Annotated in this window: 75 protein-coding genes, 2 tRNA genes and 1 pseudogene; 23 read left to right on the forward strand and 55 right to left on the reverse strand. The window is 63.0% G+C overall.

All coding sequences use genetic code 11. The features are described 5' to 3' along the window. Window positions 1-88 precede the first annotated feature (88 nt). The 34 genes from ACIQ3Q_RS06605 to ACIQ3Q_RS06770 form a co-directional block, all read right to left on the reverse strand. On the reverse strand, window positions 89-1720 hold the full coding sequence (locus ACIQ3Q_RS06605; protein WP_396268231.1) for a S8 family peptidase: 1632 nt from the start codon (window positions 1718-1720) through the stop codon (window positions 89-91). 173 nt (window positions 1721-1893) lie between these two features. Then, window positions 1894-2913 (reverse strand): AAA family ATPase, encoded by a 1020-nt coding sequence (locus ACIQ3Q_RS06610; protein ID WP_396268232.1) that lies wholly within the window; start codon window positions 2911-2913, stop codon window positions 1894-1896. A gap of 33 nt (window positions 2914-2946) precedes the next feature. Next, complete coding sequence (locus tag ACIQ3Q_RS06615) at window positions 2947-3936, reverse strand: hypothetical protein (protein WP_396268233.1); 990 nt, start codon at window positions 3934-3936, stop codon at window positions 2947-2949. After that, window positions 3936-6689, reverse strand: coding sequence for a DUF499 domain-containing protein (locus ACIQ3Q_RS06620; RefSeq protein ID WP_396268235.1), 2754 nt, complete (start codon window positions 6687-6689; stop codon window positions 3936-3938). The genes ACIQ3Q_RS06615 and ACIQ3Q_RS06620 overlap by 1 nt, the downstream gene beginning before the upstream one ends. Before the next feature lie 156 nt (window positions 6690-6845). Beyond that, the gene (locus ACIQ3Q_RS06625; RefSeq protein WP_396268236.1) at window positions 6846-7673 is read right to left on the reverse strand and encodes a hypothetical protein; all 828 of its coding nucleotides are present in this window, start codon (window positions 7671-7673) and stop codon (window positions 6846-6848) included. Further along, window positions 7666-8589, reverse strand: a complete 924-nt coding sequence (locus ACIQ3Q_RS06630) for a hypothetical protein (protein WP_396268237.1) — start codon at window positions 8587-8589, stop codon at window positions 7666-7668. The genes ACIQ3Q_RS06625 and ACIQ3Q_RS06630 overlap by 8 nt, the downstream gene beginning before the upstream one ends. Window positions 8590-8741: 152 nt before the next feature. Then, the gene (locus ACIQ3Q_RS06635; protein WP_396268238.1) at window positions 8742-9014 is read right to left on the reverse strand and encodes a hypothetical protein; all 273 of its coding nucleotides are present in this window, start codon (window positions 9012-9014) and stop codon (window positions 8742-8744) included. A gap of 430 nt (window positions 9015-9444) precedes the next feature. After that, window positions 9445-9521: transfer RNA gene (locus ACIQ3Q_RS06640), tRNA-Pro, on the reverse strand. Between the two features lie 33 nt (window positions 9522-9554). Next, window positions 9555-10016 (reverse strand): MerR family transcriptional regulator, encoded by a 462-nt coding sequence (locus ACIQ3Q_RS06645; protein WP_396268239.1) that lies wholly within the window; start codon window positions 10014-10016, stop codon window positions 9555-9557. 41 nt (window positions 10017-10057) lie between these two features. Beyond that, entirely contained in the window at window positions 10058-10387 is a 330-nt protein-coding gene (locus tag ACIQ3Q_RS06650; protein WP_246499151.1) for an integration host factor subunit alpha, read from the reverse strand. Between the two features lie 101 nt (window positions 10388-10488). Continuing rightward, a complete protein-coding gene (pheT, locus tag ACIQ3Q_RS06655) occupies window positions 10489-12915 on the reverse strand; it encodes a phenylalanine--tRNA ligase subunit beta (RefSeq protein ID WP_396268240.1) in 2427 nt (808 codons plus the stop codon). A gap of 40 nt (window positions 12916-12955) precedes the next feature. After that, window positions 12956-14011: a phenylalanine--tRNA ligase subunit alpha gene (gene pheS / locus ACIQ3Q_RS06660; protein WP_396268241.1), complete on the reverse strand. Its 1056-nt coding sequence runs from the start codon at window positions 14009-14011 to the stop codon at window positions 12956-12958. Between the two features lie 108 nt (window positions 14012-14119). After that, window positions 14120-14476 (reverse strand): 50S ribosomal protein L20, encoded by a 357-nt coding sequence (gene rplT, locus ACIQ3Q_RS06665; RefSeq protein ID WP_210810805.1) that lies wholly within the window; start codon window positions 14474-14476, stop codon window positions 14120-14122. Between the two features lie 26 nt (window positions 14477-14502). Continuing rightward, on the reverse strand, window positions 14503-14706 hold the full coding sequence (gene rpmI, locus ACIQ3Q_RS06670) for a 50S ribosomal protein L35 (protein ID WP_025564002.1): 204 nt from the start codon (window positions 14704-14706) through the stop codon (window positions 14503-14505). A 113-nt stretch (window positions 14707-14819) separates the two neighbouring features. Next, window positions 14820-15371 carry a translation initiation factor IF-3 gene (gene infC / locus ACIQ3Q_RS06675; protein WP_396268305.1) on the reverse strand — a complete coding sequence of 184 codons (552 nt, stop codon included), beginning with the start codon at window positions 15369-15371 and terminating at the stop codon, window positions 14820-14822. Between the two features lie 86 nt (window positions 15372-15457). After that, complete coding sequence (gene thrS, locus ACIQ3Q_RS06680) at window positions 15458-17377, reverse strand: threonine--tRNA ligase (RefSeq protein WP_396268242.1); 1920 nt, start codon at window positions 17375-17377, stop codon at window positions 15458-15460. Window positions 17378-17692: 315 nt separating this feature from the next. Beyond that, a complete protein-coding gene (locus tag ACIQ3Q_RS06685) occupies window positions 17693-18154 on the reverse strand; it encodes a glycine zipper 2TM domain-containing protein (protein ID WP_396268243.1) in 462 nt (153 codons plus the stop codon). Between the two features lie 105 nt (window positions 18155-18259). Further along, a complete protein-coding gene (locus ACIQ3Q_RS06690) occupies window positions 18260-19360 on the reverse strand; it encodes a phospholipase (protein WP_396268244.1) in 1101 nt (366 codons plus the stop codon). A gap of 3 nt (window positions 19361-19363) precedes the next feature. Continuing rightward, a complete protein-coding gene (locus ACIQ3Q_RS06695; protein ID WP_396268245.1) occupies window positions 19364-21712 on the reverse strand; it encodes a Tex family protein in 2349 nt (782 codons plus the stop codon). Window positions 21713-21814: 102 nt separating this feature from the next. Beyond that, window positions 21815-22810, reverse strand: a complete 996-nt coding sequence (locus ACIQ3Q_RS06700) for a beta/gamma crystallin-related protein (RefSeq protein WP_396268246.1) — start codon at window positions 22808-22810, stop codon at window positions 21815-21817. A gap of 214 nt (window positions 22811-23024) precedes the next feature. Beyond that, window positions 23025-23930, reverse strand: coding sequence for an SDR family oxidoreductase (locus ACIQ3Q_RS06705; RefSeq protein ID WP_396268247.1), 906 nt, complete (start codon window positions 23928-23930; stop codon window positions 23025-23027). Next, complete coding sequence (locus tag ACIQ3Q_RS06710) at window positions 23927-24424, reverse strand: GNAT family N-acetyltransferase (protein ID WP_396268248.1); 498 nt, start codon at window positions 24422-24424, stop codon at window positions 23927-23929. The genes ACIQ3Q_RS06705 and ACIQ3Q_RS06710 overlap by 4 nt, the downstream gene beginning before the upstream one ends. After that, window positions 24424-25443 carry an NADP-dependent oxidoreductase gene (locus ACIQ3Q_RS06715; protein ID WP_396268249.1) on the reverse strand — a complete coding sequence of 340 codons (1020 nt, stop codon included), beginning with the start codon at window positions 25441-25443 and terminating at the stop codon, window positions 24424-24426. Before ACIQ3Q_RS06715 ends, ACIQ3Q_RS06710 begins: the two co-directional genes overlap by 1 nt. Before the next feature lie 2 nt (window positions 25444-25445). Continuing rightward, window positions 25446-25922, reverse strand: a complete 477-nt coding sequence (locus ACIQ3Q_RS06720; RefSeq protein ID WP_396268251.1) for a PaaI family thioesterase — start codon at window positions 25920-25922, stop codon at window positions 25446-25448. Further along, on the reverse strand, window positions 25891-26682 hold the full coding sequence (locus ACIQ3Q_RS06725) for an SDR family oxidoreductase (protein ID WP_396268252.1): 792 nt from the start codon (window positions 26680-26682) through the stop codon (window positions 25891-25893). The genes ACIQ3Q_RS06720 and ACIQ3Q_RS06725 overlap by 32 nt, the downstream gene beginning before the upstream one ends. 14 nt (window positions 26683-26696) lie before the next feature. Beyond that, entirely contained in the window at window positions 26697-28505 is a 1809-nt protein-coding gene (locus ACIQ3Q_RS06730) for an acyl-CoA dehydrogenase (RefSeq protein WP_396268253.1), read from the reverse strand. A 6-nt stretch (window positions 28506-28511) separates the two neighbouring features. Next, entirely contained in the window at window positions 28512-28955 is a 444-nt protein-coding gene (locus ACIQ3Q_RS06735; RefSeq protein ID WP_396268254.1) for a PaaI family thioesterase, read from the reverse strand. Window positions 28956-28964: 9 nt separating this feature from the next. Beyond that, entirely contained in the window at window positions 28965-30140 is a 1176-nt protein-coding gene (locus ACIQ3Q_RS06740; RefSeq protein ID WP_396268255.1) for an acetyl-CoA C-acyltransferase, read from the reverse strand. A gap of 13 nt (window positions 30141-30153) precedes the next feature. Beyond that, window positions 30154-32247, reverse strand: a complete 2094-nt coding sequence (locus tag ACIQ3Q_RS06745) for a 3-hydroxyacyl-CoA dehydrogenase NAD-binding domain-containing protein (RefSeq protein WP_396268256.1) — start codon at window positions 32245-32247, stop codon at window positions 30154-30156. 183 nt (window positions 32248-32430) lie between these two features. Continuing rightward, on the reverse strand, window positions 32431-33129 hold the full coding sequence (locus tag ACIQ3Q_RS06750) for an ABC transporter ATP-binding protein (RefSeq protein ID WP_396268257.1): 699 nt from the start codon (window positions 33127-33129) through the stop codon (window positions 32431-32433). Further along, complete coding sequence (locus tag ACIQ3Q_RS06755; RefSeq protein WP_396268258.1) at window positions 33126-33926, reverse strand: ABC transporter ATP-binding protein; 801 nt, start codon at window positions 33924-33926, stop codon at window positions 33126-33128. The genes ACIQ3Q_RS06750 and ACIQ3Q_RS06755 overlap by 4 nt, the downstream gene beginning before the upstream one ends. Next, entirely contained in the window at window positions 33926-35236 is a 1311-nt protein-coding gene (locus ACIQ3Q_RS06760; protein WP_396268259.1) for a branched-chain amino acid ABC transporter permease, read from the reverse strand. Before ACIQ3Q_RS06760 ends, ACIQ3Q_RS06755 begins: the two co-directional genes overlap by 1 nt. 4 nt (window positions 35237-35240) lie before the next feature. Continuing rightward, window positions 35241-36275, reverse strand: a complete 1035-nt coding sequence (locus ACIQ3Q_RS06765) for a branched-chain amino acid ABC transporter permease (RefSeq protein WP_396268260.1) — start codon at window positions 36273-36275, stop codon at window positions 35241-35243. A 61-nt stretch (window positions 36276-36336) separates the two neighbouring features. Further along, window positions 36337-37548 carry a branched-chain amino acid ABC transporter substrate-binding protein gene (locus ACIQ3Q_RS06770; RefSeq protein WP_396268306.1) on the reverse strand — a complete coding sequence of 404 codons (1212 nt, stop codon included), beginning with the start codon at window positions 37546-37548 and terminating at the stop codon, window positions 36337-36339. A 229-nt stretch (window positions 37549-37777) separates the two neighbouring features. Here ACIQ3Q_RS06770 and ACIQ3Q_RS06775 point away from each other — a divergent pair, with 229 nt between their 5' ends. From ACIQ3Q_RS06775 to ACIQ3Q_RS06795, 5 genes are read left to right on the forward strand one after another with little or no spacing between them, the layout of a single operon-like run. Next, on the forward strand, window positions 37778-39295 hold the full coding sequence (locus ACIQ3Q_RS06775; RefSeq protein ID WP_396268261.1) for a YdiU family protein: 1518 nt from the start codon (window positions 37778-37780) through the stop codon (window positions 39293-39295). Beyond that, on the forward strand, window positions 39292-39759 hold the full coding sequence (gene msrB, locus ACIQ3Q_RS06780) for a peptide-methionine (R)-S-oxide reductase MsrB (protein ID WP_396268262.1): 468 nt from the start codon (window positions 39292-39294) through the stop codon (window positions 39757-39759). Before ACIQ3Q_RS06775 ends, msrB begins: the two co-directional genes overlap by 4 nt. Further along, a complete protein-coding gene (locus ACIQ3Q_RS06785; RefSeq protein WP_396268263.1) occupies window positions 39756-40403 on the forward strand; it encodes a septation protein A in 648 nt (215 codons plus the stop codon). Before msrB ends, ACIQ3Q_RS06785 begins: the two co-directional genes overlap by 4 nt. Next, window positions 40400-40681, forward strand: coding sequence for a BolA family protein (locus ACIQ3Q_RS06790; RefSeq protein WP_396268264.1), 282 nt, complete (start codon window positions 40400-40402; stop codon window positions 40679-40681). Before ACIQ3Q_RS06785 ends, ACIQ3Q_RS06790 begins: the two co-directional genes overlap by 4 nt. Window positions 40682-40720: 39 nt before the next feature. After that, on the forward strand, window positions 40721-41524 hold the full coding sequence (locus tag ACIQ3Q_RS06795) for a peptidylprolyl isomerase (RefSeq protein ID WP_396268265.1): 804 nt from the start codon (window positions 40721-40723) through the stop codon (window positions 41522-41524). An 82-nt stretch (window positions 41525-41606) separates the two neighbouring features. On the opposite strand, the gene ACIQ3Q_RS06800 is transcribed toward ACIQ3Q_RS06795, so the two are convergent. Further along, window positions 41607-42290 (reverse strand): ABC transporter ATP-binding protein, encoded by a 684-nt coding sequence (locus ACIQ3Q_RS06800; protein ID WP_396268266.1) that lies wholly within the window; start codon window positions 42288-42290, stop codon window positions 41607-41609. Between ACIQ3Q_RS06800 and ACIQ3Q_RS06805 the strand changes: the two genes are divergently transcribed. Further along, on the forward strand, window positions 42289-42984 hold the full coding sequence (locus tag ACIQ3Q_RS06805) for an arylesterase (RefSeq protein WP_396268267.1): 696 nt from the start codon (window positions 42289-42291) through the stop codon (window positions 42982-42984). The two genes, ACIQ3Q_RS06800 and ACIQ3Q_RS06805, sit on opposite strands and share 2 nt — an antisense overlap. A 78-nt stretch (window positions 42985-43062) precedes the next feature. Here ACIQ3Q_RS06805 and ACIQ3Q_RS06810 read toward each other — a convergent pair whose 3' ends face one another. From ACIQ3Q_RS06810 to ACIQ3Q_RS06825, 4 genes are all read right to left on the reverse strand, one after another. Then, entirely contained in the window at window positions 43063-44802 is a 1740-nt protein-coding gene (locus ACIQ3Q_RS06810) for a PQQ-dependent methanol/ethanol family dehydrogenase (RefSeq protein ID WP_396268268.1), read from the reverse strand. 235 nt (window positions 44803-45037) lie between these two features. Further along, the gene (gene glp / locus ACIQ3Q_RS06815) at window positions 45038-46318 is read right to left on the reverse strand and encodes a gephyrin-like molybdotransferase Glp (protein ID WP_396268269.1); all 1281 of its coding nucleotides are present in this window, start codon (window positions 46316-46318) and stop codon (window positions 45038-45040) included. Window positions 46319-46456: 138 nt separating this feature from the next. Continuing rightward, window positions 46457-47368: a bile acid:sodium symporter gene (locus tag ACIQ3Q_RS06820; protein ID WP_396268270.1), complete on the reverse strand. Its 912-nt coding sequence runs from the start codon at window positions 47366-47368 to the stop codon at window positions 46457-46459. Window positions 47369-47406: 38 nt separating this feature from the next. Beyond that, window positions 47407-49155, reverse strand: a complete 1749-nt coding sequence (locus tag ACIQ3Q_RS06825; RefSeq protein WP_396268271.1) for an AMP-binding protein — start codon at window positions 49153-49155, stop codon at window positions 47407-47409. 236 nt (window positions 49156-49391) lie between these two features. Between ACIQ3Q_RS06825 and ACIQ3Q_RS06830 the strand changes: the two genes are divergently transcribed. The 4 genes from ACIQ3Q_RS06830 to sppA all read left to right on the forward strand — a co-directional run bounded on the left by ACIQ3Q_RS06830 (window position 49392) and on the right by sppA (window position 53639). Next, window positions 49392-50102 carry an ABC transporter permease gene (locus tag ACIQ3Q_RS06830; RefSeq protein WP_396268272.1) on the forward strand — a complete coding sequence of 237 codons (711 nt, stop codon included), beginning with the start codon at window positions 49392-49394 and terminating at the stop codon, window positions 50100-50102. Beyond that, window positions 50099-50827 (forward strand): phosphate ABC transporter ATP-binding protein, encoded by a 729-nt coding sequence (locus ACIQ3Q_RS06835; RefSeq protein WP_396268273.1) that lies wholly within the window; start codon window positions 50099-50101, stop codon window positions 50825-50827. The genes ACIQ3Q_RS06830 and ACIQ3Q_RS06835 overlap by 4 nt, the downstream gene beginning before the upstream one ends. Then, window positions 50818-51654 carry a substrate-binding domain-containing protein gene (locus ACIQ3Q_RS06840; RefSeq protein ID WP_396268274.1) on the forward strand — a complete coding sequence of 279 codons (837 nt, stop codon included), beginning with the start codon at window positions 50818-50820 and terminating at the stop codon, window positions 51652-51654. Before ACIQ3Q_RS06835 ends, ACIQ3Q_RS06840 begins: the two co-directional genes overlap by 10 nt. A 116-nt stretch (window positions 51655-51770) precedes the next feature. Next, a complete protein-coding gene (gene sppA, locus ACIQ3Q_RS06845; protein ID WP_396268275.1) occupies window positions 51771-53639 on the forward strand; it encodes a signal peptide peptidase SppA in 1869 nt (622 codons plus the stop codon). A 453-nt stretch (window positions 53640-54092) separates the two neighbouring features. On the opposite strand, the gene ACIQ3Q_RS06850 is transcribed toward sppA, so the two are convergent. Next, window positions 54093-54407 (reverse strand): hypothetical protein, encoded by a 315-nt coding sequence (locus ACIQ3Q_RS06850; RefSeq protein WP_396268276.1) that lies wholly within the window; start codon window positions 54405-54407, stop codon window positions 54093-54095. Between the two features lie 772 nt (window positions 54408-55179). Here ACIQ3Q_RS06850 and ACIQ3Q_RS06855 point away from each other — a divergent pair. The 5 genes from ACIQ3Q_RS06855 to ACIQ3Q_RS06875 all read left to right on the forward strand — a co-directional run bounded on the left by ACIQ3Q_RS06855 (window position 55180) and on the right by ACIQ3Q_RS06875 (window position 59938). Further along, the gene (locus ACIQ3Q_RS06855) at window positions 55180-55659 is read left to right on the forward strand and encodes a 4Fe-4S dicluster domain-containing protein (protein ID WP_396268277.1); all 480 of its coding nucleotides are present in this window, start codon (window positions 55180-55182) and stop codon (window positions 55657-55659) included. A 10-nt stretch (window positions 55660-55669) separates the two neighbouring features. After that, window positions 55670-57526 (forward strand): aldehyde ferredoxin oxidoreductase family protein, encoded by a 1857-nt coding sequence (locus ACIQ3Q_RS06860; RefSeq protein ID WP_396268278.1) that lies wholly within the window; start codon window positions 55670-55672, stop codon window positions 57524-57526. A gap of 167 nt (window positions 57527-57693) precedes the next feature. After that, the gene (locus ACIQ3Q_RS06865) at window positions 57694-59091 is read left to right on the forward strand and encodes an NAD(P)/FAD-dependent oxidoreductase (RefSeq protein WP_396268279.1); all 1398 of its coding nucleotides are present in this window, start codon (window positions 57694-57696) and stop codon (window positions 59089-59091) included. Between the two features lie 286 nt (window positions 59092-59377). Next, window positions 59378-59632 (forward strand): MoaD/ThiS family protein, encoded by a 255-nt coding sequence (locus tag ACIQ3Q_RS06870; RefSeq protein ID WP_396268280.1) that lies wholly within the window; start codon window positions 59378-59380, stop codon window positions 59630-59632. A 6-nt stretch (window positions 59633-59638) separates the two neighbouring features. Then, window positions 59639-59938 (forward strand): hypothetical protein, encoded by a 300-nt coding sequence (locus tag ACIQ3Q_RS06875; RefSeq protein WP_396268281.1) that lies wholly within the window; start codon window positions 59639-59641, stop codon window positions 59936-59938. Window positions 59939-59947: 9 nt separating this feature from the next. Here the strand turns inward: ACIQ3Q_RS06875 and yjjJ are convergent, their stop codons facing one another. Then, complete coding sequence (gene yjjJ, locus ACIQ3Q_RS06880) at window positions 59948-61336, reverse strand: type II toxin-antitoxin system HipA family toxin YjjJ (protein WP_396268282.1); 1389 nt, start codon at window positions 61334-61336, stop codon at window positions 59948-59950. A 243-nt stretch (window positions 61337-61579) separates the two neighbouring features. On the opposite strand from yjjJ, the gene ACIQ3Q_RS06885 reads away from it, so the two are divergent. The 8 genes from ACIQ3Q_RS06885 (at window position 61580) to ACIQ3Q_RS06920 (ending at window position 70509) form a co-directional block, all read left to right on the forward strand. Then, on the forward strand, window positions 61580-62770 hold the full coding sequence (locus ACIQ3Q_RS06885) for a hypothetical protein (RefSeq protein WP_396268283.1): 1191 nt from the start codon (window positions 61580-61582) through the stop codon (window positions 62768-62770). A gap of 2 nt (window positions 62771-62772) precedes the next feature. Then, the gene (locus ACIQ3Q_RS06890; RefSeq protein ID WP_396268284.1) at window positions 62773-63330 is read left to right on the forward strand and encodes an adenylyl-sulfate kinase; all 558 of its coding nucleotides are present in this window, start codon (window positions 62773-62775) and stop codon (window positions 63328-63330) included. Beyond that, window positions 63327-64145, forward strand: a complete 819-nt coding sequence (locus ACIQ3Q_RS06895) for a class I SAM-dependent methyltransferase (protein WP_396268285.1) — start codon at window positions 63327-63329, stop codon at window positions 64143-64145. Before ACIQ3Q_RS06890 ends, ACIQ3Q_RS06895 begins: the two co-directional genes overlap by 4 nt. Window positions 64146-64149: 4 nt before the next feature. After that, on the forward strand, window positions 64150-66465 hold the full coding sequence (locus tag ACIQ3Q_RS06900) for a PEP-utilizing enzyme (protein WP_396268286.1): 2316 nt from the start codon (window positions 64150-64152) through the stop codon (window positions 66463-66465). Further along, entirely contained in the window at window positions 66462-67067 is a 606-nt protein-coding gene (locus tag ACIQ3Q_RS06905; protein WP_396268287.1) for a gamma-glutamyl-gamma-aminobutyrate hydrolase family protein, read from the forward strand. Before ACIQ3Q_RS06900 ends, ACIQ3Q_RS06905 begins: the two co-directional genes overlap by 4 nt. Beyond that, window positions 67064-67798, forward strand: a complete 735-nt coding sequence (locus ACIQ3Q_RS06910; RefSeq protein ID WP_396268288.1) for an NTP transferase domain-containing protein — start codon at window positions 67064-67066, stop codon at window positions 67796-67798. The genes ACIQ3Q_RS06905 and ACIQ3Q_RS06910 overlap by 4 nt, the downstream gene beginning before the upstream one ends. 67 nt (window positions 67799-67865) lie before the next feature. Continuing rightward, window positions 67866-69572, forward strand: a complete 1707-nt coding sequence (locus ACIQ3Q_RS06915; protein WP_396268289.1) for a DUF2330 domain-containing protein — start codon at window positions 67866-67868, stop codon at window positions 69570-69572. Window position 69573: 1 nt separating this feature from the next. After that, the gene (locus ACIQ3Q_RS06920) at window positions 69574-70509 is read left to right on the forward strand and encodes an RnfABCDGE type electron transport complex subunit D (protein WP_396268291.1); all 936 of its coding nucleotides are present in this window, start codon (window positions 69574-69576) and stop codon (window positions 70507-70509) included. Here the strand turns inward: ACIQ3Q_RS06920 and ACIQ3Q_RS06925 are convergent. The 14 genes and pseudogenes from ACIQ3Q_RS06925 to ACIQ3Q_RS06990 all read right to left on the reverse strand — a co-directional run. Beyond that, the gene (locus ACIQ3Q_RS06925; protein ID WP_396268292.1) at window positions 70457-71989 is read right to left on the reverse strand and encodes a methyl-accepting chemotaxis protein; all 1533 of its coding nucleotides are present in this window, start codon (window positions 71987-71989) and stop codon (window positions 70457-70459) included. The genes ACIQ3Q_RS06920 and ACIQ3Q_RS06925 overlap by 53 nt on opposite strands. Window positions 71990-72064: 75 nt before the next feature. After that, complete coding sequence (locus tag ACIQ3Q_RS06930) at window positions 72065-72523, reverse strand: cache domain-containing protein (protein WP_396268293.1); 459 nt, start codon at window positions 72521-72523, stop codon at window positions 72065-72067. A 141-nt stretch (window positions 72524-72664) separates the two neighbouring features. After that, the gene (locus tag ACIQ3Q_RS06935; protein WP_396268294.1) at window positions 72665-73063 is read right to left on the reverse strand and encodes a DsrE family protein; all 399 of its coding nucleotides are present in this window, start codon (window positions 73061-73063) and stop codon (window positions 72665-72667) included. Continuing rightward, window positions 73053-73490, reverse strand: a complete 438-nt coding sequence (locus ACIQ3Q_RS06940) for a glycine cleavage system protein H (protein ID WP_396268296.1) — start codon at window positions 73488-73490, stop codon at window positions 73053-73055. Before ACIQ3Q_RS06940 ends, ACIQ3Q_RS06935 begins: the two co-directional genes overlap by 11 nt. Window positions 73491-73503: 13 nt before the next feature. Continuing rightward, window positions 73504-73599, reverse strand: a tRNA-Sec gene (locus ACIQ3Q_RS06945). A 7-nt stretch (window positions 73600-73606) separates the two neighbouring features. Then, entirely contained in the window at window positions 73607-75637 is a 2031-nt protein-coding gene (gene selB, locus ACIQ3Q_RS06950; protein ID WP_396268297.1) for a selenocysteine-specific translation elongation factor, read from the reverse strand. A gap of 10 nt (window positions 75638-75647) precedes the next feature. Next, entirely contained in the window at window positions 75648-76886 is a 1239-nt protein-coding gene (locus ACIQ3Q_RS06955; protein ID WP_396268298.1) for a ferritin-like domain-containing protein, read from the reverse strand. After that, on the reverse strand, window positions 76831-77700 hold the full coding sequence (locus tag ACIQ3Q_RS06960) for a phosphate/phosphite/phosphonate ABC transporter substrate-binding protein (protein WP_396268299.1): 870 nt from the start codon (window positions 77698-77700) through the stop codon (window positions 76831-76833). The genes ACIQ3Q_RS06955 and ACIQ3Q_RS06960 overlap by 56 nt, the downstream gene beginning before the upstream one ends. A gap of 20 nt (window positions 77701-77720) precedes the next feature. Continuing rightward, window positions 77721-78851 (reverse strand): acyl-CoA dehydrogenase family protein, encoded by a 1131-nt coding sequence (locus ACIQ3Q_RS06965; RefSeq protein WP_396268300.1) that lies wholly within the window; start codon window positions 78849-78851, stop codon window positions 77721-77723. Window positions 78852-78886: 35 nt separating this feature from the next. Further along, window positions 78887-79999 (reverse strand): transglutaminase-like domain-containing protein, encoded by a 1113-nt coding sequence (locus ACIQ3Q_RS06970; protein ID WP_396268301.1) that lies wholly within the window; start codon window positions 79997-79999, stop codon window positions 78887-78889. A 47-nt stretch (window positions 80000-80046) separates the two neighbouring features. Continuing rightward, window positions 80047-80607 (reverse strand): TlpA family protein disulfide reductase, encoded by a 561-nt coding sequence (locus ACIQ3Q_RS06975; RefSeq protein ID WP_396268302.1) that lies wholly within the window; start codon window positions 80605-80607, stop codon window positions 80047-80049. After that, window positions 80604-82064, reverse strand: a complete 1461-nt coding sequence (selA, locus tag ACIQ3Q_RS06980; protein ID WP_396268303.1) for an L-seryl-tRNA(Sec) selenium transferase — start codon at window positions 82062-82064, stop codon at window positions 80604-80606. The genes ACIQ3Q_RS06975 and selA overlap by 4 nt, the downstream gene beginning before the upstream one ends. Then, window positions 82064-83107, reverse strand: a complete 1044-nt coding sequence (gene fdhE, locus ACIQ3Q_RS06985; RefSeq protein WP_396268304.1) for a formate dehydrogenase accessory protein FdhE — start codon at window positions 83105-83107, stop codon at window positions 82064-82066. The genes selA and fdhE overlap by 1 nt, the downstream gene beginning before the upstream one ends. 95 nt (window positions 83108-83202) lie before the next feature. Further along, window positions 83203-83457, reverse strand: a pseudogene (locus ACIQ3Q_RS06990) (formate dehydrogenase cytochrome b556 subunit); the annotation flags it as partial.

The raw sequence follows: 83457 nt of genomic DNA on the forward strand, positions 1-83457 counted from the left end.
TTGATCGACATGGTGGCGGCTCCTTGAAAGAACACCGCCAGCTTCTCAGGCTACAGGCTCACCAGATGAGCCTTGCTGAGCTTCATGCCTAATCAGGTGCAACCTTGTGGCCCGGCGGGAGAAGTCCGCGATCAGTCTGATAGACGGTGTGAGCGTCTGACACAGGAGTCCTATATAGCTGCCGCCCGCCAGGGAAAAGTACCTCTGGTTTGACCGCGCGGCGGAATCCGTGGCCCAGCCGGGCCGCAGGGCTGAATAGACGTGCGTACGGCAACAGATCAGTTCGCTGTCCCTGGTAGTAGGCGTCAACCCCATCGGAATGCGTTGCACCGACCGAGATGACATTGATAGCTTCAGCAGGGGACAGGATTCGTCGGCTGGACAGTTGCGTCTGAATGCACTTCAGAAGGTGCTCCACCTTCTGCCGATCTGATAACAACTGGTACTGCGAATGAGATAACCCAATGTCGATAGCGTCAGGGTGATTTCCTGCGCTTACGCAGAAGAGCACGCGGTATTTCCACGATAGCCAATCCAGTAGCCGGGCCCATGGGCTCGGTGTATGAATGAAAGGGCGTTCCGGATCGCCAATCGAGAGATTGATTACGCAGACATCAGGTGCTTGTGCGGGAACAGTTCCTTCACCCTGAAACATCCGCTTGACAGCACGCGCGATTCGATCCTCAAAAAATACTTCAGCGGGCACATGCTCTCGTCGATCTATCGACTGCGCGTCTGGCTCCATGATTGGTGAGACGTAGACTAACCGTTGCAGTGGATCAGAGTGCCCATCTAGCATCTCTCCATGAACCACCAGAGAGGCCATCGACGTACCGTGCTTTCGTTCGCCCGGAGAATACTTCGATGAAAGATTGTCGGGGTCATCAAGAACAAGCCGACCTTTCAGGGCGCGATGCTGCAAATTCGGAACGCCATCCAAGATGGCGACCACCGGAGGTAGATTGACTTCTCCTTCAGATATGTCGGTTTCAACTCCGGTGCCTTCCTCTGTCAAAGCAAGACTCTGACCGGTAGGGCGGAAGTACATAACCCCGTGAAACTTGAATAGCTGGATGTCAGTATCGTGAGGTTCCGAATCGAGGTCGACCAGAAGTTGTCGAATGCTATCAGCCGGAATTTCTGCCTTGACGGCATGAAAGCCGATCTCTGGCATGTCGATAAAACCACCCAAAGCTCTTCCGCCAGCAGCCTCAAGAAGCGCAGCGATGTTACGCTCAGTCTGTGCTCGCTTGTCTTCTGACTTGCGATAAAACATCTCGATCTGGCAGCGGATCGGTTCACTAGGATTAACGGGATCAAGCAAATCTCTCCATCGATCCAGCATCCCAGTTTCCCGTAATGCTTCTTCGATGCCCCAGCGGCGGATTTCAACAGTCTGGTTAAATACATCCCGCCACTTGGTTTTACCAAATGGCAGCGTTTGGTTATTCGCCCAAGCATTCCAAAGAGACAAAAGCTCCCGCATCCCTGCATCGTTCCCGAGTGACAAGAACATCCGTCCTTTGACGTTTTTGGCAGTGCGCTCCCCTTTAGTATTTCGTTCAAAGAAATCGTCATCAGGAGGGATGTCATCGACATCCCATTCGCCTAACCACTCAAGCCCAATGGCCTCAGTCGCCTGACGAAATTCATCAATGCTCCCGGCGATTTCAATGACCAATACTGTTTCAGGCTCGAAACCCGCTACAGAGCTGCTCACACTAGCCCTGTATCGGTCAAAGTCTTCCCGGAGAGTCGTCAGTTGTCCACCTAGACGAAGTACTTGCTTCCCGTGCCCGGGAAGATGGGGCTGGCTAGAGGGGAAACCGTTACCCTTTGGCGGCGCAATTGTCTTTGCCCGAGGGAAGACGAGAAGAGGAAGCGAGGTAGCCATTAAGAGTTAGTCCCTTCTTGCTCACGTTCCACCACCTCTGTGCGCTTAACGGCCGGCCGCAAGCGACCTTTCCACTGCTCCAACTTCAGCTTAGTGATTTGTTGAGCATCTTCTGTTTTGAGGTCAAGAACCGCGCGCCGAACAACACCTAGGCAAAACTCTTCCACCTCTGCAAAATTCAACCCCAAAAGGTGTTTTGCAATAGTTTCCGCTTCGTACCCAAAATTCACGGAGCATCGTTTGGCTATTGAGTCAATGTATTGGGTTAGCTGCCTGCGCGTCGGAGTGGGCAATTCAATTCGCAACTGAAAACGTCGCCATACGGCTCTATCCAGAAGTTCAGGGTGATTACTGGCGGCCACCACGACTACGTAATCAGGCATCTCGTCGAGCTGCAACAGCAGGCTACTAACGACACGCTTAATTTCTCCAGTTTCATGGGTGTCACCCCGCTCTTTACCCAGAGTCTCGAATTCATCGAAGAACAAAACGCAACGTTGCGTCCTGGCATAGTCAAGAACGTTCTTCAATCGGCTAGAGGTCTCCCCAAGATAACTTCCAACCAAGCTTTCATAGCGGATAACGATTAAGGGGTACATCAGCTCAAACGCTAGAGCTTCCGCCAAGGTCGTTTTCCCATTGCCTGGAGGGCCTGCCAGTAATACCCGGCTGCGCGCATTGAGATTGTGCGCATGAAGTAGTTCAGATCGATGCTGCTCTTCGATGAGTTCTTGCACCTGAACCCTTATCTTCTCAGGAAGGACTAGGCTATCAAGCTTGCGCTCTGGAGTAATCTCATAGAACAACTCTTTTTGTGCCGCACCGCCTATCGGTCTGGTTGGAGATGGGCGTGCTTGTGCCACATTGGGCTGCAATGCTTTAGCCAGGCGTTCGGCCAGAAGGCGATGACCTTTTTGCTTCTCTTCCTGAATCAAGCCCTCAGCAGCCTTGCGAAAAGCAAGCTGGTCGCCACTCGTGGCGTTTCTTACGAGGTCGACTAATAAGTCAGCTTGGGCCATGAGCAGTTACTCCAAAATATTTCATTTGCCTATTCACTTGGTTATCTCAACCCAAGGCGACAAAACCTCCAGTATCGAGAGCCCACCATGCGTTAGCGTCGGATAGCCGCCTTGGCTCTTCCACTTCCTACGGCCTAACGCCAGCACGTGGGCTCCGTGAGGGCTATTCAATTGCAGGGCGATGGGGGGCACGAAGGGCCCGGCCTCGCCAGTACCAGCAACGCTGCGTCCGCTTGAAAAGGTCTTCTTGAGGTGCTGGCCGACATCGCCTTCGGCATCGGGGAAATAGCCTGTAGCGGCATAGCCATGATCGGACGTGATGACCAGACGACGGCCCGTCGCAAGGCGCTCGACGAATGACCAGAAGTCATCGCTGGTGAGCTGATCGGCAGCGTCCTTGGTCAGCGTGTCCAGACCTTGACCAGCGACGGCTGCATCGTGAATCTTGCTGTCTGGCCAGTGGTGCCAGAACACCCAATTGGGCGCACCATTGACCAAGCCTTGGCAGTCCTTCCAAGGCATGTCGAGGCTTTCGGTTTGCGTGGGCTGCAAGCGATGCGCCAAGCCACCACCATTGTTCTGAAGCTGGCTGCGGCTGCCGAAGCCAAGAGCGCGAGCAAACTCGTTCGTCTCGCCGGGGAGTTCTGAGGCGTTCGCCGAAACCTCGTGCAGCTTGAAGCCTCTTTCTTTGACACCTTGCAGCAGCCAAGGCAGCTCGCGCAGTGAAAGGCCATCAAGGATCAGCACGGCCTTGGCACTGAAGGGCTCAGCCCACCAGCGCGCAAGCCGGTCAGATGTGCGCTCGACGGAGTCGCCGAAGCTATTCCACAAGTCCCAGCCGCTGGCGGACAGGAAGTTGTCCAGCGCACCAATCTCGCGGTCCCGCTTGATGACTTCGCTCGGGGCGTTGCCAATGGCCAAGGGCTTGGAGGAAATCTCCATCGCGGTCTTGACGATGACGCGCCAGGCTTCGGTGGCAGAGCCCTTGGTCAGTTCTTTCAGTACATCAGGATGGAGGGCCATCACTTATCCTCCTTCTCAAGGTTCAGCTCGAACGTCATGCCATCGGGCAGCTTCTTCAGCAGTTCCTTGAGCTGCGCACCAGTGGCCGCAGTCACCTTGATGGACACCTCTGCAACCTGTGTGGCGGGGCCAATACCCCAGCCTTCGAGCTTGCCGATAAGGTTCAGGGGCGAAGTCGGCGGGTTGTGCAGCGGGATGCGTGGCTTGCTGCTAGCTGCTGTGCCGCCAAAGATGCCGCCACCGAATCCAGTCGGCGTACCGAGCTGTCCGCCTGGTGTGGGTTCGTTGACGCCCGAAGGGGGTGTGGGGGTCGTACCGCCACCGAAGAGGCCGCCGCCGGTGTTTGGAGTGCCTGGCGTGCCAGTGGGGGTCGTTGCTGTGGTGCCGCCAGTCGCGGGTACGGCAGAAGGTTCAAGCAGGAACACTTCATCGAGCTGGCGACCGGTGTAGTAGAGCTTGGGGCGCAGGCGGCGCCACGCGGTGTCCTCGTCTTCGCCGGGATTGGTCTGCAACCATTCCATTTGCCGCAGGTTGATAACGATCTTCCCGCGAGCGCACAGGCGAAGAATGCGCTCCTTCATCGAGGTTTCACCAAGCCAAGGGATGCAGTCCTGGCCCGCAGGTCGCGGCTCCTGCAACTCACGCAGCAGCTTGCCCACCGCTGCGTTCTCGGAGGCGGCTTCGAGCACAAGGTCTTCAAAGTCCTCCGGCACGAACAGGTCGTTAATCAGCGCCTCTTCAATGCCTTCGGGAATCTGCGCGCCTTGCTTCTTCAGGCTCTCCACGCTGAAGCGGCATTGCGCAGGGTCGGCAAAATTCCATCGCTGAAGGACAGCAAACCGGTCGAACCGCTTCTTGAGGTTGTCGCGCAAGAGGCCTTGATACTCGGTGTGCAGCTTCTTGTATTCAGGACCTTGGCCGCTCCACTCCTGCGCCTTCATTTCGGCACGCGCGAAGATCAGCAGGTCCCTGTCTTGGAATGCGTTGGTCGAACCTGCGCGCGGCATCAGGAAGCGGACGGTGTTACGGCGCTTTTGCAGATGATCCTTGAGCCACCGGCCGAGGCGCGCGTCGAGGTTTTCAGGCTCTTCCGGCAACACCAGGATGGGCAAGCGGTCGTCCCAGCGTTCGGGCTGTTCGGACTCGTCCAAGGAGGACCAAGGGTCCGTCTGCCAGGACTTGGGCAATGCAATGACACGGAATGTCTTCGCCACCTCGTCTGTGCCGCCGATGACATAGCGAATCTGCTTGGCCAGTTGTGCCTGGTCAGAGCCATCGGCGAACAGCTTGTCATTGCGAGCACAGGCCATCAGCTTGGCGCGCGGGTTCTCCTCCTCGCGGAACACCAGCCGGTTGCCGTCCTGGTGGATGTTGAAGCTGTTCTCAACAATCGTCGCCAGCTCCACATTGAAGGCGTTGTCATCAACGGCCTTGCTGCGCGTGATGTCAACCTGTAAGGTCTGCGGCTCTGCACCGGCCAGGTTGCCGACGGCGATGGAGCGCAGCCACAAGGCCCCGACGATCTCCTGCAAGTGGGGTGCCAAAGTGGCGTGCTCGCTGACCGCCTCGGTCACCGAGATGATGTTCTGCTGTGCCTTGGCCCGCAGTGTGCGGTGATGTTCGTTGGACACCGAATCCAGCAGCGCACCAATGCCCGAGGCGTCGTCATCCAACCGGAAGTCTGCGGCCGTGAGCACCGGCGCAGCCTCGCCCCGACTCTTGTAGAGGTTAGCTAGGATGCGAATCATGTCGCGCCTGTCCTGCGCCTCCGTCGCGATCAGCACCTGTTCTTCGAGCAGGCGAAGCAAGTGCGGTGCGTAGGGCCATGCTTCAATGAAATCCTTGCGCTTGCGTTCCCGCTCTGCGGACGGCACATCCAGCAGCCGGAAGTACTCAGCCACATGCTTTCCGGCCAAGGCTTCAATGCTGGCCGGTGCAATCTGAAGGCGGTTGTCGAACAGGCGGTGCAGCAGCATGCGGCGCCGATCTTGCTGAATGCGTTCGGCGTTTCCGCCCGCTTTGAAGTCGATGGCCACCGGGTTGACGCGGTGCACCTGTTGGTAGGCGTCGCTGCCGCCATTGCGCACGGAGATCACCAGCACCAGCAGGTCCAGGCGCTCCTTGGCAATCTCCGACAAAATCTGGATGAAGTTGAAGGCCCAGGTCTTCCACGGGTACTGCTTGGTGTTGGTCAGGCCGTCGAACCACGTCTGGAACTCGTCCAGCAGCAGCATCGTGGGCGTGTGCTCAAGCAGTTCAAGGATCAGCTTGTCAGATGGGATGTCGGTCTTGGCCGCGCCCATACCTTCCCACTTGCCCTTGATATAGGTGCCATGCGGGTGGCGCTCAAGCAGCAGGTCCCATAGGAACTTGTACCGCTGGCGATGCAGGCTCTCGCCGATCACGTGCATGCCACTGCGCAGACCGATCTTGCCGATTAGCGGGTCACCCAACGTGCTCGCCCACGACTGAAGCCATGCGCCGGTTGACGCAGGATCGTTCACGGCGTGATAGAGCGCCGCCATCAAGTGCGACTTACCCAGCCCGCGCTCACCGATGACCACGACCGGTCGGCCCTGGTCTGGTCCCACTGCCTCAATACCCTTCAGTAGGTCATGCGTGGGGTAGGTGATTTCCAAGAATGACTGGGCGGCGATCTGCGTCGCACCGGTATTCGTGTCGTTCGACAGTTCAATCGCGGTTCCCTTGAGGCGCTTGCCCCGGAATTCCTCGCGTAGCGTTAGACCTAGCACTTCGTCGACTCCTCAATTTGCGTGGCGCCACCTCAAAGAGCAGGAGGTGACGCCTTTCACTTGTATTCTTAGTCAAAGAAGCGACGATTTTTGTACGTCTGTGGTCTTTCTTGTACCTCATGACTGGACGCTTCCTGCGGCATCTCTACGATGAAGCTACTCGAAATCTACGATGTCACTGCTTGGACTCGATCCGTCATCATCGGGGGGCATGTTTTGAGGTGTCGGCGGTGCGACTTTTGCGGCATCCACCTTTTGTTGAGTGGCTTCTTTCAAGAGCTTTGTTCGTTCCCGACAGTCGGCGGACGCATCTCTTGACTCCATCCGTTCGGCAATCTGCTTCTTCAGTTGTTGCAGCCGCTCCAATGCAGCCATGGGTCGGGTTGCATGAGCTTGGTTGGCGGGGCCTTCCAGTCTGGGCAGGTAAGAGCCGTCGGCAATCATCTTCTGCTGATCTAGCTTCCCGGACTGAATTCCAGCCTCGATGGCTCGGATGCGCTGCTCAGGGTCCGTGCCCAACGATGGCATCCATTTGACAGGGACTGACGCAGCGCGGGCAGCCGCAACTAAGGCTGCGTAGTATTCCTTAAACGCCATGCGGGCACCGACACGATCACCTGAATCCAAAATCGGACAGATCTCAGCCGATGCCGACGCTATCTCTTCCGTCCAAATGACGGTTTTGCGCTCATCCTGTGAATCGCACACTGTCGCCCATGCGGTGTCTGCACCTGGCCTTCCATCCAGATTCCGTTTCTTTTCAACCTGGAAAGAGATGTCAGCAACCTTCGGCGGGAATCGGCCTCGGTCTGGGTCATTGATGTGGTCGGTGAGTGCCTCAGCAACTTCCTCAAGAGCCAGTTTCGAGGCACAAACTTTGAAGTACATCGACAGTTGAGCGCCTGTGAGCTGGTCCGCCTTCCCATATGTGGCGTACGTCTGTTGAAACATCTGGATGAACTTGTCCACATCTTCTTTACGCATCATGAACCTCCATGTCGGCACTCAGGCCCAACTGGCGCCGAACCTCGGCGGCCATGTCAATGACTTCACCAGCGCCACTCGTGTTCCGAAAGGGACGCTTTTCATTTCGTACCCAGTTCCGCCAAGTGGCTTGCCAGTCCAACTTGTTGGCGTCCGCGCCTGCTTTGGCGTGCCAGTAGTCGGCGAATGAAGCTGCCACTTGCTGGCAATGGGTGTGCGTCCAGCCGGGCTTCTCTAGGAGTGCCCAGTTCTGCCAGTCAGTCGGTAGCTGCCAATCTGTTGGGAGCCGGGTAGCGCGCTTGCCGGTTGCTATGGCATGGAGGATTGCAGTCGACGATTGCGACGGCCGAGATCGCGGCGCTGACTGCTCTTGGCCATGTTTTGGTTCATGTTTCTGATCCTGGTCCTGTTCTTGGCTTGGCTGGACCTCTTGAGGGGCATTCGAGGGGCTCGCAGGGGGCATATGAGCAGCTCTGCTATCCGAGGGCTGCCCCTTTGGAGAGGGAACGTAGGAGCTAGGCAGCCCCTCCTGCGACCTAATGCTGATCACCGCTTCCCGGCAGATGCCCGGCGGCACCTTCTCCACCTCGCGCTCAATCGCCCTGACTCGATGATCAGTTGGCTGGAGCTTTTGTGAGCAAAGCTCTCTCAGGATGCCGGGAACGAAGATGAGCGTGCCTTGACGGTAAAGCCATCGCTTTCCCTCCAGAATTCGAAGCGCCTCCTCCACCTTTTGAGTGGGCAGTCCTGTATCCGCAGCCATGTAAGCAACCGGGCAATGCGCTATGCCAATGAGCGAAGCATGTGGGCAGACCTTCAGGTAGAGGGCCACCAGCACGACATGAATGCCGTGATCACTCAGCTCATTGACCTGCTCGGTCCAGAAGGTCGACTCAACGACGCCAAAGTTGCGCATTGAGGCCTCCTTGTGGGAATGACGACCAGAAGCAGCCGTGCCCAGAACGGCAGCAAACTAGATGGCAGGACTTAGCCTTAGGTCCGCGAGATTCACGGCGAGCGCCTTGAGCTTGGCCGCGCGCAACGAAAGGTTGTGCTGACTGCGGCATGTCATTCAGCGCCAGCATGTTCAGCAGCCATTTGGGCGAGTGCACCGCGCTTTGCCGCCATGCGGCGCACCAGGTCCGCGATCTGCTCATCACTCCAGCCAGCAACCCGGGCCCTGGCCACGGCAAGCAGTTCGTCAGAGGGATAACCGATGCTTCGTGCACTGATCTGCACCGGCAACGGGACGAGTTGCTTTTTGCGCCACTCAAAGAAGCGGCCATGGCTCACGGCCAGTACCTTACGGGCGGCGGGTGCCTTCAAGATTTCAAACGACATGTCAGGGTGCTCCAGTGATGGCCATTTGGCCGACGCTGATCACGATCCCATGGTGGTTTCCGGTTTTCCACCAGAACTCCTGGAGGCCCCCCCCGCGCGATGCTTCCTCAGGCCGCGCGCTCTGTGTTGTTGAGTGTTGTAGGGTGAGGGTTCAGGCACCGACAGCCCCCTTCCAGCCCCAGCAACAAAACTTTGCACAACGCTCGCCAGGAGGGGTCGCAGGGGGAAATCGGTGGTGCTTGAATCGCCGCAGGGCAAGCTAGGCGGCCAGCGCCAGCGCATTGCGGAAGTCTGGTGCGATCAAGGGGCAACTGGGCAGCGCTCGACGAATTGCCACGAAATTGCCAGCTGAGGTGGCAATTTGGGAATTTCGGAGCCCAGAAAGACTTAAGGGTTAGCACGCGCTAACGTGCTAACCCTTGTCTTTCATTGGTCGGGGTGGCGGGATTCGAACTCGCGACCCCTTGCACCCCATGCAAGTGCGCTACCAGGCTGCGCTACACCCCGACGGAAGCAAGCATTATATGCTGAGAATTGGGCTTATGCAGAAAGCAGCTCTCGAATTGCCATCAATTCGTGTCTGACCTGTTCAGCCGAGGGGCGCGACCCCAGCGAAGGTAGCGACTCGGACACGAAATGCGGTGCCGAAGTCTGAGTGGACTCACCCACCGCAGCAGCATGGTCGCGCGCCAAGCTTTCAGCATGCGCTTGCGCCTCGGCTTCGCTCAAGCCGAGTTCGGTCAGGCGATTGCGGGCACCGCTGATGGTGAAGCCTTGCTCATAGAGCAGGTCTCGGATACGGCGGATCAGCAGCACTTCATGGTGCTGGTAGTAGCGGCGGTTGCCGCGCCGCTTCATGGGACGGAGTTGGGTGAACTCCTGCTCCCAGTAACGCAGCACGTAGGACTTCACGCCACACAACTCGGCGACTTCTCCGATGGTGAAGTAGCGCTTGGCCGGAATGGCGGGCAGAGGTGCGAGGGGATCAGTGGCAATGTCCATGGCGCGGAACTCAGCAGTCAGCAGCGTCGAGCCGACAGACTTTACTCGAAGTCATCCGCCGGTGGCACATCACCCTGAACCAAGGCCTTGAGCTTATGGCTGGCGTGAAAGGTCACTACATTGCGGGCCGCAATGGGGATGGACTCCCCGGTGCGGGGGTTGCGCCCGGGGCGCGGTGCCTTGCGCCGAATCTGAAAATTGCCAAAGCCAGAGAGCTTGACGTCATCGCCCTGAACCAAGGAGGTACAGGCAATGTCGAAGAAGGCTTCGACCATGTCCTTGGACTCACGCTTGTTCAGGCCCAGGCGCTCGAACAGCAACTCGGCCAACTCCGCCTTGGTCAAGGTGGGAGTCTCGACAGAGGTGAGCATCAGGCGCTCGACCGGCGCCGTCACAGGTACCGGTGTGTCTTCTGCATCAATGGGAAGGGCCATGATCAACAATCCCAACAGTGGATTTGGACTCGACTCAATCAAGCGCGCAAGCGCGCTCCGCACTGTGCCGAAGCACGGGCCACTGCGGCTTGCAGGCTGGCCTCAATGCGCTCATCGGTCAGGGTGCTGTTGTCGTCCAGCAACTCTAGGCGCACGGCCAAGCTGCGTTCACCAGCGCCGACCTCTGCCGTGGCTTGCGCCGGGCGGTAGATGTCGAACAGCGTGGCCTGGCGGACCAAGCCTTCGGGGTCAGCACGCAAGGCAGACATCAGCGCATCATGCGCCACGCTGTCTTGCACCACCAGCGCCAAGTCGCGCAGGGCGGCTTGCTGCTTGGGCACGGCTTGGGCCTGCGGCACAGCGCGTTGCAGCACGGCAGCCAAGTCCAGCTCAAACATCACCGGCGCATGCGGCAGGTCATAGGCTTGGCGCCAGCGCGGGTGCATCTCGCCGATGTGGCCAATGACGGTGCCGTTCAACTCCACGGCAGCGCAACGGCCGGGGTGCATGGCGGGGTGTTCGGCGGGCACAAAACGCGCCGCTTGCGGGGCGAGCAGCGCCTCCAAGTCGCCCTTGAGGTCAAAGAAGTCCACGTTCTTGTCGGCACGGCCCCATTGCAAAGGCTGAGCCGGGCCAAAGGCCAAGCCAGCCACGCGCATGGGCTGGTGCACACCGGCGACGCTGCTGTCGGTTGAGGCCACGGCCGCGTCACGCATGAAGACGCGACCCAGCTCGAACACGCGCACGCGCGGCGCCTTGCGGGCCAAGTTGACCTTGAGCACATGGACCAAGCTACCCAGCAGGCTGGAGCGCATCACGGCCAAGGGGGCAGAAATGGGGTTGAGCACCTTGATCGGGTGGGCGTTGCCGGCCAGCTCCGTCTCCCAGCGCTCTTCCACAAAGCTGAAGTTGATGGTCTCTTGATAGCCCAAACGAGCCAGGGCATGGCGCACTGCGTGGCTGCTGCGCTGGGCTTCCGCACGCACACGCGCCGTGACGGGTGCCAGCGGAGGCGTGCCCGGCAGTTGATTGAAGCCGACCACACGGGCCACTTCTTCGATCAAGTCCTCTTCGAGGGTGATGTCAAAGCGCCAGCTGGGCGGCGTCACGGTCAGTACGCCGTCGGTCTCGGTGAAGGGCAGCCCCAAGCGCGTGAAGACCTCGGCACACTGGGCCTGGGTGATGGGCATGCCAATCACCTTGCTGGCACGGGCCACGCGCAAAGCTACGGGCAGGCGTGCGGGCATGGCAGGCTGGGTGTCGGTGACCGGCCCGGCCACACCGCCGCAGATGCTCTGCACAAGAGCCGTGATGCGCTCGATGTGCTCGACTGTGCCCACCGCATCCACGCCACGCTCGAATCGGTGCCCGGCATCGGTCGAGAAATTGAAGCGGCGCGAACGACTGGCCACGGCGGCGGGCCACCAGAAGGCGGCTTCGATGTAGATATTGCGGGTGTCGTCCGAGACCGCAGTGGCGTCGCCGCCCATGATGCCGGCCAGGGACTCGACGGCTTGGTCGTCCGCAATGATGCCGACCTGCTCGTCCAGCTCCACCGTGTTGCCATTGAGCAGCTTGAGTGATTCGCCTGCGCGTGCCCAGCGCACCTGCAGGCCGCCATGGATTTTGTCGAGGTCAAAGATGTGAGACGGGCGGCCGAACTCGAACATCACGTAGTTGGAGATGTCGACCAGCGGGCTCACCGAGCGCTGGCCGCAGCGCGCCAAGCGCTCCACCATCCAGGCAGGAGTTTGAGCCTTGGGGTTCACGCCTTGAACCACGCGGCCACTGAAGCGGCCGCACAGGTCGGTGTCTTGCACAGTGACCGCCACGGTGGCGTCGTGGCCTGCAGCCACCGGGGCGATGCTGGGCGCTTGGAGTGGCGCGCCGGTGAGCGCACTGACCTCGCGGGCGATGCCGTAGACGCTCAAGCAGTGGCCCAGGTTGGGTGTGAGCTTCAGCGTGAACAAGGTGTCATCCAAGTTCAGGGTGTCGCGGATGTTTTGGCCGACGGGCGTGTCCAGCGGCAGCTCCAACAGGCCGCCATGGTCTTCGCTGAGCTTGAGCTCGCGGGCCGAGCACAGCATGCCGAAGCTCTCAACGCCACGCAGCTTGCCCACCTTGATGGCAAAGGGCTCGCCGCCCTCTTCTGCCGGTGGCAGCTGTGCGCCCACCAGCGCCAGCGGCACCTTGATGCCGACACGGGCGTTGGGCGCACCGCAGACGATCTGCAGCGGGCCGTCTTTGCTGTGCGGGCCGGCATCGACACGGCACACGCGCAGGCGGTCAGCGTTCGGGTGCTGCTCGGCCTCGACGATCTCGGCCACAACGATGTTCGAGAAGGCCGGCGCCACGGGCCGCATCTCTTCGACTTCCAAGCCCGCCATGGTCAGCAGGTCGGCCAGCTCTTGGGTGTTCAGCGCGGGGTTGCAGAACTCGCGCAACCAGGATTCAGGGAATTGCATGGGAACTCTTTCGGGGTGTTCTTTGAAGGAGGAGGCAGGCTCAGCGGAACTGGCTCAAAAACCTCAAATCACCGTCAAAGAACAGACGCAAATCATTCACACCGTAACGCAGCATGGTCAGGCGGTCTGGGCCCATGCCAAAGGCAAAGCCGATGTAGCGCTCGGGGTCTAGGCCAAAGTTGCGCACCACGTTCGGGTGCACTTGGCCAGAGCCGGCCACTTCCAGCCAGCGGCCCTTCAGGGGGCCGGACGAGAAGGCGATGTCCACCTCGGCCGAGGGCTCGGTGAAGGGGAAGAAAGAAGGCCTGAAGCGCAGGTTCAGGTCTTCGGTTTCGAAGAAGGTGCGGAAGAAGTCGGTGAAGACGGACTTCAGGTCCTTGAAGCTGACGTTCTCGCCAATCCACAGGCCTTCGCACTGGTGGAACATGGGCGAATGGGTGGCGTCGCTGTCGACGCGGTAGGTGCGGCCCGGGGCGATGACGCGGATCTCAGGCATGGCCTGGCCAGCATCCAACAGGGTCTTGTGCTTCTTAACGTGCTGCACGGCATAGCGCACCTGCATGGGCGAGGTGTGGGTGCGCAGCAGGTGACCACCACCATCCGGAGCCACGGTGTCGACATAAAAGGTGTCGTGCATGGAACGCGCCGGGTGATCAGCCGGTGTGTTCAGCGCCGTGAAGTTGAACCAGTCTTCTTCGATCTCGGGGCCGTCGGCCACATCGAAACCCATAGAGCCAAAGATGGCCTCAATGCGCTCTAACGAGCGCGACACCGGGTGCAAGCCACCCAGGCCTGCCTGGCGGCCGGGCAAGGTGACATCCAGCGCTTCGGCCTTGAGTTGGATCTGCAATTCGGCGTCGGCCAAGGCTTGGCGGCGGGCCGTGAGCGCAGACTCGATCTGCTGCTTGACGACGTTGATCTGCGCACCTCGGCTCTTTTTCTCTTCAGGCGACAGTGCAGCCATGCCTTTGAGCAGTTCGGTCACACGACCGGCCTTGCCCAGGTACTTGGCCTTGGCATCTTCCAGGGCGGCGGGGTTGCCTGCGGCATCGAAGTCAGCGCGGGCCGTGGCCACCAATTGATCAAGGTCGCTCATGAAGAGTCAGCAAAACAAAAGGGAGAAATGAAAAAAGGCCGCACCCAAGGTGTCGGCCTTCGTGAACTTGAGGTCTGGGTCAGCATGCTGACTCAGGCTTCAAGGGGATCAAGCGAGCTGGGCCTTCACCTTGTCGACGATGGCTGCAAAAGCGGCCGGATCGTGAATCGCCATGTCCGACAGCACCTTACGGTCCAGGTCGATCTGAGCCTTCTTCAGGCCGGCGATGAACTTGCTGTAGGTCAGACCCAGACCACGCGTTGCGGCGTTGATACGGGCGATCCACAGTTGACGGAAAACACGCTTCTTCGTGCGGCGGTCGCGGTAGGCATATTGCCCAGCCTTCATCACCGCCTGCTTGGCGATGCGGAAGACGTTTTTACGACGACCACGGAAACCCTTGGCCAGGGCCAAGATCTTCTTGTGACGAGCACGTGCGGTAACACCACGTTTGACGCGAGGCATGTGATAACTCCTTTAGTCTTGGTGGATTACAGGCCAGCGAAGGGCAGCATTTGCGCGATGTGACCCATATTGGTCTCATGCACATTGACTGCACCACGCAGGTGACGCTTGTTCTTGGTGGTCTTCTTGGTCAAGATGTGACGCTTGAAGGCTTGGCCGCGCTTGACGGTGCCGCCGGGGCGGACGCGGAAGCGCTTCTTCGCGCTGCTCTTGGTCTTCATTTTGGGCATGACTGCTCCTTTTAAATGACCTCTGCTGGGCGGCCCCACCGGTGGTGGTGCACTTGACAAGCCTGCAGCGGCTTTTCTTCATCGCCCCGGTGACCAGACCGAGGCGTGAATGCTTATGACTTTTTCTTAGGTGCCAGCACCATGATCATCTGGCGCCCTTCGAGCTTGGGCATGTGCTCGACCACCGCCACATCGGACAGCTCGTCGCGAATGCGTTCAAGCATGCGCATGCCGATGTCTTGGTGGGTGATCTCGCGGCCCCGGAAGCGCAGCGTGACCTTGCCCTTGTCGCCGTCTTCAGAGATGAATCTCCGTAGATTGCGCATTTTGATGTTGTAGTCGCCATCATCGGTGCCAGGGCGGAACTTGACTTCCTTGACCTCGATGACCTTTTGCTTGGACTTGGCTTCGGCGGCCTTCTTCTGCTCTTGGTACTTGAACTTGCCGTAGTCCATCAGTCGGCACACCGGGGGGTCTGCCTGAGCCGCAATTTCAACCAGATCCACGTCGTGCTCTGCAGACAGACGCAGCGCGTCTTGAATGCTCACGATGCCCAAAGGCTCGTTGTCCACGCCGTTCAAGCGCACGGACAGTGCAGTGATTTCGCGGTTCAGTCGGTGCTTACGCTCGACATTGGGTACCCGACGGTCAGCAAAAGTAGCGATGGTGCAAACCCCTCAAACTGCGCGCAGGCAAGTCAACGCGCCAAACAAAATTAAAGCAAAACGGGAACGCAAAAAAGCCGAGGATCTCAGGCCTTGGTGGCGATATCGGTGGCGAGCTTCGCTTGGAAGTCTGCCAGGGACATCACACCCAGGTCTTGATTGCCTCGGGCGCGCACCGCAACAGCCCCGCTTGCCTTCTCTTTGTCGCCTACGACAAGGATGTACGGGACCTTTTGCATGGAATGCTCGCGGATTTTATAGGTGATTTTCTCGTTGCGCAAATCTGCCTGAGCCCTAACTCCTTGTTTTTGCAGCGTTTTCACCACTTCCCGCACGTAATCCTGCTGCGCATCGGTGATGGCGGACACCACCACCTGGGTCGGCGAGAGCCAAACCGGCAAGGCGCCGGCATGCTGCTCGATCAAAATCCCGATGAATCGCTCCAAGCTGCCCACGATGGCGCGGTGCAGCATCAAGGGGCGGTGACGGGCACCGTCTTCGCCCACGAAGTCGGCGTCCAGGCGCTCCGGCAAGTTGGGGTCGATCTGGATCGTGCCGCATTGCCAAGGTCGGCCCAGCGCATCTTTGAGGGTGTATTCGATCTTCGGGCCGTAAAACGCACCTTCACCCGGCAAATACTCAAACTCACAGCCTGAGGCGCGCAAGCCTTCGGCAAGTGCGGCTTCTGCCTTGTCCCAGCTCTCGTCAGTGCCGATGCGTTGCTCGGGCCGAGTGGACAGCTTGTAGATGATATTGGTGAAGCCAAAGTCCTTGTAGACCTTTTGCAGCAAGGTCGTGAAGGCCTGCACCTCAGCCTGCACCTGCTGCTCAGTGCAGAAGATGTGGCCGTCGTCCTGCGTGAAGCCGCGTACCCGCATGATGCCGTGCAGACCGCCGCTGGGCTCATTGCGGTGGCACTGGCCAAACTCGCCATAGCGCAGCGGCAGGTCACGGTAGCTCTTCAAACCCTGCTTGAAGATCAGGATGTGGCCCGGGCAGTTCATGGGCTTCAAGGCGTAGTCGCGCTTCTCGGACTCCGTCACAAACATGTTTTCGCGGTACTTCTGCCAGTGCCCGGTTTTCTCCCACAGGCCTTGGTCGAGGATCTGCGGGCCTTTGACCTCTTGGTAGCCGTTGTCCCGGTAGACCTGGCGCATGTACTGCTCCACCTCTTGCCACACCGTCCAGCCCTTGGGGTGCCAGAAGACCACGCCCGGCGCGTGATCGTCAATGTGAAACAGGTCCAGCTCACGGCCCAGCTTGCGGTGGTCGCGCTTCTCAGCCTCTTCCAGCATGGTCAGGTGCTGCTGCAAGTCTTCTTTGCTGGCCCAGGCGGTGCCGTAAATGCGCTGCAGCATTTCATTGCGGTGGTCACCACGCCAATAGGCGCCGGCCACCTTCATCAGCTTGAAGTGCTTGAGCTTGCCCGTGCTGGGCACGTGCGGGCCACGGCAGAGGTCTTCAAAAGCCCCTTCGCGGTAGAGCGACACGTCTTGATCAGCCGGAATGCTGCCAATGATCTCGGCCTTGTAGGCCTCGCCCATGCTCTTGAAGTGCGCCACGGCCTCGTCACGTGGCAGCACGCGGCGCACCACCGGCTCGTCCTTCTTGGCCAGCTCGGCCATCTTCTTTTCAATGGCGGCCAGGTCGTCCGGCGTGAAGGGGCGTTTGTAGGAGAAGTCGTAATAAAAACCGTGCTCAATGACCGGGCCGATGGTGACCTGGGCGTCCGGGAACAGCTCCTTGACGGCATAGGCCAGCAAGTGAGCCGTCGAGTGGCGAATCAACTCCAGGCCTTCGGGCTGCTTGTCGGTGATGATGGCCAGGGCCTCGTCGGCCTCCAGCAGGTAGCTGGTGTCCACCAGGCGAGCGGCGTCGCCACGCCCCACCTTGCCGCCCAAGGCGGCCTTGGCCAAGCCGGTGCCAATCGAGGCGGCCACCTCAGCCACCGTCAGCGGGGCGGGATATTCACGTTGCGAGCCGTCGGGCAGGGTAATTTTGATCATTGAAATCTCTCCACAGATAGGGGTGTGGCGTCAGGGGTGCCGCGCAATGTGTATGAGGGGGGTGAGCCTGAAGGCCTGATGAGGCTCGCCAAAAGCAAAACAGCGCGGCGTTGAGGGCCGCGCTGTTGAAGGGCATGAATGCAGGTGATGCGCCAATGCCGCGGCCGACTAGTCCTTACAGAAGGTGGTCGTAGTTCGCGGTGTCATAACCCGTCGCGCCTTTCTCAAGCTCTTGGTGGGATGCAGATGGGCGCCATTGTAACGGGCGTCTTTGGCATCACACTGACGGGAAAAGCGGCATCTTCGCCAAGTGCTTCAGGGCCTGTACAAGCCCTGCCCGTCCAAGCGCACGCGATCACCCACGCGCCAGCCGTCAAGACGTGCCACGTTGTAGGCCCGGGTGCTGCCGTTGTCGAGGTGAACCACCAGCCGATAGCGGTCTTGGGTGTTGGCCTGCTGCTTTTCGATTTCATTGCCGATCAGGGCACCGCCCACGGCCCCCAGCACCGTGCCTGCAGTGCGCCCGTTGCCTGCGTTGCCCATTTGGCGACCCAGCACGGCGCCCGCCACGCCCCCGATCACGGCGCCCGCGCCCGACGTGCTTTGGCGCGCATCGACGGTTTCGATGCTGCTGATCACGCCATAGCTGCTGCCCTCGACGCGTGAGCCCGACCAGGTCGGAGACTCCTCGTAGGAAGGTGAGCGTCGGTGCGCGCAGCCGCCGAGCAAAGACAGCAAGAGCACGGACACAACAATGACGGTGGCGGAGGAGCGCATGGGGGAAAGTCCTTTCGACAAAGCGCCAGCACAGAAGACTGGCCCTGCAGGAAAGAACGCCTCGCGATCGGGCTAAGGCGACGACGCCGCTCAGCTTTACGCGGCTTAACGCAGCGGCTCTATCTCTGGTGCAGTGCCACCACTCACCCACTGGGCAAACTCGTCGGCCAATTGCTGGCTCATCGCCACGGCCTCACGCCAGCGCTTCATACGGGTGGAGACATCGTCGCCCAGGGCCTTAAAGTCCTCACGGTCCGGCAGCTTGGCTCCGGGCAAGCTGGCAATCCACTCGGGCCGAGGCGCCAACACGATGACGTTGTCCAGCGCTGCCGTCGCGGCATGGCGGCGCGGCAGCATCTTGTCCAGCCAGCCCGGCACGAGGCTGGGTTGAAAGTGAGGGTATAGCACCAGTGGCGCGGCCGAGTTCAGCATGCGCCGGTAAGGCAGGTGCAGGTGGTAGTCGGTGATGCCGCCGTCCCAATACGCGCCCGCCGGTGCGCCGGGAATGTCGTGCACGGCATTGAGCCAAAACGGAATAGAACAACTGGCCAGCACGGCAGGGCACAGGTTGTCTTCGGTCAGTGCGAGTTCACGCGTACGAAAGTCGTTGAGAGGCAACGGCAGAGGGTCGCGCGGGTCGGAGAACACCACCCGCTCCAGCCAATGCCCCAGGCCTCGCCGCCCCAGCAGGTTGCTGACAAAGGCGCCGCCATAGCCCAAGGGCGTGCGCAGCTTGCCCTCGCGCCGCAGCACGTGGCGGCCCCGGCTGGTGAACACATGCAGGCGCAGCCGAGGGTGCGTCAGCATCTGCGCCGCCAAGGCTTGGAAATGCTCGCCCAACTTGGCGCCAAAGATTTCGCTGACCACGGCGGCCGTGGGCGGCTTGCCCGGCGCATGCGGGTAGTCCTGAGCGATGTAGTCGGCAGCCATGCGCGCCAGCGCGGCGTCTGCATTGGGGCAGGTGGCCGCCGCCATACGCCAGGAGCCGATCGACGCGCCCAGCAAGTGCACCACCTGCGAGGACTGCGGCAGCCAATGCCCAAAGATGAAACGGTCCAAGGGGTTGAGGATCAGCCCCTTGGGGCCACCTGCGGCAGCCGGGATCACGCCCACATCAGCCGGGCGCAGGCCGTGCTCGCGCAAGTGCTGCAAGGCCGCAGGCCCGGCCAACACCCTCAGCGCATGCACAGCCCCGGCCCCCGCCATGCCTCAGCGCTTTTGCAGCTTGGCAAAGGCAGCGGCCATGGCGCTGGGTGCCGTGGCCTCTTCGCGTCGACCGCCGCCCTGGCCGCGATCTTGGCGCTCGTTACGCGTTGGCGGCCGGTAGTTGTTGTCGCCGCGCGTCCCTGCCGCGCCCTTGGGCGCTGGCGCAGCGTCGAGCTTCATGGTCAGCGAGATGCGCTTGCGGGCCAAGTCCACTTCCACGACTTTGACCTTGACGATGTCGCCCGTCTTCACCACTTCACGCGCATCAGTGACGAACTTATTGGACAACTGGCTCACATGCACCAAGCCGTCTTGGTGCACGCCCAAGTCCACAAACGCGCCAAACTGGGCCACGTTGCTGACGGTGCCTTCCAGGACCATGCCTTCAGTCAAGTCCTTGATGTCCTCAACACCGTCGTTAAAGCGCGCCACCTTGAAGTCGGGGCGCGGGTCGCGGCCCGGCTTCTCCAGCTCGGTCAGGATGTCCTTGACCGTGATCGCGCCAAACTTGTCGTCAGCAAAGGCCTCGGGCTTGAGCTTGCGGATCACGTCGCTGTTGCCAATCAGCTCGGCCACGGGTCGTCCTGCAGCGGCGCTGATCTTGGCAATCACCGGATAGGTTTCGGGGTGCACGCCAGAGAGATCCAGCGGGTTGTCGCCATCGCGAATGCGCAAAAAGCCAGCCGCCTGTTCAAAGGTCTTGGCGCCCAAGCCGGCCACGTCCAACAACTGCTGGCGGTTCTTGAAACGGCCATTGGCTTCGCGCCAGCGCACGATGCTGCCCGCCACGGCGTTGGACAGCCCGGACACCTGCGCCAGCAGCGGCGCCGAGGCGGTGTTCAGGTCCACCCCCACCGAGTTCACGCAGTCCTCGACCACGGTGTCCAAGGTGCGGGCCAGCTCGCTCTGGTTCACATCGTGCTGGTATTGGCCCACGCCAATGCTCTTGGGGTCGATCTTCACCAACTCCGCCAGCGGGTCTTGTAAACGCCGCGCGATGGACACCGCGCCGCGCAGGCTCACGTCCAAGTCGGGCAGCTCTTTGGAGGCGAACTCGGAGGCCGAGTACACCGACGCACCCGCTTCCGACACCACCACCTTCTCGATGTGGGTGCCCGGGGCCAGTTGTTGAATTCGCTTGATCAAGTCGGCAGCGAGCTTGTCCGTCTCTCGACTGGCCGTGCCGTTGCCGATGGCGATCAGGTTCACTCCATGCGTGGCGCACAGACGGCCCAAGGTGTGGATGGAGCCTTCCCAATCTTTGCGGGGCTCGTGCGGATACACCGTGTGGGTGTCCAGCACCTTGCCGGTGTCGCTCACCACCGCCACCTTCACGCCGGTGCGGATGCCCGGGTCCAGCCCCATCACCACGCGCTTGCCCGCCGGTGCGGCCAGCAGCAGGTCGCGCAGGTTCTCAGCAAACACCTTGATGGCCACCTTTTCCGCTTCTTCGCGCAAGCGGCTGAAGAGGTCGCGCTCCAGGCTCATGCTGAGCTTGACCTTCCAAGTCCAGGCCACCGACTTGCGCATCAGCTCGTCGGCCGGGCGCTTGGCATGAGCCCAGCCCAGGTGCCGGGCAATTCGGCCTTCGGCCAGACTGGGTTGACCCGGCACGACTTCCTCATCGAGCACCAGTTTCACATCCAACAGTTCTTGCGTGCGGCCACGGAACACGGCCAAGGCACGGTGCGACGGCACGGTGCGAATCGGCTCGTCGTAATCAAAGTAGTCGCGAAACTTGGCCACGTCGGGGTTGTTCTCGTCCTTGCCTTCGGCCAGCTTGGACTTCAGCAAACCCTCGTCCCACAGCCATTCGCGCAACTTGCCCACCAGGGCAGCGTCTTCGGCCCAGCGCTCCGAGAGCACGTCCCGCACGCCATCCAGCACCGCAAAGGCGTCGGCAAAGCCGGCCTCGGCATTCACAAAGGCTGCGGCCTCGGTGTGAGGGTCGAGGCTCGGGTCAGCAAACAGCTTGTCAGCCAGTGGCTCCAGCCCAGCCTCGCGGGCGATCATGCCCTTGGTGCGGCGTTTGGTCTTGTAAGGAAGATAAAGGTCTTCCAGCTCTTGCTTGGTGGGGACCATCTCGATGGCGGCGCGCAGTTCGGGCGTCAGCTTGCCTTGCTCGTCAATGCTCTTGAGCACCGCCACGCGGCGCTCCTCCAGCTCACGCAAATAGCCCAGCCGGGCCTCCAGCTCACGCAACTGAATGTCATCCAGCCCATCGGTCGCTTCCTTGCGGTAGCGGGCAATGAAGGGCACCGTAGCACCACCGTCCAGAAGCGTGACGGCAGCATTGACTTGGGCGGGACGAACCTTAAGCTCGGCCGCAATCTGCAACAGAATCTTGTCCAACACAGGCAGGTCTGAAAGAGTCGCGAAGCGCGGGAGTGTGCCAGAAGCGCTGAAGCTCCCGTCAGGGAGCTTCAAAGCCGTCTGTTTGCGGAGGTGCTGAATTCAAAACTTGATGTCAAAAGTCTCGTTGCGGCGGTTGCCGTTGGCGTTGGGGTTGCGGTTATCTACCGCAGCGCCCACCGGACGCAGAGAAGAGATCTTGTCATTGAACTGCGACGGCACAGCATGACGTCCGACACCCAACACAAAGCACTGCCCTGTGAAGTTGGCGTCCATGCAGAACTCCCAGCGTCCCGAGCGCACCTCGATAGACGACGCTTCGTCATTGAAGCCTTGCTGCGACAGGTCTACCGTCACACCGTTGAACGGTGCCGAGCGCCCCCTGAAATCGATGTGCTGATACAGCGTCACGGCAGCATTGCCGGTGACCTGCCCATAGCCATTATTGCCAGCGACTTGGCGGATGGACGAGATTGCGTCGTTCATCACTTTGTCCACGTTATGGCGCCCCGCGCCTAAGGTGATGCACCGCCCTGCAAAGTCAGCGTCAGAACAGAACTGCCATGTGCCTTGACGAATCTCGATGGACGAAATCTCGTCATTGAAGCCATTGCGGGAGAGATCGGTCATGGGGCCATTGACGGCCAGTGAACGTCCGCCTTGGTCAATGTGCTCAAAGACCGACACCATTCCCGCAACATTGCCGTTGCTCCAGCCTCCGTTGTTAGACCAACCGCCGCCGGCCCCATCGGCTGAACGAATGGACGAGATCGCATCATTGAAATAGGTTTCAATGCTGTGCCGCCCAGGGCCTAGGGTGATGCATTTACCCTTGAAATCGGCATGTTCGCAGAACACCCACTGACCGCGGCGAATCTCAATGGACGAGATCTCATCGTTAAAGCCGACGGACTCCAGGTTCCCGATATTGGCCACCACATTGAGCGAGCGACCCGCGCCTCCCGCATGTTCGTAGACCACCACCGCCGCATTGCGGTCGTCGTTCCAACCCACCGCCAAGGCTGGGGCTGCTGCTGCTGCGACGGTCAGGCCCAAAAGGGCGCTGCGTGCCCAGAGGGCGGTCAAAGAAGTGTTCATGGGTTTCCTCCAGAAAGGCCGCTACCCTTTTTGATGCTGTGGCAGCGTGCGCTGTTCAACGCCCGACCCAGGCGATCGGACGACACAGCTTCAGGCCGACACTTTAGCCGCTGCCTTGCCGCCCGGCTCAACGTCAGTTCAAGGCACGGCCATCACCCTCAGCAGGGCATTCAGTCTGCAGCGGATCGTCCACATCCATTGCACCAAACGTTGACTATTCCCGCAATTGCACTCGCAGTCGCTCACCCAACTCCGGCCGCTCTTTGAACGGGTCGGTCGGGTTGCGGGGGCCCATGATGTCTTCCAGGCGGGTTTGCACACCACCCAAGGCCTGGGGATGGCTGTAGATGTAGAAGCGGCGCTCAGCCACCGCATCAAACACAAAGCCAATGACCTCTTGGGCCGAGACCTTGCCGCTGGTCACCGCCTTGTCACTCATGGCTTGGGCAATGAGTTGGCTCTTGGTGGGGCGCTGGCCTGACTCGCGCATCTCCGCGGGCCGGTTGCGATGGCTTTGGTGGATGCCCGTGGGCACAAAGTAGGGGCACAGCACACTGGCCGTGACCTGATCCGTCACCAAGGCGAGGTCTTGGTACAGGGTTTCGCTCAGCGACACCACGGCATGCTTGGTGACGTTATAGACACCCATGTTCGGCGCATTCAAGAGCCCCGCCATGGACGCTGTGTTGATGATGTGGCCTTGATAAGCCGGGTCTTGCGCGGCGGCCTCCAACATCATGGGCGTGAAGACGCGCACCCCGTGGGCCACGCCCATCAGGTTGACACCCACCACCCAGTCCCAGTCTTTGGCGGTGTGCTCCCAGATCAAGCCCCCTGCGCCCACGCCGGCATTGTTAAAGACCAGATGAGGAGCTCCCCAGGCCGCAAACACCTCGCGGCCCATGGCCTCGACCTGCTCGCCTTTGGAGACATCCAGGCGGTAGGGCATAACCTCCACACCCAGCGCGCGCATCTCGGCCACTGCAGCCTCCAGCGCGTCGGCTTGCACATCGGCCATCACCAACTTCATACCTAAGCTCGCCGCCTTGCGTGCGAACTCCAGGCCGAAACCGGAGCCTGCACCGGTGATGACGGCACAACGGCCAGTGAATGTCTTCATGGGGAGTCTCCTTGAAGCGCGAGCGTGGGTGACGCCGCAGGTCTCAACATCTTGATGTGCGGGATGTTGTCTTCGCTGTAAATCTCTGAACAAGGCTCGAAGCCAAAGCCGCGATAGAAAGCCTGCAAATGGGCCTGCGCACTGATGCGGTTGGCTTGCTCTGGGTAGAGCGCATCACACAAAGCCACGCCACGCCGCACCAGTTCGCGGCCTAGGCCTGTGCCTCGTGTTGCCAGGGCACACACCACGCGGCCCATGGACGGCTCCTCGTATTTGTGGCCGGCATCCACGATGCGCAAATAGGCCAGCATCCGGCCGTCTGGCGCATAGCCCATCAAGTGGACGCTGTGTTGGTCCAGCCCGTCCAGGTCTTGATAGGGCCCTTGCTCCAAGATGAAGACCTGGGCCCGCAGTTGCAGCAGTGCATACAACTGCTGCAGGCTCAACTGCTCAAAGCGGGCGTGCTGCCATTCAAGTTCAGCGGGCTGCAGCATCAAATCAGCTTGACCAACTGCTTGCCAAAGTTCTTGCCCTTGAGCAGGCCCAAAAAGGCCTCGGGCGCTGCGGCAATGCCATCCGCCACCGTCTCGCGGTACTTGAGCTTGCCAGTGGCCACCAGCGTGCCCAACTCCTTCAAAGCCTGGGGCCAGAGTTCCATGTGCTCGCTGACGATGAAACCCTCGACTCGCATGCGGTTCACCAGAATCAGCTGGGGCGCGCTCATGGGAATGGGCTCACCGTTGTAGCCAGAGATCATGCCGCACATGGCCACGCGGGCGAAGGCATTGGCACGCAGCATCACGGCGTCCAAAATCATGCCTCCCACGTTCTCGAAGTAGCCATCAATGCCATCTGGGCAGGCTTCTTTGAGCGCCTTGGACAGCGACTTCACATCCGGGTGCTGCTTGTAGTCGATGCAGGCGTCAAAGCCCAACTCATTGACCACATAAGCCCATTTGTCAGGTCCACCGGCCAGGCCCACGGCGCGGCAGCCGCGCGCTTTGGCCAATTGGCCCACCGCACCGCCCACCGCACCGCTGGCCGCACTCACCACCACGGTCTCACCCGCCTTAGGGTTGATGATTTGCGTCAGGCCATACCAGCCCGTCACGCCGGGCATGCCCACAGCGCCCAAGTAGGCGGCGAGTGGGATGTGGGTGGTGTCCACCTTTTGCAGCACGCCGCGCTGGTTGGCGTTGACGCACAGATACTCTTGCCAGCCGCCCATGCCCACCACGGCGTCGCCGGGCTTGAAGTGCTCGTTGCGCGACTCCACCACCTCACCCACGGTGCCGCCAATCATCACCTCGCCCAGGGGCTGAGGCTGGGCATAGCTCTTGCCCTCGTTCATGCGGCCGCGCATGTAAGGGTCCAGGCTCAGGTAGTGGTTACGCACCAGCACCTCGCCGTCGGCCAAAGGGGCCAGCGCGGCCTCCACCAGCTTGAAGTTATCGACGGTGGGCTCACCCGTGGGGCGAGAGGCCAAGACAATTTGACGGTTCACTGTGCTCATACTCATTCCGATCGTTGCAGAGGTTTCAGGCTGCGGCCTTTGCCAGGCAAGGCGCGCAGGTATTTGAAGGTGCCGGTGGCGTGGGCGCAAAGTTCGCCCTCGCTGTTCAGCACCCGGGCTTCACAAAAGGCCATGGTGGCCGTGCGGTGCAGCAGCTGGCCCAGGGCGCGCAACTCGCCCTCGCCGGGCCGCATAAAACTGGTCTTCATCTCCACGGTGGCCACGCCGGGGCCGTCCAGGTGGTCGCTGCGCGCGGCCATGGCCATGGCCACATCCAACATGGTCATCATCACGCCGCCGTGAGCCACCTCCCACGAGTTGAGGTGGCTCTCCTGCAAGTCGACCCGCAGCTCCGATTGGCCGTGGGCACAGCCGTGCAGCTCCAGCCCCAATCTCTCGACAAAGGGCACGTGGACGGGGAATTTGAGTTTGGTACTCAAAGCGCACTCACCCCGCAATGATGGCCGAGACGCCACCATCGATGGCCAAGATTTGGCCGGTGATGTGCTTGCCTGCATCCGACGCGAACAGCAGGGTCGCGCCCTTCAGGTCTTCATCGTCACCCAGGCGGCGCAGGGGCGAGCGTGCCGCCAGGGCTTCTGCCCCCAAGCGCTCCAAGGTGCCGCGCGTCATCTTGCTGGGAAAAAAGCCCGGCGCCAGGGCATTGACGGTGATGCCATGTTGGCCCCATTCACCGGCCAAGGCCCGGGTGAAGTTGACCACCGCGCCCTTGCTGGTGTTGTAGGCCAGGGTGGTCATCTCCGCCGGGTTACCAGCCAAACCAGCAATGGAGGCCACGTTGATGATGCGGCCCTTTTTCTGCGGAATCATCCAAGCCTTGGCCACCGCTTGGCTGATGACGAAGAGGCTGCGGATGTTCAGGTTCATCACCTTGTCCCAGGCCTCCAGAGGGTGCTGCTCTGCCGGTGCACCCCAGGTGGCCCCGGCGTTGTTGACCAGCACGTCGATGCGGCCCAAGCGCTCCATGGTCTCGGCCACCAATCGCTGGGCATCTTCGGGGCGGCTGGCATCGGCCGCGATCCAGCGGGCGTCAATGCCGGCGGCTTGCAGCTCTGCTGCGGCTTGCTCCAGGTCTTCCGCCTTGCGGGAGCTGAGCATGACCTTGGCCCCAGCCTCGCCCAGCGCATGGGCCATTTGCAGGCCCAGGCCGCGCGAGCCTCCAGTCACCAAGGCCGTGCGGCCACTCAAGTCCATCAGCTTGAACACAGACGTCGTCATGGGGCATCGTTCCTTCAAAACCAGTCGGGCTGCATGTCGCGGCAGACACTCTCGCGCGCGGCCACCACCTCCAGCCAGGGGTAGACCTTGGGCAGCTCATACACATGGAAATAGCGGGCAGCGGCACGCACGCCGGCCTGCCGGTCTTCGGGGGCCGAGCTGGCCGCCAGCGCTAGATCCAGCCACACCCAAGCCAGCACCACATGCCCTGCCGCTTGCAAATAAAGTGTGGCGTTGGCCAGTGCGTCCTCGGGCTGGCCCGTGGCCCAGGCGGCCTTGGTGGCGGCGCCCAAGCGCTGCACGGCTTGGGCCAGTCCATTCGCGTACACAGCCAAGTCGGGGTGTTGCAAGGCCGCTTCAAGGGTCTGGTTGATGCGGGTGGCCAGCAGCTTCAGCCCTGCGCCGCCTTGCATCACCACCTTGCGGCCCAGCAGGTCCAGGGCCTGAATGCCGTGCGTGCCTTCGTGGATCATGTTGAGGCGGTTGTCGCGCCAATACTGCTCCACCGGGAAATCACGCGTGTAGCCATAGCCGCCATGCACTTGAATGGCCAAGCTGTTGGCCTCCAAGCACCACTCGCTGGGCCAGCTCTTGGCAATGGGCGTCAGCACCTCCAACAACAGAGCAGCTTCGGCGGCCGCTTCTGGGGTGCCGGTGTGCTGCTCGTCCACCAAACGCGCGCAGTACAACATCAGCGCCAACGCACCTTCGCTGTAGGCCTTTTGTGCCAGCAGCATGCGTTTCACGTCCGCATGCTCGATCAGCGCCACCGGCGGGCTGGCCGGATCTTTCTGGCTGAGCAGCCGACCCTGCTTGCGGTCTTTGGCATAGGCAAGAGAAGCCTCATAGCCCGCCATGCCCAACATCGTGGCCGCCATGCCAATGGCAATGCGCGCCTCGTTCATCATGTGGAACATGCAAGCCAGGCCTTGGCCCGGTTGGCCCACCAGATAGGCCACGGCACCGGCTGCGCCGCCGGGCTGCCAGCGGCCTTCACCAAAGTTCAGCAAGGTGTTGGTGGTGCCACGCCAGCCGCATTTATGGTTGAGCCCTGCCAGCGCCACATCATTGCGCTCGCCCGTCATCTGGCCCTGGGCGTTGACCATGTGCTTAGGGCAGATGAACAGCGAAATGCCGCGCGTGCCTGCCACCAGCTTGCCATCCGGCCCCGGGATCTTGGCCAACACCAGGTGCACGATGTTCTCGGTCAGCTCATGCTCACCGGCCGAGATCCACATCTTGTTGCCAAACAGGCGATAACGCGGGCCTAAGGGGTCGTCCGCATGGCCTTCGCCATCGGGCACCGCACGCGTGGCCACATCGGCCAAGCCTGAACCCGCCTGCGGCTCTGAGAGGCACATGGTGCCTGCCCACTCGCCTTTGAACTCGCGGTGTGCAAACACCTGCTGCTGCAGCGGCGTGCCATGCGCCATCAAGAGGTTGGCATTGCCCACCGTCAGCAAGCCCGCGTTGATGCTGACCGAGGCCTTGGCGAAAAAGGCATTGGCGGCTGCCTCTACGGTGTAGGGCAGCTGCATGCCGCCCAGCGCAAAGTCTTGCGCCGCCGCCAACATGCCCGAGCCCGCATAGGCCGCCCAGGCCTCGTGAGTGGCCTGGGGTAAGGTGACGCGCTCGCCATCAAAGTGCGGCTCTTGGGTGTCCACCAAGCGGTTGAAAGGCGCGTATTTGTCTCGCGCAATGCGCTCGCAGGTGTCCAGCACTTGGCTGAAGGTTTCGCGCCCGTGGTCCTCAAAGCGCGAGCGCTCACAGAGGCGTTCAACCTTCAGCCAGTCGTAGAGCAAAAAGTCCAGCCAGGTGCGCATGGTCGGTCAGGCCTGTGGGATGGTGGTGTAGCGGGTGGCGGGCGTCACCGCCATGGTGGCCGAGGCCTTCATCACCAAGGTACGCACGCCTTGGGCGTCTTCGGCAAAGACCTCGCCCTCGGTGAAGCTGAGCATGCGGCCCGGCTTGAGCACCCAGGCTTCACAGACCAAGCGCACGCCCTTGGCGGGGCGCAGCACGCTGGTCTTCAGCTCTGCCGTGACCACCCAGTGCTCATCGGGCGCCAAGGTTTGGGCGGCCGAGCCCATGCTGTGGTCCACCAAGGTGGCCATCACCCCGGCATGAGCTTGGCCGGTGTGCTGCAAAAAGCGGGGCTGGAGTGTCAAGGCGGTGCTCACCCGCCCTGGGCTCAGGGCCAGAGCCTCCACGCCCAAGTCCCGCATGAACGGGGCTTGGGCCAGGAAGTACTGAAAGCGCTCCAGCGTTTTCATGGGCCTGCTTTATAGGACCTCAAACACACCCGCTGCGCCCATGCCCCCGCCGATGCACATGGTCACGCAGACGCGCTTGGCGCCGCGACGTTTTCCCTCTATCAGGGCATGGCCGACCAGGCGCTGGCCAGAGACCCCATAAGGGTGACCCACGGCGATAGCACCACCGTTGACGTTGAGCCTATCCATAGGAATGCCCAGTTTGTCGGCGCAGTACAGCACCTGCACGGCGAAGGCTTCGTTGAGCTCCCACAGGTCGATGTCGGCCACCGTCATGCCCAGGCGCTTGAGCACCTTGGGCACCGCAAAGACCGGGCCAATGCCCATCTCATCGGGCTCGCAGCCGGCCACCGCAAAGCCCAGGAAGCGTCCCAGGGGCTTGAGCCCATGTTGGCTGGCAAAGGCCTCGCTGACCACCACGCAGGCGCCGGCGCCGTCGCTGAACTGGCTGGCATTGCCGGCCGAGACCACGCCACCCGGCAGCGCCGTGCGAATGCCGCGCACCGCCTCCAGCGTGGTGCCGGCGCGCAGGCCTTCATCCACGCTGACGGTGACTTGCTGGCTGCGCAGGCCCAGCACCTTGTCGGCCACACCGGCCGTCACCGTGATGGGGGCGATTTCATCGTTGAACTTGCCCGCTTCCTGCGCGGCACAAGCCAGTTGCTGGCTGCGCGCACCGTACTCGTCCATGCGCTCTTTGGCCATGCCGTAGCGCTTGGCCACGTTCTCGGCCGTTTGCAGCATGTTCCAGTAGATCTCGGGCTTCAGCTTGATCAGCGCCGGGTCGGCCAGCATGTGTTGGTTCATCTCTTGCTGCACGCAAGAGATGCTCTCCACGCCACCGGCCACATAGGCGTCGCCCTCGCCCGAGATGATGCGCTGCGAGGCCATGGCAATGGTCTGCAGGCCGCTGGAGCAAAAACGGTTGACGGTGACGCCGCTCACCGTCACGGGCAGGCCGGCGGCCAGGGCGATTTGGCGGGCGATGTTGGCGCCGGTCGCGCCCTCGGGGTTGGCGCAGCCCATCAACACATCTTCAATGGCGTCGGGCGCAATACCGGCGCGCTCAACGGCGGCCTTCACGGCGTGGCCACCCAAGGTGGCCCCATGGGTCATGTTGAAGGCACCCTTCCAGCTCTTGGCCAGGGGGGTGCGGGCGGTCGAAACAATCAGTGCTTGTGTCATGAAAGTGCGCTCCTCAAACGATGTTCTTGCCTTCGGCCAGCAGCTTCAGCAGCAGCGGCGCGGGTTGCCAGAACTCGCCATCGTCCAGGGGGTTGGCGGCATAGTGCTTCATCATCTGCACCACGTTGAACAGGCCGTAGGTGTCGGCATAGCACATGGGGCCGCCGCGGAAGATGGGGAAGCCGTAGCCTGTGAGGTAGACCATGTCCACATCCGAGGCCCGCAGCGCGATGCCTTCTTCCAGCAAGCGTGCTGCCTCATTGACCAGCGAAAACACCAGGCGGTGCACGATTTCGTCGTCGCTGATCTTGCGGGCAGTGATGCCCAAAGCAGCGCGATGGTCGGCAATCATCTGCTCGACCTCGGCGCTCGGAATGGCGTCGCGCTTGCCGGCTTGATAGTCGTACCAGCCCGCACCCGTCTTCTGGCCGAAGCGGCCCTTTTCACACAGCAGGTCGGCCGTCTTGCTGTAACGCAGGTTCGGCTTTTCCACATAGCGGCGCTTGCGGATGTACCAGCCCACGTCATTGCCAGCCAAGTCGCCCATGCGGAAAGGGCCCATGGCAAAGCCGAACTTCTCGGCCGCGCGGTCTACCTGGGCCGGCGTGCAGCCCTCTTCCAGCAAGAAACCGGCTTGGCGGCTGTACTGCTCAATCATGCGGTTGCCGATGAAGCCATCGCACACGCCCGAGACCACGCAGGTTTTGCGGATCTTCTTGCCCAGTTGCATCACTGTGGCCAGCACGTCTTTGGCGGTGGCCGCACCGCGCACCACTTCCAGCAGCTTCATCACATTGGCCGGGCTGAAGAAGTGGGTACCAATCACGTCTTGCGGGCGCTTGGTGAAGTTGGCGATCTGGTTCACATCCAGGGTGGAAGTGTTGGAGGCCAAGATCGCACCCGGCTTCATCACCGCGTCGAGCTGCTCGAACACCGCCTTCTTGACGGCCATGTCCTCAAACACCGCCTCGATCACCATGTCGGCATCGGAAAGATCGGCATAGCTCAGCGTGGTGCTGAGCAGGGCCATGCGCTGCTCGTACTTGTCTTGCTTGAGCTTGCCCTTTTTGACTTGCGACTCGTAGTTCTTGCGAATGGTGGCCACACCACGGTCCAGCGCGTCTTGCTTTTGCTCCAGCATGACCACGGGGATGCCCGCGTTCAGGAAGTTCATGGCAATGCCGCCACCCATGGTGCCGGCCCCAATGACCGCCAGCTTGTTGACGGCGCGGGTGGGGGTGTCCTCCGGCACATCGGGGATCTTGCTGGTGGCGCGTTCGGCAAAGAAGGCATGGCGCAAGGCCTTGCACTCGGGCGTCCACATGAGGTTGATGAAGGTCTCGCGCTCAAACGCCATGCCCGCATCAAAGGCCTTGTCCACCGCCGCCTGCACGGCATCCACGCACTTGCGGGGCGCCGGATAGTTCTTGGCCATGGCGCCCACCGTATTGCGGGCAAACTGGAAGTAGGCTTGGCCGTTCGGGTGCTTAACCTTCATGTCGCGCACCAGCGGCAGCGGCCGCACATCGGCCACTTCGCGGGCAAAGGCCAGGGCACCGGCCATCAGGTCGCCGTCAATCAGCTTGTCAAACAGCTTCTGGCCGGGGATGCCCGCCAGCACTTCGCTCTTGACCGGCTCTCCGCTGACGATCATGTTCAGCGCCGTCTCCACCCCCAACACGCGCGGCAAGCGCTGCGTGCCACCCGCGCCGGGGATCAGGCCCAGCTTGACTTCGGGCAGCGCCACATTTGCGCCCGGGGAAGTCACTCGGTAGTGGCAGCCCAGCGCCAGCTCCAGGCCGCCGCCCATGCAGACGCTGTGCACGGCCGCCACGATGGGCTTGGTGCACAACTCTGCGGCGCGGATCAGCGACAACAGATTGGGCTCGGCCAGGGCCTTGGGCGAGCCGAATTCTTTGATGTCCGCACCGCCTGAGAAGGCCTTGCCCGCGCCGGTCAGCACGATGGCCTTGACACTGGCATCGGCCTGCGCACGGGCCAGGCCGTCGGCCACGGCCTTGCGGGTTTCATACCCCAGGCCATTGACCGGCGGGTTGTTCAGGGTAATGACGGCCACGCCGTCTTGAATCTCGAAGCTCGCGCTCATGAGGAGTCCCTTGATGAGGTGTCGATTTAAAAATAGAACGATCGTGCGATTCTAGGATCGCCTCGCTTGGACTTCTGTCTCTGGCGAGACAGTTCAGCCCTAGGGTTAACGCTTAACCAACAGCCCTTTTCCAATTCCAAATCACTCATGGCGAAGCGCAGCATGGATGACCTAGAAATCGAACTAGACCTCCAGCCACTCTTTGCGCACGTAGCTATCAGCCTTCAGCGCTGTGGGCGTGCCTTCAAAGACGATGCGGCCGTGGCCCATCACCAGGCAACGCTCGGACACCTCCAGCGCGATGGTGAGTTTTTGCTCCACCAGCAGCACGCTGATGCCGCGCCGCTTTAACTCCCGCAGGTATTCGGCCACCAGCTCCACAATCTTGGGCGCCAGGCCTTCGGTGGGCTCGTCGATCATGATCAGGTCTGGGTCGCCCATCAAGGTGCGGCAGAGCGTCAACATCTGCTGCTCACCGCCTGAGAGCACACCGGCCTCGGTGTGCTGGCGCTCCTTGAGCCGAGGGAATAGTTGGTACATGTCGTCAAAGTCCCAACGGCCCGGCTTCTTGCCGCCCTTTTTGCCCAGCAACAGGTTTTGGTGCACGGTCAGCTTGGGAAAGATGTCGCGGTTCTCTGGCACATAGCCCACGCCCAGATGGGCGATCTCAAAGGCCTTTTGGCCCACCAGCTCTTGGCCCTTGAATTGGATGGAGCCCGTCGCATCGACCAAGCCCATGATGGCTTTGACGGTGGTGGAGCGACCCGAGCCATTGCGGCCCAGCAGGCTGACGATCTCGCCCTCGCCCACCGTGAGGCCCACGCCGTGCAGCACATGGCTCTTGCCGTAATAGGCGTGTACGTTCTCCAATTTGAGCGTCATGCCTGCGCCTCCGCCGCTTGGGTTTCTGCCAAGACCGAGCCCAGATAAGCCTCTTGCACACGCGGGTTGGCGCGCACGGCTTCAGGGGTGTCAAAGGCAATCACTTCGCCATAGACCAGCACCGCAATGCGGTCGGCCAAACCAAACACCACGCCCATGTCATGCTCCACGGTCAGCAGGGTCTTGCCCTCGGTCACTTCACGGATGAGCTGCACAAAGCGCTTGGTTTCGCTCTTGCTCATGCCTGCGGTAGGCTCGTCCAGCAAGATCACATCGGAGCCACCGGCGATGGTGATGCCGATCTCCAGTGCACGTTGCTCGGCATAGGTCAGGTTCATGGCCATCTGATCCCGGCGTTTGTCCAAGCGGATCATCTCCAGCACTTGGTCGGCGCGCTCGTTCACCTCTTTCAAATCCGCCAAAAAGCGCCAAAAGGCATAGCGCTGGCCCATGGACCACAGCAGCGCACAGCGGATGTTCTCGAACACCGACAAGCGGGTGAAGAGGTTGCTGACCTGAAAGCTGCGAGCCAGGCCCATGCGGGCGATCTCAAAAGGCTTTTTGCCGTCGATGCGTTGGCCGCGCAGCAGGATCTCCCCGCTGCTGATGTCAAAGCGCCCGCTCATCAGGTTGAACAAGGTGGACTTGCCCGCGCCGTTGGGGCCGATGATGGCCACGCGCTCACCCGGTTTGACCTGCAAGCTGGCCCCGCGAATGATCTCGGTGCGGCCAAAGCTCTTGCGCACATCGCGCAGCTCCAGCGCAAAGGTGTCAGCCGTTGAGGAAGGGGCGCTCATCACAGGGTCTCCCGACGTTTGATTTCTTTCTCGATCTCTTCCTGGATCTCGCCCCATTGATGATTGAACTGGCGCCGGGCCACCTCAAAGAGGCCCAGGCCTGTCAGCACCACAAAGACAGAGCCCACCCAGGCATCTTTGCCCAAGGCATTCAGCGTGGTGCCCATGAAGGGGACCTCCGCACCCAAGGCCGCGTTAAGCTGCAGATGGAACACCATTTCGACCATGGCCGAGGCCCCCACCAGCACCGCTAGGCCCGCGCCTCCAAGTGCCAAGTACGCCGTCCACAGCTTACCCAGCTTGCCAAACGAGGCCACACGCAGATTCATCATGATCAGCCCTGCAAAGCCGCCGGGCGCATACATGACCATCAGCACAAAGGTCAGCCCCAGGTAGAGCTGCCAAGCTTGCGTCCACTCCGAGAGCAAGACCAAGGCAAACACCATCAGCACCGCGCCAATGATGGGGCCGAAGAAGAAGGTGGCCCCGCCCAAGAACACGAACAGCAGATAAGCGCCCGAACGCGCCGCGCCCACCACCTCGGCGTTGACGATCTCGGTGTTGATGGCCGACAGACCGCCACTGATGCCAGCAAAAAAGCCCGAGAGAATGAAGGCGATGTAGCGCACATGCCGGGTGGAGTAGCCAATGAACTCCACGCGCTCGGGGTTGTCGCGCACGGCGTTGAGCATGCGGCCCAGCGGTGTGCGGGTCAGTGCAAACATGGCCGCCGTGCAGATGAAGCAATACACGGCAATCAGGTAGTAGACCTGGATCTGCGGCCCGAAGCTGATGCCCCAGACCTTCTCGCCCACCACGCGATTGCTGGAGATGCCGCCCTCGCCGCCAAAGAACTCGGGCAGCATCAGCGACATGGAGAACACCAGCTCGCCCAGGCCCAAAGTGATCATCGCAAAGGTGGTGCCGGCCTTCTTGGTGGACACATAGCCCAGCAGAATGGCAAAGCCCATGCCGGCCAAGCCGCCCACCACAGGCACCAGGCTGACTGGCAGCCACCAGCCCCCGCCGATTTTGTTGAGGGCATGAATGGCCAGATAGGCGCCTAGGCCGCTGTAGACCGCATGGCCAAAGCTCAGCATGCCGCCCTGCCCCAGCAGCATGTTGTAGGCCAGGCAGACGATGATGGCGATGCCCATTTGGCTCAGCATGGTCTGCGCCAAGCTGCTGGTCCACAGCAACGGCGCGAAGAGCAAGACCACAGCAAAACCGCCCCAGATGATCCAGCGCCCCACATTCCAGGGCTTGAAGTGATAGGCGGGCCGGTTCTCGGCCAGAGTGTTTCGGCTCATGGTGTCATTCCTCCCGCGTGCCCAACAAGCCCTTGGGGCGGAAGATCAAAATCAAGACCAACAAGAGGTAGGGCAGGATGGGTGCCACCTGAGACAGGGTGATCCGCAAAATCGGATAACCCACCGTGTCAGGCGTTACCACGGCGCCCATGCTGCGCAAGGCATCTGCCAAAGAGGAGTCCACCGTCAGCGGTAGGGTTTGCAACATGCCCACCACTAACGAGCCCACAAAGGCGCCGCTGAGCGAGCCCATGCCACCAATGACGATGACCGCAAAGATGATGGGCCCGATGTGCGACATATTGGGTTCGGTCACGAAGGTCACGCCACCAATCACACCGGCCAAGCCCGCCAGCGCACAGCCCGCGCCAAAGACCAACATAAAAACCCGCGGCACGTTATGCCCCAAGGACTCCACCATCTCGGGGTGGGTCAGCGCCGCTTGAATCACCAAGCCGATGCGGGTGCGGGTGATGAACAGCCACAAGGCCACCAACATGCCCACGGCCACCATCATCATGAAGGCGCGCGTCATCGGGAAGCGCGTGCATTGCACCACCATCTCACCCACGCTTTGGCACATCTCCGGGCTGGCCAAACCCGACACCACGCTGAGGCCCTCGCCTGTGCGTTGGATCAGCGTGAAGGCTGGGCCTTGCAGCCAGGTGGGCGGCTCAAAGTTCAAGGGAATGCGACCCCAGATGAGCTGCACCACTTCGAGCGCCACATAGGACAGGCCGAAGGTCACCAGCAGCTCGGGCACATGGCCGTACTTGTGCACCTTGCGCAGCACACCGCGCTCGAACAAGGCGCCCAAGGCCCCGACGATCAGCGGGGCCAAGATCAAGGCGGCCGTGAAGTTGAGCCAGCCCGTCACCGTGTAGGCGACGAACGCGCCCAACATGTAGAAGCTGGCATGGGCAAAGTTCAGCACGCCCATCATGCTGAAGATCAGCGTCAGCCCGGAGCTGAGCATGAACAGCAGCAGGCCGGAACTGAGGCCGTTGAGCAGGTTGATCAGGATCTGGTCCATGGACACTCTAAAAAAAAGGGCCCGTCACCGACAGGCCCTGGTAGCCATTACTCGCAGAGAAGCGGGCTCAGCCCGGACGCTTCATCTGGCACGAGGTGGGCGTGCTGGAGACATAAGGCTCAAAGGTCTTGACCGGTGCAAAGGTGTAGCCGGTGTTCTCCACGCTGTACTTGTTCTTGGCGTCCACCTTTTGCCAAGTCGAGATATAGAGCGTCTGCTGCAACTGGTGGTCGGCCTTGCGCATCTCGACCTCACCGTTAAAGCTCTTGGTCTTCAAGCCTTCCAGGGCCGCTGCCACCTTGACCGGGTCGGTGGACTTGGCCTTGGCCATCGCATCGCCCAGCAGCGCATAGATGTGATAGGTGGAGCCGGTGTACCAGTCAGAGTCTGGGTACTTGGCCTTGAAGCCGGCGATGATTTCGCCCGCCACGCCGTCCATATTGGAGTGCATGTAAGAGACTTGGAAGACCTTACCCGCTGCGGCGGGGCCTAAGGCCGTGGGCGTGCCGGTGACGCCCGCGTAGTAGGTGTAGAAGTTGACGTTCAGGCCCGCATCATTGGCCGCCTTGACCAACAAGGACAAGTCAGAACCCCAGTTGCCGGTGATCACGGTGTCGGCGCCTGAGGCCTTGATCTTGGCCACATAGGGCGCGAAGTCGCGCACCGAGGCCAATGGGTGCAGGTCTTCACCCACGAACTGCACGTCAGGGCGCTTGCGCGGCAGGATGTCCTTGGCGTACTTGGCCACTTGGTGGCCGTGGGCATAGTTCTGGTTCAGCAGGTAGACCTTCTTGACCTCCGGGCGGTCCTTCATGAAGGTGGTCAGGGCTTCCATCTTCATGGAGGTGTCGGCATCCAGGCGGAAGTGCCAGTAGTTGCACTTGCTGTTGGTCAGGTCCGGGTCCACCGCCGAGTGGTTGATGTAGAGCACCTCTTTGCCAGGGTTGCGCTCATTGTGCTTGGCCACCGCTTCCATCAGGGCCATGGCCGCGCCAGAGCCATTGCCCTGGGTCAAATAGCGCACGCCTTGGTCGATGGCCGATTTCAACGCGTTCAAGGTTTCTGCTGGGCTCAGCTTGTTGTCAATCGGGATGATCTCGAACTTCACGCCGGCTGGGTTGTTCTTATTGAAGCGCTCAGCCACAAATTGGAAGCTCTTGACCTGGTTATTGCCCACCGGGCCCATCAGGCCTGTCAGCGGGTCGATCCAGGCGATCTTGACGGTCTCGCCCTTTTGGGCGAAAGCCACCCCGCACATCAGGGTCATAGAGGCCGCCATGGTCACACCGAAAAGCTTGTGCGTCACGTTCATCAAGAGTCTCCTGCAAGGGGTTACAGCGCTGAAGGCTGACAGAAGCTTACGGTAGCCCAAGCCAGCGACCTTGGGTTTCAGGGAATGCCCTGTCGCCCTTGAGACAAGCGACCCTCGCGCACGATAGGCACTGCGGTAGAGAGGGGCACCGCGTTGCATGGCGGCACGGCCAGCAGGGCTTCTCTACACTCTGGGCATGTCTTCTCCGCTTGCTTCCGCCTCCCCGTTCACGCCCGCCGCTTCGTCTTGGGTCAACCGCTTTGCCCAGTTGGGCCCGGCCTTCTTCACCGAGATGCAGGCCTCTGGGGTGCCGAGCCCCGAATGGCTGGCCCACAGCCCCGCCTGTGCAACAACCCTGGGCTGGCCCGAGGATTGGTGGGTGAGCAACCCTGAGGCGGTCGAGGTCTTGAGCGGCAAGGTCCTCTGGCCAGGCATGCAGCCTTTGGCCACTGTCTATAGCGGCCACCAGTTTGGGGTCTGGGCCGGGCAATTGGGCGACGGCCGAGCGCTCCTCTTGGGCGAGTTGAACACCCCCAGCGGACCGATGGAGATACAGCTCAAGGGCGCCGGTCAAACCCCTTACTCCCGAATGGGCGATGGCCGGGCCGTGCTGCGCTCAACCATCCGTGAGTTGCTGTGCTCCGAGGCCTTGCACCACCTGGGCGTGCCGACCACCCGGGCCTTATGCGCCACCCATTCGCCCTTGCCAGTGCGGCGCGAGCGGGCCGAGCGCGCGGCGGTGCTGACCCGCGTCGCGCCCAGCTTCATCCGCTTTGGCCACTTTGAGCACTTTGCGCACCACGGCTTGCACGCTGAATTGCGGCAGCTGCTGGACTTTGTGCTGGCGCAGCACTTCCCGGCTTGCCAGTCGGCGCCCCAGCCCGCCCTGGCGCTGCTGGGCGAGGTCACCCGCCGCACCGCGCGGCTGATGGCGCACTGGCAAGCCCTGGGCTTTTGCCACGGCGTGATGAACACCGACAACATGTCCATCCTGGGCCTGACCATCGACTACGGGCCTTTTGGCTTTTTGGATGGCTTCGATCCACATCACATCTGCAACCATTCGGATGAGCGTGGCCGCTATGCCTTTGAGCGCCAAGCTCAGGTCGCCTGGTGGAACCTGCATGCGCTGGCGCAAGCCCTGGTGCCCGTGATCGGGGCCGGCCTGGGCGATGAAGCCGATGTCGAAGCCATTCAGGCCGAACTGGCACCCTTCGCTGCTGAGTTTGAGGCCGAATTCTTGCGACTGATGCGGGCAAGATTGGGCTTGGCTGTGGCCCAAGACGACGACAAAACGCTGGTGGATGACTGGCTGCGCCTGCTGGCCCGCCACCACACCGACTACCCCATCGCCTCGCGCCGCCTGTGCCACTTCAGCACGGCAGCCGGTGCAGATTGGAGTCCGATCAGAGACCTGTTCATTGACCGAGACGCCTTTGACGCCTGGGGCGGGCGTTATGCAGCGCGTCTAGAGCAAGAAGACAGTGTGGATGCCGAGCGCCAAGCGCGCATGTGCGCTGTGGTGCCCAAATACGTGCTGCGCAATCATTTGGCCCAACAAGCCATTGAGCAGGCCGAGCGCGGCGACATGAGCGAGGTGCAACGCTTGCTGAAAGTTTTGTCCCGCCCCTACGACGAACAGCCAGACGCCGAAGCCGATGCGTCCTTCCCGCCCGACTGGGCACGCCATCTTGAAGTGAGCTGCTCCTCATGATTTTCCGCCGCCGCCCCGAACCCCACTCGCATGACGACGCCCGCTACCCCGTGCGCAAAGACGAAGCCCAATGGCGGGCAGAGTTAGACCCCACGCAATTTGCCGTGGCGCGCCAAGCCGCCACCGAGCGGCCGTTTACCGGCGCCTGGTGGGACCATTGGCATGATGGGCACTATCACTGCGTGGGCTGTGGCACCGCGCTGTTTGAATCCGGCACCAAGTTCGACGCCGGCTGTGGCTGGCCCAGCTATTGGCAGGCCATCGACGAAGGCCGCATCGAGCGCGTGGTCGATGACTCTCACGGCATGGTTCGGGTGGAAGTGCGCTGCGCGCAGTGCGGCTCGCACCTGGGCCATGTGTTTGAGGACGGGCCTGAGCCGACCGGAGAACGCTTTTGCATTAACTCGGCGGCGATACACTTCGCGCCGCGTCCCGCAGACTCCGACCCGACGGGTTCTCCATGAAGTTGTTGCTTGATTTTCTACCGCTGATTCTCTTTTTTGCGACCTTCAAGGGCGCAGAAAACAATAGTGAGATGGCCAGCCAATGGGCCACCCAGCACTTTGGCATGCTGGTCTCAGGGGGCGTGGTGGGCCCTAAAGAGGCCCCCGTGTTGCTGGCCACCCTAGTGGTCATCATTGCGACCTTGGCGCAAGTGGCTTTTCTCAAACTCAAGGGCCGCAAGGTCGATTTGATGCTGTGGGTCAGCCTCGGCCTGGTGGTGGTCTTGGGCGGCCTGACCGTCTGGTTCCACAACGAGACCTTCATCAAGTGGAAGCCCAGTGGCCTATATTGGGCCTTTGGCTCGGTGCTGTGGTTCAGCCAAGCGGTGCTAGGCAAAAACCTGCTCAAAAGCATGCTGTCGGGCGAACTGGACCTGCCGGCCAAAGTCTGGCGCCAACTCAACTCAGCCTGGGTGCTGTTCTTTGGCCTGATGGGCCTGCTCAATCTGTGGGTGGCCTACACCTTTGAGCTGTCCACCTGGGTCAACTTCAAGGTCTTTGGCGCCACAGCGCTGATCTTCGCCTTCACGATCGCGCAAGGGCTGGTGATCGCCAAGCACCTGCCGCCCGACGACGCCGCCGACCCCGGCACGCCCAAGCCATGAACCCGCCCCGTGTGCATGCCAGCGCGGTCGAGGCCGCGCTGAAGGACGCTTTAGAACCCGTGCAGCTCGAAGTGAGCGACGACAGCGCCGCCCACGCGGGCCACGCGGGTGCCCGTGAAGGCAGCCATTTTTCAGTCGTGGTGGTGAGCCCCTTGTTCGAGGGAAAGCGCCTCTTGGAGCGACATCGCCTCGTGTATGATGCCCTGCGCTTGCTGGTGCCCCAGGGCATCCACGCACTCGCCATTCAGGCTCGCGCTCCCAGCGAGCTTGGACGTTGATTGTTGATCTCACCCCGAGTCCCCCGAAAGGCGACACGAATGAATTTGAAGACTACGACCCTGGTCGCCGCACTGGCGGTGTTGATGCCCCTGGCCGCACACGCCCAAAACGTCACCACCGTGAACGGCAAAGCCGTGCCTAAGAGCCGTGTTGACACCTTGCTGCAGCAAGCCAGCCGCGCTGGTCAGCAAGTGACCCCCGAGATGCAGCAGCGCGCCAAAGACGAAGTCGTGATGCGCGAGATCTTTGCCCAGGAAGCTGAGCGCAAGGGCATTCCGGCCTCCGCTGAATACAAGGCTCAGTTTGAGTTGCTGCGCCAGACGGTGCTGATCCGCGAACTCTTTGCCGATTACGCCAAGAAGAGCGAGCCCTCTGACGCCGAAGCCCAAGCCGAGTACAACAAGGTCAAGGCTCAGAACGGCGGTCAAGAGTACCGCGCGCGTCACATCTTGGTCGAGAAGGAAGAAGACGCCAAGCGCCTGATCGCCGAGATCAAGGCCGGTGGCAAGTTTGAAGACCTGGCCAAGAAGAACTCCAAGGACCCCGGCTCCGCCGAGAACGGTGGCGATCTGGACTTTGCCAAGCCCGACACCTATGTGCCCGAGTTCGGCCAAGCCATGGCCAAGCTGAAGAAGGGTGAGATGACCGAAACCCCGGTCAAGACCCAGTTCGGCTATCACATCATCAAGCTGGAAGACACCCGCGAAGCCCAGTTCCCGGCCTTCGATGAAGTCAAGGCACAGCTCAAGCAGCGCATGGGCCAAGCCAAGCTGCAAGAGTACCAAGACCAGCTGCGCAAGGCTGCCAAGACGGACTACAAGTTCTCGCAAGGCGGTCAGTAAGCCTCTGGCTGCGGCCGTCGTCGCACAGACGGCTCGCACCTGAATCCAAGGCACCCCTCGTGGGTGCCTTTTTCATGGGCGCTTAAACGGCCTGCGGCTGAACCAAACGTCCGGCTTCAATTTGCAAGGCGCGGTCGCAGCGAGCGGCCAAGGCGCGGTCGTGGGTCACCAAGACCAGCGTGGTGCCCAACTCGCGGTTCAGCTCCAGCATCAGGGCCATCACCGTCTCGCCGGTGGCGAAGTCCAGGCTGCCGGTGGGCTCGTCGGCCAGCAGCACTTTGGGCCGCACCACAAAGGCTCGCGCCAGCGCCACCCGTTGCTGCTCGCCACCCGACAACACCTTGGGATAGTGGTTGAGGCGCTCAGCCAAACCCACCCGCTGCAACATGGCCGTGGCCAAGGCGCGGGCGTTGCGCTCACCGGCCAACTCCAGCGGCAGCATCACGTTCTCTAGTGCGGTGCGGTTGCCCAGGAGCTGAAAGCTCTGGAACACAAAGCCCAGCTTTTGGGCGCGCACTGCGGCACGCTCGTCTTCACCCAGCGCGAACAGATCCACGCCGTCCAGCAGCACCCGGCCTTCGCTGGGCACATCCAAACCCGCCATCAACGACAGCAGCGTGCTTTTGCCCGACCCCGATGCCCCCACAATGGCCACGGTCTCACGCGGCTCTATGCGCGCCTGGATGTCGTGGAGAATGGTGAGCGTCCCAGTGGCATCGCTCACGCGCTGGGTCAGGTGTTCAACGGAAATGATGGGATCTGACATGAGTGTGTGTGCTCGCCGCGCCTTTTTGGCATCGCTGTGGAAGGGCCACTGTAGCCTGATCGCCTTGGGTTTGCCCGGGGCTGCGCTGATGGCCCCTGAAACTTTGCAGGCAGCGGGCCGTGTGAATGCCAAGGCCAGCGGCAAGCTCTTGGTGGTGGGCGACAGCCTCTCCGCCGAATATGGCCTGCAGCGCGGTGAAGGCTGGGTGGCTTTGATGGCCCAGCGCCTCGCCCAACAGGCGCCTGGGGTGAGCGTGGTCAACGCCAGCATCAGCGGGGACACCACCTCGGGCGGACGCAGCCGCTTGCCCGCGCTGCTCAAACAGCACCAGCCGCGCTGGGTCATCATCGAGCTGGGCGGCAATGACGCGCTGCGCGGCCTGCCCCTTGACAGCACCCGAGACAACCTGGCCAGCATGGCGCGGCTGGCTCGCCAAGCTGGCGCCCAAGTGTTGCTGGTGGGCATGCAGATGCCGCCCAATTACGGCCAGCGTTATGCCAGCGACTTTGCTCAACTCTTCAAAACCGTGGCCGAGGCCGAGAAGACTGCCCTGCTGCCCTTTTTGCTGCAAGGCATTGCCGAGCGGCCCGATGCGATGAGCTTCTTCCAAGCCGACCGCATCCACCCCTCGGCCAAAGCGCAAGGTCAGATGATGGAGAACGTGTGGGTACCGCTGGTGGCCCTCTTACGCTGAGCCTCGACGCAGAAAACCCCGCCGAAGCGGGGTTTTCTGTGCTCAGGGGCAAGCCATAGCGGCCTGCCTCGGTGGCGATTACTTCAAGAGCTTGAAGACCCAGACCGAGCCGCCCTGCTCCAGGTAGTTGACCTTCTTGGCCACGTCACCACCCCACAGCGGCACAGCGCCACCCCAGCCGGAGACCACGGCCACGAACTGCTGGCCGTTTTGCTCCCAGGTCACCGGAGGAGCAACCACGCCGGAGCCCGTTTGGAACTTCCAGACGATCTTGCCGGTCTTGGCGTCTGCGGCTTGTAGATAGCCTTCAGGCGTACCCCAGAACACCAAGTTGCCACCGGTGGTCAAGACACCGCTCCACAAGGGCGCATTGTTCTTCACCTCCCAGACAATCTTGCCGGTCTTCGGATCCATCGCGCGCATGGCGCCAATGTAGTCCTCGTTCAGCGTCTTGATGGTGAAACCCGCACCCAGGTAAGCCGCACCCTTTTTGTAGGTGACGGGCTCATTCCAAATCTCCATGCCCCACTCATTGGCCGGGACATAGAACAGGCCTGTGTCTGGGCTGTAGGCCATGGGCATCTGGTTCTTGCCGCCTAAGAAGCCGGGCGCAGCAAAGACAGACTGTCCTTTCTTACCATCTGCACCGGCCGTCGGATCACCAGGGCGGTTCTCGGGCACGAAGTTCGGTCGGCCTGTTTTCAAGTCGATCCCCGTGGCCCAGGTCACCTTCTTGACAAAGGGGAAGGCATTCACCAGTTGACCCGTGGTCGCATCGTTCACATAGAAGAAGCCATTACGGTCGGCCTTGCCGCCCAGACGACGGCCATCTTGGTCATAGGTGATGAACTCGTTGACGCCGTCATAGTCCCAACCATCATTGGGCGTATTTTGGTAATGCCACTTGATCTGGCCGGTCTTGATGTCAATGGCAATGGTCGAGCACGAGAACAGGTTGTCACCCTTGCGCAGGTGGCTGTTCCAGGGTGCCGGATTGCCGGAGCCGAAATAGGCCAGGCCGGTCTTGCTGTCGAAGGTGCCGCCCAGCCAAGTGGCTGCGCCGCCGGTCTTCCACAGGTCACCCGGCCAGGTCTTGTTGGTGGTGCCCGAGATGCCGTTCTCGGTCCTGTTGCCCTTGTCGTCCCACTTGTAGCCCATGTGGCCTTCGACGGTGGGGCGCGTCCACACCAACTGGCCGGTTTTGGGGTTACGCGCTTCAACGCGCCCGACCACACCGAACTCACCACCGGACACGCCGGTCAGCAACAGACCACCCGCGATCAGGGGCGCGGCCGTACCAGAGTAGCCATCGGCGTAGTTGTCGATCTTCTCTTTCCAGACCACATCACCAGTGTTCTGATCCAACGCCACGATCTGGGCATCCAGGGTCATGAAAATGACCAAGTTGTCGTAGAGCGCCGCGCCGCGGTTGATCACGTCGCAGCAGGGCATGATGCCGTCAGGCAGACGATGCTCATACTTCCAGAGCTTCTTGCCAGTCGCTACGTCCAGCGCATAAATGCGCGAATACGACCCCGTGACAAACATCTTGCCCTTGTGGATCAGGGGCTGAGATTGCTGGCCGCGCTGCTTCTCTCCACCAAAGGAAAAGGACCATGCTGGTACCAGGCGGTCAATGCTCTTGGGGTTGATCTGCTTGAGGGGGGAATAACGTTGGCCTTGGGTGCCCAAGCCCCAGGACAAAATGTCACCGGTGGTCTTGGCATCGTTCTCGATCATTTGATCGGTCACGGTGGCTTGTGCCGTCATCGAGGCTAGGCCGACGGTGAGCAGCAAGGGCAGCAATTTCAAACGCATGGAATGTCTCCTTCTGAAGAGGTGTGCAGCTGTGTCACGCTGGGTGGGTTTTCCAGCGTTCCGGGAGGTTTTCCCGGCAACAATCGTGCCAACCTTCAAAGCGACTTCCAAGCGGCATTTCCAGCCTCAGTGGGCGAAAAAGCCATGGCCTGAGCTAGGGTAAACGCGGTCTGCTACGCCAGTGCTGTGCCACCTTTGCACAAACTCCTGGCAGCGGGCTGTGGCGCAATGCCGGTCACACCAAGCCGTCGAACAAGCTCACCTGCACCTCATCGCCGGCCGCCACTGCGCCTTGCTCGTGTCCCAGCACCACCAAGGCATTAGCCTCGGTCATGCTGCGCAAAATGCCTGCGCCCTGGGCACCGGTGAGGCGCACCTCCCAACGGCCATCGTCGCCCAAGCTGACGATACCGCGCTGATACTCGGTGCGCCCCGGCCGCTTGCGGATGGCCGCCACGCTGCGCGCCTTGAGCACCGGCAGCGGCCGTGGCGTGGCCCCGGCCAAGACCAGCAAAGCCTCACGCGCAAAGGCATAGAAGGTGACCAAGGCTGCCACCGGGTTGCCCGGTAGCGCAAACAGCCAGGCCGTGCGCCCAGCCGCCGCATGCAGTGGGCCAAAGGCGAACGGGCGGCCGGGGCGCATCGCCACCTTCCAAAACCCGACCTCACCGCGCGCGGCCAACAGGTCGCGGGTGTAGTCGGCATCGCCCATGCTCACGCCACCGCTGGTCAGCACCACATCGGCTTGGGCGAGGGCTTGATCCAAGGTGGCATTGAGCGCCACCGGGTCGTCGGCCACCAGCCCCAAGTCCAGCACCTCAAGGCCCAAGCGCTCCAAAGCGCCCATCAGGCTGAAGCGGTTGCTGTCATAGATGCAGCCCTCTTCCAGCGGCTGGCCCAAGGTGCGCAGCTCATTGCCGGTGGAAAACAGCGCCACCTTCAGGCGCCTGAAAACCTGCAAGTCAGCCACGCCCAGCGAGGCCAGTAGCCCTAAGTCTGCCGGGCGCAGCAGGTGGCCCGCACGCAAGGCCGGCTGGCCCAGGGCCAAGTCTTCGCCGCGCTTGCGGCGGTTTTCACCCGGCTTCAAAACGCCGGGCTTGAGCGTGACGGTGTCGCCTGCAGCATCCGCCCCCACGTGGCACAGCTCGATCGGCACCACGGTGTCAAGGCCCTCGGGCATGACGGCCCCCGTCATGATGCGCACACACTGGCCGCGCCCCACGGGCTGCGCCAGGGGCTTGCCTGCAAACACGGTGACGCCTGACAAGGCGCGCAGCAGCGTAGGCGCGTCTGCCTGCAGGTCAGCGCCATGCAGGGCATAGCCGTCCATGGCCGAGTTGTCGTGGGCCGGCACAGCAATCGGGCTGATGACATCGGCCGCCAGGATGCGACCCAAAGCTTGGCGCAGCGGCAGCGTCTCTACGTCAGCGATGGGGCGCAGTGCCGCTTGAATGCGGGCACGCGCCTCGGCCACCGGGAGTTCATCACCAGCCATCAGGGGAGAAGGACCAAGCATGGAGCGTGCTTTCAAGGGTTCAAGTCAGTGCCGCATTGTGCGTCCATCCCGCCCGCCCTTTTGTCTCGGGAGGGGGCTGCGAACGACGGACGCCAAGGGCCGATGGACTCAAGCCTTGAGGGGCTGGCTAAGCAAGGCTCAACTGGCCATGACAGAGCCCTGCTTGGCGCGGTCACGGGCCAAGGCTTCGGCCTCGCTCTTGCGGCGGAAGAACACGGTCACGATGCTGGAGGTGATGACGATGAACAAGGAATACAGCACTGGGATCAGCAGCACCTCTTGCTGCATGGTGCCGGTGAAGGTCAGCGTCACGATCAGCACGGCCAGCGGCCCATTCTGGATGCCGGTTTCCAGCGCAATGGTGCGGCTGCGGTTAGGGTCCTGCTTGAGCAAGCGCGCCAACACATAGCCCAGAGCAATACCGAAAACACCCAAGCCTATGGCCGCAAAAAACACATACCAGGGCGTGGTGGCCAACAGCATGTAGTTGCGAGGGATCCAGGTCACGACCAAGAACAAAATAACCATCACGCCCAGGAAGCCGCCGAGCAATTCAATCGTCGCGCCAATGTTCGGGTTGAGCTTGCGCAGAGTCATGCCGATCACGGTGGGAATCAGCAGCACGAACAGCACCTGAGCCACATTGCCCGCCGGAATCTTGAAGCCACTGTCCAGGCCGGCCAGTTGCGAATAGAACTCCAGCAAGGCAGGCACCATGCCCAGGGCCACCAGAGACGACATCGAGGTCATCATGATCGACAAGGCCAGCACCGCTTTGCTGAAGTAGGTGAAGATGTTGGAGGTGGTGCCGCCAGGCATGCAGGCCATCAGGATCAGGCCGACGGTCAGCGCAGGCGACAAATCCAGCGCCTTCGCCAAGACAAAGCCCAGCAGCGGCATGATGCCGTACTGGCACAGCAGGCCAACCATCACCCCCTTGGGCTTGCGAAAGGCGATGCGGAAGTCGCGCCAAGTGAGGGAGGCGCCCATGCCGAGCATGATGACGATCATCATGATGCCCAGCAGCTTGGTTTCGAAATCGGTGAGCATGGGAATTCTTCTTTCAATTCAAAGCGGTCAGGGGCTTCTCAGCCACAGCTCATCTCTTGGGCCACAGCCTTGCGCAGGTCTTTGCGCAAAACCTTGCCGATGGGACTCTTGGGCAGTTCGTCTCGCACCACCACCAGCTTGGGCACTTTGTAGGCGGCCAGGTGCTGCTTGCAGTGCGCGATCACATCGGCCGGCGTCACCTCCTTGGCGTGGTCCGGGTTCTGCACCACGTAGGCACGCACCGCCTCGCCGGTTTTGGCGTCGGGCACGCCGATCACCGCCACCTCCAACACGTGATCCATGTCGGCAATCACATCCTCCACCTCGTTGGGGTAGACATTGAAGCCGGAGACCAGAATCATGTCCTTCTTGCGGTCCACGATGCGCATGAAGCCTGCTTCATCCATCACCGCCACATCCCCAGTGGCAAACCAATCGCCGTGCATGACCTGGGCGGTTTCCGCCTCTGCCTGCCAGTAACCCTGCATGACCTGCGGGCCACGCACCCAGATCTCACCCGGCGCCCCGGGCTTCACATCCTGCCCGTCGTCTCCCACCAAGCGCACATCGGTGCCCGGTGCAGGAATCCCAATGCTGCCGTCCTTGGGTGTGCCGGTCAGGGGGTTGAAGCTGACCACCGGCGCGGTCTCGGTCAGGCCATAACCCTCTGCAATCGGGGTTTGGGTCAGCTCGCGCCAGCGCTGCGCCACCGCGGTGTGCAACGAGGTACCACCCGAGATGGAGGCCTTGAGCGACTTGGGCGGAAAGGCCACAAACCACTCTTCGTTGAGCAGGCCATTGAACAGGGTGTTGACCCCGGTGGTCCAGGTGATCGGATAGTTCTCTATCGCCCGCTGCAGGTTCTGTACTGGGCGCGGGTTGGGGATCAACACGTTGTGCCCGCCGATGGAGAGGAAGCCCAGCAAGTTGGCCGTGAACGCGAAGATGTGATAGAGCGGCAAGGCCGTCAGCACACACTCTTGACCTGGGGCCATATGGCTCTGCCCCATGGCGCGCGTTTGCTGGATGTTGTTGAGCAAGTTGTCGTGCGTCAGCATCGCGCCTTTGCTCACGCCTGTGGTGCCGCCGGTGTACTGCAGCACCGCCAGGTCATGGCGGCCCACGCCTTCCCAGTAGGTTCTGGCGGGCGTTTGGGCCAAGGTCGCCCGGCCTTGGGCCAGGGCGTCTTGCAGGCGCACATGCGGCGCCGTCACGGGTGGGAGCACCCGGTTCCAGTAGCGCTGCACGCCGCGCACGATGGCACCTGGGACGGTCGGGAAGAACTCTGACACCGCCGCCAGCACCACTTTCTCGATGCCGGTCTTGGCCAACACTGCGGGCAGCTTGTCGGCAAACATGTCCACCATCACCAGCGCCTTGGCCCCGGCGTTGTTGAATTGGTGGATCATTTCCGTCTCGGTATAGAGCGGATTGGTGTTCACCAACACGCAACCCGCTTTGAACACCCCCAGTGCCGCCACCGGGTAGCCCAGGCTGTTGGGCAGTTGCACCGCAACACGGTCTCCGGCCTTGAGGCCCAGCACCGCACGCAGGTAGGCGGCAAACGCGTCAGACAACTCATCCACCTGCGCAAAACTCAGCCTGCCGTTCATGCCATTGGGCACCACGCAACTGAAGGCGGCCTTGACCTGGCTTTCGGCCTGCCACTTTTTGCAGCACTCATGGGCCAACTCGGCCAGATTGCGATAGGGCAGAGGTTCCAGGCTGGGGGCTATTCCGAGCTGCTGATACGACGCGTGCCAGGGGCGGCTGAATGACTCTGTCATGGACACATTCCGTAGGTGGAGACAAGACACGAATAAAAATAGAACGGTCGTTCTATTTTTCCGCAGCTATGTTAGTGGCGGCGTGATGGGTTTGGGCCTCGGAAGCTGAAAACGTGCCTCGGTGAAAACCCTCTGGGTGGGCAAACGAGCAGCCTGAAGACAAGCCCTCTCCATCCCTTATGCATTCCCATGCATATCGCTCAACCCAAAGGGCCACGACAGAATCGCGCCCGTCCATGAACACGCTCTCCGACAGCCTCGTCCTTGCCCTGCAGATGATCACTCGCTTTGACAGCGAGCTGCTGGCCATCGTGGGGCTGTCGCTCAAGGTCAGCCTCAGCGCTTGCGCAGTGGGCGCCGTGTTGGGCCTGGTCTTGGGCGCTTGGTTGGCCGTGGCGCGCTTTCCCGGCCACGGCGGGCTGGTGTGGCTGCTCAACACGCTGCTGGCCCTGCCCTCGGTGGTCGTGGGGCTGCTGGTGTATTTGATGCTCTCGCGCTCGGGGCCGCTGGGCTCTTGGGGCTTGCTCTTCACCCCCACGGCCATGATCATTGCGCAGACCATCCTCGTGGTGCCTTTGATCGCGGCGCTCTCGCGTCGCTTGGTGATGGATGCACTGGCCGAGGGCGGTGATCAATTGGCCGCCTTGGGTGCCGGCCCCTTGCTGCGCGCCTTGCTGATGCTGGCCCACCAGCGCCTGGGCGTGCTGACGGTGATGCTCACCGCCTTTGGCCGCGCCGTGGCCGAGGTGGGCGCGGTGATGATTGTGGGCGGCAACATCCTGGGCAACACCCGGGTGATGACCACCGCCATTGCCCTAGAGACCAGCAAAGGCGACCTGCCCCTGGCCCTGGCCCTGGGCGCCGTGCTGCTGGGCGTGGTCGGCGTGGTCAATGGTGTGATCGCGCTGGTGCAGCGCGGCAGCCGCTTGCCTGTGGAGGCGCTATGAGCGTCGCCTCCCCGCTCCTCAGCCTGCAAGACGCCAGCGTGCTCTACGCCGCAGGCCAGGTGCGGGCGCTGTCGCAGGTCAGCCTGACACTGCACCAAGGCGAGCGCCTGGCCCTGCTGGGCGCCAATGGCTCGGGCAAGACCACCTTGCTGCGGGCCCTGAACGGCCTGCAGACATTGAGCCACGGCCAGCGGCAGGTGCATGCCCTGCCCGCCACCGGCCTGCCGCCGGTGTCGGCCATGTTGTTCCAAAAGCCTTTTTTCTTGAGCTTCAGCGTGCAGCGCAACCTGCGCCTGGGGCTGTGGCTGCGCGGCGTGCCCGCAGCGCAGCGCGCCCAGCGGGCCGACGAAGCGCTGCGCCGCGTGGGCCTGCGCGAGCTGGCCCAGCGCCCCGCCCATGCGCTCTCTGGCGGCCAGCAGCAGCGTTTGGCCCTGGCGCGAGCCTGGGCCTTGCAACCCGACATCCTGTTCTTGGATGAACCCACCGCCAGCCTAGACCCATCAGCCAAGCGCGAGGTGGAAAGCCTGATTGCCGAGTTTGGCCAAGACGGCGTCAGCGTGGTGATGAGCACGCACAACCTGGGCCAAGCCAAGCGCTTGGCCACCCACGTGGCTTACCTGGAAGCGGGGCAGCTGGTGGTGCAGCGCCCCGTGGATGCTTTTTTCAATGACACGCTGCCCGAGGCAGCGGCCCAGTTCCTCAAAGGAGAATTGCCATGGACATGACCTCTTCCCGCCGCCCCGCCCTGCGTGCTCTGGCTGCTGCCGCCGCCCTGCTGCTGACGGCCCCGCTGCTGCAGGCGCAAGACAAATCGCTGTTGATGGCCTCGACCACCTCCACCGAACAGTCGGGCCTGTTTGCCCACATGCTGCCGGCCTTCAAGGCCGCCACCGGCATTGAGGTCAAGGTGGTGGCCGTGGGCACTGGCCAGGCTCTGGACATGGGCCGCCGTGGTGATGCCGATGTGGTCTTTGTGCACGACACCGTGGCCGAAGAAAAGTTCGTCGCCGAGGGCTTCGCGACCCAGCGCAAAGCCGTGATGTACAACGACTTTGTCATCGTCGGCCCGGCCAGCGACCCGGCCAAGGTCAAGGGCCAGACGGTGGCTGCCGCCCTGGGCAAGATTGGCAGCAGCGGCGCACCCTTTATCTCGCGCGGCGACAAGAGCGGCACCCACGCCGCCGAGCTGCGCCTCTGGAAGGCTGCGGGCGTGGACATGGCTGCCGCCAAACCCGCTGGCTACAAGGAGTGCGGCTGCGGCATGGGCCCGGCGCTGAACATGGGCTCCTCCACCAACGCCTATGTGCTGACGGACCGTGGCACTTGGTTGTCTTTCAAGAACCGGGGTGAGCTGGCCGTGCTGGTCGAAGGCGACAAGGTGCTGTTCAACCAATACGGCGTGATGGTGGTCAACCCGGCCAAGCACCCGCATGTGAAGACCGCGCTGGCCCAGCAGTTTGCCGACTGGGTGACCTCACCCGCCGGCCAAGCCAACATCGCCGCCTACAAAATCAACGGCGAACAATTGTTTTTCCCCAACGCTGCCCGCTGATCTTGAGCAAACGCTGAGAAAGCCCCCAACTTGGTAGCGGCGCCTGCGCGTGGTGCCGCTTAACATCCGCGAGGCCGCCCAAGCACGGGCGGCCTCTTTTCATTGGCAGGTGTGTCATGTCGTTCAGCTCAATCGCGTCGCCCTTTGTGGCGTTCTTCAAAGGCATTTGGTGGTTCCTGGATTTGTGCCGCCGCGCCTTCTTCAACTTGATCATCCTGTTGGTGCTGATCGCCATTGCGGTCGCCCTCTTCACCAGCAGCCCCGATAAGCCCAAGGACAAAACCACACTGGTGCTGAACCTGCAGGGCAGGCTGGTGGAAGAAGTGGCGGGCTCGCCGCGCGAACACCTGCTGGCAGGCGCCCAGGGCGAGATGGTTCACCAGACCCGCCTGCGCGACGTGCTGGCGGCGCTGAAAGAAGCTTGCAAAGACCCCAACATCAGCCAAGCCGTGCTGGATGTGAGCGAGTTTGAAGGCGCAGGCATGGCCCAGCTGCGTGAGGTGGGCACCGCGCTGACGCAGTTCAAGGCTTGCAACAAGCCGGTGCTGAGCTACGGCGAGCACTACAGCCAAGCAGGCTACTACCTGGCCAGCCACGCCAGCGAGGTCCACCTGCACCCCATGGGCATGGTCGAGCTGAGCGGCTTTGGCCGCATGCGCAACTACTACAAAGACACGCTGGATCGCCTGGGCATCACCGTGCATTTGCTGCGCGTCGGCACCTTCAAAAGCTTTGGCGAGCCCTATATTGCCAACGCGCCCTCCAAGGCAGCGCTGGAGGCCGACGCCTTTTTGTATGACGCCCTTTGGGCCGACTACATGAGCGGCGTGGAAAGCCAGCGCAAACTGCCCGCAGGCAGCATCACCAAGCTCATCAACACCCTGCCCGAAGCCCTCAAAGCCACCGGCGGCGACGGCGCCAAGCTGGCCCTGGACACCAAGCTGGTGGACAGCGTGATGACGCGCGACCAGTTCCGCGACAAGGTCATCAAGGGTGGCGCGTTGGACGAGAAAAAGGTGCGTCAAGTCAATGTGATTGACTATGCCCGCCAAGCGCCGCAACCTTCCACCATCGGCCCGGCAGTCGGCGTGGTGGTGGCTGAGGGCGAGATCGTCGACGGCTTTGCCAACCCCGGCACCGTCGGTGGTGACTCCACCGCCCGCCTCATCCGCCAAGCGCGTGAAGACGAACGCATCAAGGCCGTGGTCTTGCGCGTTAACTCCCCTGGCGGCAGCGCCTTGGCATCAGAGATCGTGCGCCGCGAGTTGGAAGTGACCCGCACCGCCGGCAAGCCCGTGGTCATCTCCATGGGCGACGTGGCCGCTTCGGGCGGCTATTGGATCAGCATGTCCAGCGACCGCGTGCTGGCCGACAAAGGCACCATCACCGGCTCCATCGGCGTGTTTGGCATGCTGCCCACGGCCGAAGGCCTGATGGACAAGCTCTCCATCCGCACCGGCGGCTACAGCACCACCTGGCTGGCTGGCGGCTATGACCCCCGCCGCGCCTTGGACCCGCGCATGGCCGAGGTGGTGCAAGCCGGCATCAACGACATCTACACCCGCTTCATCGGCCAAGCCGCTGCGGCGCGCAAGATGAAGCCCGAAGAGTTGGACGCCGTGGCCCAAGGCCGCGTCTGGACCGGCCAACAAGCCAAAGAGCGCGGCCTGGTGGACGAGTTGGGCGGCCTGCAAGACGCCATCACCGCCGCCACCAGCCTGGCCAAGCTCGACAAACCCGCCGTGGTGTACGTGGAGCCTGAACGCAGCCGCTTCGACCGCCTGCTGGCCAGCTTGGGCGACCAAGCTGCTGTGAGCATCGCACCCCTGTTCCAAGGCTTGGTGAGCAGCAACACCAGCCCGCTGCACAACGCCGCTGCTTGGGCGGTTCGCCAAGACCAGGGTGAGCTGGCTTTGGCCCGCAAGCTGCTAGAGGGGCGCCAGCCTTATGCGGCGGCGGTGCATTGTTTGTGTATGGCGCCTTGAGTGCGGGTTTGTAGCCTGCGAGGCCCTGTCGCGGGGCAGGCCTCAGGGCTCATGGAGAGGCGGTCGGCTACGCCGACTGCCTTCGGTGCTCGGGCAAGGCCGTGCGCCGTCAAACTCCCTCCGCTCGCATGCGCTCGCTATGGTCAAACAGTGACGGCGAGTATGTTTTTGAAGCGCGTGAATACACGCGCCACGCCCTTGCCCTGCGCGCCTCAGCGCCTCTCAAATCGCCCTAAGACCTACCCCGCGCCAGGGCGGGTGGTGTAGTGGCACGGCGCGGCACATGACAGTGGGAGCCTCATGCGTCCACGCCAGAACTCAATCGACGCTTGCGGTGAATGCATGCGTTTCATAGAGGGGCGTGACTCAGCGACTGGCTAATCAGCAATGCACGGCTTTGCCTCTCAGCGCCCCGCGTCCGAAAGGAGCAGGGCCGATAACCTCGTTTGAGAGCTACTTCTTCAAACCGGTTTGTTTTTCCCAAGCGGTCAAGACAGCATCGAGGCGTTTGGCATGTTCTTCTTGGGTGGAGAGGATCATCTCCGTTCGCTTTTGCTGCCCTTCGGCGACATCAAGCTGTTGAGTCACGCGGGCCAACTGTCTTTCATATGCGTCCATCTGCGCCTGCGCATCTTGCGCTGATGCTGCATTGTCCTGGGCTGGAGGAGCTGCTATTGGTCGAAGAACCCCCAGCCACACTCCCCAAAAGATGGTGGTGAAGGCAGCACACTTTGCGCAGAACAGTGCAAAGGCCTTGATCGTTGGCATGAGAAACGCTCCCCAGATTTTGTGTTTAGATAAAGCATCTACCCCCGAAAAGCCGTCGCCTGAACGAGACTGCCTTGAACGCAGTCAAGCGCTTGTCGGGAGGAGTGCATGTCTGATTGATTGGACTTCTGAAAGGCAATCGCGAACTGGCACTTCGGCAGCGCAGCATTATGGCGACCAACCCGTGGCCTACGGTGACTTTGCGTGCTCTGAAGTCTTCAGTTGGGGTGCCTCCCCTGCGCGCCATCTGCGATTCCAGCGGAAGATCATCACGCCAATCGTGCAGGCCACCAACGCTGGACCTGCGCTGCCACAGGCCGTGGCCCGGGGCGATTTCTTCGGCGCCGAGGCGCGCAGGGCAAGGGCGTGGCGCGCGACCTCGCGCGCTTCAAGAACATACTCGCCGTCACTGTTTGACCAAAGTGAGCCGCAGGCGAACGGCGGGAGTTTGACGGCGCACGCCCTTGGCCGAGCACCGAGGGCAGTTGGCTTTAGCCACCCGCCGATGCATGAGCCCCGGGCCACGGCCTGTGGCAGCGCACGCGCAAGCCCCTGCAGGCACCCTAGCCCATTCGCGCAAAAACGCCCGTTTCGTCCCACGCTGGTACAGCAACCCTGCGCCCAACAGGCTTAATCAGGGTTTGCACTGCCTTCCTAAAACACAGCGCTATGCAGATCATTGCATAACCCCAACCCAGGAGGACGGCGCCCGTGTGGCACCCAGCCCTTCGAGGCTGTCCCATACCCTGGACCGACTGCGAAAGAGACAACCATGCAGAAGAGCCTTCATATCAACCCGGAGAAGTGCACCGGGTGCCTGCAGTGCGAAATGGCCTGCAGCTATGAAAACTACGGCGTGTTTGCGCCGGCCAAGTCGCGCATCAAGGTGTTCGACTTCCATGAGACGGGCCGCAAAGTGCCCTACACCTGCACCCAGTGCGACGAAGCCTGGTGCTTGCATGCCTGCCCGGTCGAGGCCATTACCGTTGACAAGGCCACTGGCGCCAAAGTCGTGTCCGAGAGCACCTGCGTGGGCTGCAAGGTCTGCACCATCTCCTGCCCGTTTGGCACGGTCAACTACGTGCAAGAGACCGGCAAGGTCCAGAAGTGCGACCTCTGCGGCGGCGACCCCGCTTGCGCCACCGCCTGCCCCACCGGCGCCATCACCTATGTGGACGCCAACTGGACGGGCCTGAACAAGATGGCCGCCTGGGCTGACAAGCTCGGCAACCAACCTTCCTCAGCAGCTTAAAGGAACACATATGTCTTGGGCTGGAAAACTTCTCCGCGTCAACCTGACCAACGGCACGGTGGCCTCTGAGCCGCTGCGCATGGATTGGGCCAAGCAATACCTGGGCTCGCGTGGCCTGGCGTCTAAATACCTGGTCGAAGAAATCGACCCCAAGGTCGACCCGCTGTCGCCCGACAACAAAATCATCTGGTCCACCGGCCCGCTGACCGGCACCATGGCCTCCACCGGCGGCCGCTACACCGTGGTCACCAAGGGCCCGCTGACAGGCGCCATTGCCTGCTCCAACTCGGGCGGCTACTGGGGCGCCGAGCTGAAGATGGCCGGCTGGGACATGGTCATTTTTGAAGGCAAGTCACCCAAGCCGGTGTACCTGTCCATCGAAAACGATGTGGCCGAACTCAAAGACGCTTCGCACCTCTGGGGCAAGACGGTTTGGGACACTGAGAAAGCCATCAAGGCTGCTCACCAAGACCCGCTGGCTCGGGTCTCCAGCATCGGTGGTGCTGGTGAGAACCTCGTGCTGTTCGCCGCTGTGGTGAACGACCTGCACCGTGCAGCCGGCCGCTCGGGCGTGGGCGCAGTGATGGGCAGCAAGAACCTGAAGGCGGTGGTGGTGCGTGGCACCAAGGGCGTGGGCAACTTGGTCAACCCCAAGGAGTTCATGCGCGTCACGGCCGAGAAGAAGAAGATCTTGGCCGAGAACGGCGTCACTGGCGTGGGCCTGCCCGCCATGGGCACCCAGGTGCTGATGAGCGTGATCAACGAAGTGGGCGCCCTGCCCACCCGCAACCACCGCGATGTGCAGTTTGAAGGTGCAGGCGACATTGGCGCTGAAGCCATGGGCCGCCCCCGCACCGCACCGGGCAGCGACGGCAAGAAGCCCCTGGTCACCAACCAAGCCTGCTTTGGTTGCACCATTGCTTGCGGCCGCATTCAAAAGATCGACCAGAACCACTTTACCGTCGAGAACAAGCCGCAATACTGGGGTGCCTCTGGCGGCCTGGAGTACGAAGCGGCTTGGGCCCTGGGCGCTGCCAACGGCGTGAACGACCTGGACACCCTGCAATACGCCAACGTGCTGTGCAATGAGCACGGCATGGACCCCATCACCTTCGGCGCCACCATCGGCGCGGTGATGGAACTGTACGAAATGGGCGTGCTGACCAAAGAGCAAATTGGCATCGACGCCAAATTTGGCTCGGCCCAAGCGCTGGCTTACTTTGCCGAAATCACGGCCAAGGGCGAAGGCTTTGGCAAAGAGATCGGCCAGGGCTCTAAGCGCCTGACCGCCAAGTACGGCCACCCGGACCTGTCCATGTCGGTCAAGGGCCAAGAGTTCCCAGCCTACGACGGCCGTGGCATCCAAGGCATTGGCTTGGCTTATGCCACGTCCAACCGCGGTGCTTGCCACCTGCGCGGCTACACCATCGCCTCTGAGGTGCTGGGCATCCCTGTCAAGACCGACCCGTTGGAATCTAACGGCAAACCTGAGCTGGTTAAGGCCTTCCAAGACGCCACCGCCGCGTTTGACGCCGCCGGCGTGTGCATCTTCACCAGCTTTGCCTGGGGCTTGGCCGATGTGCAGCCGCAAGTGGCCGCCGCCTGCGGCGACGAGTTCACCCTGGAGAACTTGAACACCATCGGCGAGCGCATCTGGAACATGGAGCGTGATTTCAACAACCGCGCTGGCTTCACCTCCAAAGATGACTCCCTGCCCAAGCGCCTGCTGACCGAGCCCGCCAAGACCGGCCCCGCCAAGGGCATGGTCAACAAGCTGGGCGAGATGCTGCCGATCTACTACGACATCCGTGGTTGGGACGCCGACGGCCAGCTCAAGCCAGAGACCCGCAGCCGTCTGGGTCTGTGAGGGCTTGCTGAAGACCGCCACAGAGACACAGAGGCACAGAGAGAGAGAAGCCCAGGGCTTTGCTAGCTCAACCCGCTGGCGTCTCTGGCGGAGGGCCTTTGTGGCTGTGGCGTCAACCTGACCCCAAGGCGGTGCTGAGCACCGCCTTTTTTCTGAGACCATTCACCATGAAGCACGTCATCCTCGGTGCCGGCCCGGCCGGTGTCATTGCGGCCGAGACCCTCCGCAAGCACGCCCCCAACGACCAGATCGTGGTCATTGGCGACGAGCCCGAAGCGCCCTACTCCCGCATGGCCATTCCTTACCTGCTGATTGGCAAGGTTGGTGAAGAAGGTACCCACCTGCGCCACACACCCGGCCACTTTGCCGCGCTGCGGGTGGAGCTGCGCCATGGCCGTGCCAAGGCGGTGGACATCACCGCCCGCGCCGTGGTGCTGGAAGACGGCAGCCGCGAGTCGTTTGACAAGCTGCTCATCTGCACCGGCTCTTCGCCCGTGCAGCCCCCCGTGCCCGGCATCACCGGCCCCGGCGTGCACACCTGCTGGACGCTGGAAGACGCTCGCGCCATCATGACCCTGGCCAAGCCGGGTGCGCGCGTGCTGCAGATGGGTGCGGGCTTCATCGGCTGCATCATCATGGAGTCACTCGCCATGCGCGGCGTGCGGCTCAGCGTGGTGGAAATGGGCGACCGCATGGTGCCCCGCATGATGGGCCCCACCGCCGGCCGCATGATCAAGCAATGGTGCGAAGCCAAGGGCGTGAAGGTCTATACCGGCGCGCGGGTGGATGCGATTGAGCGCGCGGGCAGCGCCGCCGCTGCGCCAGCACCGGCCGCCGCCGAGCCCGGCCTGCTCAGCAAGCTGGCCTCGGCCATCGGCCTGGGCAGCGCGCCAGCACCCGCCCCAGCACCCGCTGCGGCGGCGGGCAGCGCCAGCGGTGCGATGCAGGTCAAGCTCTCTACCGGGCAAGTGCTGGAAGCCGACTTGGTGATCTCCGCCACCGGCGTGCGGCCCAACATCGGCTTTCTGGAGAACAGCGGCATCACCTGCTTGGTGGGCATCCTGACCGACGAACACCTGCAAACCAATGTGCCCGGCATCTATGCGGCGGGCGATTGCGCCGAAGCCTTTGACAAGGTCAGCGGCAAGACCATCGTCAGCGCCATCCAGCCCAATGCCGCCGAGCAAGCCCGCGTGGCGGCCCTGAACATGGCAGGCCAAACCACCAGCCTGAAGGGCGTGACCCAGATCAACGTGCTGGACACGCTGGGCATGATCTCCGCCAGCTTTGGCAAATGGGACGGCGTGCCCGGCGGCCAGCATGTGGAGCTGACCGACGAGGCCAATGGCAAGCTCTTAAGCCTGCAGTTCGACCACGAAAAACTGGTGGGCTGCAACTCCATCGGCTGGACCGAGCATGTGGGCGTGATGCGCGGCCTGGTGGAAGGCGAAGTGAAACTGGGTGAGTGGCGCGAGAAGCTGATGGCCGACCCCACGCAGTTGATGAGCGCCTACCTGGCCACGGCCCAGGCCCAGAGTGCCCATGCGCACATCAAGCCTCGGTGATTGCACCTAGGGCCTGTTAACACTACGGCAAGGGGACGCGTTGTGAGTCAAAAAGGACGCAGGCAAGACGCAAACCGGAGCCGGGCTGCCCGCCCGGCGAGGATTTGCAACGCCGCATGCGCCCTTTTTGGCCACAACCCGAAGGGAAGCGGCGACTTGGGGTGCCCCTCGTCGTTGCAACGCTTGCCCGCACATCAGTGCGGGCGGCGCATTGCGCCTAGATGGGCACCCCAATTCACCGCTTCGCGCCCCTTGCCGAAGTGTTAACAGGCCCTAACATCGCCGCATGCAAATCACCTTCAAGCTCTTTGCCACGCTGACCGACTACCTGCCGGTCGACAAGCGCAACAGCAACCAGATGGCCCTGGAGGTGGCCCCCGAGGCCACCATCCTGGGCATCATCGAGCCCTTTGGCGTGCCGCTCAAGCTGGTGCACTTGGTGCTGGTCAACGGCACCTATGTCCCGCCCGAAGAGCGCGCCAGCCGCACCCTGCAAGAGGGCGACGTCCTCGCCATCTGGCCGCCCATTGCGGGTGGGTGAGGCTGAGTGCCCACGATCCCAGAAACCTTCAGCCGCGACACCGGCGGCACCCCCGCCGACTGGCTGCGTTGGCTGCCCGGCGCCTGCCGTAAGCACGCCCTAAGCCTGCCCACCGAGCACAGCGCCATCGTCACGATTGGCCAAGGCTCGCTCCACCTGCACTGGGACGTGCTCCCCCCTCGCGCCCTGGGCCTAGCCCGCTTTCCTCACCTGATGGTGAGCTATCGGTTTGAAGGCGTGGGCGAGTCTGAACGCGAGACGTTCATGCGCTATTTCGACCTGTATATGCAGCGGGGTGGAGGCTGACCGCAGCCCTTAGACGGCCAAGCGGCACACCTGCTCACCCAGCCTCGTCAGATGCTCGTCCAAGGCCTTCAGGCACACCGGCCAGTCAGCTGAGAAGCGTGTATCCAAGGCCAAGTTCGCACGCCAATCCAAAGCCAAACTCAGCGCCTGGTGCCATACCGCATTGGGCACCGCAGCCCGCAGCGCACTGCGTGGCAACTCTGTTGGCAAGCCCCCGCCGCTGCGCGGTGCCAAGCCCATGGGCAACATGTCATAGGCCGGTGCCAAAGAATAGGGCTTGCCCACATCCGACATGAATGAGAGGTTGCCGTGGTGCATGTCGGTGTTGCCGATCAGCGTGCCATAGGCATAAAGCAGACAGGCACGGTCTGCCGCCTCGCGGGTGATGAGCCCAGCCTGAGCCAAGCGGGCCGCCAACACCGGCCAAGGCGACGTGGCGTCTCCCAGGAATTCAGCTTCCAGCGCAGCCAGTGAGAACAGCGCATGGCGCCCGCGTGGGCCTACACGGTCAAAGCGCTCCACCTCCAAGAAGCGCTGATGCCCCTGGTCGATCACCGTGCTGGCGGCCGCGGCAATGCCCGCCCGCCGCAAGGTCTGCAAAGCATGGTGTTCGGCCAGCAGCAAATCTCGCCAACGTCGACTGACAGGGTGGTCCTCAAGCACGCTGAACTTCACCAGCACATGCCGGGACTTGGCCGTTTCATCCTCGGCATAAGCCAAAAACTTGGGTTGCTCGCCGCCTGCGGACGACGCCGGCAATTCGCCACGTGCGGCCTGCTCTGACATGCGCGCATAGGCCACAGCCCTGTCCGCCAAGCGCACCGCTACAGGCTCGGCTGCGCTGACGAAGGCATCGCGCATGGCTTCGCCCAGCAGCAAATTACCCGGAGCATCTTGTCCGTGGCGCAACAGGGCTTGCAAGGCTTGCGTCTCACCCCAATCCGAGAGTGACGCAGGCAGACCCAAGGCAGGCGCAACTTGCACCGCATAGGCGCGGCCCAGGTAGCCCTGGGGCAGCATGTCTTGCATCCACCAAGGCAGGCCTTCGCTGTACGTGGCACTCAACCTGCCCCCTCGCACGCTTGGGGCCGCCACCTCAAACACCCAGCCCTGCGGGCGAACCGGGCACAGGCGGCCGAGGTCGGAAGCGCGCCCCTGGGCATCCACCTGAAACACGGCCATGTCGGGCAGGCCCCGACCTTTATCACGCACCGCGTAGTGAATAGACACCCCAGCACCCGTGCGCAGCACCTCCCCCCCCATGGCCGCCAAAGCGCGCGACAAGGTGGGCTGGCTCACTCCAAGGCCTTGGGCCAATGCCGCCCCTGTGCAAGGCCCCGCCTTCAGCGCCTGGCGAATCGCTAGGGCCTGCTCTGCAAGTCGAGATGGGCGGGCCATAAAGAATAGCTTTATGAATAGATAAATGAATTACTAAATCATGCCAGAGACGCGATGCCGCCACAAGACGCCGTGGCCAAGCCCCTGCGGCGGTCACCCCACCTCCGCTGCCGCTAAAGCGCCGCCTTTGCCAGCTTTTTCGCACCAATAGGCGCTCAATCTGCCCTCTATGGTGTGCACCGTGGGCAAAGCGCGGGCAGTGGGTGCCTGTGTCTGCCCCAGACACTGCTGCACCACTGCCTCATGCCACCTCGTCCGCCGGACTATCTTGCCGTCATCGCCAGCCCTTGCTTTTCTTGCGGGGTGACGCTGGTCATCGACATGCTTTTGCTGCTGGGTGTGCGGGTGGACTTCATCAACCACAGCACGCGCGCACCACACCCTTATTGGCGCCAACGCGCCGATGGACGCTGGGAGTTGAGTGCGGCGGGCAAGGGCCACTTTGGCTTTCATTCCAAGCTGGCCAGCAAGCAAGAGAGTTTTGACTTCCCCGAGGGCCGCGCGGTGCTGATCGGCCACAACCCGGCCATGGTGCGCTACCTAGCCCCCAGCACCCGCGCGGTGATGGTGGTGCGTGACCCGGTGGATGCCATTTACTCGTGGCAGCGGCGGCAAAACGTGGCCGCCTCGGGCATCACGTTTGAGGAGTACCTGCAGCAGGTGCTGTACTTCAACGTGCACAAGCCCTATGGCATTTTTCAGTCCACGCCGCTGGAACTGTATGCCCTGTTTTGCGCCTTCTGGCTCAGCGCGGCGGGTGAATGCCATGTGATGGGCTATGAAGACTTCAAGGCGGGGCCTGAGCCCTTTGTGGACCTGATGGCCTATCTGGGCGTGCCGGTGGCCGCTGCCGAGGTGCACGCCGCCTTTGCCCGCGTAGAGTCAGGCAGCGAAGCCCCGGCCCGCATCGAGCAATACCAGCTCTGCAACCTCAAGGGCCAACCGCGCGAGTGGACGCAGCGCATGGCCGCCAGCGAGCACGCTGCTCTCCTGGCCGGGCCACTCAAGCAAGCGGTCTATGGCCTGCTGGGCTACAGCAGCCACGCCACCGACTGGGCTGCGGCCACCCAAGCGCCCGGCCAAAGCTATGGCCTGATCAGCGGGCTGATGGACGCCCTGGGCCAGCAGCTCAGCGACGAGCGAGACCCGGTGCCGGTGCACACGGCCATGGAGTTGACGCTGCAGACATTCAAAGACGAGTTCCAGCGCCATGTGCCCTCGCGCACCGCCGAGCTCTACACCCTGCCCGCCATCGAGCACGACTGCACCCAGGCCTTCAGGGCCGTGACCCGCTTTGTGCGCGAGGTCTACACCGCCCAAGACCAGATCCCCTTCTGGCGCCTGCGCAATCTCACGCTGCAACTCACCGGCCTGATCGCCAACAGCGCTGGCAACCCGAACGTGCGGCACATGGTGGCCGAACGCTTGATCTGAGCATGGCTGCCGCTGCTTCATCCCTTCCCCCACCTGGCCGCGTGGTCTGGATCACCGGGCTCTCGGGCGCGGGCAAGTCCACGCTGGCTGAAGCCCTGGTTTCCACCCTGCGTGGCGCGGGCGAGCCGGTGGTGATGCTGGACGGCGATGCGCTGCGCGAGGTGTTTGGCGCGGTGGATGCCCAGCACCATGGCCGAGCAGCCCGCCTAGGCTTGGCCCTGCGCTATGCCCAGCTCTGCAAGACCCTGGCCGACCAGGGCGTGACCGTCGTCATCGCCACCATCTCGCTGTTCACCGAGGTGCATGCCTGGAACCGCCAGCACCTGCCCGGCTATGTGGAGGTGCTGCTGGACGTGCCGCTGGCCGAGCTGCGCCGCCGTGACCCCAAAGGCATTTACCGCCGCTTTGATGCGGGCGAGCTGCAGGACGTGGCGGGGCTGGACCTAGCTGTAGACCTGCCCAGCGCACCCCACCTGCACCTTCTACACGACCCAGCGCGCCCCATCAGTGCGCTGGTTGATGCCGTCATTCAACACCTTCACACAAGGACCTCACCATGACCATGGCCACCACCACCGAGCGCCCCGCCACCGTGTCCACCGCCCTGCGCGCGGGCGACTTCACCGGCTTGGCGCAAGACTATTCACAACACCGGCCGGACTATGCGCCCTCGGTGCTGCAAGGCCTGCTGGGCCTGTTGGGCAAGCCCGTGGCCGAGGTGGACTTTGCCGACGTGGGTGCGGGCACCGGCATCTGGACCCGCCAGGTGCAAGCCAGCGGCGTGCGCTGCGCCACCGCTGTGGAGCCCAACACCGACATGCGCACCCACGGCCAAGTGGCCAGCGCCCACACCCCCATCCGCTGGCTGCAAGGCAGTGCCGAGCAGACCGGCCTGGCCAGCGCCAGCGCCGACTGGTTGACCATGGCCTCCAGCTTTCACTGGGCACAGTTTGAGGTCGCCACGGGCGAGTTCCACCGGGTGCTACGCCCGGGAGGCCGCTTCACCGCGCTGTGGAACCCGCGCCTGATCGAGGTCAACCCCCTGCTGGTGGAGATCGAAGCCCACCTGAGCACCCTGCGCAGCGACATCAAGCGCGTGTCCTCGGGCCGCTCGGGCATCACCGAAACCCTCTCGGAGCAGCTCTGGGCCTCGCCGCACTTTGAAGACGTGGTCTACCTGGAGGGCCGCCATGTGATCAGCATGACCCCAGCCCGCTACCTGGGCGCCTGGCGTTCGGTCAATGACCTGCGCGTGCAACTGGGGGCCGACAAGTTCGAAGCCTTCTTGGCCTATGTGGAAGAGCGCATCCGAGGCCAGGCCAGCATTGAAGCCACCTACCTGACCCGGGCCTGGTCGGCCCGCCGCAAAGGCTGAGCCCATGCGCCCGATGTTCTCCACTAAGGCTGGCACCCTGGCCGCGCTGCAGGGCACGCTGCGCAGCGCCCGCATAGCACCCCTGTGCGTGTTCACCGTGCAGCAATGGCGGGAGAGCCCCACGCAGTGCCTGGCCTGGATCGGAGCCCAAGCGGGCCAAGGCCCGTGGATCGTGCGCTCTAGCTGCCTACAGGAAGACAGCCAAACCGCGTCCAACGCTGGGGCTTACTTGTCGGTGCCGCAGGTGACGGCGGCCACGCTGGCCGCGTCCATCAACCAAGTGATCGCGTCCTACGGCCAGCCGCAAGCAGCCGACGAGGTGCTGGTTCAGCCCATGCTGCAAGCAGTGCTGCGCTCGGGCGTGGCCTTCTCGCACGACCCCAACACCCAAGCCCCTTACCGCGTGGTGAACTGGTCCGAAGGCAGCGACACCGCCCAGGTGACCGGCGGCGCCGGTGGCCGCATGTTTGTGCAAGCGGCGCAAAGCCCCGTGGCCCCGCCACCTGAGCTGGCCCCCGTGCTGGGCTTGGTGGACGAACTGTTGAGCCTTCTTGAAGGCGCCCCGTTGGACTGTGAATTTGCTGTTACGCGTGATGGCGCTGACGAGCAGCTGTGGCTGCTGCAAGCCCGCCCCCTGGTGCTGGCCCAAGCGCCGGAGACGGATGCCCAGCAAGCCGAGCGCCTGGCGCGCATTCAGCAGCAGGTGCAGCGCGGCATGCAGCCCCACCCCTTTTTGATGGGCCAGCGCACGGTGTATGGCGTGATGCCCGACTGGAACCCAGCCGAGATCGTCGGCATCCGGCCTAAGCCACTGGCGCTGTCGCTCTACCGCGAGCTGGTCACCGACTCCATCTGGGCCTATCAGCGCCACAACTACGGCTACCGCAATCTGCGCAGCTTTCCGCTGATGCCGCATTTCTACGGCCTGCCCTATGTGGATGTGCGGCTGTCCTTCAACTCCTTCATCCCGGCCGACCTGGACGACGCCTTGGCCGGGCGCTTGGTGGACCACTACATCAACCGCTTGCTGGCCGAGCCCAAGCTGCATGACAAAGTGGAGTTTGAGATCGTCTTCTCTTGCTACACCCTAGATTTACCCCAGCGCCTGGAGCGCCTGGCCGAAGCCGGCTTCAGCGCGGCAGAGCGCGAAACCATTGCCAACAGCCTGCGCCAGTTGACCAACCGCATCGTCCACCCGCAAGACGGGCTGTGGCGCAGCGACGCGGCCAAGCTGGACACCCTGAAGGCCCGCCGCGAAGCGCTGATGGCGTCCAACGCCGACCCGCTGGAGCGCATCCACTGGCTGCTGGAAGACGGCAAGCGCTATGGCACCCTGCCCTTTGCAGGCCTGGCGCGCGCAGGCTTTGTGGCCGTGCAAATGCTCAAGTCTCTGGTGGCGGTGGGCGTGTTCTCGCCCGCCGACTACGAGGCCTTCATTGCCAGCGTGTCCACCGTCAGCGGCCAGTTGGCCCATGACCAAGCCACGCTGCACAAAGACGATTTCTTGGCACGATACGGCCACCTGCGCCCAGGCACCTACGACATCCTCTCGCCCCGCTATGACGAGCAGCCTGAGTTGTACTTTGACTGGAGCCAACGCCCGGCCGCGCCGCGCGCCAGCACGCCGTTTTCGGTGACGCTGCCGCAAATGCGCGAGGTGGTGAAGATGCTGCAAGCCCACGGCCTGCAGCCCGACCCTGTCGGCCTGTTCGACTTCTTACAGGCCGGTATCGAGCTGCGCGAGTTGGCCAAGTTCCACTTCACCCGCAATCTCTCAGACGCCATAAAGCTGATGGTCCAAGTGGGCGAGCCCCTGGGCTTCAGCCGCGACGACTTGGCCTTTTGCGACATCAGCGCCTTCAAAGAGCTGCACATGGGAGCGGCCGATCCGCGCGAGGTGCTGGGCCGCAGCATCGCCCAGGGCCGCGAGCGCTATGCGCAGACGCTGAAGGTCTCGCTGCCGCCGCTGATTGCCAGGCCGGACGATGTGTGGTCTTTTGAGATGCCAGAGACCGCGCCCAACTTCATCACCCAAGGCCAGGTCACCGCCGAAGTGGCCACCTGCACCGACCGCAGCAAACTGGCCGGGGCCATTGTCTGCATCCCCAATGCCGACCCCGGCTTTGATTGGCTGTTCGCCTACCCCATTGCGGGCCTGATCACCGCCTGGGGTGGCGCCAACTCCCACATGGCCATCCGCGCGGGCGAGCTGGGCCTGCCCGCCGTGATTGGCGCCGGTGAAGTGATGTACAAACACTGGGCAGGCAGCCGCCGCGTGCACATGGACTGCGCGGGGCGCCGTGTGGAGATGATCAATTGAAAATTGCAGTGAGCCAGCGGGTCGACCACTGGCCCGACCGGCCCGAAACCCGCGACGCCCTGGACCAAGACCTGATCGAGTTTTTGGTGACGGCCGGGGCCTTGCCCCTGCCGGTGAGCAACCGGCTCATCTTCTGCGGCCAAGCCTTGGCGCAATGGTTAGAGGCCCTGCAGCCAGACGCCGTGCTGCTGAGTGGCGGCAATGACATTGGCCGGGTGCGCGAGCGCGACCTGACCGAGCAGGCCTTGCTGGCCTATGCCCAGTACCACCGCCTGCCCGTGCTGGGCCTGTGCCGGGGCATGCAAATGCTGGCGCATTGGGCGGGCACACCGTTGCGCAAGGTGGAGGGCCATGTGGCCAGCACCCACCAGCTACACGGTCGCCTGAGCGGCAGCGTCAACAGCTTTCACACCCAAGCCTTGGCCGAATGCCCGCCCGGCTTTGAGGTGCTGGCCCACAGCGAAGATGGCGTGATCGAGGCCATTCAGCATCTGGACCTGCCGTGGCAGGGCTGGATGTGGCATCCCGAGCGCTGCCATCCCTTTGAGGCCAGCGACATACAGCGGCTGCAACAGCTCTTGCAAGGACAACGCACACCATGACCCCAGTGGCCCCACGCGCCATCATCCTGGCTGCCGGGCGCGGCAGCCGCATGAAACACCTGACGGACGAGCAACCCAAGTGCTTGGCCGTGCTGCGCGGCAAGCCACTGCTGCAATGGCAAACCGAGGCCCTGCGCGACGCGGGCATCCAAGACATTGCCATCGTCACCGGCTACCAGCGCGAACGCCTGCAAGGCCGAGGCCTGACCGAATTCCACAACCCGGCGTGGGCCCAGACCAATATGGTGTCCTCGCTGGCCTGCGCCCAAGCTTGGCTCAATGCCGGGCCCTGCATCGTCAGCTACTCCGACATCTTTTATGCCCCAGAGGCCGTGAGCAGCCTGCTGCACAGCAGCGCTGATCTGGCCATCACCTATGACCCCCACTGGCTGCAACTCTGGGCCCAGCGTTTTGAGAACCCGCTGGATGACGCCGAGACCTTCAAGCTCAACACCCAGGGCTGTTTGACGGAGATTGGCCACCAACCCGAACACCTGGACCAGGTGCAGGGCCAGTACATGGGCTTGCTGCGCTTCACCCCCACCGCCTGGGCCGAGGTGCAGCGCCTGCGCGAGGCCATGCCCCCCGCCGCGCGCGACAAGGCCCACATGACCGGCACGCTGCAGCAAGTGATTGCCGCCCAGCGCCTGCCCATCCACGCCCTGCCCTACACCGGCGCCTGGGGCGAGGTCGATTCGGCCGACGACCTGCAGCTTTACAACGAGCAGTAAAGCTGCGGTGCACCTGATGCACACTTCAGACGTTCGACGATCATCTAAGAACGTTTGAGGAGATGTCATGCTTGGTTTGCCCCGCGCCGCGCTAGGCGCCTTGGCCGCTGGCTTGTGCGCCTTGGCCACGGCGCCTGCCCAAGCCTTCTGTGGCTTTTATGCGGGCAAGGCCGACGCCAGCCTGTTCAACGAAGCCAGCCAAGTGGTGCTGGTGCGGGATGGCCAGCGCACCGTGCTGTCCATGCTCAATGACTACTCAGGCCCGCTCAAAGAGTTTGCGCTGATCGTGCCCACGCCCGTCACCTTGAAGCAAGGCCAGGTGCGGGTGGCCGAGAAGGTGATGTTTGAGCGCCTGGATGCCTACTCCAGCCCGCGCTTGGCCGAGTATCACGACCAGAACCCCTGCCAGTTCCGCCTGGACTGGAGTGAGGACTTGTTCCCACGGCCGCCCATGCCCGTGGCCATGGCTTCCCCCGCCATGGCCGACCGAGTGGGCAGCATGGCCCGCAACAAAGCCCTGGGCGTGACGGTGGAGGCCAAGTACACGCTGGAGGAATATGACATCGTCAGCCTCTCGGCCAAGCAATCCGATGGCTTGGAGATTTGGCTGCGCGAAAACGGCTACCGCATCCCCAAGGGCGCATCGGCCGCGCTCAAGCCCTATATCAACCAGGGGATGAAGTTCTTCGTCGCCAAGGTCAACCTCAAAGAACAAGCCAAGCTGGGCTACAGCCATTTGCGCCCGCTGCAGTTTGCGTTTGAGAGCGAGAAGTTCATGCTGCCCATGCGCTTAGGCATGCTGAACGCCGCACCCAACAAGCCGCAAGACCTGATCGTCTATGCGCTGACGCGCGAAGGCCGGGTCGAGAGCAGCAACTACCGCACTGTGAAGCTGGCCGCCAACGAGAACCTGCCGCACTTCATCAAGCCGCATTTCAAAGACTTCTACAAGGCTTTGTTCGACACCTCGGCCCAGCGCGAGGACTACCGCGTGGCCTTCACCGAGTACTTCTGGGACATGTCTTGGTGCGACCCCTGCGCGGCCAACCCGCTCTCGCCTGAAGAGCTGCGCCAAGCCGGGGTCTTCTGGTTGGATGGCCAAGTGGAAGAGGCATTCAAGCGCCTGCAAGCCCCAGCGGCCGGGCGCATGGCGCCCATGGTGGTGCCCCCCGGTGGGGGCGCGCAGCCGGTGATGCTGACGCGCCTGCATGTGCGCTACACCCCCGCCACCTTCCCCGATGACTTGGCCTTCACCCAGACCAAGGACCGCCAGAACTTTCAGACCCGTTACGTGGTGCACAACCCCTATGCCGGCTCGCAAGCCCAATGCGCCGCCGACATGGCCAAGCAAGAGTGCGAGGCCCTGTGCAAGCCCAAGGTCGAGCGGGTGTTGGACCGCCTGAAAGCGCTGGACCCGAGCACCCTGGACAAGCCTGCCCGCAACCCACGCTGGGAGGGCAACCCGCAGCCCTATGTGGGCAAGTCGGCAGAGCAGTTGAGCCAAGAGTGCGTGCAGGCCTGTGCCAACAGCAAGCGCAGCACCTTGGAGGCGGCACGGCGCTATTACGAAGAACAAGTGCCCGCCCGCCTCAAGCAAGAGAGCCTGACCCTGGCCAAGCTGACCGGCTGGTCGCTGGCGGATATTGACAAGCTGGCGCGCGGCGAGGCCAAGCCCCCCGTCAACCCCGCCAAGCCAGTCGCCTCGACCTGGTGGGAGCGGCTGTTCGCGCCCAGCCGCACCGCCGTGGCCAACGCACCCGCTCAGCCCGGCTGACATGCCGTCAACGCTCGGCACTCCTCAGGGGCAGGCTTCCTCTGAGTCGCCTGGCCGCAAGGCTGCAGGCGCAGTGGCCACCATAGACCCGCGCTGGTTCCAAATCGCTTTTGTGGGCTGCTTTCTGGCCTTTGGCGCCTTGGCCAAAGACTTTGCGCTGACAGGGGCTCAGGTGCTGGGCGCGCTCAGCGCCAGCCTGCTGACCCAGGCTTTTTGGCTCAGGCGCTTGGGCCTGCCCGCTCAAGGAGTGGCGCCGTATCTGAGCGCGGTGATCACGGCCATTGGCATCAGCGTGTTGGTGCGCGCTGAGTCACTGTGGGTGCACCCGCTGCTGGCCGCTGTGGCCTGCAGCAGCAAATTTTTGATCAGAGCAGGCACGGGCGCACAGCGCAGCCATGTCTTCAACCCCGCCAACCTCGCGGCCTTCCTCGCTTTTGCGTTAGTGCCGGGCGCTTGGCTGTCGCCAGGCCAGTGGGGCTCAGAGACGCTGTTGGCGCTGTGGCTGGTGGCCCTGGGCGCCTGGGTGACGCGCTGTGTGGGGCGGCTCGACATCAGCCTCAGCTTCTTGCTCGCCTGGGGCGGCCTGCTGGCCGCACGGCTGTGGTGGCTAGAGACTGAAGCAGCCCTGGCAGTCTCGATTTGGTGGCATCAGTTCAGCACCGGCAGCCTGCTGCTGTTCGCCTTTTTCATGATCTCCGACCCCATGACCACGCCGCGCACGCGCAGCCTGCGCGTGGCCTATGCGGTGCTGGTGGCCGTGGCCGCTTTTGTGTGGCAGTTTGTGCTCTACAAGCCGCACGGGCTGATCGTGATGCTGCTGGTCTTCAGCCCGCTAGTGCCCCTGCTCAACCTTTGGTGGCCGGGTGCGCGCCCGCTGTGGAGGCCTACAGGCGGAACGTCCCCACCACACCCGCCAAGCGTTGTGCCTGGTCTTTAAGGGATTCGGCGGCGGCGGCGCTTTGCTCTACCAGCGCCGCGTTTTGCTGCGTCATTTGGTCGAGCTGGGTCACGGTCTGGTTCACTTGGCCAATGCCCTCGCGCTGCTCACGGGTGGCCAGGCTGATCTCACCAATGATGTCGCTGACGCGCTTCACGCTGGTCACGATCTCTTGCATGGTGTTGCCGGCTTCGCTCACCAACTGGCTGCCAGACTGGACCTTCTCGACGCTGGCGCCAATCAGGCCCTTGATCTCCTTGGCAGCCTCGGCACTGCGCTGCGCCAGGCTGCGCACCTCGCCCGCCACCACAGCGAAGCCACGGCCTTGCTCTCCTGCACGAGCCGCTTCGACCGCCGCATTCAGGGCCAAGATATTGGTTTGGAAGGCAATGCCGTCGATCACCCCAATGATGTCGGCGATCTTGGCGCTGGCGCTGTGAATACCGTTCATGGTGTGCACCACTTGGCCCACCACATCATTGCCACGCACCGCCACATCAGAAGCACTGGACGCCAACTGATTGGCCTGGGAGGCTGAGTCGGCACTTTGAGCCACAGTGCCCGTGAGCTGCTCCATGCTGGAGGCGGCTTGCTGGAGATTGCTGGCCGTGACTTCGGTGCGCCCACTGAGGTCTTGGTTACCTGTGGCCACTTCGGCGCTGGCGGTTTGGATGCTATCGGCGCTGACACGGATCTCGGTCACCAGGGCACGCAGCTTGTCCTGCATCTGCGCCAAGGTGGTGATCAGTTCACCGATTTCGTCGTTAGACTGGGTTTCAATGCGCTGGGTCAGGTCACCCTCTGCCACCGCGGCCGCCAGGTGGCGTGCCCGCTGCAACTCGGCAATGCTGCGCCGCTGAAACACCACCGCCAAGGCCACAGCGGCCCCGGTGGCCAGCAAGGCCAATGCGGCCACGATGGCCGTGGTGCGGCGACTCTGCGCCACCATGGCAGCAGACTCCGCTGCGGAGTCTTTTTCAATCTGCGCGACTGCTGCCTCGACCCCTTTGGCCAATCGGCCGAAACTGGCATCGGCGCTATGCATGGCCGCCACGCCGGTGTTCGGGTCCACCGAGGCCATGTCAATCGCGTCATCGGCCTGCTTTCGGTAGAGATCGATCACAGGGGTGGCGGAGGCCAACAGTTTGCGCAACTCGTCAGTCGCTTGCTCGTCCTTTGCCAGCAAGGCCAAGTCATCTTTGAGCGACTGCATGTGCTTGGCCAGGGCCTCGCGCGCCGCCTTCACCTGAGCCTCGTCCAGCGAGCCCACCAAGGCCACTGTGCGGTAATTGCGTGCGTGCAACTCACCCAGCTTTTCTTGCTTTGCGGTCAGCGCCTTGAAAATGTCGATGTGGCCCTTTAACTCTCGCTGCGCTTGGTCAGCCTGCCGGGTCATCAGCACGGTGTTGATGCTGGCAGCCACCAGCACGACACCCACAGCCAGCATCGGCGCCAGCAACAACTTGGTGGCGAGTTTCATTGTGTCGATCCCTCAAGAGGCCCAGCCCGCTGGGCCATTCATAACGGGTTTGAGACGCTCTGGTGCGCGGCTCTGTTACTTGTAGATGCCGCCGCAGACCACGGTGTCTTCCAGCCTCTCGCAGTACATGGTCTTGGGCTCGATCTTCTTGCTCTCGGGGTTGGTGAACTTGTAGTCTTGCCAGAAGGTGTTCTTGCTCTTGCCCAACTCAACGCGCTCACGCACAAAGGCTTTGCCGTCCACGTCCTTGAGGTCGATCAGGTTGCGGCCCACCATCTTTTCGTTGGCACCGTGGGCATGCACCGTGCCGTCGAGGCCATAGACCACCAAGTACAGGTCTTGGAACTTGAACTGGCTGGTCTTGCTGGTGATCTCGGCATAGCCCTTGTCTTTGCCATTGGCCTTGATGAAGGCCACACCCTTTTTGACCATGTCGGTGGCTTGCTCTGCCGTGGCACCGCCATCAGCAGCAGTGGCCAGCGAGCCCAGGGCGATCAGGCTGGCACCAGCCAGCAGCGAGATGATGCGGTTCATGGAGTTTCCTTCCGAGTTTCAGGACAGTGCGGGTTGCTGAAAAGCCCTACGGGGTGGGGCTTTTTCACGTTCGCCATCGTGCCCAGACTCACCAAGAAACAATGCGTGAAGTTAAGGCCGCTTCACCCGCCAGTTTGGTGTTCAGAACACCAAGGACCGCCAGTTCGGCTCCAAGGTGCGCGCCATGAACTGCACGGCCCCGCCCTGCCCGTCACACAGCGTGATCAGACCCGCCCGCTCTAAACCGCAAGCCTTGAGGGCGTCCGCACAGGCAAAGAAGCGTGCACCGTGCTGATGGGCCATCTGCATCGCCGCCAAGGCTGTCATGCCACCAGGCACGGCACGCAGCTCATCGGCCACGCCGGGTTGCAGCAAGCGCACCGATTGCGCGCTGAAGTAGACCTCGACGGGCGCCTCCATGGCGGCGGCCGCCGCCGCCTGAAAGAAGGGAGTGAGCACACGTGCAGGGTCGTCTGGGCTGCAGGCCCACAGCAGCAGCGCCACGCCTTGAACCCCGCTGGCATTTGCGTCAGACCCCATGATCAGCCGCGTTAAGGTCGGTCAAGAACAAGCGGGCATGCTCCGCCATGGCGGCGGGCACCGCATCGCCATGCACCAGCGCTTGGCATTCGGCCGCCCACTGTGAAGGGCGAAGGCGTAGCACCCAGCCACTGCCCCAGCAATCCAGGTGAATGCGCTCGGGCTCTTGGACCAACAAGGCGTTGACCTCTACGACCTCGCCTGAGAGCGGTGCCGTGATAGAGACGATGGACTTGGCCAATTCGGCCACCGCCATGGAGCGCCCGCGCTCCAAGACCTGACCCACAGGCTTGGGGCGGCACATGAAGAACTCGCCAGAGAGCTTGACGCCCAAGGCCGTGACGCCCACCCGCATGGAGCCATCGGCCAGCGGCTCCACCCAGACCTGAGCGGCGATGTCGTAGTGGAGCGCTGCAGGAAAGTCCATGGCTCTTCAAAAATGGCGGAGGGGAATGGGAGTCGAACCCACCCGGCAACGCATGGCGCCACCCACCGGGTTTGAAGCCCGGCCGACCCACCAGGATCGTGTCCCCTCCATGTCTCTCACCCTGCCCTCTGGGGCAGGTCGGATGCCGCGGTCTGTGGGCTCATGAACAAGCTGCAATCAGGTCGCAGCTTGTGCACATCCCCCACGCGCCTGAGCAGGCCAATGCGGTCAAAATATTCCAGGATCTGGATCGCCCGCTTGCGGCCCAGGTCCGTCACATCACGGAACGCCGCCGCAGTGACCTCGCCACCCGACTGTGCCGCCACCGCCCGCACCAAGCCGCCCAAGCGCTCCAGCGTGGGCAGGTCATAAATCAGGTCTTTGACCACCTGATGCAACTCGCCTTGCTGTGCCAAGCGCGACAGGGTCGTGCGGGTCAAGGGCTCGGATTCTTGCATGTCTTTAGCGACATCTCGCACCCACACACCGCCAAAGCCGGCCACTGCCAACAGCGGGGCCATTTTTTGGGCGATGCGCTGCTCGGTGGCCGACAAATGCACACCATGTTCGGGCAGGTGCACAAAGGCGCCGCGCAACAGCACCTCTCCGTCAGCGGCTGCTTGTGTCACCAAGGCGCGCCACAAACCATCGGGCAGGCGCGGTGCTGTCAAGCGCCGCAGGCGTGCGACATCTGGCCCCAACTCCTCGGGCTGGGCTTGGTGATGCGCGGCCAATTGCGCCAGCAGCTTGGCCCGTATCTCTTGGGCCAAGGGGGCGGCCAAGGCCCAAGCGCTGTGCCCCTCCCTCACCTCCACCGCACCCTGAGGCAAGCGGGCAAGCGCAGCGCCGCACATGGCCCGCTCGCGCGTCAGGTCCAGGCCCAAAGGCGAGAGCGGCAACAGCCGCGCCAAGCGGCCTTCTAAGCCCTCTGGCAGGGCCAGATGCATGGCTTGCAGTTGGGCCAAGCGTTCGGGTGTGCGGCGGTAGCGAGCCGGGGCCAGGGCGTCTAGCACCTGGCCGCCGGCCAAGACCCGTGAGGCCGCCGCGTCGCGCAAGACCACGCGGTCCCCCACCCAAGCGCCCACCGGCTCGCGCAGCACCAATTGCACCGCCGCGCGTGCCCCCGGTTTGAGCTGGTCTGCGGCCTGCCAGGCGGATGCCGCCTCGTCCTCCGCAGGCAAGTGCGCCAGCACGGCCACCGTGCCCATGACCTCGGTGGCCCCCAGATGGACGTGCACCGGCGTGCCGCTGCGCAAAGCACGGGCCTCCTCGTGCCAGAGCTGCAGGCTCACGTCCAAGCGATCCGTCTGCAAGGCAGCCTCTGGGTGCACCAGCCATTGGCCACGCTGGGCCTGCTCTCGGGCCAAACCCACCAGCGCCACGGCACAGCGCTGGCCTGAGGTGGCTTGCTCGACCTTGCGGTTTTGGGCATGCAAGCTGCGAACCCGCCATGCGGGTGGAGCGCTCAGCACGCCACAAGGCACATGGGCTTGAGGCACCAAGGCGAGCGAGTCACCCAGCTTCACGGCCCCCGCATGGGCGGTGCCGGTCAGCACCGTGCCCACGCCTTCCAAGCTGAAGGCACGGTCCACCGCCAAACGAAAGCCTTGGCCCCCGACAGTGCGGCTATCGACACGCGCCTGATGCACTTGGGCCTGGCTCAGCAGCTCATCCTTAAGCGCGGACAGGCCCTGGCCGGTGTGGGCAGACACCTCCCACACCGGCAACGCCGCCAAGGCCGTCGGGGCCAGCAGCGCCGCCACCTCGGCACGCACGGCGGACACTCTCTCCGGCGTGGCCCGGTCGCACTTGGTGATGACCACCGCGCCTTGGCTCAGGCCCAGCAGACAGAGTGCCGCCACATGCTCGCGGGTTTGCGGCATCACGCCGTCGTCAGCCGCCACCAGCAGCAGCACATAGTCCATGCCGGTGGCGCCGGCCAACATGGTGTGGACCAGCCGCTCATGGCCGGGCACATCGACAAAGCCGATGCGTGGGCCGTCGGGCACCTCCAGGAAGGCATAACCCAGCTCAATGCTGATGCCGCGACGCTGCTCTTCAGGCAAGCGGTCGGTGTTGACGCCGGTCAGCGCCTGCACCAGGGTGGTCTTGCCATGATCGATATGGCCTGCGGTTCCGATGATCATGAGCGCTGCATCACATGAAATTGCGGGTGTGGAGGTCTGCCAATCGCTGGGCTTGGCTGCGCTCGAAACCCAAGCGCAGCAAGCGAGCCTTGCGGCCGTTGGCCATGTCTTGCTTCATGGTTTGCACCCGGGCGTGGCCGCGCGCCACCGCCGCCACGTCCACGCCGCCACCCGCCAAGATGACCAAGGCATCAAAGACTTCCTCGTTCAGGCCGGCCGTGCCCGCCAGCTCATCAAAGCGTTGCTCCACCGCCAGGGCCAAACGGCTTTGGTAGGCGGGCTCAACAGACAGCCGATATTCCAGATGCGCCATGCCAAAGGCCACGTGCCGCGCTTCATCGCGCGCTGCTAAGCGAGCAATCTGCCGAGTCACCGGGTCGGGCGCATGCTCGTGCAAGAAATTGAGCAGGGTGACAAACGTCCCCTCCCCCAGCACCGAGAGCAAGAACGTGGCGGTTGAGAAGTCGGGCGCTTCAAACAAGGTTTTGAGCGAGGCCTGGCCACCTGCTGTGGACAAGCCAGGGGCATGACCATGCAAGGCCAGTCGTCGGGTGAAGACCTCAATGTGGCGCGCTTCATCGGCACATTGCAAGGCCAGCACTTGCAGCACTTCCCGAAAGTGCGGATGCATCTGGCCCAGGTGGCGCGCGGGCACCAGCAGGGCCGCGTTCTCGTTCTCGATCAGATAGGTCATCAACTGCACCACCGCCGCTTCAAGCGCTGGGGCCGGTGCAGTGGCGCCCGTCCAGTCAATGGCCGTGGCGGGGTCCCACTGGGCGGCGGCGGCTTGCGCATACAGGTCGCCCGCAGTGGCCGCCCACAACTCGTGTTTGTCTTGCAGGCTGAAGGCGAAGGCCGGAGCGCCGCGCTCGACCGACGCACCGCGCGCCGCCAAGCCCCAGTGGGGGTCGGCGTGCTCGGCCAGCGCCTGGGCTTGCCGGGCATCCACGGCGCCGGTGGCCCAGGCGTCGCGCCAACGGCCCAAGGCCATGTAATGGCGTGTCACGGTGGCACGTAACTCCCCATCAGCCTGAGCCTGGACCTGGCAGCCATGGCCTTGTTGACGGCACCAGGCGCGCAGGTGCAGGTCCCACTCTGGCGAGCGCCCTCTCACCTGAAGAACGCCGCCTTCAGGCACCTGCTCCAGCGCACGGCGAACCAGCAGCAAGGCGCCCTGGTCCAGGCCCAGGCCTTCAATATCGATAGTCAGCGGGCAGGATTCGACCATCTTGGCTGTAGAACTGTTCATCATCCACCGCGCGCTCCAGTAAGGCATAGCCACTGGTGCGCCCTGGCTGCCAAGCCTTGAGGCCTTCTAACTCCAGCAAGGGGCGCACCTGGGGGTCGTCCCAACGCATGGCCATCAGCAGCGACACAAAGCGGTCGATCAAGGCCGCAGGGGCTCCCGGGCTGGTGGTGAAATTGCAATGGTCATACAGGCCGGTGCGGGCAATGACGCGGGTGCTGCCCGCAGGCAGGGTGCCGTCCATGGCAAAGCCCAAGTGGTTGCCTGCAATCAAGCAGCAGGCATCGACCTCGCCGGCCAGCAGTGACAGCGCGGCATCGCGCTCGCCGCCAATGTGGTCGCCGTGTTTACCGCCCAGCACATCAAAGCGACGGACCGTCAGGTCACGCCCACCCACCAATCCCACTTGGCGCAGGTGATCCAGCGGGATCAAGGTGGCTTGGGGGGAGTCGATTGCCCCGACGCCCAAGGTCTTGCCGCGCAGGTCCTGCAGGCTCTGCACAGCACTGTCAGCTCGCACAACGATCACAGACTCCAGGTCGCAGTCGGTGTCGCGCATGGCCACGGCCTGCACATGCAGGCCGCGCGCCCGGGCCATACGCTCTGCACGCACCCAAGCCAGAGGCGAATTCCAAGCAAGGTGGATCTCGCCATTGAACTGCGCCTCTACCTGCCGCTCATAGTTGGAATAGAGCACATAGTCAAAGGACAAGCCGTGCTGCGCGAAGAAGACCTTGAAACCTTCCCAAATGGTCACGACCTTGGGCGCGTAGGCAACGGCGCCCATGACCAAAGTCGGTAAGGAAACAGAAGACATGGTGTGAACCTGTGTGAGCGTCAGAACAGAGCTTGGCCGGTGATGGCCTTGCCGATGAAGTCATAGAGCACGTCGGAGGTCGGCGCCATGACGTTGGCGGCGCGCGCGTCGCGGAATAAGCGCTCAATACCCGCCTCCTTGCGGAAGGCGGCACCACCGCACACCCGCATGGCCAGGTCCGTGACCTCCAGGGCAGATTCAGCGGCGGCCACCTTGATCTCCAAGACCCGCAGCATGGTGTCCGGCCGCTGGGTCGCCATGGCGGCCAAGGTGTCGTCCAGCAGAGCGCGAGCCATGTCGGTGCGAATGCGCCCCCGCGCCAGATACGCACGGATGGTGGGCAGATCGGCCAAGCCCGTGTTCAGATGCTGATGCCGGGTGCCACTGACATGGGCAATGGCGCGGCTCAGGGCACCTTCCATCAAGCCCACCGAACAAGCGGCATTGAGGCTGACAAACCAGGGCAGCACCACACCCATCATGGTGTCGAAGCCCTTGCCGTCTTCGCCCAGCAGGTCGCGGGCCTGCACCGCCACGCCCTGGGCGGTGATGGGGCTGGACGCATTGCCGCGCAGACCCAAACCATCAAAGGTGCCCGCCACGCTCAAACCGGCTGCTTTGGAGGACACCAGCCACAGGCTGCTCGCACCTTCGGCCTTCAAGGGCTGGCTGGACCAGACATAGCTGTCGGCCTCTACAGCCGAGGTGACCCAGCTCTTGCGGGCGTCCAAGACCACTAGATCACCGCGCGCACTGGCCGTACTGACAGGCGCCCAAAAGTGGCTGCGCGACTCCGCCTCAGAGAACGCCAGGGTGCTGAGGTGCCGGCCGGCCGCAATCTCGCGCCGCACGGCGTCAGACCCGAACTGCTCCAGCACCGCTGTGGCGCAGTAGTGCATGCACACCACCATGGCGGTGGACGAGCAGTCTTGGGCCAGGCGCTCGACGACGGCGCGGGCCTGAGGCAGTCCGCCACCCGCACCGCCGACCGCCGTGGCGCTTACCAAGCCCAGCAGCCCAGCCTGGCCCAGGGCCGTCACGGCTTGGCGTGGAAAGCGCCCCTGCGTGTCGGTCTCCAAGGCCTGGGGCGCGACGATGTTACGGATGATGGTTTCAAGGGCTTCGGATTGGGGGGGGCTCAATGCGGTCATGGGCTTCTTTCTGATCTCAATGTAGGGCGGATAGCTCAGGCGCTCAGCTCTTGGGCGCTGATGGCATAGCGGAAGGTGTCGGGCGCCAATTCGTCCAGGCGACCTTCGGCGTTATCTGCTTGGGGGTACATCAGGAAGGGCAAGGTGGCGGTGCGGCTGCTGCCCGGCAGGCTGATGTCGTGCGCCGTGTTGTAGGCCGCCCAGTTGCCTTCCCAAGCGCCAAACAGGCCCTTGGCCACGGGGTTGACCAAGGGGTGATCGGTGGTCTTGATCCACTCAGGAGTCTCTTGGCGCATGACCTTGAGCACATCGGCTGGGTCCATGGCCACCCAGCCGTAGTCGCGCAAGAAGACCTCGGCGCGGCAGTGCTGAGCGCCCTTGAGGTTGCTGGAGTTGCCGCCCAGTTCGCGATAGCCAAAGGCGGACGGCGCCAGGCGCAGGCCGTAGACATCGCGCGCGGGCACACCGGCGGCGCGGCACAGGCCCACAAAGATAGCGTTCAAGTCGGCACACTTGCCGCCCAGGTTGCCCGTCTCCAGCATGCCCTTGATGTCGCCCATGCCGCAGCCGCGGGTCTTGGGTTCGCGGTGGGCGTTGGTCAAGACCCAGCCGTAGATCGCGCGCACCTTGTCGAGGTCCGTCTTGGCCCCCTTGGTGGCTTGCAGGGCGGTGCTGCGCACCACGCCGTCCAAAGGCAAGAGCGCGGTGGGTGCCAGGTTGTACTTCAGCACTTCAGGGTCTTCGCTCGCGGCCTTGGGGCGAGACCAGTCCACCGCACGGTTGCGCGTCTCCAGCACGCTGGTGAGTTTCAACTCGGGCGCGACACCCGAGGCCTCAAACTCGGCCTTGAGCATGCGCACGCTCTTGCTGGCATCGGCCACCACACTGACGCGGGTGGCATTGCTGGTCCAGCTGTTGTCCACGCTGCGCTGGTAGTCGGTGTCCATGTCAGGCAAGGGCAGCCACAGACGTGTTGGGCCCTTGGAGACGGGCAGCGTCACCGTCGTGCTCAGCGCAAAGCGGCGCCAAGCCCCCACCTCCGGCGCAAAGCGGCGCTCGCTCTGTGCCCAGGCGCTGCCCAGGGGCAGTGCCGTGGCGGCAGCGGTGGCCAGCAAGAGGTGGCGTCGAGTCGGGGTGGTGGGGTTCATCATGTGTCCTTCAACTGAAGAGAGGGGGAGGAAAAAGTCGGGTGGCGCTAGGCCGCCTTGCGGGAAGCTGGCTTGAGTAAGGTCTGCAGCGTGGCCAGCAGCTCGGGCGATTGGGCATCCAGTGCGCCCATCAGCACACCCGCTGCACGGCCCTGGCGGCTCACCAGCACGGTGGTCGGGAAGGCCCGCACGCCCCAGGCGCGGCTGGCTTGGCCGGAGTCATCGCGCAAGATGGGCAGGCTCATGGGCCAGACCCGCAAAAACTGATCAATGCGGGACGATGGCTCTTGGAAATTCACCGTCACCACCCGCAAGCCTTGGTCGGCCAAGCGGGTGTCCAGCAACTCCAAGGCGGGCAGCTCTTCCCGGCAGGGCTCACACCAAGTGGCCCAAAAGTTCAGCACCACCACCTTGCCCCGCTGCTCGGCCAAAGACCAGCGCCTGCCGTCGTGCAGGGGCAGGCTCAGCGCCGGTGTGGGCGTAGCGGCAGGCCAGGGTTTGTACAGCGCGCCGCCCAGGCGCCGCTCTGGCGCAGCCCGCACAGCCTGCGGCACCGCGGCCGCCGCCACGGCGGGCCACATCAGCGCTTGGCGACGGGTGCAGTTCATGATTGCGCGAGCCACGCTTGCAGGGCGGGCAGTTGGGCCAGCAGCGGCTCGGGCGACTCCAGGCAGCGCAAATCCAGCAGCAGCTCGTCGTCGGCCACGCGGCCGATCACCGGCTGCGGCAGAGCGCGCAAGGCGGCGGCCAGGGCCTCCAATGCGCGGCCTTGGCCCTTGCGCTCAACCGGCGCCAAAGCCAGGCCGAGCGAGGGCAAGCGCTCTACCGGCAGCGAGCCCGAGCCGATCTGGCCTTGCAGCGCCAGCCGCCTTACCGTGTAGCGCGGCGCCACCGCCGCGGCCAAGGCGGGCTGCACAGCCAAGGCCGTGGCCTCAATGTCGGGCAGCGGACGGGTCAGCAAGCGCAGGGTGGGCAAGTCTTGGGTCAGGCGCTCGGGCCGCAGATAGAGCCGCAGCGTGGCCTCTAGCGCAGCCAGCGGCAGCTTGCTCATGCGCAAGGCCCGCTTCATGGGGAACTTGCGGATGCGGCCTATCGCCTTGCGGCTGCCCACCAGCAGGCCCGCTTGGGGGCCACCCAGGAGCTTGTCGCCGCTGAAGGTCACCACATCACAACCCGCTTGCAGCATTTCTTGAGGCAGAGGCTCACGGGGCAGGCCCCAGCGCGCCATGTCCACCAGCGCACCGCTGCCCAGGTCGCTGACCAAGGGGATGCCGCGTGCGTGACACAGCGGGGCCAGGTCCGCCTCGCTCACTGCGGCGGTGAAGCCCTGCACTTGGTAATTGCTGGTGTGCACCTTCATCACCAGGGCGGTGCGCTCGTTCATGGCGCGCTCATAGTCCGCCGGGTGGGTGCGGTTGGTGGTGCCGACCTCCACCATGGTGGCGCCAGCGCTGGCCATGACATCGGGCATGCGAAACGCGCCGCCGATCTCCACCAGCTCACCACGCGAGACGATGACCTCACGGCGGCCTGTGTGTTCACTAGCCAGCGCGGCAATGCTCAGCAGCACGGCGGCGGCGTTGTTGTTGACCACGGTGGCCGCTTCGGCACCCGTCAGGGTGCAGAGCAACTCTTCCACCACGCTGTCGCGGTCACCGCGTTGGCCTGTGGCCAGGTCATATTCGAGGTTATTCGGCCCCGACATCATGGCCAGCACATGCTGCAATGCCTCGTCGGCCAACAGGGCGCGGCCCAGGTTGGTGTGAATGACGGTGCCCGTCAGGTTGATCACCGTCTTGAGGCGCGGTGCCAAGCGCTGGGCAACACGCGCTTGCAGGTCGGCGGCCAGCGTGTCCAGCGCTACCTCGTTCAAGCTCAGCTCGCCTGCCAAGGTCTGCGCACGGCGTGCATCCAACAACAAGCGCGCTTCTTGGCTGACCAGCGTGTGGCCCTGCTCGCCCACGCAGGCGGCCACCGCTGCATGGCGCAGCAGCTTGTCGACGGAAGGGAGGTTCTTGGCGGTGGCCTTGGAACCGTGAACCACGGATTCGTTGAGCCCTGACATCAGTGCGCTCCCGGTTTGGGTGGCGCAGCCAAGGGTTCTGGTGGCGGCTCAGGCTCGTCGGACTCGCCAAACAGCAGCCAGAGGTTGACGCCGTGGCGCTGCAAGCCGGCCTCGGCCACCAGCAAGTCCAGGGTCAAGCTCGCCAGGTCATCGGCCACGGGCTCCACAAAGGCGTCCAGGTCTTTGTGAATGATCTTCAGGTAGTGGCCGCAGTCACCGCAGGTCTCGGCCTGCACTGCCGCACGAGCGGCCTCGGCTTCATCAGCGTCTTGATGCGCCAGCGATTGAAAGCTGATGTCGCGGGTGGACAGGCAGTGCGTGCAGCGGCTGCGCACCATATGCCACTGCAGGTTGCACAGCGAGCAATGCAGATAGCGCTGGCCGGGCAGATGGCCGACCGTTTGCGTGAGGCTGGCCACGGGCAGGCTGCCGCAGCAAGGGCAGCGCGTCAGGTCATCCACGCGGCCAATCACGCTTTGATTGGCGCCCAGGCCAAGGGCCTTGGGCAGAGCCACGAGCAGATGCGTCCAATAGACCTGCAAGGCCGCCGCCACCAAGGAAGACCACGCCATGTTGACGCGATGCATCTCCCCCAGCAGGAGCGCGTCGGCTTGGCGCTCCAGGGTGTCGTCGTCGGCGGCAGCCAGTTGGGCCAAGGTCTGCTGCAAGGCGTCTGTGCCGCCGCTCTGGGCTTGCAGCGACTGCACCAATTGGCGCAGCGCGGTGCGCCAGGCCGGGTCACGCTGCCAGGTGGCCACGCCCAGCGGCGGCAGGCCTGCCAGGGCGGCTTTGTCCAGCGCCGCAGCGTCGGGCAGCGGCACGGCTGCGAAGGACTGCAACAGCGTTTGCTGAGCCTGCGCCATCTGGGCCGCAAAGTTCAAAAAGTCGGCCATGGGGTGGTCTTTGGCCAACTGGCGTAGGCGCATGGCCCGCTCGGCAAACACGGTGGTCGCCTCAGGCCATTGCACAAAGGGCGCGGTGTGCGCGGCCTGCGCTGCAATGGCCTCAGCCGACTGAACCCGCACGGTTGCGGAAGTACTCATCTCAAACTTCTTTCATTCAATGAACAGGCTGCCCGCTGAACAAGCCGGGCAGCCTGGATGTCTCAAGCCTGGGCCGCTAGGCCAAAGCTTGAGTCTTAACGTTTACCGCCGGTGACCTCTTTGTGCCACAGCGGATGGTGGGCCTTGGCCCAGGAATCGGTCACGGTGCCACGCGTCATCGCGCGGATCGTGCCCTTGACCCAGATCGCGGCATAGACGTGAACAATGGTGGTCAGCACAAGCACCAGCGCAGCGATCGAGTGCAAGAGCACCGCGACACGCCCCAGCCAGATCGGCACATAGCTGGTGAACCAAGGCTGCCAGAACAGCACCCCCGTCACCAACAACAC

Origin of the sequence: Ideonella sp., assembly GCF_044358605.1 — a bacterium.
Lineage (GTDB): Bacteria > Pseudomonadota > Gammaproteobacteria > Burkholderiales > Burkholderiaceae_C > Ideonella.

Coding starts and splice junctions, on each gene's coding strand:
- rpmI (WP_025564002.1), bottom strand. CDS start 14,706: ATGCCCAAAATGAAGACCAAGAGCAGCGCGAAGAAGCGCTTCCGCGTC.
- ACIQ3Q_RS06910 (WP_396268288.1), top strand. CDS start 67,064: ATGACCCCAGTGGCCCCACGCGCCATCATCCTGGCTGCCGGGCGCGGC.
- ACIQ3Q_RS06895 (WP_396268285.1), top strand. CDS start 63,327: ATGACCATGGCCACCACCACCGAGCGCCCCGCCACCGTGTCCACCGCC.
- ACIQ3Q_RS06785 (WP_396268263.1), top strand. CDS start 39,756: ATGAAGTTGTTGCTTGATTTTCTACCGCTGATTCTCTTTTTTGCGACC.
- ACIQ3Q_RS06735 (WP_396268254.1), bottom strand. CDS start 28,955: ATGAAAACGCTGGAGCGCTTTCAGTACTTCCTGGCCCAAGCCCCGTTC.
- ACIQ3Q_RS06795 (WP_396268265.1), top strand. CDS start 40,721: ATGAATTTGAAGACTACGACCCTGGTCGCCGCACTGGCGGTGTTGATG.
- ACIQ3Q_RS06885 (WP_396268283.1), top strand. CDS start 61,580: ATGCCACCTCGTCCGCCGGACTATCTTGCCGTCATCGCCAGCCCTTGC.
- ACIQ3Q_RS06745 (WP_396268256.1), bottom strand. CDS start 32,247: ATGAGCGCGAGCTTCGAGATTCAAGACGGCGTGGCCGTCATTACCCTG.
- ACIQ3Q_RS06790 (WP_396268264.1), top strand. CDS start 40,400: ATGAACCCGCCCCGTGTGCATGCCAGCGCGGTCGAGGCCGCGCTGAAG.
- ACIQ3Q_RS06635 (WP_396268238.1), bottom strand. CDS start 9,014: ATGTCGTTTGAAATCTTGAAGGCACCCGCCGCCCGTAAGGTACTGGCC.
- ACIQ3Q_RS06690 (WP_396268244.1), bottom strand. CDS start 19,360: ATGGCGGGGGCCGGGGCTGTGCATGCGCTGAGGGTGTTGGCCGGGCCT.
- ACIQ3Q_RS06900 (WP_396268286.1), top strand. CDS start 64,150: ATGCGCCCGATGTTCTCCACTAAGGCTGGCACCCTGGCCGCGCTGCAG.
- ACIQ3Q_RS06925 (WP_396268292.1), bottom strand. CDS start 71,989: ATGAAACTCGCCACCAAGTTGTTGCTGGCGCCGATGCTGGCTGTGGGT.
- ACIQ3Q_RS06975 (WP_396268302.1), bottom strand. CDS start 80,607: ATGAACTGCACCCGTCGCCAAGCGCTGATGTGGCCCGCCGTGGCGGCG.
- ACIQ3Q_RS06650 (WP_246499151.1), bottom strand. CDS start 10,387: ATGCTCACCTCTGTCGAGACTCCCACCTTGACCAAGGCGGAGTTGGCC.
- pheS (WP_396268241.1), bottom strand. CDS start 14,011: ATGAGCGACCTTGATCAATTGGTGGCCACGGCCCGCGCTGACTTCGAT.
- ACIQ3Q_RS06810 (WP_396268268.1), bottom strand. CDS start 44,802: ATGCGTTTGAAATTGCTGCCCTTGCTGCTCACCGTCGGCCTAGCCTCG.
- ACIQ3Q_RS06755 (WP_396268258.1), bottom strand. CDS start 33,926: ATGAGCGCCCCTTCCTCAACGGCTGACACCTTTGCGCTGGAGCTGCGC.
- ACIQ3Q_RS06835 (WP_396268273.1), top strand. CDS start 50,099: ATGAGCGTCGCCTCCCCGCTCCTCAGCCTGCAAGACGCCAGCGTGCTC.
- ACIQ3Q_RS06970 (WP_396268301.1), bottom strand. CDS start 79,999: ATGAACCCCACCACCCCGACTCGACGCCACCTCTTGCTGGCCACCGCT.
- ACIQ3Q_RS06965 (WP_396268300.1), bottom strand. CDS start 78,851: ATGACCGCATTGAGCCCCCCCCAATCCGAAGCCCTTGAAACCATCATC.
- ACIQ3Q_RS06935 (WP_396268294.1), bottom strand. CDS start 73,063: ATGGGGTCTGACGCAAATGCCAGCGGGGTTCAAGGCGTGGCGCTGCTG.
- msrB (WP_396268262.1), top strand. CDS start 39,292: ATGATTTTCCGCCGCCGCCCCGAACCCCACTCGCATGACGACGCCCGC.
- glp (WP_396268269.1), bottom strand. CDS start 46,318: ATGCTTGGTCCTTCTCCCCTGATGGCTGGTGATGAACTCCCGGTGGCC.
- ACIQ3Q_RS06800 (WP_396268266.1), bottom strand. CDS start 42,290: ATGTCAGATCCCATCATTTCCGTTGAACACCTGACCCAGCGCGTGAGC.
- selB (WP_396268297.1), bottom strand. CDS start 75,637: ATGATCATCGGAACCGCAGGCCATATCGATCATGGCAAGACCACCCTG.
- selA (WP_396268303.1), bottom strand. CDS start 82,064: ATGTCAGGGCTCAACGAATCCGTGGTTCACGGTTCCAAGGCCACCGCC.
- ACIQ3Q_RS06915 (WP_396268289.1), top strand. CDS start 67,866: ATGCTTGGTTTGCCCCGCGCCGCGCTAGGCGCCTTGGCCGCTGGCTTG.
- pheT (WP_396268240.1), bottom strand. CDS start 12,915: ATGCAATTCCCTGAATCCTGGTTGCGCGAGTTCTGCAACCCCGCGCTG.
- ACIQ3Q_RS06960 (WP_396268299.1), bottom strand. CDS start 77,700: ATGTCTTCTGTTTCCTTACCGACTTTGGTCATGGGCGCCGTTGCCTAC.
- ACIQ3Q_RS06955 (WP_396268298.1), bottom strand. CDS start 76,886: ATGAACAGTTCTACAGCCAAGATGGTCGAATCCTGCCCGCTGACTATC.
- ACIQ3Q_RS06750 (WP_396268257.1), bottom strand. CDS start 33,129: ATGACGCTCAAATTGGAGAACGTACACGCCTATTACGGCAAGAGCCAT.
- ACIQ3Q_RS06610 (WP_396268232.1), bottom strand. CDS start 2,913: ATGGCCCAAGCTGACTTATTAGTCGACCTCGTAAGAAACGCCACGAGT.
- ACIQ3Q_RS06805 (WP_396268267.1), top strand. CDS start 42,289: ATGAGTGTGTGTGCTCGCCGCGCCTTTTTGGCATCGCTGTGGAAGGGC.
- ACIQ3Q_RS06855 (WP_396268277.1), top strand. CDS start 55,180: ATGCAGAAGAGCCTTCATATCAACCCGGAGAAGTGCACCGGGTGCCTG.
- ACIQ3Q_RS06850 (WP_396268276.1), bottom strand. CDS start 54,407: ATGCCAACGATCAAGGCCTTTGCACTGTTCTGCGCAAAGTGTGCTGCC.
- ACIQ3Q_RS06865 (WP_396268279.1), top strand. CDS start 57,694: ATGAAGCACGTCATCCTCGGTGCCGGCCCGGCCGGTGTCATTGCGGCC.
- ACIQ3Q_RS06830 (WP_396268272.1), top strand. CDS start 49,392: ATGAACACGCTCTCCGACAGCCTCGTCCTTGCCCTGCAGATGATCACT.
- fdhE (WP_396268304.1), bottom strand. CDS start 83,107: ATGAGTACTTCCGCAACCGTGCGGGTTCAGTCGGCTGAGGCCATTGCA.
- ACIQ3Q_RS06700 (WP_396268246.1), bottom strand. CDS start 22,810: ATGAACACTTCTTTGACCGCCCTCTGGGCACGCAGCGCCCTTTTGGGC.
- ACIQ3Q_RS06730 (WP_396268253.1), bottom strand. CDS start 28,505: ATGCGCACCTGGCTGGACTTTTTGCTCTACGACTGGCTGAAGGTTGAA.
- ACIQ3Q_RS06930 (WP_396268293.1), bottom strand. CDS start 72,523: ATGAACCGCATCATCTCGCTGCTGGCTGGTGCCAGCCTGATCGCCCTG.
- ACIQ3Q_RS06820 (WP_396268270.1), bottom strand. CDS start 47,368: ATGCTCACCGATTTCGAAACCAAGCTGCTGGGCATCATGATGATCGTC.
- ACIQ3Q_RS06615 (WP_396268233.1), bottom strand. CDS start 3,936: ATGGCCCTCCATCCTGATGTACTGAAAGAACTGACCAAGGGCTCTGCC.
- sppA (WP_396268275.1), top strand. CDS start 51,771: ATGTCGTTCAGCTCAATCGCGTCGCCCTTTGTGGCGTTCTTCAAAGGC.
- ACIQ3Q_RS06825 (WP_396268271.1), bottom strand. CDS start 49,155: ATGACAGAGTCATTCAGCCGCCCCTGGCACGCGTCGTATCAGCAGCTC.
- ACIQ3Q_RS06940 (WP_396268296.1), bottom strand. CDS start 73,490: ATGGACTTTCCTGCAGCGCTCCACTACGACATCGCCGCTCAGGTCTGG.
- ACIQ3Q_RS06870 (WP_396268280.1), top strand. CDS start 59,378: ATGCAAATCACCTTCAAGCTCTTTGCCACGCTGACCGACTACCTGCCG.
- ACIQ3Q_RS06625 (WP_396268236.1), bottom strand. CDS start 7,673: ATGCGTAAAGAAGATGTGGACAAGTTCATCCAGATGTTTCAACAGACG.
- ACIQ3Q_RS06890 (WP_396268284.1), top strand. CDS start 62,773: ATGGCTGCCGCTGCTTCATCCCTTCCCCCACCTGGCCGCGTGGTCTGG.
- ACIQ3Q_RS06710 (WP_396268248.1), bottom strand. CDS start 24,424: ATGCTGCAGCCCGCTGAACTTGAATGGCAGCACGCCCGCTTTGAGCAG.
- ACIQ3Q_RS06630 (WP_396268237.1), bottom strand. CDS start 8,589: ATGCGCAACTTTGGCGTCGTTGAGTCGACCTTCTGGACCGAGCAGGTC.
- ACIQ3Q_RS06715 (WP_396268249.1), bottom strand. CDS start 25,443: ATGAGCACAGTGAACCGTCAAATTGTCTTGGCCTCTCGCCCCACGGGT.
- ACIQ3Q_RS06725 (WP_396268252.1), bottom strand. CDS start 26,682: ATGACGACGTCTGTGTTCAAGCTGATGGACTTGAGTGGCCGCACGGCC.
- ACIQ3Q_RS06705 (WP_396268247.1), bottom strand. CDS start 23,930: ATGAAGACATTCACTGGCCGTTGTGCCGTCATCACCGGTGCAGGCTCC.
- ACIQ3Q_RS06860 (WP_396268278.1), top strand. CDS start 55,670: ATGTCTTGGGCTGGAAAACTTCTCCGCGTCAACCTGACCAACGGCACG.
- ACIQ3Q_RS06720 (WP_396268251.1), bottom strand. CDS start 25,922: ATGGTGGCGTCTCGGCCATCATTGCGGGGTGAGTGCGCTTTGAGTACC.
- ACIQ3Q_RS06760 (WP_396268259.1), bottom strand. CDS start 35,236: ATGAGCCGAAACACTCTGGCCGAGAACCGGCCCGCCTATCACTTCAAG.
- ACIQ3Q_RS06840 (WP_396268274.1), top strand. CDS start 50,818: ATGGACATGACCTCTTCCCGCCGCCCCGCCCTGCGTGCTCTGGCTGCT.
- ACIQ3Q_RS06770 (WP_396268306.1), bottom strand. CDS start 37,548: ATGGCGGCCTCTATGACCCTGATGTGCGGGGTGGCTTTCGCCCAAAAG.
- ACIQ3Q_RS06645 (WP_396268239.1), bottom strand. CDS start 10,016: ATGGACATTGCCACTGATCCCCTCGCACCTCTGCCCGCCATTCCGGCC.
- yjjJ (WP_396268282.1), bottom strand. CDS start 61,336: ATGGCCCGCCCATCTCGACTTGCAGAGCAGGCCCTAGCGATTCGCCAG.
- ACIQ3Q_RS06685 (WP_396268243.1), bottom strand. CDS start 18,154: ATGCGCTCCTCCGCCACCGTCATTGTTGTGTCCGTGCTCTTGCTGTCT.
- rplT (WP_210810805.1), bottom strand. CDS start 14,476: ATGCCTCGCGTCAAACGTGGTGTTACCGCACGTGCTCGTCACAAGAAG.
- ACIQ3Q_RS06775 (WP_396268261.1), top strand. CDS start 37,778: ATGTCTTCTCCGCTTGCTTCCGCCTCCCCGTTCACGCCCGCCGCTTCG.
- thrS (WP_396268242.1), bottom strand. CDS start 17,377: ATGATCAAAATTACCCTGCCCGACGGCTCGCAACGTGAATATCCCGCC.
- ACIQ3Q_RS06920 (WP_396268291.1), top strand. CDS start 69,574: ATGCCGTCAACGCTCGGCACTCCTCAGGGGCAGGCTTCCTCTGAGTCG.
- ACIQ3Q_RS06740 (WP_396268255.1), bottom strand. CDS start 30,140: ATGACACAAGCACTGATTGTTTCGACCGCCCGCACCCCCCTGGCCAAG.